The following is a 115343-nucleotide window of genomic DNA, read 5'->3' as shown; positions in this document are numbered from 1 at the left end:
GGGCCCGGCACATCTGATACTCATGCCTGAATACACCGAACTTGCCCGCAACGGTTGGCGCCTTTGCGTGGCGCCCATGATAGACGTCACCGACCGCCATTGCCGGTATTTCCACCGCCTGCTGGCTCCTGGCGCGCGCCTTTATACCGAGATGATCACCACAGGGGCCTTGATGCACGGTAGCATCCCTCGCCATCTGGATTTCGATCCCGCGGAAAAGCCGGTGGCGCTGCAACTGGGGGGCAGCGAACCGCAGGCTCTGGCGGCATGTGCGCGCCTCGGCGAAAAATGGGGGTATGACGAGATCAATCTGAATTGCGGCTGCCCCTCTGAACGTGTGCAGCGAGGGGCTTTTGGCGCATGCCTGATGGCCGAGCCCGCACTGGTGGCCGACTGCATCAAAGCCATGCAGGATGTCGTTGATGTTCCGGTTACTGTAAAGCACAGGTTGGGCTTGGACTACGACCTTTCCTATGACTTTGTCCGCGACTTCGTGGGCCGGCTTTACGATAGCGGCTGCAGGGTTTTCATCGTGCATGCCCGCAACGCGGTGCTCAAGGGCCTATCTCCCAAGGACAATCGTGAGAAGCCACCTCTGCGCTATGACGCGGCCGCGCGGCTCAAGAAGGATTTTCCCGATTGTGTGGTCGTGCTGAATGGAGGCCTCACCACTGCTGCCGAGGTGGCGGCTCAGCAGCAGCATTTTGACGGTGTCATGCTGGGCCGTGCTGCGTGGCACAACCCGAATGTTCTGTCGGATATCACTCGCGCCGATGCGCCCGGCCAGCCTGTGCCGGAACACGACGAGATTGTTCAGGCGATGGTGCGCTACGCTGACCGCGAGGTGGTCAAGGGTGTACCTTTGCGCATGGTGGTGCGTCCGATGCTGGGCTGGATGTCGGGCCAGCCCGGTGCGCGCAGATGGCGCCGTACGTTATCGGACACCGCCGTGTTGAATGCAAACGACCCGCGCATGATAGAGCAGGCCTGGCAGGCCCTGAACGCGCCCGGCGTGGCCGCGTAGGCAACTGAATCAGGAGCGCGCGGACTCGCTGTCGCTAGTGTCCGAAGGCCAGTCGCGGATGTAGGCCTTCAGCATGTCGTTTTCAAACTGTTGAGCCGCCACGATAGCCTGGGCCATGTCATAGAAGGAAATGACGCCCAGCAGGGTGGGGCCATCCATGACTGGAATGTAGCGCGCATGCTTGTCAAGCATGAGGCGCTGGACCTCATCGGCGCTGGTGTTTGGGGATACGCTGACAGGCGCATCGTCCATGATGCTGCGCAGCGTGTTGCTGCCCGTGGTGCCATGGTTGTCGTGCAAATGGCGGATAAGTTCGCGAAAAGTGAGCATGCCCGCCAACTGGCCGTGATCCATGATGACCAAAGAGCCGATGTCCTGCTCGCTCATGGTTTCGATGGCCTGCAGAATCGGCGTGTCGGGCGAGGCCGTATACAGGGCATTGCCCTTGACCTTAAGGATTTCACTGACTTTCAACATGCGGTTCTCCTCTCCCGACTTCTGTTGTTCTATTTTGCCCTATCTGCGGGCATTCGGGTAGTGGAGCCTGTTCGTCAAACAGTGTTTCCAGCCGTGTCGGCGTGTGTGTCAATGATACGGATATGGCATTGAGCAACGGCTGGTTTCCCCGCATGGCCGGTTGCGATCGGTCTATGAGCAGCGCGTCGAGCAGCGGCCCCAGATCGGCATCATGGTGATTTCCCGCCAGGACCCAATGCATGTCGTCACCGTCGAATGTGTCCACCGCATAACCCAGGCGTTTGAGCTGTTCGAGTACGCAGTCCAGGGTATCCTGGTTCATGGTCAGCGTTTCGCACAGTGCGGCCACTGTTCGGCCCGGCGGTATGTCGTTTCGGGCATGCCACAGCATGCGCAGCACGCGCAGGGCGGCGATCAGGTTTTCGCCTGGATAGTGTTTGAGCGCCCAGCGCCGCTGGCGCACCGAGGGTAAGATGGCGGCCACCGTGGCACCCATCAGGACGGCGAGCCAGGAAAGATAAATCCAGAGGAGGAAAATGGGCAGGGTGGCGAAAGCCCCGTATATGATGGTGTAGGAGGGAAAGCGCGTGAGATAGTAGGCGAAGCCCGTGCGCATGATCCAGAGCACAATGGCCGTACCCGCGCCGCCCGCCAGGGCGTCGCGCCACAGAACCTTGCGGTTGGGTACGACGCAGAACAGGGCGGTGAAGCCGAGTGCCGTGGCGATCACCGGCACGAAGGATAGCGCGAAGCCCACCGCGCCCGGCAGCGCGTCGATATCGCCCAGCGAGGCGCGGGCCAGCACCGAGGTGGCCCAGAGGCTGGCTCCCACCAGAATGGGCCCGAGCGAGACGATGGCCCAGTACACCAGCATGCGCTGCCGGAAGGGTCGCTGATGCTCGACTTGCCAGATGCTGTTGAAGGCCTCGTCTATGGTCATGATTAGCATGACCGACGTGACGAAGAGAAAAAGGCTACCCGCGGCTGTTAGCCCCGAGGCCTTGGCTGCGAACTGGTTCAGGTACAGCATGACCGTGTCGGAGACCGACGGAGGCATGAGGTTGCTGGTCAGGAAGGCCTCAAGCGCCACGCGGAACTCGTTGAACAGCGGAAAGGCGGTGAACAGCGCCAGCACCACGGCCAGCAGCGGCACGATGCTGAGCACGGTGGTGAAGGTCAGGCTGGAGGCTATCTGGGTGAGTTTCTTTTCCGATGCGCGGCGCAGAATGAAACGCGCTATGGTTCCGAAGCTGGAAGGAGAGCGGCGCGCGCCCTCGTCCGGAGATGACGGATTGCTGGGTTGCGTTGTGCGCGAGGTGTGTCTGGCCTGGCGAGTCAAAGCTTTTGAAACCTTTTCGTGGGGAGCGGCATGCGCGTCCGGGCGTCTTCATTTCCTCTTTGGAGTCATAATACCAGTATGGCTACACAATTGAATCCTGTTCTGCGCGTTGGCGCGAGCGCCTCGCTGCTGCTGCTGATCATCCTCTGTATCGCATGGGAGTTGTTCATTGCGCCATTGAGGCCTGGCGGCTCCCTCTTGGCGTTGAAGGCGCTCCCGCTGCTTTTGCCCTTGCGCGGCGTACTCAGGGGCAATTTGTATACCCTACAATGGGCCGCCATGCTTATTTTGCTTTATTTCATGGAGGGCGTGGTGAGGCTGATGTCCGATCCCGCCGCCTTGTCGGTGTGCATGGCGGGCCTGGAAATTGCCCTGTCCGTTGTTTTCTATTGCTGTGCCATTTTTTATCTCAGACCGGCCAAGCGCGCAGCCAAGGCTCGGCAGGCCGACGATGCAAAGGTGACGGGTTGAAGACCGCACTCGACCAACTGAATGTCGTCAATTCGTATGCGGAACTGCCGCGGCAGTTCCACACGATGCTTTTGCCGCAGCCGCTGACGGATCCTCGCCTGCTGCATGCCAATCCTGCTGTTGCGGCACTGCTGGGCTTGTCGGACGCTGTGCTCAATACGCCCGCCTTTCTGCAAGTGTTTTCTGGGCAGCGGCCGCTGCCGGGAGGTAAAACGCTGGCGGCGGTGTATAGCGGCCATCAGTTCGGCGTCTGGGCGGGTCAACTGGGGGATGGCCGGGCGCATTTGCTGGGGGAAGTGGTTGCGCCATCGGGGCACTGGGAGCTGCAACTGAAGGGCTCGGGCATGACGCCTTATTCCCGCATGGGCGATGGCCGTGCGGTGCTGCGGTCGTCGGTGCGGGAGTACCTTGCCAGCGAGGCCATGGCCGGGCTGGGCATCCCCACCACGCGCGCGCTTGCGTTGGTCGTGTCCGACGACAAGGTCTACCGAGAAACCGTCGAGACGGCTGCGATCGTCACGCGCGTCTCACCCAGTTTCGTGCGTTTTGGCTCCTTTGAGCATTGGTCGGCGGCGCCGGAAACAATGCGCCTGCTGCTGGATTATGTCGTGGATCGTCATTATCCGCAGTGCCGCGAGCCGGAAGCGGGCATGCCTGATGACGCGCAGGGTGTCGTATTCCGCTTTCTGCGCGCGGTTGTGGCGCGTACGGCAAGACTTATGGCGGATTGGCAAACTGCGGGCTTCTGCCATGGCGTCATGAACACCGACAATATGTCCATCATCGGGCTGACGCTTGATTACGGGCCTTATGGGTTCATGGACTCTTTTCAGGCAAATCATGTCTGCAATCACAGCGATACGCAGGGGCGCTATGCCTGGAATGCACAGCCTGCCGTTGCGCACTGGAATCTGTACCGTCTTGGTGCCGCGTTGCTTCAGATGGGCGTGGATCCCGAAGGGCTGAAGGCGCAGCTGCGGTGCTACGAGGCGGATTTTCTCGCGCCTTACCAGGCCAATCTGGCCAGGAAGCTGGGCCTAGCGGCGTATCGGGAGCAGGACGAGTCCCTCGTGGATGAATGGTGGAAGCTGCTGCATACCCAAAGGGCCGATTTCTCGCTCAGCTTCAGGCGATTGGCGGACGTGACGCAGGACAGCTCGCTGTTTCTGTCGCTCTTCGATGATCACGAGCCGGCGCGGGCCTGGCTTGACACCTACCTGGCGCGCATTGCACAAGATGGACGGTCTGATGCGGCGCGGCGTGCGCAGATGAATGGGGCCAATCCGCTGTATGTCCTGCGCAACCATCTAGCCGAGACAGCCATACGCGCCGCAGCCAAGGGCGATGCCTCTGAGATCGAGACGCTCATGACCCTGTTGGGCGATCCTTATACCGAAAGGCCAGGCTACGAAGCCTACGCACAGCCCGCGCCCGAATGGGCCAGCCAGCTTGAGGTCAGTTGTTCGTCGTAGTGTTGCTATGAGACGCATCGTGCAGGCCACGCTGTCCTCCACTAGAATCATCACTCCAGTTTCTTTTCACACTACAAGAATTAGCTATCATGTCCGGCAATACATTAGGCAAGATCTTCTGCGTCACGAATTTCGGCGAGTCACATGGTCCTGCCATTGGAGCGGTGGTTGATGGCTGCCCGCCGGGGCTGCCACTCGACGAAGCCGATATCCAGGCCCAGCTTGACCGGCGCCGGCCAGGCACCTCTCGCCATGTTACGCAGCGGCGCGAGCCCGATCAGGTGGAAATCCTGTCCGGCGTCCATCAGGGCTTGACCACGGGCACGCCCATAGGCCTGCTCATCCGCAATACCGACGCGCGCAGCAAGGATTACAGCAATATTGCCGACACCTTCCGTCCTGGCCATGCCGACTACACCTACACCAGCAAATACGGCGATCGGGATCCTCGCGGCGGCGGACGATCCTCGGCGCGCCTGACCGCGCCAACGGTAGCCGCCGGCGCCATTGCGCGTAAGTGGCTGGCCACGCATCATGGTGTGTGCATTCGTGGCTACATGAGCCAATTGGGAGAGATTGCCATCCCGTTCACCTCATGGGATGAAGTCGGAAAAAATCCGTTCTATGCCCCCGATGCGGCTATCGTGCCTGACCTGGAAGCCTACATGGATCAACTGCGCCGCGATGGAGATTCCATCGGCGCCCGTGTGGAGGTCGTGGCTGAACACCTGCCCGCGGGCTGGGGCGAACCTCTCTACGACCGACTCGATGCGGACATCGCGCATGCCATGATGGGCTTGAACGCGGTGAAGGGTGTGTCGATAGGCGCTGGTTTTGCCTGCGTCGGGCAGCGGGGTTCGGAGCATGGGGACGAAATCACCCCCGAGGGTTTCATCGGCAATAACGCGGGGGGCGTGCTTGGTGGTATTTCGACCGGGCAGCCCATTACGGTTTCGCTGGCCATCAAGCCTACCTCCAGCATTCGGGTTGAGCGCCGCTCCATCAATCGCTCGGGAGAACCGGTGCAGGTACAGACGCTCGGACGCCATGATCCCTGTGTAGGCATCCGCGCGACGCCAATCGCCGAAGCGCTGTTGGCCATTGTGCTGATGGATCACGCCTTGCGCGACCGGGCGCAATGCGGTGCGCGCCAGATGGCCGCCCAGGATGGATGAGAGGGGAAATAGACCAGGACCGGCAGGAACCAGATCCGGCATCCCGGCCGCGCAGAGAGTTACCCACTGAAAAGGAGCCTGAATTGAAAAAAAATACTGTCACCTTACGGCGCGTGTCCATCGCGGTAGCCTTGTCCCTGACCGTTCTGCTTGCGGCCTGCGCCGCCGTGCAGACTACGAATACCGGCTCAGTGGGCGTGGAGCGCAAGCAGTACATGTCGAGCATGGTGTCGGAGCAGGCGCTGGAGCAGGAGGCCGCGCAGCAATACCGCACCCTCATAGGCCAGGCCAAGGCGCAGGGCGCGCTCGACGAGGACAAGCAGCAGACAGCGCGCGTCAAGACCATTGCCAACCGGCTGATCAAGCAAGTGAGCGTATTCCGCCCTGATGCCGCCAACTGGAACTGGGAAGTTCATGTACTGAAATCCAAGGAGGTCAATGCCTGGTGCATGCCTGGCGGCAAGATTGCGGTCTATACGGGGCTGATTCAGCAGATCAAGCCAACAGATGCGGAGCTGGCGGCCGTTATCGGGCATGAAATGGCCCATGCGCTGCGTGAGCACACCCGCGAACAAGTGTCGCAGCAAATGGCAACCAACCTCGGCCTGTCGGTGCTGTCGGCTTTCACGGGAGCGGGCGTTGCCGATCTGGGCGGCACCTTGAGCAAGGTCATGTTCACGCTGCCCAACAGCCGCACGGCGGAGGCGGAGGCCGACCGGATTGGCGTCGAGCTGGCCGCAAGGGCAGGCTACGATCCTCACGCCGCCGTGACCCTTTGGCAGAAGATGGCATCGCTGGGCGGCAGCCAGCAACCCGAGATTCTGTCCACTCATCCCTCGGCGGAAAGCCGTATCGCGGATATTCAGACCGCCGCCGACAAGGTCATGCCGCTTTATACCAAGGCCGTAAAAGGCTGAGGCCCACGGCACCGGCGCGACCCTGGCCGTTTGGACGGCATGGGTCGCGTCGTCTTCCTGTTAGCTTTGATACCAGTATAAGGAGTCGTATTGTCCTATTGGAAAGTGCTGGCATAATAATTTCTGTCCGGGCTCAAGCCCTGCCGTTCAACGTTATGTATCCGAGGCGCAACCATGCCACAAACCCTTTATGACAAGCTCTGGAATGCACATGTGGTGCATGAGGAGTCCGACGGCACCTGTCTGCTGTACATCGATCGTCATCTGGTGCATGAAGTCACCAGCCCCCAGGCCTTCGAAGGCCTGGCCATGGCGGGGCGCAAGCCCTGGCGCATCGGTGCCAATCTGGCGGTCGCCGACCACAATGTGCCCACGACAGCGCGCAACGAGGGCATTGCCGACCCTATATCAAAGCTGCAGGTCGACACGCTGGATGATAATTGCGAAAAATACGGCATCACCGAATTCCGCATGAACGATCTGCGACAGGGCATCGTGCATATCATCGGGCCCGAGCAGGGCGCGACGCTTCCCGGCATGACGGTGGTCTGCGGCGACTCGCACACCAGCACGCACGGCGCGGTTGGCACCCTGGCGTTCGGGATCGGCACATCGGAAGTGGAGCATGTGCTGGCCACCCAGACGCTGCTCATGAAAAAGAACCGGAATATGCTCGTGCGCGTGGAAGGCGATCTGCCCGCCGGCTGTACCGCCAAGGACGTCGTCCTGCACATCATTGGGAAGATCGGTACGGCGGGCGGTACCGGCCATGCCATCGAGTTCGCGGGCAGCACCATTCGTGCCTTGTCGGTGGAAGGCCGCATGACAGTGTGCAACATGGCCATCGAGGCTGGCGCTCGTTCGGGCATGGTGGCGGTCGATGACAAGACCATCGAATACTTCCGCGGCCGGCCGTACGCGCCCGTGGGTGTGCTGTGGGACCAGGCCGTGCAGTACTGGCGGACGCTGCACTCGGATGAGGGTGCGCATTTCGACCGTATCGTTGAAATCGATGCGCGCGAAATCATGCCTCAGGTGTCATGGGGCACTTCACCGGAGATGGTGCTGCCCGTGGATGCGCGCGTGCCCGATCCGGACAAGGAAAAGGATGAGGTCAGGCGCAGCGGCATGGAGCGCGCGCTGCAATACATGGGCCTCAAGCCCAATACGCCCATCACCGAGATACGCATAGACAAGGTCTTCATTGGTTCCTGTACCAATGCGCGTATCGAAGACTTGCGCGCGGCAGCGGCAGTGGCGCGCGGCAAGCGGGTGGCCGCGAACGTCAGGCAGGCCATGGTGGTGCCGGGTTCGGGGCTGGTAAAACGGCAAGCCGAACAGGAAGGTCTGGATAAAATATTCATGGCCGCCGGCTTCGAGTGGCGGGAACCTGGCTGTTCCATGTGCCTGGCCATGAATGCCGACCGGCTCGAGCCCGGCGAACGTTGCGCCTCGACGTCCAACCGCAATTTCGAGGGCAGACAGGGGCAGGGCGGTCGCACCCATCTGGTAAGCCCCGCCATGGCCGCCGCCGCGGCCATAGCGGGCCATTTCGTCGACGTGAGAAACTTCTGATCGGACGCATCATGCAAGCATTTACCACACATACAGGCCTTGTCGCGCCGCTGGATCGTGCCAACGTCGATACGGACCTTATTATTCCCAAGCAATTCCTGAAATCAATCAAGCGCACGGGATTCGGCCCCAATCTGTTCGACGAGCTGCGCTATCTGGATCACGGCGAACCGGGTATGGACAACAGCAAGCGCCCGTTGAACCCGGATTTCGTGCTCAACCAGCCGCGTTACCAGGGCGCGTCCATTCTGCTGGCCCGCAAGAATTTCGGCTGCGGGTCCAGCCGCGAGCATGCGCCCTGGGCGCTCACGCAGTATGGCTTCAGGGCCATCATTGCGCCGTCCTACGCCGACATCTTTTTCAACAACAGTTTCAAAAACGGTCTGCTGCCCATCATCCTGACGGAGCTCGACGTTTCCCGGCTCTTCGATGAGGTGAAAGCCTTTCCTGGCTACCAGCTCACGATCGACCTGGCTCGCCAGGCAGTCATCGCTCCTGACGGGCGCGAGTTGAAGTTTGACATCGAGCCGTTCCGCAAGCATTGCCTGCTCAACGGCCTGGACGATATCGGCCTGACGCTGCAGAAGTCGGACGTGATACGCGCCTTCGAGGCCGAGCGCCTGGCGAAATTCCCGTGGCTGGAGTCCCGGCCCATAGCCTGAGCTTTCCCACTCAGGGCCCGCGGCCTGGCATGACGGTTCCAGGCGTCATGCGGCCGCGCTGTATTTGCTTTTCAGGAAACCTTCATGACTTACAACATTGCAGTACTGCCGGGCGATGGCATCGGTGTCGAAATCACGGAACAGGCCCAGCGAGTGCTGGCTGCGCTTGGCCTTGATCTTTCCATGACCACCGCGCCTGTGGGCGGAGCCGCCTACGATCAGCATGGGCATCCGTTGCCGGCCTCTACGCTGGAACTGGCAAAATCATCGGATGCCATTTTGTTCGGTGCTGTTGGCGACTGGAAATACGACAAGCTGGAAAGGGCGCTGCGCCCGGAGCAGGCGATATTGGGTTTGCGCAAGGCGCTTGGGCTGTTTGCGAATCTGCGTCCCGCCATTCTGTATCCGCAACTGGCCAATGCTTCCTCGCTCAAGCCCGAGGTGGTGGCCGGACTGGATATTCTGATAGTGCGCGAGCTGACTGGAGATATCTATTTTGGGCAGCCGCGTGGCTTGCGGACCGCAGAAGACGGGGCATTCAAGGGCGAGCGCCAGGGTTTTGACACCATGCACTATGCTGAGTCCGAGGTGCGGCGCATCGCCCATGTCGCTTTCCAGGCGGCGGCCAAGCGCAGCGGGCGCCTGTGCAGCGTGGACAAGGCCAATGTGCTGGAAACCTCCCAGTTCTGGCGCGACATCATGGTGGATGTGGCCAAGGAATACCCCGATGTGGCATTGAGCCACATGTACGTGGACAACGCCGCCATGCAATTGGTGCGCGCCCCCAAGGAATTCGACGTGGTCGTCACGGGTAATCTATTCGGCGACATCCTTTCCGACGAGGCGGCCATGCTCACGGGCTCGATAGGCATGTTGCCCTCGGCTTCGCTCAATGCTTCCAACCAGGGGCTGTACGAGCCCAGCCATGGATCCGCCCCCGATATTGCCAGCCAGAACATCGCGAATCCGTTGGCCACGATTCTGTCGGCAGCCATGCTGCTGCGCTATTCGCTGAACGAACCCGAGCAAGCCGCGCGGATCGAAAAGGCGGTGCAGGCAGTCCTGGAGCAGGGGCTGCGTACTGCCGACATCCATGAGCCCGGCACCACGAAGGTGTCCACCTCTGACATGGGTGACGCGGTACTCAAGGCACTTTGATTCGGGGGCGCGATCGCCGCCCCGTGTTGCGCAGATGTACCGCGCGCAGGCCCGCATGCTGGCATTGTTTCAGTATGCGGGCCCATTCCATTAGAATAATGGATTCGGACCATATTATTTAAGTGACATTTCCATGACCCAAGCAGTAGGTTTGGTCGGGTGGCGCGGCATGGTGGGATCGGTTCTCATGCAGCGCATGCGCGACGAAAACGATTTTTCCCTTTTCGAGCCCGTATTTTTCTCCACCAGCAATGCGGGCGGCAAAGCGCCCGGCTGGGCAGATGGAGCGGGCCCGCTCCAGGACGCTTACGATATCCAGGCGCTTGCTAAGCTGCCCATCATCGTCACCGCGCAAGGCGGCGACTATACATCCGCCGTTCATGCGAAATTGCGCGCGGCTGGCTGGGAGGGCATCTGGATCGATGCGGCTAGCACATTGCGGATGGCAGACGACGCCATCATCGTGCTTGATCCGGTCAATCGCCCTGTCATCGACGCCGCCTTGAAGCGAGGCGTGAAAAACTTCATAGGCGGCAATTGCACGGTAAGTTGCATGCTCATGGGGCTTGCGGGGTTGTTCAACCAGGATCTCATCCAATGGATGACCAGCATGACCTACCAGGCCGCTTCTGGCGGCGGCGCTCAGCACATGCGGGAACTGCTTACCCAGTTCGGCCTGCTCAATTCGGCGGTAAAGGGGCTGCTTGACGACCCGGCATCCGCCATTCTTGAGATCGACCGTGGGGTGCTTGCCGCCCAGCAGGATCCGTCCCTGCCTGCCGAGCATTTCGGCGTGCCGCTTGGAGGCAGCCTGATTCCCTGGATAGACAAGGATCTGGGCAACGGCGTGTCGCGCGAAGAGTGGAAGGCCGAGGCTGAAACCAACAAGATACTGGGGCGTGGCGCCGCATTCGGTACCGAACCCACGCCCATCGACGGGCTGTGTGTCCGTATCGGCGCCATGCGTTGCCATAGTCAGGCATTGACCATCAAGCTCAAGCGCGACATTCCGCTTGATGAAATCGACGACATCATTGCCCAGGGCTCGAAGTGGGCCAAGGTCATTCCGAACGAACGCGACGCGACCATGCAGGCGCTCACGCCCGTGGCTGTAACCGGTACGCTGGATATTCCCGTCGGACGCTTGCGCAAGATGTCCATGGGTCCGGAGTATCTGAGTGCCTTTACCGTCGGCGATCAGCTTCTTTGGGGCGCGGCCGAGCCGCTGCGCCGTATGCTGCGCATCTCCCTGGGTGAACTCTAAAAAGGAAAATATGCGTCCTCGATCAGCGTTGTCGCCCGCATTCATGGTTACACAGGCCAGGCCATGGCTGGGCGCACTTGCGCTGGCACTGGCATGCTCGGGTGTACAGGCGGCGCAGTTGGGCCATTCGCGTCTGGTGTCACGATTGGGGCAACCCTTGCGGGCAGATGTCCAGATTAACCAACTGAGCCAGGACGCATCGCGGCACCTGACGGTCCAGCTTGCTCCGTTGGACGAGTGGAAGCGCGCGGGTTTGGAGCCCCCGGTTTCCCTGGGCAGCATCCAGCTGCGCATTGCCGATGGCTATACACCGGGCACCAAGGTTGTCCATCTGAGCTCGTCGCAGACCTTCGACAAGCCTGTCGCCGATTTGCTGCTCGATGTGACCACGCCTGCCGGGCGCCAGCGCTATCAGGTCAGCCTGCTGACCCTTGGCATGCCGGCCGCGACCAACCCTGCTGCGCAGTACGAAGCGGGCAGGCGCATACGGGTCGAGCAAGGCGACACAATGGTCGGCATTGCCGAGCACAATGCGGTTCAGGGGGTTACTGCCTATCAGCTCATGATTGCCTTGCAGCGGGCCAACCCCAAGTCCTTCATTCATGACAATCTGAACCTGGTCAAGGCGGGCGCTACGCTTGTTATGCCGTCCTATGCCAGTCTTACCGCCATTTCCGATCGCGAAGCCAGACGGATATTCATGGAGCAGGCGCGAGCCTTTGCGCTATATCGACAGAAGGCGGCAGGCGCCACAACTGTCGTTGAACGCGATGCTACATCCGGAGCCGTCTCGGAAGGTGCGGACAAGCCCGCGGCGCGCGGCGAGCCGGCAGCACAAGACAGGCTGGAGCTATCCGGAGCGGCAGGCAGCGAGGACAATGACGCCGCTACACACAAGAATATTCAGGAATCCGTGGATCGGGTTTCCCAGCTTGAGGAAAATGTACGTCACCTTGATCAGGCGTTGCAGGCGCAGGGAGGCGCCGCCAGCAGCCTGGTCGCAGAAGGCGCGAAAAGCCTGGGCAATACCTTGGCCGATGCCTTCACCGGCGGTGCTGGCGACACGGATGAGGGCCAGGCAGGCAAGGGTGCCAACGCGGCGGCTTCCGGCGGGGCCGAGGCCTCTGCCGCAGTTGACGGTACCGGGGCAGCCTCCACCACGGGCGATGCGCGCGCAGCGAAGAAAGTCGAGTCTGGTGCCGGACGGCAAGGCGCTGCCGATGACGCCCGCACATATGATGACACCCTGCACAGCGGCACCCCGAACGGCGGCACCCCGAACGGCGGCACCCCGAACGGCGGCACCCCGAACGGCAGCACCCCGAACAGCGGCACCCCGAACGATGGCGCCATGAACGATGGCGCCACGAACGGCGGCGCAGCAATTGGAGGGAGTGCGGCACAGGGCAACGGCTCCGGCGCAACTACAGGCGCAAACGCCGCAAACGGCGGGGGCGCAAGCTTGAACGGAACTGACGCCGCGGCGGCAGACGCAGCCGCAGCGAGCGGCAATGCGCTGCCTGCCGACAAAGCGGCGAATGGCACGGCGGGCTCAGACAACACGGTTGCTCAAACATCTGCTGGCCAAGGCTCGGGCGGTACCGCGGAAGCGCCGCCTGCTCAGGCAGAGAGCGCTTCGCAGGCCGGCTCTTCCTCCGCGTCTCCGGCAGGCAAGGAGGGCGATGCGCAGTCCTCCTCGCGGGACGCTGGCGACAAGACCCAGGAGAGCACCTCGTCCGGCACGGAAAATCAAGCAACGCGGAAGCAGCAAGACGGCCAGGTGGGGCCTGGCGGAGCACCTGGCAGGCAGGGTGCCGGCGGACAGGCGGGCGCGGAATCGAATTCTTCTCATTCGAACGGGGCGGATACCAAGGTGTCGTGGCTACAGGAACATTTATTGGGCACACTTACCGGCATACTGGCATTGATCGTGCTGATCGTGGCGTGGCTGCTGCGTCGAGCGAATGCCGCGCGTGGTGATGGTCGCGACGGCGTCATAACGGAAGCCATGGTGCAAGAGAAGCTTGATCAGATCAACCTCGATCTGAGCGAGTCCTCGCCGCCCGAGAGCGACCGTTCCCCCAAGCACTAGTTGCACATGGCGCGGGTTGCCCTCGGCCTAGCTTATGACGGTACGCCATGGCGAGGCTGGCAAACTCAGGCGGGAGGTCAGACCGTCCAGGATGTGCTGGAGGGCTCGCTTGCCCGGTTCCTTGCCAGGCCTGCCGCCACTGTCTGCGCTGGCCGTACAGACACACGCGTGCACGCGCTTGCACAGGTCGTTCATCTTGATACCGACGCCGTACGGCGCGACGAATCATGGGTTCGCGGCCTCAATGCGCTTTTGCCCGACAGCATAGCCGTTCAATGGGCCAAGCCGGTGCCAGAGAGTTTTCACGCTAGATTCGGCGCGACAGCACGCACATATGTCTATGTAGTGCGCAATCATCGCGTGCGCTCGCCGCTCACCCATGGCAAGGTCGGCTGGGTATATCATGCTCTCGATCTCGGTTTGATGCGCGATGCGGCCGCCCGTCTCGTGGGCGAGCATGACTTCAGCAGCTTCCGTTCTTCCGAATGCCAGGCAGCCAGTCCGGTCCGCACCCTGCAGGCGCTTGATATTGTTCGTCGCGGCGATTATTTCCTGTTTACTTTCAGGGCAAACGCCTTTCTGCATCACATGGTGAGGAATCTCATGGGCGTGCTGCTGTATGTCGGCCAGGGGCGCAAGCCTCCGGGCTGGGCTGACGAACTGCTTGCCGTCCGTGATCGGAAAATGGCGGCCCCCACTTTCTCGCCGGATGGGCTGTATTTGACGCACGTACGGTATCCGCCGCAGTTTGGCTTGCCCATAATGGACACAGCCAGCATGCTGGCCAGCCATACGGGGCTTGCTTTGTGATTCGCGCAACTTGGGGCAGATACTGACGGCGCCTCAAGGTTGAATCGTATAGAATTCCACAGTTTTGTATCGATACATTCAGCCAATCCAGCCGGAAGTGTCATGCAAAGGCCGGCCAGCGCGCGTCATCCGCCGCAGGTTTCTGCTGTCTTCCCGGGTAGGGTCAATGAAATTCTTTTTCGCTTTGTCGAGGCTGTTCGACTACATCAATACGAAGGTAGGCCAAACAGTCATCTGGCTGACACTTATTGTGGTGCTCGTCAGCGCCACCAACGCAGTCATACGCAAGATATTCAGCGTGAGTTCCAATGCATGGCTCGAACTCCAATGGTATCTGTTCGGCGCCATTTTCCTGCTCGCGGCCGGCTATACCTTTCTGCGTAACGAGCATGTGCGCGTTGACGTGCTGGCCCAGAGGCTGCCCAGGCGCACGCAAATCAAGATCGAGATATTCGGCGTCATTTTCTTCCTGTTGCCAGCTTGCTGCCTTATTTTCTGGCTGTCCATTCCGTTTTTCTATCAGTCTTTCATACTGAACGAGCATTCATCGAATACAGGCGGCCTGATACGTTGGCCTGTCAAACTCCTGATACCCGTGGGCTTTTTCCTGCTGATTCTGGCGGGCATTTCCCATCTGATCAAGTGCATAGGCTATTTGCGGGGGTTGTGTCCAGACCCGATGGCGCGCCCGGAGGGCAAGTCCGCCGAGGAAGAGCTTGCTGAAGAAATCCTGCATCAGGCGGAACTGGATGGCAAGGCGCCGCAAGGCATCGTGAGTCCTGGCCAACAGGACGAGGTGCGCTGACATGGAGTTTATTGTCGACAATCTCGCACCGATCATGTTCTTCAACTTGATCATCTTTCTTCTTCTGGGTTTTCCGGTCGCCTTTTCCCTTGCCGCAAACGGTATCCTCTATGGCTTGGTGGCCATAGACCTGGGCTTGATGCAGCCGGCGCTGTTCCAGGCACTTCCCCAGCGCGTGTTCGGCATCGTGTCCAATGACACGCTGTTGGCGGTGCCTTTCTTTACTCTGATGGGGCTTATCCTCGAACGATCGGGCATGGCCGAGGATCTGCTCGAAACAGTGGGGCAGTTGTTCGGCCCGATCCGCGGCGGACTGGCCATAGCCGTGGTTGTGGTGGGGGCCATGCTCGCCGCCACCACAGGTGTCGTGTCCGCGTCGGTCATCTCCATGGGCTTGATTTCCCTGCCCATCATGCTGCGCTATGGCTATGACAGGCCGCTGGCCACCGGGGTCATTGCGGCATCGGGAACGCTGTCGCAGATCATCCCACCCTCACTGGTGCTCATCATTCTGGCGGATCAGTTGGGCCGCTCGATCGGTGATATGTACCGCGGCGCCATGGTGCCGGGGCTGATTCTGGCTGGTGCGTACATTGCGTATGTGGTGTTTTCTGCCTGGCTGCGACCCAACAGCGCACCGGCCCTGCCGCCCGAGGCGCGCATCTACGACAGGCCGGATGGCACGCGCGGGCTGAAGTCGTTGCTTGTGCTCACGCTGATTGCCGCAACGGCGGCTTACTTTGCCACGCACCATTACTTCAGCGAGCATGATCAAGTGCCCATCGATGAGCGTGTCGTCATTAGTCTCGTGGCCTGGGGGCTGACTGCGCTGGCGATTGCACTGGTAAATCGGGGTCTGCGGCTGAAGCTGCTTTCACCCATTGCCGAACGGGTCGTGTTCGTGATGATCCCACCGCTATTCCTGATTTTCCTGGTGCTGGGCACGATCTTCATCGGCGTGGCCACACCCACGGAAGGAGGCGCAATGGGCGCCGTAGGTGCCTTGGGCATGGCCCTGATGCGCCGCCGGCTTTCATTCTCTCTGCTCAAGCAGGCCATGGAAACCACAACCAAGCTGTCATGCTTCGTGGTATTCATTCTGGTCGGTTCCACGGTATTCAGCCTGAGTTTTCGTGGTGTCAATGGCGATCTCTGGGTGGAGCATCTGCTCATAGGCCTGCCCGGCGGGCAGTGGGGGTTTCTGATCGTCGTCAGCGTCTTGACCTTTTTCCTGGCATTCTTCCTTGATTTCTTCGAACTGGCCTTCATCATCATTCCGCTTCTGGGACCGGTTGCGGACAAGATGGGCATAGATTTAATCTGGTTCGGTGTACTGCTGGCGGTTAACATGCAGACCTCCTTTATGCACCCGCCATTCGGTTTCGCGCTGTTTTATCTGCGCTCGGTCGCGGCCAAAGAGGACTACCACGACCGTGTGACCGGCAAGCTCATTCCCAAGGTCACCACAGGGCAGATATACTGGGGTTCCATCCCTTTCATTATTATCCAGCTCCTCATGGTTGCCACAGTCATGATTTTTCCCGGCATCGTTACGCACTACAAAAGCGACGAAGTCCAGATCGACCCATCCACGGTCGATTTCGGCACGGGCAATGTCTATGGGTCCGATTCCTATGGCGCGGCGAACCCTGGCGCTGCTTTCCAATAGGGCGAGGCGTGGTTCAGACCAATTTATGGCGCACACGGGTGAAGGTCTGTGGGCTGACCCGCCCGCAGGATATTGACGCCGCCGTTCGAGCGGGCGCAGACGCTGTCGGGTTTGTGTTCTATCCCGCCAGCCAGCGTATGCTCGATGTGGCAAGCGCTCGGACACTGAGGCAGCGTGTTCCCGCTTTCGTGACCGTCGCCGCCTTGTTTGTCAATGCAGAGCCAGGCGATATCCGGGCTGTGCTCGACCAGGTTCGGCCCGACGTGCTGCAGTTTCACGGGGATGAACAGCCTCGCGATTGCGAGCAGTTTGACCATCCCTATATCCGCGCATTTCGTGTGGGAGCACCAGGCATGGATACGCCTGAGGGCCTGCTGGCTGAGTGTCATCGCTACGACTTGGCTTGCGGATGGCTGTTCGACAGCTATAGCGCAGGCTATGGTGGCAGTGGCCTGGCATTCGATGTCGATTTGCTTGGCGGCGTGCAGCGCACCGCGAATGGTCGCCCCATTATCCTGTCCGGCGGGCTCAGGCCCCAAACCGTGGGCGCATCCATACGCGCCGTGCGACCCTATGCTGTGGATGTCAGCAGTGGCGTGGAAGATAGCCCGGGTATAAAGTCGGCCGATCGCATTGCCGCCTTCCTGGAGGCAGTTGGCAAGGCTGATGAGCAGGCGTCGAAAGGCGATAACAATAACTGAGGCAACAAAAAACCCGCAAGGATCTGGCCTGTGCGGGTTTCGAAGCGCTCGCAACGCCTGTGAGCGGGCGTCGGAAAACGGTGTGATTGGTAGGCAGTACTGGATTCGAACCAGCGACCTCTACGATGTCAACGTAGCGCTCTAACCAACTGAGCTAACCGCCTGAAGGAACAGCATTCTAGCCCAGGTTTTTGATCACTGTCAAATTGCGGGACTGGCGCCTGGGCGGGCGCGATCCGCATCGATTTTCGAGGCGAAATAAGTGGGCTGGCATATCGCCGGCGTGGCGGGGCGAGATTTCGGAGTATATTCAAAAGCTCGCGGACAATAATATGGGGATCACCTGCTGCATGGAAGCACTTGCGTTCGATCATCTCGTTCTGATGTTGCGCGATCGGCTGATGAGTCTTGCGCCATCGTTCGAAGAAGACGGATATTGCCTGACCGACCTGGCAGTGCACAATCTGGGCTCCATCAATCGTCTCATCACGTTGCATGGCAGCTATATCGAGCTGCTGGGATGGCCGGGAGGGCAGCCGCCTGCCCGCAAGGAAATCGCGCAGTCTCCGCTAGGGCTGGATGCGCTGGTGTTTCGCACGTGCGATGCGCTGCAAACGTACGAGCACTTGAAGCGCCGGCAATTCGATGTAAATCCCGTACAGCATCTTGAGCGGCCCTGCGTGATCGATGGGAAAAACTGTCTGGCCAGTTTTGAGACGGTCCGTTTCGCCGTGCAGCCGATTGCCGGGTTCAGGGTATATTTTTGCCAGCATATGACACCGGATTATGTCTGGCAGGATCATCTCATGCGGCATGCCAATGGCGCCACGAGGCTTGATGCCATAGAGATACGGGCGCGGCATCCGGAAACCGTGGCCCGCACCTTGGGCTCCTTGACACACGCGGACGCGAGGAACATGAAGGATGGCACCTATCGCGTCCCGCTTGCCAATCTTGATATCGATATCCTGCCGGATGCTTCCCTGCAAGATGCCAGAATAGATGGGGCTGTCCTGACAGATGGTCGGGGCAGACGCTGGCGCTTCAATACCAACGTGCCCTGAAGGCGCGACTTGTCTTGTCGGGCGCGTGATGGCAATCGTCATGCACCGGTGCATTTTTCTTTATTCAAATAAGGTGCGTGCAAGCACAAAGGATACAACATGATCGGATATCTTCAACATTCCCGGTTCCGCAGGGAGGCTATCTTAAAACTGGGCGCAGCTTGCCTGCTCGCCTCCGGGCTGTCGGGCCCCGTGCATGCCAATGACGCCCCGGTGAAATTGGTGGTACCGTTTCCGCCTGGCGGCAGCACGGACATCGCCTCGCGCATCATACAGCCCAAGCTGTCCGAGTTGCTTGGCCGTACTGTCATTGTGGAAAACAAGCCGGGGGCGGCAACCCAGATCGCTTCACAGTATGTGGCGCGTTCCAAGCCGGATGGCAATACGCTGCTGGTCAGTTTCGATTCGCACGCCATCAACCCCATAGTCCGGCCTGACTTGCCCTACGACACGTTCAAGGATTTCCGCGGCATTGCCTTTGCGTTGCGCTTCCCTCTGGTGATTGCCGCATCGCCTGCCACGCCGGGCAATAATTTGAAGGCCTTCCTGCAGGCTGCCCGGGAGCAGCCCGGCAAATTCAGCTATGCATCCACGGGTGCAGGATCGCTGAACCATCTTGGCATCGAGGATCTGAAACGCCGCGCCAAGGTGGATATTTTGCACGTGCCTTTCGGTGGCGGTGGGCCGGCTGTGCAGGCGGTGCTCAGCAATGTCGTCAACTTCACGACGCTCAGCTACGCTGCGCTGAAGGCCCATATCGCTTCAGGGGCGGTCAAGCCGCTTGCTGTCACCGGTACGAAGCGCCTTGCCGACCTGCCAGACACGCCGACTGTGGAGGAGTCGGGGTTTCCCGGCTATGAGGCCTATTCATGGATAGGCATTTTCGCGCCTGCGGGAACGCCCGAAGACACAGCCAAGACGCTGACGCAAGCCTTCCAGAAGGCGCTATCGGACAAGGAAGTCGAAGCCAAACTGATGGACCTGGGCTTCGAGGTGGTGGCCGAGGATGGCGCTAGCGCCGACCGTTATGCGCGCGAGCAATTTCAGCGGTGGGATACCTTCGTCAAGGAAACAGGGCTGTCGCTGAAGAATTAATGCGCCGCTCGCTGGCATTTTTGCAACATCCTGCCGCACTCAGTGCTGCGTCCGCACGATTATGAGGGCGCAGCGCGTGCGCGGATGTTACACTACTGATAGAAAAAACCTTGCTTTTTGATACATGAACACAAACACTACGCGAACTACTACGACCCGGCATACATGATTGCCGCCGCGTACTGTTTTGTCATGCATTCTGCAAACCAATACACCGATGACGCGGCCAAGGCCGCGTTTTTGCTTTTTCAGGACTTTTAGATGGTTCAAATTACCTTGCCCGACGGCTCACAGCGCGAGTATCCCGGTCCCGTTTCGGTCAGTGACGTGGCGCACTCCATAGGCACAGGCCTTGGACGCGCAGCACTGGCTGGCCGGGTTACCGTGGATGGCGCCGAGCCTCGGCTGGTAGATACCAGTCATATCATAGATCGCGATGCCAAGCTGGCCATTGTGACAGCCAAGGATGCCGATGGCCTGGATCTCATCCGCCACTCCACGGCACATTTGTTGGCTTACGCGGTCAAATCGCTGTTTCCAGATGCTCAGGTCACCATCGGGCCGGTCATCGACAACGGTTTTTACTACGATTTTTCCTACAAGCGTCCTTTCACGCCTGAGGATCTCGAGGCCATCGAGAAAAAAATGGCTGAGCTTGCAAAGAAAGATGAAACCGTGGTGCGCGAGGAATGGCTGCGCGACGATGCCGTCGCCTTCTTCAAGAGCATAGGGGAGGACTACAAGGCCGAAATCATTGCGTCCATCCCTTCCAACGAAACCATCAGTTTGTATCGCGAAGGCGACTTCATCGACCTATGCCGAGGCCCTCACGTCCCGTCGACCGGCAAGCTCAAAGTCTTCAAATTGATGAAGGTGGCTGGCGCCTACTGGCGTGGGGACAGCAACAATGAGATGCTGCAGCGCATTTATGGCACGGCCTGGGCTACCAAGGAAGAGCAGGCGGCCTATCTGCATATGCTCGAAGAGGCGGAAAAGCGCGACCATCGCAAGCTTGGACGCGAGCTTGATCTCTTTCATTTCCAGGACGAGGCGCCGGGGCTGATTTTCTGGCATCCCAAGGGCTGGACTTTGTGGCAGCAGGTCGAGCAATACATGCGCCGGGTCTATCAGGACAATGGCTACCAGGAAGTCAAGGCGCCCCAGATCCTCGATCTGTCGTTATGGAAAAAAACCGGGCACTGGGACAACTACGCCGAAAACATGTTCACGACCGAGTCCGAAAACCGTGTCTATGGACTCAAGCCCATGAATTGTCCCGGCCACGTGCAGATTTTCAACAGCAATCTGCATTCGTATCGCGAACTGCCGGTGCGGTATGGCGAGTTTGGCCAATGCCACCGCAATGAGCCGTCTGGTTCGCTGCATGGCATGATGCGGGTGCGAGGCTTCACTCAGGACGACGGGCATATTTTCTGTACCGAAGACCAGTTGCAGGACGAGTGCGCCGCCTTCACGGCCTTGCTCCAGAAGGTCTACGCCGATTTTGGCTTCACGGAAATCCTCTACAAGGTGGCAACGCGACCTGAAAAGCGCATCGGGTCGGACGAGGTGTGGGATAAGGCAGAGCAGGCGCTCATGGAGAGCCTGGATCACACCGGCTGCATATACGAAATATCCCCCGGCGAAGGCGCCTTCTACGGCCCCAAGATCGAATATACGCTGAAGGATGCCATCGGGCGCCATTGGCAATGCGGCACGATACAGGTTGATTTTTCCATGCCGCAGCGTCTTGGCGCAGAGTATGTCGATGCGTCCGATCAGCGCCGGACGCCCGTCATGCTGCATCGGGCCATTCTCGGTTCGCTGGAGCGTTTTATCGGCATGCTCATAGAAAATCATGCCGGCGCCATGCCGGCATGGCTCGCACCGGTTCATGCGGTGGTGTGCTGCATATCCGAATCATCGGGTCAATATGCCGATCAGCTCGCTGGAAGCCTGAAAAAACAAGGGTTTAGAGTGGAATCCGATTTGCGTGGCGAAAAAATCACCCGTAAAATTCGTGAACACAGCATGCAGAAACTGCCTTACATACTGGTTGTGGGCGAAAAAGAGCGGGAAGCCGGCACGGTGGCAGTGCGTGGCCGCGGGGGCCTGGATCTGGGCGTCATGACGCTGGAACAGTTCTCGGCACGCTTGCGGCATGAAATCGAAACGCGGCAAGACAGCGGAAAAGCTGGTCAGGCCTGACTAAATCATCAATAGGAGTCTTAGACATCGCAACCGAAAAGTCACATCGCATCAATGGTGAAATCCGTGTACCCGAGGTTCGCCTCATAGGCACGGAGGGCGAGCAGCTCGGGGTATACAAAACGCCCGAGGCTTTGCACCTGGCCGAGCAAAATGACGTGGATCTGGTCGAGATCGCGCCCAACGCATCCCCGCCGGTCTGCCGCATGATGGATTACGGCAAGTTCAAGTATCAGGAGCAGAAGCGCCAGCAGGAAGCGCGCGCCAAGCAGAAAGTCATCCAGGTCAAGGAAGTGAAGTTCCGTCCGGGTACTGATGAAGGCGATTACCAGGTCAAGCTGCGCAATCTGCGTCGCTTCATCGAAGAAGGCGACAAGGCCAAGGTTACTTTGCGGTTTCGTGGCCGTGAAATGGCCCATCAGGAGTTGGGCATGCGTGTACTTGAGCGCGTGCGGGACGACCTGAACGAACTCGTGCAGGTGGAAGCCATGCCCAAGCTCGAAGGCCGCCAGATGGTGATGGTCCTGGCGCCCCGCAAAAAGGCACCCGCGGGCAAGGGCGAACCGGCATCCTGATTCCATCGTTTCCAGCAGTTTCCTCAAGCCAGCCATGACGAGGCCCTGGGTCTCGCCATGGCGCATGCAGGTGTACCATGCACATTCTGTTCATCATCGACCCCTTGCTGTCGCTGAAAGCCTACAAGGATTCATCAGTTGCCATGATGCGATCCCTCGTGTCGAGAGGCCATGTGCTCAGTGTGGCGCACCAGGGAGACCTGTATATAGACGAAGGCGTTGTAAAGACGGTTGCCACGGGTATATCGTTGGTTGAAGACGCTGATTTGCACGGCCACTCGTGGTGGCGCCAGCGGGTTGCGTTGGCTGAGTATGGCCTGGCCGATTTCGATGCGGTGGTCATGCGCAAGGATCCGCCGTTCGACATGGAATACGTGTATTCCACACACCTGCTGGAGTATGCGCAGGCCCAGGGTGCCAAGGTGTATAACGCGGGCGCCGCCATCCGCAATCATCCCGAGAAGCTGGCCATCACGGAATTCTCGCAGTTCACTTCGCCCACGCTTGTGACGCGGGATATGGCTAGGCTGCGCGCATTTCATGCCCATCACGCGGATGTGATCGTCAAGCCGCTGGATGGCATGGGCGGCACAGGCGTGTTTCGGCTCCAGGCCGCCGATGCCAACCTGGGAGCCGTCCTTGAAACGCTCACCGACAATGGTCGGCGCACTATTATGGCCCAGCGCTATATTCCGGAGATCGTCAATGGCGACAAGCGCATACTCATCATTGACGGGCAAGCCGTACCTTATGCGCTAGCCCGCATTCCCCAGGCAGGAGAAACGCGCGGCAATCTGGCCGCTGGCGGACGCGGCGTGGCGCAGCCTCTGACACAGCGTGACAAGGCCATAGCGCAAGCGTTGGGCCCCATATTGAAGCAGCGTGGGCTGCTGCTGGTGGGCCTGGACGTCATTGGCGATTATCTTACCGAGGTCAATGTGACCAGCCCGACCTGTTTTGTCGAGATTACCGAACAGACTGGCTTCGATGTGGGCGAATGCTTTGCCATCGCGATTGAGGAAGCGGGGAAGCACTGATATGGCCCGCATACTTCTGGTCATGCATGCGCCGCTTGGAGCGGCTTTCGCCGACTGCGCCGGCCATGTGCTGGGCCGTGAGCCCGGCCTTTCGGTGTTCGATGTCGCGCCCGACGCCGATCCGGAAGCGGAGGTGACGCGCCTGGCCCGCATGCTGCAGCATCAAGGTGACGCGACGCTGGTGCTATGCGATATTTACGGCGCCACGCCGTTCAACATCGCCAAGCGCGCGATAAGGCTGGCAGCCAGCGAGGGTATCGATGCGCACCTCATCACTGGCACCAATCTGTGCATGGTATTGAAGGCCTTGACCGAACAGCAGGAAAATCCGGATAAACTTAGCGAAGCCGTACGCGAAGGCGCGCTACGGGGTATCGTCAACGCCGACCAGAGCAACTGACTGTCTGGGACATTTCACACAACAAGAATCTATGCCATCTATTGATATCGTGATCAGCAACAAGCTCGGCCTGCATGCCCGCGCAGCGGCCAAGCTCACGCAGCTTGCCAGCAAGTTCAGCAGTGAAATATTCATTTCCCGTGGTGCGCAACGCGTCAATGCCAAGAGCATCATGGGGGTCATGATGTTGGCGGCGGGTATGGGCGTCACCGTCAAGGTCGACGCCACAGGCGCCGACGCGGAACCGGCCCTGCGGGACATCCGCGCCCTGTTCGACGGCAAGTTCGGCGAACAGGAATAGGCTGGCGACGGCAATCATTCAGATCCCATCATGACGCAGCAACCTTCCCTAGTCGATGCAGGCAACGGTGCCATGCTGTGCGCGCAGGGGCAGGGCGTAGTTCGAGGCTATGCAATCGGGCGAGCTGCCGTCATGGGTGCCGCCACGCTGGAGGTGCCTCATTATCGCATTACAGAGCAGGATGTGGCTTCCGAGTGCGCGCGTCTCAAGCAGGCGCTCCAGGCTGCGCGCAGCGAACTTGACGACATCGTGTCCACGCTGCCCGATGACGCGCCGCGCGAGCTGGGGCCTTTGCTTACCGTGCACAGCATGCTGCTGGGCGATCCGACGCTGCTGCAACAGACTTGCGATCTCATCATTGAGCGTCATTACAACGCCGAATGGGCATTGACCAGTCAGGGGCAATACCTGGCCGAGCAGTTCTCGCTGATGGACGACGAGTATCTGCGCGAGCGCGGCTCAGATATCCGGCAGGTCATAGAGCGCGTTCTGCGGGTCATGTCCGGGTCCAGTGCGCTGCTGTCTCATCTGGACGCAGGTCCGGATGACGAGCCGCTTATCGTGGTGGCCAGGGATATCTCTCCGGCTGACATGCTGCGTTTGCGTGGTGCGCGTTTTGCGGCTTTTCTGACCGATCTGGGTGGGCCCACTTCGCACACGGCCATCGTGGCGCGCAGCATGAATGTGCCAGCCATTGTAGGTTTGGGGCACTTTCGCGGGCTTGTCAGGGATGGCGATGTGCTTGTGGTGGACGGTTTCACCGGCGCGGTGTTGATCAATCCTTCGGAGCGGGTGCTGGCCGAGTATCGGCTGCGACAGGCCGAATTTGCACGCGAGCGCGCCGAACTGGCGCTGTTGCGCGATGCGCCGGCTGTCACGCTTGACGGCATCGTCATCAAGCTCGAGGCCAATATCGAGCTGCCTGAAGAAGCCCACGCCGCCATGGCGGCGGGGGCGGACGGCATAGGGTTATTCCGCAGCGAATTTCTTTTCATGGGGCGGGCGGACCTGCCCAGCGAGGACGAGCAATATGAAGCTTATGCGTCGGTGGTCAAGACCATGCAGGGAAAGCCTGTCACCATACGCACGCTGGACATTGGCTCGGACAAGAACCTTGACGGCGACATCACCGTGGCGACAAATCCGGCACTGGGACTGCGAGCCATACGTTATTGCCTAGCCAACCCCGAAGTTTTCGCCACGCAATTGCGTGCCTTGCTGCGCGCCGCGGTCTTCGGGCCGGTGCGCATCCTGATACCGATGATTTCACACATGCACGAGGTGCACGCCGCGCGGCGCGCCATCGATTCGGCATGCAGCGAACTCGACGCTCGCGGAACACCTTATGCGCGAAATTTTCTGTTGGGCGCCATGGTGGAGATTCCCGCCATTGCCATTGCCATCGAACCGTTTGTCGAGTCTCTTGATTTTCTGTCCATAGGCACCAATGATCTGATTCAATACACGCTTGCCGTGGATCGCGGCGATGCCGACGTTGCCACGCTGTACGACCCCATGCATCCAGCGGTTCTTCGGCTCATCGCGCACACGATCAACGCCGGCGAGCGGGCGGGCAAGCCGGTTGCCGTCTGCGGCGAGCTTGCCGGTGATGCGCGCGTGACGCGCATGCTGCTGGGCCTCGGCCTCACAGAATTTTCCATGCACCCGCAACAATTACTGGACGTCAAGAAGGAAGTGCGCCAAGCGCACTCCAATGCACTGAGAGTCAAGGTAGCATCAGCCCTGAACCGCGCCGAGCGGATAGATCTGTCCGCACTGTCGGGTTGAACGGATGCCGCCAGTGGTGACGATGGCGGCATCTGCAGGCACTCGCGGCCTCTTGCGTTGCTAGAAGTGATAGGCTGTTTCGCCATGGGCATTGATATCCAGGCCCTCGCGTTCCTGATCATTGGGCACGCGCATGCCGCCGGTCAGCTTGTCGGCGACGAAGCATGCGAACAGCGCGACAAGGCCCGACCACAGCACCGTGATTATCACACCCTCAAGCTGCAGCCATACTTGATGCGGAATTGCGCCAAGTGTTTCCAGCCCCGGACCGCCCAACGGCTGTGCATTGAAGACCCCGGTGAGCAAGGCGCCCACGATGCCGCCCACCCCGTGGATGCCGAACACGTCCAGAGCGTCATCCGCACCCAGCATTCGTTTCAGGCCATTGACGCCCCAGACGCACACCGCGCCGCAGACCAGGCCAATGACGAGGGCACCGCCCGGCCCGACCAGGCCCGCCGCGGGCGTGACGCCGACCAGGCCGGCTACCGCACCCGATATGGCGCCCAGCAGGGAAGGCTTCCCCTTGAGTTTCCACTCCACCGCCGCCCAGGCCAGAATGCCGGCCGCAGTCGCGATGACTGTGTTGAAAAAGGCAAGCGCGGCGGTTTCGTTGGCCGACAAGGCAGAGCCGGCATTGAAGCCAAACCAGCCGACCCAGAGGAGGGAGGCCCCTATCATTGCCATGGGCAGATTATGCGGCTGCATGGCTTCGCGGCCGTAGCCCATGCGCCTGCCCACATAATAGGCGCAGATCAGCGCGGCCACGCCCGAGTTGATGTGCACGACAGTGCCCCCGGCAAAGTCCAGGGCGCCGCGTTCGAGCAGGAAGCCGCCGGGACCCCAGACCATATGGGCGATGGGCACATAAGCTAGGGTCATCCAGATAAGTGTAAAGACCAACACGGCGCTGAAGCGGACGCGTTCGGCGAAGCCTCCCAGGATGAGTGCGCAGGTGATGCCGGCGAACGTAGCCTGGAATGTGGCAAACGACAGCTCTGGAATGGTGCCCGCCATCTGGTAGACGCCCGTAGTCAGGTCCTGCATGCCGGAGAAAAACACGCGAGACATGCCGCCCAATATGGCGCCGCCCTCGGTGAAAGCGAAGCTGTAGCCATAGGCGAACCAGGCGACCAGCGCAAGGGCGAATACCGCCGTGACTTGCACAAGCACAGACAAGACATTTTTTGCGCGCACCAGGCCGCCGTAGAAGAGGGCCAGGCCCGGCATGACCATGAACAGGACCAGCACCGTCGAGATGCTTACCCAGGCCAGATCGGCTTTATCCATTGTGATGCTCCTGAGGTGGGCCGCTGAGCGCGGCCATAGAGGAAAGGTTGATGCAAAGAAAAGGGCAGGGGAGTCTAGAGGGCGTTTTCCCCCTGTTCCCCCGTGCGGATGCGAATGGCCTGTTCGATGTCAGTCACGAAAATCTTGCCGTCGCCGATCTTGCCCGTGTGGGCGGCCTGGGTCAGGCATTCGACCGCCTGTTCGACCATGGCGTCGGGGATGGCCAGTTCGAGTCTGAGCTTGGGCAGGAAGTCCACGGTGTATTCGGCGCCACGATAGAGCTCGGTATGGCCTTTCTGGCGGCCGAAACCTTTGACTTCTGTCACGGTCATGCCCTGGATGCCGATATCAGAGAGCGCCTCCCTGACTTCGTCCAGCTTGAATGGTTTGATGATGGCGGTGATGAGTTTCATGGCAATGTCCCTGTAAGAGGTGTCGCCCACATCCACGCAAAAGGCATGCCAGTTTTCCAGCCAAGGGAAGCGCGTTTATGCCTCAGGCGTTGGTGCCAGATGCGTCGAAATGGTGCGTCGCTGAGGCGCAGCGCACGAAAATAGGGCATCGTGGCTAGGGAAAGTACGCACAAAAGTGTAACCAGACCCTCGCCCCAGCTGTGCTTTGTATCTGTCTGTACGTCTTGCGAACCGGTCGAATCAGCCGAAGAGCCATTGACAATAGGGCCCGAGAAGGAAATCCGGACATGCAAATCATTATTTTTGAAATCAGGATTTACACTAGGACGTCATCCTTGTCTCTAGAATGATTTTCAGCCAGTTGTAACCCCAGCTCGCTGCTGAACCGTCAGTCGCACCGGACTCAGCCATCATCAACCTGCGACGTCGGACAAGAGAGGACCCTATGATCAAGACTCGTACTCATCTCGCCATCATTGCCATGATCGCTTCCATGAGTCTGCTCGGCGCATGCTCGAAGGAAGACAACAGCGCTTCGGGTGACAGCACGGCAGCGCCGGCTGCACCTGCGGCACCGGCCGCGCCAGCGGCGCCGGGCGGCACACCTGATGCCGGCGGCGGTTCGATGGGTGGCTCATCATCGGGGGGCTAGGATTCCGCGTATCGCAAGCCCCATTCGCACAGTTTCTGGCGACTCAAACGAAGGACTAGCATGACCAAAACGCATAAATATCTCACTATTGCCGCCATGGTGGCCTCGCTGGGCCTGCTGGGCGCGTGTTCAAGCGACGATACGTCCGACACGGGCTCGGCCAGCGCAGATCAATCCATATCCGACAAAATGGGCAATGCCGCCCACAACGCCGGAGAGGCCGTCCGCGAAGGGGCCGACAAGGCCGACAAGACTATTCAGGATAATCTGGGAGATGGCAGCCCCAGTACTGATACGCCGCCGCCCGAAAATCAGGGATGATTTTCGTGGCGTGTCCAAGCGCCTCCACGAACGGGCCATTACGGCCCGTTCTTTTTTGGCCTCGGATGTTGAGGATTTTCTATACACTAGAGGCGGGAGCGCGCGGCGCATAACGTGTCTTTGAAAAGGGGGCTGGCCATGGCCATACGCAACGACTGGATGGAAGATTTTCAGAAGAATATGTCCGAGCTAATCGCAAAGAGCCCGGCCGCCGACATAGAGCGCAATGTAAAGGCAATGATGTCGCAGACTTTTGCGCGCATGGATCTCATCACACGCGAAGAGTTCGATGTACAGGCCCAACTGCTCGAGCGCGCCCTCGCGCGCATCACGGTGCTGGAATCACGCGTACAAGCGCTGGAGGGGCGTCCCGACACGCCGCTGCAGCAAGGTACGCCGCACAGTTGATGCAGGCCTTGACGATGGCCGCCGTGCTTCGGGTGTGCACCCAACCGATTTGAATGCACGGCAAGGCGCGTCGGCGGCGTCTTGGCGAACGCGTATTGGCGCAGCTGGATGTGTGGGCGGAATCATCCCGTCTTTCGTGGGCTTGCGCGCATTACCTTGTCATACTTGCATCCCGTCTATTTAAAGGATGCAGTTCATGTCGCTTGCTGTGCTCTCCAGCCGCGCGCTGTGTGGCCTGGAAGGGTTTCCTGTCAGGGTTGAGGTGCATGTGGGGCCCGGTCTGCCGGCATTTCATATCGTAGGTCTGGCCGATATCGGTGTGCGTGAAAGCCGTGAACGTGTGCGTGCAGCCATCGTCAGCAGCGGGCTCGCGTTTCCCGCGGGGAGAATAACCGTCAACCTGGCGCCGGCCGACTTGCCCAAAGAGTCCGGACGGTTCGATCTGCCCATTGCGTTGGGAATACTGCTGGCATCCGGACAGGTGCCATCAGGGCCAGGATGCGAGCCGGATCTCCGGCACTATGTGTTCGCTGGCGAGCTATCCCTTACGGGCGCGATCATGCCTGTTATGGCGCCCCTGGCCATTGCACTAGCCGTGGCCCGCGAGAGCCGCGATGCGCGCCTGGTGCTCCCCACTGCCAGTGCTTGCACGGCTGCGCACGTGCCCGGTGTCACTGTTCTGGCGGCCAGTACGCTGGCCGAACTGGTGGTGCACTTCGGCGGGGGGCAGCCCTTGCCTGTTGCCAAGCCGCGATCTTTTCCGGCCTGGGCGAAGGCGGGGCTTGACGGACATGACACGCCCAGCGGGCAGGGCGAACGCGCAGGCGATGTGGCCGCGGGGCGCGGGGCAGTGTGCCTGTCGGACGTGCGGGGCCAGATACTGGCTCGTCGGGCGCTGGAGGTCGCTGCGGCAGGCGGGCACAATTTACTGATGTCGGGCCCGCCGGGCGTTGGAAAAAGCATGCTTGCGCAGCGGCTGCCGGGCTTGCTGCCGCCGCTGTCCTCCGGGCAGATGCTCGAGGCGGGCGCATTGGCAGGGTTGCGCCACCATGGGGATGCCCTGGCGCTGTCCGACCAGCCTCCGTTCCGCGCACCGCACCACAGCGCTTCAGTGGCCTCGCTTGTTGGCGGCGGCAGCCACCCGCGCCCAGGTGAAATAAGTTTGGCGCACCACGGCGTGCTCTTCCTGGACGAACTGCCCGAGTTTGATCGGGTTGCGCTGGAGGCCTTGCGGGAACCACTGGAAACCGGCCAGGTGACTATCTCCCGCGCCCTGCGTACTGCCACTTTTCCCGCTGCGTTTCAACTGGTGGCAGCCATGAATCCCTGCCCCTGCGGATGGCAGGGGCATCCGCGCAAGCCATGCACATGCTCCGCCGAGGCGGTGCGCCGCTATCGCCACCGTATTTCGGGGCCTTTGCTTGATCGCATCGACTTGCAGATCGCCTTGCCCGCGCCGGATGCGGATTGGGTGGATGCCGAACCAGGAGAATCTTCGTCCATAGTGCGCGAAAGAGTATTGCGCTGCCGGGCCGTGCAGCTTGCACGACAGGAAGTCGTGAATGCCGCGCTGCCTGCTGCGCGTATCGACGCCTGCTGCCGCCTCACCGTGCCGGCCCGCGATTTGCTCAGGCAAGGCCAGTCGCGCTGGCAGTGGTCGTCGCGCACGGTCCATCGTGTAATGCGTGTCGCCCGGACGTTGGCCGATCTTGCCGAGACCGAAGACATCGAGGCGCAGCATCTCGCCGAGGCCATAGCCCTGCGCAGCCCCTGGGGAGAATAGCGTCCGATTGCTATCTGATATGCTGGGGCAGATAGGTGGCCAGGTCGGGAAACACGCCCACGAGCAGCAGCACGGCTGCCATGATGATGACATAGGGCAGCGTGCCGGCAATGATGCGCGTAAGCGGAACGTCTTCAACCACGCCCTGGACCACGAACAAGTTCAACCCGACCGGCGGCGTGATAAGCGCCATTTCCATATTGATGACCATGATGATGCCGAACCAGATGGGATCCCAGCCCATGGCGACGATAATGGGAATCAGGATGGGGGCGGTGATAACGATGATCGACAGGGTTTCCATGAAACAGCCCAGGAAGATCAGCAGCAGATTGATGGTGATGAATGCTGCCCAGGCGGGGACGTCCAATTCAGCAACGACGCGGGATATGGTGGGCGCCACGCTGCTGGTTGTCATGGCATAGCCAAACAACATGGCGCCGGCAATGATCATGAGAACCATCACGCTGCCCTTGGCCGTCTCCCTAAGGATCAGGACAAGCTTCTCGCGTGTCAATTCGCGGTATATGGCGCCTGACAGCACAAGACTGGCCAGGACGCCGAGGGCCGCAGCTTCGGTGGGTGTGGCGATGCCCTGGTAGATTGTGCCCAGGATGACCCAGATCAGGATGGCGACCGGCACTATGTGTTTGAGCGCCATCAACCGTTCCCTGGTTGATACGCGCTCGCTGTCGCGGGCGGGCGCGCGCGCCTGTTCGCTACGTGCGATCCATACCTGGTAGCCAATGAAGCTGAGGGCCATGATGATGCCTGGGATGATGCCGGCGATGAACAACGCACCTATGGACTCTTGGGCAATAATGCCGTAGACGATCAGCGGAATGCTGGGAGGGATCAGGATACCCAGCGTGCCGCCCGCTGCCACCGCGCCGCAGGCGACTTCATCGCGATAGCCAAAACGGCGCATTTCAAGCACCGAAAAGCGGCCAATAGCGCCTGCTGTAGCGACGCTGGACCCTGACACCGCGGCCATGATGGTGCAGGCCAGCGTCGTGGCGACCGACAGCCCTCCTGGCACGCCATGCATCAAGGTGGCTAGTGCGCCATACAGGCGCGCGCCCATGCCTGACGCGGAAATAATGGCACCCATCAGGATGAAAAGCGGCACTGCCGTCAGCGTGAAGCTTGTCACAGACGACCATAGCGTAGGCGCAACCAGGCCCAGAGCGTCCACGCCGCCGCCCAGAATGGTAATGGCGCCAATGCCAACCGCCATGAGAGAAAAGGCGACCGGAATGCCAATCAGCAGTGCGGCCAGCAGCGCGCCAAACATTGCCAGTCCGATCCACAGTTCAATCATGCGAGCCCTGCTTGTTGGTCAGCCTGCGTTCGCCAATCTGGAGAATCAACACCAGGAGCAGCCAGGCCATGCCGATGAAAAATACCAGGTAGGGTTTCCATAATCGAACGGACAGCAGGGTATCGGACATTTCCTGGCTGTCCCAGGCTTCCATGAAAAACCCGAAGCTCAGCCAAGCCAGTGTCGCCACCACAAGCACCATGATGGCGTCGGCCAGCCACATCATGACGCGTCTTGCGCGAGGCGGTGCCCGGCAGACCAGCAGGTCCACGCTGACGTGCGACCCTTCCCTGAGCGCGAAGGCGGCGCCGACGAAGGTGATGTAGCCCATGAGATAGGTTGTAATCTCCGTGACCCAGGAGTTGGTCATCAGAAACACGGTGCGCGCGACGACATCGTAGGCAACGAAGAGGCCTATCAGGAATGTCGCCAGGCCCGCTGACAGGCCTGAGAGGGTGATCAGGGCGTCAAGCGGCCGCCGGCGCTTTGTGGGTCTGGACGCTGCCTGCGTCATTTATTTGTAGAGCGCCAGCATTTCATCGAGCAGGTCGGCGCTTGAGGGATTGTCTTTCTTGAACTTGGGAAAGGCATGCTGCTCGAACAGTGCATGCCACTTGTTCCAACTTTCCAGAGACATCTGAGAGACTTTTACGCCATGACTGGCAAAAAGGGCGGCAACCCGGGAGTCTTCCTTGCGGGCACCCTCAAGTGCGCTTTCCTCCAGGCTTTTGCCGACTTCGGCCAGAATCTGCTGTTGCTCCGGGGTCAACTTTTTCCAGGTCTTCATGCTGATCGCAATCGGATCGATGGTGTAGTAGATGCTGTATTTTTCAGGCGACACGTAGTACTTGCTGACTTCATAGAGACGATAGGCACCAAAGGAGCTGGACGAGGTCCAGACAGCGTCCAGAAGGCCCATCTGCATGGCGTTGTAGTTTTCCGAGGAAGGCATGGACACGGTGCTTGCCTTGGCCTGCTGCAGCGCATACGACATGTATTTGCCCGCCGCCCGTACCTTTTCGCCCGCCACATCGGCATCGGAGTCGATGGGCTTTCCGGTCGATGCAACGCCGCCGGATATCTGTATCCAGCACAAGGTCTTGAAGCCGTATGCCTCCGCCTTGGCTTCGATCTTTTTCCATGGCTCCGTATTACGGAATCTGAAGACGTCGTCATGGGATTTCCAAATGCCCGGCATGAGGACCAGGTTCATTTCGGGAATGGCGCCCGCCGCATAGATATACGGATAGATGGAAAGGTCCACGGTGCCATTCTTGAGGGCGGTGTGGGTATTGCTGGCCTTGACGAGGGATTCAGCGGGGAAGAACTGGATCTTGATGTCGCCATTGGATTTCTTTTCCACTTCCTGGGCGAACTTGATGGCAGTTGCGATTACGTAGTCGGATTCCGCCTGTGGCCATTGGTGCGCCAGCTTCAGCGTAATGGCGTCTGCATTCATTGACGCCGTCATTCCGGCACTTACGGCCGCAGCCACCAGCAAGCATTTGCTCAACGCCATGTTTGTCTCCTTTTTCCGTATATGGAAATTTTTATGATATTTATTTTAAACTGAGAATTATGGCCATGGCAATCCTGTGTTGCCTGCCCTTGCGTCTTTTCTCGCCGGGTTGGCTTTTTCTTGACAGGCAAACATTTCTTTCTTTATATTGAATATATACGTTTAAAAATTCCATATAATGAATTTATAGAGAAAGCTCAATGGCTACCCTCAGTCGTTCCGCCTTGCGCCCCTTCGATATACTTGACGCGTTCCGCACAGCCAAGCGCCCGCTTTCCCTGTCGGAGATTTCGCAGTTGGCGAACATTCCTCTGTCCACCTGCCACAGCGTCGTGCGCTCGTTGGAGCAGTACGGGCTTCTGTACTTTTTATCGGGGCGGGAATCCTATCCCACACGCTGGCTCTGGGACGCCGCCCGGGAGATCAACGCCAACGATCCGGTTGCCACGCGGTGCCTGCCTGCGCTCACCGCGTTGCGCGATCAAACCAACGAGACAGTCATCCTGGGCACGCGGCAGGATGATCGTGTGCTGTACCTGCTGGTTGTGGAGAGCGGCCAGACCATACGCTATTCATCGCGGGTGGGCGACTTCAAACCGCTGCACTCGAGTTCCATCGGCAAGGTCATGCTGATGTCCATGCCCGAGAAGCAGCGCGAGGCGTGGCTGGCCGGCCATGCGCTTGAGCAGGCTACGCCCCATACGCTCGTCGATGCCGAGCGTCTGCGTGCAGACCTGGAGGCCAGCAGGCAGCGCGGATATACCATTACGCGCGGCGAGAATGTGGTGGACGTCATGGCCATTGCCGCCCCGCTTGTGCGGGGTGCCATGGCCTTGGGTGTGGCTGTTGCGGGACCGAACCAGCGGGTGGAACAGAATGCGGGTCGGATTGCGGACCAACTGCTTGCCTGCATGGAAAAAATCACGTTGTAGAGGCGCAGCGGGCACCTGGTCGGCATGGATGCCGCAGGAAGCGTGCGCCAGTCTGGAGAAATGCGATGGAGATACGGAAAATCGCCGGCGCCCTGGGCGCCGAAATCACTGGCGTCGACCTGTCCGGGGGAATGAGCGCGGCGCAGGCCGCCGAGGCACGTCAGGCACTGCTTGACCATCAGGTTATTTTCCTGCGCGACCAGGACATTACGCCCGAGCGCTTCCTGGATTTTGCGCGGGCCATGGGGGAGCCGATCGAGTATCCCTTTGTCAAGGGCCTGGATACATTTCCTCAGATCATAGAGGTTAAGAAGCTGGAGCACGAGAAGGTCAATTTCGGGGGAGTCTGGCATTCCGACACGACCTATCTCGAGATTCCTCCCATGGGTTCCATGCTTCTGGCCCGCGAAGTCCCGCCGTATGGCGGCGATACGTTGTTTGCCAATATGTATCTCGCCTATGAAACGCTGTCCGACACGATGAAAGGCATGCTGGACGGACTGGTCGGCATCAGCACGTCGGCCAAGGCGGATGTGTCGCGTACGCGTGAGGATCGCATCAGAACGGACGGCAAGCAGGGGGCGAGCGAAGACTACGTCGCCGAACACCCCATCGTGCGTACGCATCCCGAGACCGGGCGCAAGAGCTTGTACGTGAATATTGCCCACACGGCCGGCATCAAGGGCATGACTGATGAGGAGTCAGCGCCGATACTGGCGTATCTGTTCAGGCACCAGATCAGGCCGGAGTTCACGTGCCGGTTTTCCTGGACGCGGCACGCCATCGCATTTTGGGACAACCGCTGCACCATGCACAATCCCGTCAACGACTATCATGGGTTCAGGCGCTTGATGTATCGGATCACGCTCAAGGGCGACAGGCCCCGCTAAGCCCTACATCGGCATGGCGTGTATTCCCGCCAATCGAGTCTGGAGGCGGTGCGGCCTGGCAATGCCTGGATGCCGATGCAGGTGGACAAAATCCATAAAATCACTCTATAATCAAGGGCTTTTCTGGCTGGCAGCAACTTTTCGCGGCTTCCATGAAAACGCCAATAAGTGAATGGCAAGGTCAAGCAAGCGCATCCGGGAGGCCGGGGCCACCTGTCATGCATAAATCAATGAGCTTTGCATCATGCCTAAGATGAAAACCAAGAAAGGCGCCTCCAAGCGCTTTAAGGTTCGCGGTAGCGGTTCCATCAAGCGGGGCCAGGCGTTCAAGCGCCACATCCTTACCAAAAAGACCACAAAGAACAAGCGCCATCTGCGCGGTTCAACGGCCGTCCACGATTCGGACGTCGCCTCGGTCAAGGCAATGATGCCTTTCGCTTGATTACTGGAGAAACCTTACCATGCCACGCGTAAAACGCGGTGTTACCGCCCGCGCCCGTCACAAGAAAGTCATCAATGCAGCCAAAGGCTACCGCGGTCGTCGCGGTAACGTCTTTCGCATTGCCAAACAAGCCGTCATGCGCGCCGGGCAATACGCCTACCGCGATCGCCGCAACAAGAAGCGCACTTTCCGCGCTTTGTGGATAACCCGTATCAACGCGGGTTGCCGTGAGCTCGGCATGACCTACAGCCAGTTCATTGCCGGCACCAAGAAGGCCGCCATCGAGCTGGACCGCAAGGTTCTGGCCGACATGGCCGTCAACGACAAGGCCGGCTTTGCCGCGGTCGTGGCACAGGCCCGGAACGCACTGGCTTCGTAATTCGGCCGGCATCTTCTGTTGTTACATGCGAACGGGGCCTTTGTCGGGCTCCGTTTGCTTTTGGACTTTCGACACAATGACTGATTCGGCTGATGACCTGATTGTCCAGGCCAGGGAACTCTTTGCACAGGCAGGCGATGCCGCCGCACTTGAAAACGCCAAGGCCCGATTTCTAGGCAAACAGGGCGCGCTGACGACGCTGCTCAAGGGCCTTGCCCAGCTCGATCCCGCCCGGAAAAAAGAAGAGGGCGCGCGCATCAACCAGATCAAGCGCGATATCGAGGTATTGCTGAACGAGCGCCGCGCGGCGCTGGCTCAGGCCGAGCTCGACAGAAGGTTGGCGCAGGAAACCATTGATGTCACGCTGCCTGGGCGCGGCAGGGGATTTGGCGGCATCCATCCGGTCATTCAGACCTGGCAGCGCGTCGAAGCAATTTTCCGCTCCATCGGGTTTGATGTCGCAGACGGCCCCGAAATCGAAAACGACTGGACGAATTTCACGGCACTGAACAACCCCGAGAACCATCCCGCGCGGTCGATGCAGGACACTTTCTACGTCGACATGCAGGATGCGCAGGGCCTTCCCCTGCTGCTGCGCACGCACACCAGCCCCATGCAGGTGCGCTATGCCCGGATGCACACGCCGCCCATCAAAGTCATTGCGCCCGGGCGCACCTACCGGGTTGACAGCGATGCCACGCATTCGCCCATGTTCCATCAGGTGGAGGGGTTGTGGATCGCCGAAGACATCTCCTTTGCGGATCTCAAGGGCGTCTATACCGCCTTTCTGCGCGCTTTCTTTGAAACCGATGCGCTCTCCGTCAGATTTCGTCCTTCATTTTTTCCGTTCACAGAGCCTTCCGCCGAGATCGACATGATGTTCACGCGCGGGCCCAACCAGGGACGTTGGCTGGAAATATCCGGCTCGGGCCAAGTGCACCCGGAAGTCGTGCGCAATTTCGGATTGGATCCCGAACGCTATATTGGCTTTGCTTTTGGGTCTGGGCTCGAGCGGTTGACCATGCTGCGTTACGGCGTCAACGATCTGCGCCAGTTTTTCGAAGGCGATCTGCGCTTTCTGCGCCAGTTCAATCGCTGAACGCCTCCCTCCCACAATTATCACGAGCGGATCATGCAATTCCCAGAGTCCTGGCTACGCGCCTACGCCAATCCAGATATCGATACTCAGAGTCTGTCGCACCGCCTTACCATGGCGGGCCTGGAAGTCGAGGAGACCCAGCCGGCTGCGCCACCGTTTTCCGGTGTGGTGATAGCGCGGATTCTGGCCATCGCTCCGCATCCGAATGCAGACAAGCTTCGCATATGCCGGGTGGATGACGGTTCAGGCGAGCCTTTGCAGATTGTGTGCGGCGCGCCCAACGCGGCAGAGGGTATCAAGGTGCCGCTGGCACGCGTAGGCGCACAGCTGCCCGGTGGCATGACTATAGGCAAGGCAAAAATGCGTGGCGAGGCGTCGTACGGCATGCTGTGTTCGGCACGGGAGCTTGGCTTGTCGCAGGATCACGCCGGATTGCTCGTGCTGGATGACGACGCTGTGGTTGGCCAGAATCTGCGCGAGGCGCTCGATCTGGACGACACACTGTTTACGCTCAAACTGACGCCCAACCGTGCTGATTGCCTATCCATCCTGGGGGTGGCTCGCGAGGTCAGCGCTCTGACGGGCGCACCGCTTGCAAAGCCGTCTTTCGACCCGGTGCCTGTTACGCTGGATGATTGTCTGTCGGTGCAGGTGCAAGCCCCTGATCTATGCGGCCGATTTGCGGGCCGCATCGTACGCGGCGTCAATGCCAGGGCGGCAACGCCGGCCTGGATGAAATCGCGGCTGGAGCGCGCGGGCCAGCGATCCATTTCCGCATTGGTCGATATCTCCAACTACGTGATGCTCGAACTGGGACGCCCCACGCATGTGTTTGATCTGAATCGCATTGCCGATGGCCTGACGGTTCGTTGGGCGCGGCAGGGCGAGCAGCTGGCCTTGTTGAATGGCCAGACAGTAACGCTCGAACCCGACGTGGGGATCATCACCGCTGGCGGGCAGATCGAAAGCATGGCTGGCATCATGGGGGGGGATGCCAGCGCGGTCACACTGGGCACCACCGATATCTACGTGGAAGCCGCGTTCTGGTTTCCCGAGGCTATCATGGGCCGCGCGCGGCGTTATAAGTTTAGTTCTGAAGCGAGTCATCGATTCGAGCGCGGCGTCGACTTTTCCTCCATTCCTGAACATCTCGAGTACATGACCCGGCTGCTGCTCGACATCTGCGGTGGCCAGGCGGGACCCGTGGATGACCAGGTTATCGGCGTGCCAGACCGCAAGCCCGTGCGCATGCGGCTGGCACGCTGCCGCAAGGTGTTGGGCATCGATCTATCGCACGATGAGGTTGCGAACGTCTTTGGCCGGTTGGGCCTGCCTTTCGAGCTGGACGGCGACACATTTGTCGTGACGCCTCCATCGTACCGGTTTGATCTTTTCATCGAAGAGGATCTCATCGAAGAGGTGGCGCGCATTCATGGCTTCGAGCGGATTCCCGATATTGCACCGGTGGCACCAGCCAATATGCTGATTGAGACGGAAAGCAAGGTCGGGCCGCATGCGCTGCGGGCCCGGATGGCGGCGCTGGACTACCAAGAGGTCATCAACTTCGCTTTTGTGGAGGAGGACTGGGAACGCCATTACGCAGGCAACGACGAGCCTATCCGCCTGCTGAACCCGATAGCCAGCCAGTTGGCGGTCATGCGCTCCAGCCTTATCGGCGGCTTGCTTGCCAATATCGTGCACAATGCCAATCGCAAGCAGAGCAGAGTGCGAGTGTTCGAGCTGGGCCGGGTCTTTCTGCGCGATTCAGCGGTAGACGATGGCGAGCTGAACGTGGCCGGGGTAAGCCAGCCTGTGCGCCTCGCAGGCGCGGCATGGGGCCCCGCACTTGAAGAGCAGTGGGCCGAGCCGGCTCGCCTGGTGGACTTTTACGACGTCAAGAAAGATCTGGAAAGCCTGCTGGGCAAGAACGCCGAAGCATTGACATGCATTCCCGCGCCTCATCCCGCCTTGCATCCAGGGCGCAGCGCGCGGCTGGAGTTGCATGGGCGCACCATAGGCTGCATCGGAGAGGTGCATCCGAAATGGGCGCAGTTGTGCGATCTGGCACACGCACCGGTGGTTTTTGAGGTGGATATGCAAGCCATCTCCGAAAGCGCGCTTCCCGCTCCGGGCGAGTTGTCGCGTCAGCCTGTGGTGCTGCGCGATCTGGCCATTTGGGTCAAGCCAGAAGTAAGCTATCGTGATTTGTTGGATACAGTTACGCAAAGCATACAATCTGATGATACCCTTGGGGTCGTCAAAGACATTAAACTATTCGATGTATGGCGCGACAAGACCGCGCAGACAAACGAAAAAAGCATGGCTTTCCGTTTCCGCCTGCAAGGGCGGGATGCAACGCTCGATGATGCAACGGTCGAGCATTGCATGGCCAGTCTGTTGGAGGCACTGGTGTCCGCCCATGGCGTACGCCTGCGTGCATGAGGAGCACATCGCATCATGAAACCCGACCGTACTCTCACCAAGGCAGAGCTTGCCGAACTGCTTTTTGATCGCGTGGGGCTCAACAAGCGGGAGGCCAAGGATATCGTTGATACTTTCTTCGAGGAAATTCGCGAGTCGCTGGCACGCGGTGTCGAAGTGAAGCTATCGGGCTTTGGCAATTTCCAGGTTAGAGACAAACCGCCTCGTCCGGGCCGCAATCCCAAGACGGGCGAGATCATTCCCATCGCGGCCCGCCGGGTTGTGACTTTCCATGCCAGCCAGAAACTCAAGACCTTGGTCGAGACCGCTGGCCGGCCAGCGGCCAACGCTGAATAAGTTCCGACGGGATACGCCTCCGGCATTACCGCGCCCCGATCCCGAAAGAGAATCCGCAGACTCCTAACCGGCTTACAATGCGCTCATGAGTACAAGCGATAAACCAGTCACCTTACCGCCCATCCCCGCCAAGCGGTATTTCACCATCGGCGAAGTCAGCGATCTCTGCTGCGTCAAGCCGCATGTGCTGCGGTACTGGGAGCAGGAATTCACGCAACTCAAGCCCGTCAAGCGCCGAGGCAATCGTCGGTATTATCAGCATCACGAGGTACTGCTGATCCGCCGCATCCGCGACCTGCTTTACGAGCAAGGGTTCACCATCAGCGGTGCGCGCAACCGCCTGGGCGACAACCATGACGTGCCACACGACCAGGATGCGGCCGTTCGTCTTTCGGGTGCGGAGTTGCAAGCCCTGCGCAGCGACCTGGCCTCGGTGCGCGACATGCTGGGTGCCGTGCTCAAGGATACGGCTGGCGGGCCGGACGAGGCGCAGCTTTTCTGAGGCTAGGCACTTTTGCTTCGCGACCAGGCCCTTGACGCATTGTTGCTGTGCGACCCGGTGCGCAAGGCCGCCGCGGCCCGTGCGCTGACCGATGACATTGCGCTGCAGCCCGATGTGATGTTATGCGCACCGCCGCGCATTCCTGGGCGTCCCGCACGCCCCGAGCTTGTGGCTCCGCAGCGGGTCAGACAGCGCGGTGCCGGATCGCGGGAGGGGCGGGCAGCGCTCATTCATTCACTGGCGCACATCGAATTCAATGCCATCAATCTTGCACTCGATATTATCTGGCGCTTTCCGGGCATGCCTGATGCGTTCTATCGAGACTGGGCGCGTGTTGCGCGTGAAGAAGGCCTCCATTTTCAGTTGTTGTGCGAGCATCTGAGCACACTGGACATGCGCTACGGCGATCTGCCTGCGCATGACGGCCTATGGGAAATGGCCGAGCGCACACGGGATGATGTGCTGGCGCGCCTGGCGCTGGTGCCGCGCACGCTGGAGGCGCGCGGCTTGGATGCTTCACCGGTGGTGCGTGAAAAGTTGGCACGAGCGGGGGATGAGGCGGGCGCGGCCATACTGGATGTCATTCTTGCCGACGAAATCGGCCATGTGGGCATAGGCAACCGCTGGTATCGCTACCTGTGTGCGCTGCGAGGGCTGGATCCGGTTTCACAGTTCCAGGAAATGGCGCATCGCTACAAGGCGCCCCGCCTGCGCGGTCCCTTCAATCTCGAGGCGCGCCGGGCGGCCGGCTTTACCGAGGACGAGCTCCGGGCGCTGCAGGAAGATGCTAGGAGGCAGGCTGGCTTGTCGGCGGCGTAGCAGCCGCGTCCGCCTGTGCAGCCTGACCGAAGGTGACAACACGGCCAATGAACAGCACCGGCCCACTGGGGCTGGCCGACCCGCCCTGAGGCTCCAGTGTCATTTCGAAGAATTGCGATTTCCCAGGTTGGCCCATCAGATTGGCCGGGATCGTAACCGGCTCGTTGGGGTCTATCAGGCCCAAAGACCGCGGCTGAGGCAGCGTTTCATTGTGAGTCCAAAGCTGCACGGATGAATCGGCGGGCACATCGCTGTGCACCTGCGGTGCCATGCGCACATTGCCCTGAGGATCGAAGGTGACTATCCAGCCTGGCGTGGAACTCTGGCCAGGCGCCTGCAGAATCGCAGCCCGTGTTGGCGCCACCTTGACCACATTGATGGGCGGTTTGGCTGGCTGGGAAGGCAACAAGGCCAAAGCCAGCGCAATTGCGGCAAACACCAGTGTGGTAACCCTCCATAGCCAGACACTACCCAGCATGCTCCGCGAGGATGGCGGCAGCGGGCTGGTGGAGGACATTTCACCGGCAGGAGAGGTCGGGGTTGCCGTGCTCGGCCTGGCACCCGCACCAATATCTGCCGGGGCGAACGAGGCGCCCGATGTGGCTCTGGATGCGCTGGATGAGGATGGCGGCACTGGTGATGAAACGGGTGTGCCGCGCATTGCCGTGGCGCTGTCGTCCTTTCGCGGCGATGGGGAAGAGGGAGGGGATGCCTGGCGCAGGCCTGGGGCGGGCCTGGTTGGCTCGGCAGGCCGTGTCGACGTCGGCCGGGGCTGGATGGAGGACGGTTCACGCCTGATGGGCGCCGAGACCGTCGGCTCCAGGCTGCCTATCGTGTGTTCCACATTGTGGCTGCGTGCAGCCATATCGGCCGACGCGGCGCGTGCCGAGGCCAATTGGGTTACGGATGCAATCCGAGGTGCGGGCGCATCGTGTCCAGGAGATGCCGCGCCGTCGGCTTCTGGGTTTGCCGTTGGCGCTTCCTGGTGCCGGGGAGCGGTGTCGCTGCTGCTCTTGACCGCAGCCGGCTTTTCGGTGCCGGTGTGAGTGGAAGGCGTCGGCGTTTGCCCTGGCGATATTGGAGACGGCATCGCGGCACTATGGGAAGCCGCGCCGTCAGCCTTACCACCAGCGGGCAGGCGCGGTTGCATTGCACGGGGTGCCGCACCCATCGTCTGCCCAGCCTGGGATTTCTCTGTGCCAGCTTCATCCTGTCGTGCTTCCAGGGCCGGGTCTCTCGACTGGAGACTGGAGGGCTGGCGGAACAGGCTCGCGGCAGAGGGTGTGGTGTCGTGTCCGAGCGCTGTTTGAATGCGCTGAAGCAGTAGGGGAGACGGATCGACGGGCGCGAGCAGGTCTGTGAGTTCGAGCAAGCTTTGTTCCCACTCAAGTGCTGCTGCGACGGCGGCATCGTCGTGACCGAGTAATTGGTGGGCGCGCGCCATGTCGTGCCTGTCCAGCAGGCCCAGCGTGTATTCGGCGATGAGGATATTATGGCTTGAAAGGACTTGTCGATTCATGCTTGCCGCAGCTCCCTGAGCAGGCTCAGGCCCACTTGCACGCGGGTCTTGAGCTGGCTGGCGGGGACTTTCAGGCGCACGCCGATCTGCTCGTATGTATAGCCTTTGTAGAAGGCCATCATGATGGGCCCACGCTGGCTTTCATCGAGTCGGCCAAGCGCACTCAGAAGCGTCCCGGCGCTGGCAGAAGGCACCTCTGGCAGAATCTCCGTCGCTTGCGTGTTGAGCATGGGATTGCGAGCCGCCTGCCGTAAGCGTTTCAGGGCCCGGTAGCGCAGGATACTGTACATCCACGCCCTGGCAGTTCCGGCGCTTTCATCGAAGCTTTCCGCATTTTCCCAAATGAGTGTGAACGTATCGCGGAGCAATTCCTCTGCGCTTGCGCGCTGCTCCAGCATGGATAGGCCCAGCGCCAGCATGCGCGGCGCTTCTTGATGATAAAGTCGTTGAAACGCCTTTTCGTCGCCCTGCGCGCAAGCGCGCAGGTTGGCTTCGTAATCGAAGGGGGCAGCTGCCATGGATTCTCCGGATTCTTCCTGGGGTGGGGTGGCCGCAGGGCGGCGGAAACCCCATTAAACTACTTATTGTATTAGGTGAAGAAGCCGTCGTAGGTTCCAAATTGCAAAACCATTATCTCATTTGGCTGGCGCCGTAAGGGGCAGGCGCGATACCTGCCCGCGTGGTTCAAGCCGGTTGTATGCCTGCCTTCTTGATGATTTCGCCCCATTTCTCCGTTTCCGCCTTCTGGAATTCAGCCAGGCCTTCAGGCGAGGTGGTTTCCGGATGGGTGCCCGTCTGGGAATAGAAACGCTGCGCCGCTTCCATCGTGGTGGCCTTGACCAGCAGATCGTGCAACCGCGATACGATGTCTGCGGGTGTGCCAGCCGGTGCATAGGCACCAAACCAATAGCCCATCTTGTAACCTGGCACGCCGGCTTCGGCGATGGTCGGCACATCCGGGGCGAGCGCAGACCGCTGTTCGGTGGTGACGCCCAGCGCCCGAAGTTTTCCGCTCTTTACCTGCGGCAGCCCGGTCGCCATGTCCGCCATCATCATGTCGATCTGGCCGCCCAGCAGATCGGTGATTACCAGCGGATTGCTCTTGTAGGGGACGTGAAGCAGATCGACATCGGCCATCTGTTTAAACAGCTCTCCCGCCACGCGGCTGCTTGAGCTGCCGCTGCCGAAGGTGAGTTTGCCAGGTTCCTTGCGCGCCAGCGCAATGAATTCTTCCACCGTATGCGCGGGCGAGGAAGGATTGACCACCATGATTTGCCCGCCGGTGCCCAGCAGTGTGATCGGTGCAAAGTCGCTGACCGGATCATAGGGCAGCTTCTTGTATAGATGCGGGTTGGCTGCCTGCGATGTATTGGTTGTAAAGAGAATGGTGTAGCCATCCGCCGCGGCCTTGGCCACTTCGCCCGCGCCGATCATGGCGCTGGCGCCAGGCTTGTTTTCCACCACCACGGGCTGACCCGTCTGTTCGGTCACGCCCTGGCCGATGGCGCGCGCGAATTGGTCGGTGGCGCTTCCCGCGCCAAAGGGCACCACAAAGGTGATGGGATGGTCGGGCCATGTTGCGGCCTGAGCCTGCGATGCAAGCGAGGTGCCCAGAAGCAGGCCCAGAGTGGCCGCCGCGGCGAATCTGCGGGTAATGGACATGGTTGTCTCCTTGTTTATAGGGAAGTGTCACACAGGGATATCAGGGAGCTGTCCTGCCAGTGCGCGCGGCACGTCGACAGGCATCTCCAACAGATAAAAGGAAAGCGCCTTGCCATGCGTATCCAGGTTCAGCGCGCTGTTCACGCCGCCATCCAGAATGTCCCACAGCACGAAGTTAAGAGCATGCAGTGTGGGAATGTCATAGCGTCTCACGCGTGTCGGCCGGCGATGTGCAAACCATTCCTTCACGGCCGTCTCAGTCAATTGCGATTGCAGCACCGGATAGCAAGCGGGCGTCCATGCAATAACGCTGATATTGGAAATATTGCCCTTATCCCCGGTGCGGCTATGGGCCAGGCGGTATAGCGGCAGTTGAATAAAATCGTGTTGACCGGGCATTTCAGGCCTCCTCTTCGAAATGCCAGGACGCTGGTGCAAGCTCGCGCGGAATCAGCGTCGAGATGCTTCCCAGCCTCGCTTTCATGGATGTGCGCACGCCACCGCCTCCCGCTGGCCCGCAGGTATACAGCGCCGTCACCTCGCGCAGAACGCGTTCGGCGACCTGGCGATCCGCATGCGTACCGGCGACGCGCAGCCTGACGTCCTTGGCCTGGCCGCATGTCAGCGCAGCGGGAAACACGCCATGGTCATCGGCGAAGATGCTGGTTGCGCCAATAATGTCGAAGCGCAGGGGCATCTGATTGCCCAGCCGCTTGCGCAAGGTGTCGGCCGCGAGCCGTGCGCGCGCTTCGGCCTGTACGCCGGCATAGGAAATGCCTGCCTCGGCCAGCCATCCGCCTTGGTAGCAGATATTGACCTTGAGGGTGTCCGTGCGTGCATGACCGCCGACATCGTGGACGCCTACGCGGTCTGGGCCGTCCTGCGTGACGCGCACACTGCTGATATCCGCCACAACGTCCGGTGTCAGATAGGCTGCGGGGTCATGCACCTCGTACAGCAATTGCTCCTTTACAGTTCGCGTATCGACGAGACCACCGGTTGCCTCGGCCTTGCCTATCGAGATCGTGCCTTCGGCATCCAGCGTGGCGATGGGAAACCCAAGCGTGTCCATACCCGGCACGTCCTTCAATCCGGGCACGGCGAAATAGCCGCCTGTGACTTGCGTGCCGCATTCCAGCAGATGGCCAGCGATGGTGGCACGGCCCAGCCGTGTCCAATCGTCTTCCGCCCAGCCAAAATGGGCGAGGGCGCAGCCCACTGTCAGGGAAGGATCGGCTACACGGCCGGCAACCACTATATCCGCGCCAGCGCACAGAGCCTGCGCGATTTCCCGCGCACCTTGATAGGCGTTGATGCTGACGATTTCAAGCCCATCCAGTTGCCCGTCCAGTTGAGATCGCAGACAGGCCAACTGCTCGGGACTGTCGAGCTGGTCACCCGAGAGCACCGCCACGCGCGGTGCGGGCAGTCCCGCCTCTCTCGCCAATTGAAGGATGCGGCTGGCCGCGCCGCGCGGGTTGGCGGCGCCGAAGTTGCCGACTATACGGATGCCGTGGCGCAGACAGGGCTCTAGCGCCGGCCGGATCAATTCATCAAGCAGCGGCTCATAGCCGCGCGTCGGGTCCTGATTTCTGGCAAGCTGGGCCAGCGCCAGTGTGCGCTCGGCCAGCGTTTCGTAAATCAACGCCTGTCCACCATGACGCACCAGTGTATCGATAACCGGCCTCACGCCATCGGTGCGGTCGCCGGAGAAGCCGCTGGCGCATCCTATGGACAGATTGGGGGTCGTCATGCCTGTCGTCCTTGCAAATCGATGCAGCCACTATAAAAACGTAGTATTAATAAGTAAAATAGAAATATATTATCTATTGATAGTAATTTTTGTATGAATTTGACGTCCCGCCAGCTGCGCGCCTTTGTGACCCTGGCCGAAGAACGGCACTTCACCCGTGCGGCTGCACGATGCCACCAGACTCAGCCGGCTTTCAGCGCGCTTATCAAGTCGCTGGAGGAAATGGCAGGTGCGCGTCTTTTCGATCGCAGCACCCGTCGGGTCGAACTTACGCCAGAAGGCATGGTCTTTGCGGCACGTGCCCGTGGCTTGCTTCAGGACATGGACGTGGCACTGCGGGACATCCGAGATCATGTTGCCTTGCGCAAGGGCCGTGCCGCGGTCGCTGCGCTGCCTTCGTTGGCAGCCGGCTGGATTCCGGGCGTCTTTGCGCATTTTCGCGGGCAATATCCTGGCGTGACCCTGGTCCTGCACGACGCGCTGCTCGAGCCTTGCCTTGAGCTGGTGCGCACGGGTGCGGTGGACATGGCCGTCGCTGCGCGCGGGCGCGACATGAGCGGGCTGGAGAGCGTCGCACTGTGCGAGGATCACTTTCATTTGGTGTGCCGGAAAGATCACCCTTTGGCGGGACGGCGGCAGATTCATTTACAGGAGCTGGAAGGCAGTGCGATGATTCAGCTGGGCAAGGGAAGCAGCATACGCCAGAGCCTGGCCGTTCATCCAGCGTTCTCGGCGCTGGGCACCTTTCTGGAGGTGGATCATCTGGCAACAGTGACTGGCCTTGTGGCAGAGGGTCTGGGCATCAGCCTTGTGCCGTCCATGACGCTGTTCCAGTTTCGGCATCCGCATATATGCGTTGTGCCGCTGGCGCGAGGCAGCGGGCTCAAGCGCTCGCTCTATTTGATACGCCGCGGCGAACGCAGCTTGTCCAGTGCCGCCCAGGCCTTATACGATCTCATGCTGGCACAACGCAGCGAGCTGGGCCGCCACGGTCCCGACGCCACTACAATAGCGGGCTGAATCCAATCCGCCCATCACCCATGCGCCGCTCCTTCACGCCGGGACCAGCTCCCAAGCACCGCAACGACCTGTATGTCATCAAGTCGCTGCTGCCCTACATCTGGCAATTCAAGTATCGGGTGACGGCGGCACTGGCCTGTCTGGTTGCGGCCAAGGTCGCCAATGTCATTCTCCCCGTTTTTCTCAAGGATGTCGTCGACAGCCTGAGCGTTCCGGCCACCTTGCTCGCGCTGCCAGTGGCGGCGCTGGTGGGTTATGGCTTTGCGCGCCTTGCAACCAGCGTGTTCGGCGAACTGCGCGATGCCTTGTTTGCACGTGTCACGCAGGGTGCAATACGGCGGATTGCGACGCGCCTTTTCAATCATCTTTTTGCCCTGTCGCTGCGATTTCACATGGGCCGCCAGACGGGCGGCCTGAGCCGGGATATTGAGCGCGGAACCAAGGGCATAGGTTTTCTTCTCAATTTCACCGTTTTCAATATCCTGCCAACCTTGCTGGAGATCGGCATGGTCGCGGCTGTTTTGCTATGGCGATATGACCTGCGGTTTGCCGTGGTCACGCTGGGCACCATCGCAAGCTATGTCATGTTCACCCTGCTGGTGACCGAGCGCCGCATGGTGTATCGGCGTAGCATGAACGAGCTGGACAGCCAGGCCAATGGCAAGGCCATCGATGCACTGTTGAACTACGAGACGGTCAAGTATTTCGGCAACCAGGACTACGAGGTTGAGCGTTACGACCGCAATCTGGAAAAGTGGGTCAACTCTGCCGTCAAGAATCAGATTTCGCTCAACCTTCTGAACATGGGGCAGGGCGTCATCATCACGCTGGGCATCAGTGCCTTGCTCTGGCTGTCCGCGAGCGGGGTGGTCGAGGGCAGCATGTCTGTGGGTGATGTGGTGCTTGTTTCCGCTTATCTTACGCAACTGTATGCGCCGCTTAACTTTCTCGGTTTCGTCTACCGCGAGATCAAGCATGCGCTGGCCGACATGGAGCGCATGTTCCGGCTCATGGACCAGCACGAGGAAGTTGCGGATCGTCCGGGAGCCCGCACCCTGGGCGCTCGGCGCGCGCAGATCGAATTCGATCAGGTCGATTTCGGCTACACGCCCCAGCGGCAGATTCTTTTCGGGGTGTCCTTTACGATTCCGGAAGGCGGCACGGTGGCGGTGGTCGGGGCGTCGGGAGCGGGAAAGTCTACGCTGTCCCGCCTGCTGTTCCGCTTTTACGATGTGGACGGCGGCGCCATCCGGATCAATGGGCAGGACATTCGCGATCTTACCCAGGAAAGTCTGCGGCGGCATATTGGCATCGTGCCGCAGGACACCGTGCTGTTCAATGACACGATCCGGTACAATATTGCCTATGGCAATCCGCAGGCCAGCCAGGACGAAATCGAGCGGGCCGCCCAAGCGGCGCGCATACACGATTTCATCATGGCGCTGCCCGAGGGTTACCAGACCCAGGTCGGCGAGCGCGGCCTCAAGCTTTCCGGCGGCGAGAAGCAGCGTGTGGCCATCGCGCGCACCATCCTGAAGAACCCGCCCATACTGGTCTTCGACGAAGCCACCAGCGCCTTGGACACGCGCACCGAGCGCGATATCCAGGACGAGCTGGAGCGCATTGCGCGTGATCGCAGCACGCTCATCATCGCGCACAGGCTGTCGACCATCGTCAATGCCGATGAAATCATCGTTCTCGGCAAGGGCCGCGTACTCGAACGCGGCACGCACCAGGCGTTGCTGCAGCGCGACGGACGCTATGCCCGCATGTGGCGCATGCAACAGGCGGGCAGGCAAACGGGTTGAACATATAGTACTGAAATGGTACTATATGACTATTGAAAATGGCCCGGAGGCGGCGCGTGCTGCGCATCAGCAAAATCATCGACTACGGCACCCTGGTGCTTACACACATGGCCGGCGAGCCCGAGCGTGTGTACAGTGCGGCCGACCTCGCCAGCACGCTGGGCCTTGGCCAGCCCACTGTCAGCAAGATACTCAAGCTGCTGGGGCAGCACGGTCTGGTGCGCAGCAGCAGGGGCGCGCGCGGCGGTTATGCATTGGGCCTTGCACCCGAAAACATCAGCATCGCACAGGTCATCGACGCCCTTGAGGATCAGCCGTTCGGCCTTACTGAATGCACGGCCTTGCCGGGTGCCTGTAGTGTCGAATCCGCCTGTCATATCCGCAGCAATTGGCAGCGCATCAATGCCATTGTGCGTCACACGCTCGAAGACATCAGCATTGCCGACATGGTACGCCCGGCCGTCATTGAATTTTCTCTCAACCATAGGCCGCTTTCGCGGCCGAAAACCAAGCCTGGCGCGGTCCGCGCCGCAGCATGGAGTCTTCCCGAATGAATCCCTCTACTGAACCCGCCGTGGTGTCCGCGGCCGATCCGCTCGAGTCGTTTCTCGACCGCGAGTATTCGGCCGGGTTTATCACTGACATCGAATCGGTCACCATCCCCAAGGGCCTTTCCGAAGATACCATTCGTCTGCTTTCAGCCAAGAAGGGCGAGCCTGAGTTCATGCTCGAGTGGCGCCTTTCCGCTTATAGGCACTGGCTCACAATGACGCCGCCCGAGTGGGCGCATGTCAGCTTCCCGCCGGTGGATTTCCAGGACATCATTTATTATTCTGCGCCCAAGAGCAAGGCGGACGGTCCCAAGAGCCTGGACGAAGTCGACCCCGAATTGCTGCGCACCTACGAGAAGCTGGGCGTGCCCTTGCATGAGCGGGCTCGCCTTGCCGGCGTCGCGGTCGATGCGGTTTTCGATTCTGTGTCCGTGGCCACCACCTTTCGCAAGCAATTGGCCGAGGTTGGCGTCATCTTCTGTTCGTTCTCGGAGGCCGTTAAAGAGCACCCAGACCTGGTGAAGAAGTATCTGGGTTCAGTCGTGCCCCCCGGCGACAACTTCTACGCAGCACTGAATTCGGCCGTGTTTTCCGACGGCTCCTTTGTTTTCATTCCCAAAGGCGTGCGCTGCCCGATGGAGCTGTCCACTTATTTCCGCATCAACGCGCAGGATACCGGCCAGTTCGAGCGCACGCTCATCATTGCTGAGGAGGGTGCCTCCGTCAGTTACCTGGAAGGCTGTACGGCGCCCATGCGCGATGAGAACCAGCTCCATGCCGCGGTGGTGGAACTGGTCGCCTTGGACGACGCCAAGATCAAATACTCCACCGTGCAGAATTGGTATCCTGGCGACAAGGATGGCAAGGGCGGCATCTACAACTTCGTAACCAAGCGCGGCGACTGCCGTGGCGCCCGTTCTCGCATTTCCTGGACCCAGGTAGAAACCGGTTCGGCTATTACCTGGAAGTATCCCAGCGTGATTCTGCGCGGCGACGATTCCACTGGCGAATTCTATTCCGTTGCTGTCAGCAACAACCGCCAGCAGGCGGACACCGGCACCAAGATGATCCACATGGGGCGCAACACGCGCAGCACCATCATCTCAAAGGGCATATCCGCAGGCCATGGCAGCAATGCCTATCGCGGGCTGGTGCGCATCACGCCCAAGGCCGAGAATGCACGCAACTATACCCAGTGCGACTCGCTGCTCATAGGCAAGACCTGCGCGGCGCATACCTTCCCCACGATGGAAGTCCAGAATCCATCTGCCAGTGTCGAGCATGAGGCCACCACGTCGCGTATCGGCGAAGACCAGTTGTTCTATGCCATGCAGCGCGGCCTGTCGGCCGAGGACGCGGTGTCCATGATTGTCAATGGCTTTTGCAAAGAAGTTTTTAAGGAATTGCCCATGGAGTTTGCAGTCGAGGCCCAGAACCTGCTCGGCGTAAGTCTTGAAGGCAGCGTAGGTTAAGGAGAAGCATACATGCTGAGCATCAACAATTTGCACGCCTCGGTCGAGGGAAAGTCCATTCTCAAAGGTCTTAGCCTGGAGGTAAAGGCCGGAGAGATTCATGCCATCATGGGGCCGAACGGCTCAGGCAAGAGCACATTGTCGCAAGTGTTGGCCGGGCGCCAGGACTATACCGTCACGGATGGCTCGGTGCAGTGGCTGGAGCAGGATTTGCTGGCCATGCCCATTGAAGAGCGGGCCCGTTCGGGGCTGTTCCTGGCCTTCCAATATCCCATTGAGATTCCCGGCGTTTCCAATGCGTATTTTCTTCGTGCGGCCGTGAATGCCGCGCGGCGCCACCAGGGCCTGCCCGAACTGGACGCCATGGACTTTATCCAGCGAGCCAAGGCTGAAATGAAAGCCGTGGGCATGCGTGAAGAGTTTCTGTATCGCTCGTTGAACGAAGGCTTTTCGGGAGGCGAGAAGAAACGCAACGAGGTGCTGCAGATGATACTGCTCGAACCCAAGCTTGCCATTCTCGACGAAACCGATTCGGGCCTGGATATCGATGCGCTGAAAGTCGTGGCCGACGGCGTGAATCGTATGCGTTCGCCTGATCGCTCCATGATTGTCATTACGCACTACCAGCGCTTGTTGGACTATATCGTGCCCGATTATGTGCATGTCCTGGCGGGGGGCCGAATTGTTCGTTCCGGTGGCCGTGAGCTGGCGCTTGAACTTGAGCAACAAGGTTACGGCTGGGTCACCCAGGCAGACAAGAGGCAGCCTGGGATCAAGTCTGGCGCAGACAAAGGAGCTGCGGCATGAGCGACCTGCAGTCCTGGGTAGGCGGCATGGCGCGCCGACAGGCCAGCCTGGCAGGCTCCGGTCCCGCCTGGCTGGGCAACCTGCGTAAACAGGCTCTGGCCCGCTTTGTCGACGAAGGGTGGCCCACAGCGCGCCAGGAGGCATGGCGTCATACTTCGCTGGCCGCGCTGGCGCAACAGACGTTTTCCTTGCCCGATGACGCCGCAGCATCGTCACCCCTCCAGCGGCCTTATACCGATGCCGATGAGGGGCATTGGATGGTATTCGTGGATGGGGCGTATGCGCCAGGACTGTCGCGCGTGGGCGCGCTGCCCGCGGGTGTTGCGCTGCAGCCGCTGTCCGATGTGGTGGCAAGTGGGCCGGACCGGCTTGAGGAACTGATGGGTTCTGAAAGCGACGGTGCCACGCCGGTAGCGCTCAATCTCGCCCTGGCGGCTGATGGCGCGTTCATTCATGTGCCGCGCGGCGTAGCGCTTGAAGATCCCGTGCATCTGGTGTTCATAGCTACTGGACGGGGGCTGGCCAGCTTTCCTCGCAACCTCGTACAGGCGGAGGCGGGCTCCCAGGCGGTGATCATGGAGCATTTCGTGGGGCAGGGCGATGGCGCCAGCCATACCAATTCGGTTACACGCCTGGCGCTCGAGGCCGATGCGCATGTCACCCACTTGAAGCTTCAGCACGAAGACACCAGCGCCTTCCATCTGGGCGCCACCGATGTCACGCTTCAAAAGGGCTCTGTATTCACGTCCCATTCGATGTCATTTGGCGCGCAACTGGCGCGGCATGATATCTCGGCTGATTTTCGTGGCATGCACGGCGAGCTGCTTCTGAATGGCCTTTACTACGTCAACGGGCGCCGCCATGTTGATCATCAGACCGTCATTCGCCACAGCGAGCCGGCATGTGTCAGCCGCGAATACTATCGGGGTGTTCTCGACGATACGTCGCGCGGCGTATTTGGTGGCCGCATTTTTGTGGCGCCGGGTGCCGACAAGACCGATGCTGTGCAGCGTTCCGACAGCCTGTTGCTGTCTCGCTTGGCCAAGGCCGATGCGCGGCCCGAGCTGGAAATCTATGCAGATGATGTCAAATGCGCCCATGGCGCCACGGTGGGGCAGATCGATGCAGACAGCTTGTTCTATCTACGCTCTCGCGGGCTGGACGAGACGCATGCCCGTCATGTATTGACCTACGCTTTCGCCGCGCAGGCCGTCAATCGCATTGAGCCCGAGTCCCTGCGCCGCCGCGTAATCGGGGCCATACGGGCTTTGGCCCCTCGTGGTGCCGAACTTGGAGATTTTTCATGAATGCACCCTTGGGTACGCCTGCCGGCGCGGCGCTGCTGGACCGCACGGCCGATTTTCCCATCCTGTCGCGGCCCGTTCAGGGAAAGCGTCTGGCCTATCTTGACAATGGCGCCACCACGCAAAAGCCCCTGGCAGTCATAGAGGCCGAGAAGGCATTCTACGAACAGTCGAACGCCAACATCCATCGCGGCGTGCACTGGCTGTCCCAGCATGCAACCGATCTGTACGAACAGGGCAGGGAAAGCGTGCGCCGGCTGCTGAATGCATCGCGGCCGGAGGAAATCGTCTTTACACGCGGCACCACCGAAAGCATCAATCTGGTTGTCTGGAGCTGGGGACGCGCCAATATCAAGGCAGGCGACGAGATACTCATTACGGGGATGGAACATCACTCGAACATCGTACCCTGGCAATTGCTGTGCGAACAGCTTGGCGCACATCTCAAGGTGGCACCGGTAACCGACAGCGGTGAGCTGGATCTTGACGCATTCAAGGCTTTGCTGGGGGTTCGCACACGGCTTGTGGGCGTGGCGCATGTATCCAACGCGCTTGGCACCATTAACCCCGTGGGCGACATCGTGCGGCTGGCGCATGATGCCGGGGCCTTGGTTCTGGTGGATGGGGCCCAGGCTGTGGCGCACAAGGTTGTGGACGTGCAGGCGCTTGATTGCGATTTCTATGTATTCTCGGCTCATAAGCTTTACGGCCCCACCGGAATTGGAGCCCTGTACGCGAAGCACGATATTCTGGCTGCGATGCCGCCCTGGCAGTCGGGCGGCGACATGATACACACGGTCAGCTTCGAGGGTACGACCTATGCCGATGTACCCACGCGCTTCGAGGCTGGCACGCCCAATATCGCGGGCGTCGTCGGCATGGATGCGGCCATTCGCTATGTCGAGCAAGTGGGATTGGATCTCATCGCTGCGCATGAAGAGGCCCTGCTGGCACAAGCTACGCAAGCTGTCCTGTCATTGCCGGGTGTGCGCATCATAGGTACGGCTGCCCGTAAGGCCAGCATTCTTTCTTTTGTCCTGGATGGCATACATCCGCACGATTTGGGGACGATACTTGATACCGAAGGCGTCGCAATACGTGCAGGCCATCACTGTGCCATGCCGCTCATGACGCGGTTTGGCATTCCGGGCACGGCGCGTGCCTCGTTCGCGTTGTACAACACGCCGCAAGATGTGGATGCCCTGGTGGCCGGGTTGCGCAAGGCTCAGAAGCTATTCGGAATAGGCCATGACCAGTAACAGTGACCTGCGTGATCTTTATCAGGAAGTCATATTCGATCACAACCGCAACCCGCGTAATTTCCATGCCATGGAGAATGCCAGCCATGTGGCGCAGGGGCATAACCCCCTGTGCGGCGACCAACTCACCGTCTATGCGCGGGTTGAAGAGGGCATTGTGCAGGAGATCAGCTTCATTGGACATGGCTGTGCCATTTCCACCGCGTCGGCCTCGCTCATGACTGAAGCGGTCAGGGGCAAGACGATTGCAGAGGTCGAGGAACTATTCCGCGATATGCACGCCATGCTCACTGAGTCACAACCCGAGTCGCGCGACTTCGGCAAGCTCGAAGTACTGAGCGGTGTGCGGGAATTTCCCGCACGCGTCAAGTGCGCAACGCTGGCTTGGCACACGTTGCACAATGCCATCCAGCAAGCCAGAGAGATTGCGCGCACAGAGTGAGAAGAAGCACATGAGTTATACCCGTCAAGATGTCATTGTCAGCCGTGACTGCCCGGCAGTCACCGTTCCCTACGGATCGCCTGTCACCATTGAGAAAGGCTGCGAGGCTACCATTACGCAGCAGCTTGGGGGCACCTATACCGTGCTGGTTCAGGGCAATCTATATCGTGTTGAGGGTGCGGACGGCGACGCACTGGGATTTGAGCCAACGGAAACGGTCGTTCACGTACACGATGGGCCGGTCACCTCGGATGCGGTCAAGGATGCCGCCTGGAGCCTGCTTTCTACGTGCTACGATCCCGAAATTCCAGTCGATATCGTGAACCTTGGCCTGGTATATAGCTGCAATGTCATACCTTTGGCGCCCGAGCGTTTTCGCGTCGAGGTTGAAATGACGCTGACGGCACCCGGCTGCGGTATGGGCACGATGATCGCCGATGAAGCGCGTGACAAGCTGCTGTCCATCCATGGTGTTGACGAAGCCAAGGTCGATCTGGTCTGGGACCCGCCCTGGAGCCGGGATATGATCAGCGAGCCGGCGCGCCTGCAACTGGGGCTGCTCTAAATACAACAGTCCCAATGGCCAAGCGCGCCCGGCTTGAGTATCAACGAGCCGAGGCGCCCGACATATGCGGGCGAACCCGTGCGCCAAGCATCGTCGGTATCGCTTCCTCCATTTCATTGGAAGAAGGCCAGCCGAGCGTCGCACCCCGCGTCACGGCGGTATATACCGCCGCATTGCGGTTATGCACCCCCAATCGCTGGTAAAGCGTCTCGGTATGTGCCTTGGCTGTGGCTACGGAGATATCCAGCAACCGACCTATGGTTTTCATGGGATGGCCGCGCGCCAGTAAAACGAGCACTTCGTACTGCCTTGGTGTGAGACCCAGCAGTCGATGTTCCGCATCCAGATTGAATTTGTCTGCATGAGAAGGCTCGCGGTCCATCTGGTTGTCGGGGCTGGCGGCGCGGCTGAACGTCAAGGTTGGCCGAGACGTCCCGTACGGAGAAGAAAAGCAGGTGCCGCCTGCCAGCACAAGTTTTACCGACGCATGCAGCACTTCAGGCGTGACATGCCTTGAGATGCAACCCGACACCACCGGCGGCAGCTCGGCGGCAGTCGACAGTAATTCTTCATGACTGGACAGAAGCAGCAGGGCTTTGGGCTTATATGCGCTCACAACACTGTCGATCGCGGTGTGTATGTTTCTCGCAGAATCGATGGACAGCAGAAGTAAATTACACTCCTGCGCGCTCCCGGAGCCAGGTCCTGGAAACTCGACTGTCTCCACCTTGCACTCGGTTCCGATATCGGCCAGAGATTGCAGGATACCGATGCGCAGAAGCGCATGCGGCTCTATTACTCTAATTATTATCATGGCAGTTTTTCCCAGTGCCTTCGCCGTTTTCCATCAGCCTGGAAAACCGGGTTTAAGGGTAATACAACAGGGGCTTACGACTAATTAGGGCTACGCTATGCTGCCGTCCGTGAGGGCCCGGCCGATTCTATCTGGTGCTGCTAAAACTACGCTGCGACTGACGAAGGCTTAGTATTATTTTGCAAAGCCAATTACCAACAAAGTTGCGATATTGGGCTTTTGTGGAATATTAAGTCGTCGGTGCATATTACGCAATTAATTGTTTCAAATATGTGATTGAATATAGGGTTTCCACGAATTTGCGCACAATTAATGGCATTTTATTGAATGGTGGTCAGGGTGCCGTCAGGATTAATGCGCTGGTGCACAGTGCGAGTTATATTGGCGCTGGCCAGGATGGGCGGCGGCGGGGCAATATTGTATTTATTGTCAAAGTTCGAGCACAGGCCCTGATAGCTCAATGCCTCGCGCACTTGATCGGACACTTGGCACAGCATGTCTATGGATGCCTGTCTGAGCCGTGCGGCGGTGACCGGATCCATCGATGCCACGGTGGCCGCAGCCTGCTGCGATCGTTCGAATGCTCTGAATAATACGCAGGATTTCTGTTCTATGGGGCCGGCGAGGTTGAATATGAATCCCGTCCAGCCTGCGCCGCCTCCGCCTGATACCGCGCAGCTGTCTGGACTGTAGGAGCCATAGAAGCTGTTGCCGCCCAGGCTCGGGGTGGTTTCTATACGCTGCGTACGGGGCGTTGCGGCTGAGTTGAATGTAATTTGCTGGGCATTGCCCGCGTTGCTTGCGCTGGTATTGGCCGAAGCCGTGGAGCCCGACGTGGACGTGTTATTCGTCGTCTGGGCATTCGCTACACCAAACCAGGCCAGGGCCAGCATGGCGGCGACGATCTCTTTCTTCATGGTAGTCCTCCTTTCGGGCTTGCGGGCGGCGGAGGCGTAAGCCCCCGCCAGCCGGCTGATGTTGCGGTGCGGATTAATTGTTATTCGCTACCACCAGCAACGGGTTGGACTGGACGGTAGACAGTAATGGGCGGGATATCGCCCATGCCGCCGAAGCCGCCAAACTCAGCAGTGGCAAAATTGCCAGCAATCCACGCATTGGTCGCAGTCTGGGCAACGCCGCCTGTGCCATTCATGAACTGGCCTTCTTCATTGACCAGTTTCTGGCCCGGTGACGTATATCCTATGCTGACGGACTTGGCCCACTGCGTATTGCCGGATGAGACATTGAGGCCATCTGGACTGATGTCGCCACTGACCCAGGAGTTGCCTGCCGTGGCTGAGTGGATTTTTTGCACACTGATGCCAGTACCCAGGACATAGGTTCCTGCCGCGGCGGCACCCATGGATGTGGAGTCTACGCTGCCGACGATGACCCCCGCAAAGCCCGACGTAGGCGCAGGATCTCCGCCGCCACCGCCCCAACCGCCACCGCCCCAACCGCCGCCGCCACCGCCACCGCCACCATGAGCGAACGCAAGAGACGACACTGCGCAAAGCGCTGCTGCAACTATGAGTTTCTTCTTCATGATTTACCCCTCCTGAGGGAGTTGTGAACCGGGTAAAGCCGACCCGGAGCGGCTCCTGCAAATTTTGAAAAATATTTAATTTATGGATACAGAAAAGTTAGTAAAAATGTTAGAGAGAGGTAGGCTGAAGAGAAATGCGCTGTACGTCTTAGGCGTGGGAGGGTTTTCGACTTAGGTGATTTAAGGGAAGCGTGATGCGGCATCAGGCCTACATCGTTTGGCTGATAGGTAAACAACCCTAGACGTAATGGCTTCCGGCATGAAGGGGGCTGCGGCGCTGGGAATGATCCGGCATCCGTCTGGGGGGGCGGGGGCCGGCAACCGCGAAGCAAACAGCGCCGCCTTGCCGAGGCGGCTTGCAGGAAGGGGCGGGATGAGGCGGTCGACGAAAGAATAAGGAATGGACAGCGGCGGGCGGACCGGCGATGACGGGGTGGGGCAGGTAATTATGCTTTCAGCCCATAGGCTTAAACCTGGGTTTAGGTGGCTAGTGACGCTTTGCGTGTACAGTAGCCGCCCGTTTTATTGTTCATCAGGCGTCCAATTGGGACTGTAGCCACTCAAGGCCGGATGATACATTTCGTCACCGGAATGCTGGGTGAATTCCACATTCAGACGGTCCTCGCGCAAGCCCAGTATCTCAATACAGTGCGCGCAAAGGGCTTTCGCAACCTGCATGCGCAGTTCGGGGGGCCGGACCGCACGGATGTCCAGAATCAACAGCGAAGCCGGTACAGCATCCTCTCCTTGGCCAGGTATACGCCATAGGCTGACCTGACCCAACTCGCGAATGGCGACGCTGATCCGCCGGATGTCGACAGACATGATAGTGGCATATGTGGCGCACATTCTTGAGTCAAGCAGCCTTTTGTCTTCGGTTGAATATCGGTCGTTCACATCGAGCAAAACAAGACCATCACCCCCGCCTATCTATGACTTCATAGATACTGACTCCATCAGCTAACGAGGGTCCACGGCCCAGGCATTTCCTGAAGCAGTTCGCGGGAAAAGTACGCCATATCTCATCGGCGGAAAAAAATATGAAATGAATGTCGCTGCGGTTGCATCCAATGAGTAAGACGGGGCGATTTACGTTTGGCGATATCTTGCGGCAATCCCGAGTCGATTGAGTCAGGGTAAATCCTTGTGTAGCGCTTCAGGAGAAATTAGATGTTCAACGCTGCTTTAATAGTTTTTGCGATTACCGCTCTGGGTGGACTGATGTTGGCTAAACGCGTCCTGCGTGGCCAGTTCGCGCCCTGGTTTCTTTCATTGCTGCACGCCTTGCTCGGTGCTGTTGGCCTTGTCCTTTTGATTATTCTACTGGTCCAGGAAGGGCCCTCGTCACAGACTGGGATCGGGTTTGGGCTGTTGGTGCTGGCAGCGCTGGGTGGTTTCTTCCTGGCCTCGTTTCATGTGCGTAAGAAACTACCTCCGAAGGCGGTGGTGGTCGTGCACGCGTCAGTAGCTGTTGTCGGCTTTCTGACTTTGCTCAGCGTGGTGCTTTGATGAGCCACCACCCACTACACCCCGCGCTCGTGCATTTTCCAATTGCCTGTTGGTCGCTGGCGACAATGACTGATCTGGCGGGCTTGTGGTTTGGGAAAATTGCTTGGCGCTGGTCCGCTGGCCTGCTGGCTGTCGGTTGTGTCATGGCGCTGTTGGCGATGGCGGCGGGTCTGATGGAGCTTGCCCGTGTGCCAGAAGGTGAGCCTATGCGCGATGCCTACGTGCACATGGGCGCAATGGCCCTTGCCCTGGCGCTATTTGGTGCGCGCCTAATGTGGGGTCTGGATGGCGCTCACCCTTTGGCGCCCGATGCGGTGTCCTTGATCCTTGATGCGGGTGGTTTCGCCGCGCTCGTTGCAGGTGGCTGGTTCGGCGCCCGGTTGGTGTACCTGCATGGTGTCGGGCGCGTGCGCTAGGGAAAAGCGCGATTCACACATCGAAGCGTTGGCCCTCATGAACAAACTAGAAAGAGGTTTGAAACTTCCCATGCTCGCTACATTCCCTTCCTCCCGCGTTGACAATGATTCCGACAGACCGGCCGCAGTGGTCTCCGATCGTATCCGCGCCCGGCTGATCGCCGCCAAGCATCGTTATCACGCCAACGACAATATCTCCGCATTCATCGAAAGCGGCGAACTGCAGGCGCTGCAGGTGGAGGTGCAAGACAGGCTGCGCGAGGTGCTTGATGCGCTGGTGATCGATACGGAGCGAGATCACAATAGCGCCGATACGGCCAGGCGCGTGGCCAAGATGTTCATTCAGGAGGTGTTTCGCGGCCGCTACGAGCCGGCGCCTGCGGTGACGGCTTTTCCCAATGTCGCTCGCTTGAACGAGTTGATGATCGTGGGGCCCATCAAGGTGCGCAGCGCCTGCTCGCATCATTTGTGCGCGATTATGGGCAAGGTGTGGATAGGCCTGCTGCCCAGTCCTGCTTCAGATCTCATCGGGCTGTCCAAATACGCCCGTCTTTGTGACTGGGTCATGAGCCGGCCGCAGATACAGGAGGAAGCCGTGGTCATGCTGGCCGATGAGCTGGAGCAGCGCATCAAGCCTGATGGATTGGCCGTGGTAATGCAAGCGAACCATTTATGCATGCACTGGCGGGGCGTGAAGGATGACGGGGCGCTTATGAAAAACTCCGTGATGAGAGGCGCGTTTCTGGGTGATGCGGCCTTGCGTCGTGAATTCTTGAGTCTACTGGATGTCGGGGACCAATAAGCATGCTCGGTAATCATCGCTTCTGCAATATATTTTGATAAAGGAAGAATCGTGACTACATATACAGTGCGCTTGACTGCGCGTGATGAAGTCGCCGAAGGCACGGTGGCGTTCCACTTCGATAAACCGGCCGGATTCATATTCAAGCCGGGCCAGGCCATCGATCTGATTGTGCCCCAGCAGGGGGTAGCCAACGATTCATCGCAGGCCCGTCACACCTTTTCCATTGCCACGGCACCTTTCGAGAATAAACTGGTCATTGCCACACGTATGCGCGACAGTGCTTTCAAGCGAGCGCTTGGTGCGCTCGTCATTGGCGCCGAGGTTCAAATCGAGGGCCCCTTCGGAACGCTGACTCTGCACAAGAATATGGAGCGTGCCGGGGTATTCATCGCGGGTGGCATCGGCATCACGCCCTTTATGAGTATTGTCCGAAATGCGGTGGAGCAGGGAATGCCGCAAGCCCTGACCTTGATCTACACCAACCGTCGGCCCGAGGACGCCGCGTTCCTTGCCCAGCTGCAGCAATGGGCGCGGGAAAACCCGGCCTTTCGCCTGGTTGCCACCATGACGCAGATGGATCGGTCATCACAGGCGTGGCATGGCTTGGCCAGTCCAGTGAATGGCGATCTCGTAAAGTCGGTGATAGAGACATTGTCGTCGCCGATTTTTTATGTTTCAGGCCCACCGGCAATGGTTCAGGCGATGCACGCCACACTCGCCGATGCCGGCATTGACGAGGATGATGTGCGTAGCGAGGAATTCTACGGTTATTGAGTTTGTGCTTGCAGCCGCCGGCAACCACCTGAAATCCAGAAGCACTTGATACAGCCATCGACCAGCGATCCGAACGAGCGGCGATGCGCGCGTGGTCCGCAGGGTCTGAAACGTTACCCGTAGCGTTATGCTCGGCTTGACACAGGTGCATAATACTGTCAGCCATGATCGCACCATCCGCTGTCGGCCCGTATGATCGGGACTGGTGTTGTGGCAGCTTATCGCTTGGCCACTGTGCGGATGATGACGATTCGTTGCTTGAAAGCATAAGCTTGCCGGACTCGAGATTCCGCGTTATCGACGACTCCGCGATCGCATTGCCGATGGGCAGCAAGGAATTGAGACTAGCACGGATGCTGAGGCAATCGCTCGGGTCACCGTTATATTGGCGTGTTCATTTCAAAGACCCTGAACTCTTTTTGAGTCGAGGGTTTTTTCATGGGCAATTGTCTTGTGCGAGTGCTGGACCGTGATGCGACCTTTGGCAGACTTTTGCCAAGTTTTTGGTTCGATCAGTATGAGGGCGGATCAAGCTGAAACATCCATCAGCACACAGGTCCAGAGTTGTGATAAGCCACGGGACATGGCATATCCTGCCTGTTCGAGCCGAGCCTGCGCGCTCACCACATTTTTGCATTGATCTCTTTCATGACATCAATTTCAAGGTCACGATCCATTAACAGCTTGCGCGACTGCACGTTCTCCACCTCCAACGCTTTGATCCGACACCGTGTGTCTTCAATAGTGCGGTATCGGGGTATGTAAAAGCCTTGCAGCATTCGGTATATGGTGCGGGTGACTATCAGTCGTCGTCCGAACTGCACGAAATGAAGTATGCCGACATCGCTAATAGCATGGGCTGCCTGGGTTTAGGTGTGGAAGATCCTGAGAAGCTGGGCGACGCTTTTGAGCAAGGGCTCTCCAACAAAACCGGGCCTACCGTTCTGGATATCGTCGTCATGCGAAATCCAGCACGCATGCTGTTGCGGAGGATAACCGTATCATGAATGTCAATAAGGGAGATAGGCCGATTTGATTAGGAGCATCTTTACGTCGATGGGCTCCAGGGTAATGGTGCCAGAGCATCAGGATCGGTGACGACATCCAGGACCACAGGCACGTCAGCACTAAGTGCATTGGCGAAAGCGTCGGGAAACTGTCCGGGATGCTCGACACGCAGGCCCATGCATCCCATTTCATTTGCGATGGCCGCAAAGTTCGTGGGCAAGTAATTGTGGATCTCTGCGCTGTTGCCAGTGCGGCCTTTGTAAGCCTGATCGATGGCACGTGCTCCCTGCGCAAGGCAGCTGTTGTTATTTACTACGGTAATTGTGTTGAACTTCCATCGTAGTGCGGTTTCGAGCTCGAGCATGTGATACATGAAACCGCCGTCCCCAGTAAAACATATTACTGGTAGGTCGGGACGGGCACATTTCGCACCCAGCGACGCAGGAAATCCCCAGCCCAGCGAGCCGGCGGCGCGGTAGTAGCGCTGCTTCTGGTGCTCCATATACACGAGCGTACCGCTCCATTGTGATGAATAGCCCGTATCGGATATAAGGATTGCATCAGCTGGCAGGCAGTCACTAAGCTCCTTGCAGAGGCGCTCTGGGCGAATCGGAACCGCATCGCTGTTGCGTAGCGGTGCAACGGCATCTTTCCATGCTGTCACATACTGCGCCACCTGTGCCAGCCACTGTGTACGGCTGGTGGGCGCCATCACTGCGGTGAGCTGTTCAAAGATCAGACGGACGTCACCAGGAATTCCAACTGTGTTCTGATAGTTACGACCTAGCTCAGCGGGATCGCAATATATTTGAATGATTTGTGTTCCTTCACAGGGAAGGGTCCAGTTATTGGATACCTGGTCGCCTACATTGCTACCCGCGAAAATCACTAAATCGGCAGCGGAAACGACCTGGTTCGCACAGTCACGCGAATAGGTACCTACGATCCCCGCGTTAAGGGGGTGGCTTTCAGTAAGTGTGCTCTTGGCGTCGAGGGAAGACACAATCGGAATGGAAAGCTGTTCTGCGAACTCCAGGACTGTCGCCTCTGCATTCGAGACGGTCACGCCGATATCGGCAACAATGACCGGCCGTTCTGATGCCTCAATGAGTTTTGCCGCCTTGGTGATCAAGTCTGGATGGCCAGGTGATCGCAGCGCTGGAAACTGCGAGAACTCATTTGGTGTACTCACTGTGCCATAGTTGTGTTTGGCCGATCCGATGATATCGCCGGTATGTCCTGCGATGTCCAGGTGTACGGGACCCGGCTGTCCAGTGGTCGCGTCTCGAAAGGCCTGCCGCAGCAGCAAGGACAGTTGTTCCGGCGCCTCGACCTTCGAGCTGCGCTTCGTCAATGCATTGAAGAAAGGCTCATGCGGGATCTCTTGGTAAGCGTTTCGGTATTGCATCGTGGCTGTCTGGCGTCCGGTCAGCGCAATGACAGATGACTGTCCAAGATAAGCATCTTGTAAGCCGGCCGCCAGATTTGATGCGCCTACAGATTGCGACATGCACACTGCGGGGCGCCTTGCTATGCGCGCATAGCCGTCAGCCATATAGGCTGCCCCTTTCTCGGAATGGGCAAGAATGCGCCGGATGCCCAGATCTTCCATTTCAACCAGTGCTTGTCGCAGTATGGCGTCCATAAAAAACACATGGTCAACTTTGTGCGCCACGAGCGTTTCTGAAATGAACCGGCCGCCTGAAATGAGCTTTTCCATCTAAGTGGTTCTCCTGTCGCCTGATTGCTGCGTATACATGTTCGAGTTCATCCGCGTAAAAGCGTCTCTGCAACACCAGTTGTACCGGTGAGCGCGGCGAATAGTGCGCCGGCTAGTGGTTGATTACCCAGTTGTTCTGATGTGAGGCCTTGTCTGGCGGTCGTGATGTATAGCGTATCCAGGCGTGGGCCGCCAAAAGCGCACGATGTCACGCCAGACACGGGTAGTTCGATAATTTGGTCTATTTCGCCCCTAGGTGTGTACCGGACAACCCGCGATGCGTGTACTTCCGCATTCCATAGGCATCCGTCAACATCGACAGTCGACCCATCGGGCCGGCCCGGATGATCGTGCATATCACGAAATACCCGAGGATTGCTTGGCACGCCGTCATCTGGGTCAAAGTCATACACCATAATTTTTTTTGTCGGTGTATCAGCAAAATACATCAGGCTGCCGTCTGGGCTGAAGGCCAGAGAATTCGGAATTGTGATGCCGTTGACAAAACTTCGGCACTTGCCTTTTTGTTCTATGCTGTACAGGGTTCCAGTTGGTAGTCGATCTCCATCGTTCATGCTGCCCACCCAAAAACGGCCTTGCCGATCGCATTTTCCATCGTTCAGGCGGTTATTGGGTAATGTGGGCTCAGGATCAAACCAAAGCTCTGTGGCACGAGATTGAGTGTCGTACAGGTACAGACCTGACTTCATGGCCAACAGCATGCCGCCGGCTTCGCGCTCGCAAAAGCTGCCGATATTTTCTCGCATCGTGTGCGTTTGCACATCACCGTTAGCTGGGTCGTAGGCATAAAGAGCCGGTGCTCGTACATCAATCCAGTACAGCCTCTGATCGCGGTCAGACCAGATCGGCATTTCGCCCAAAGTATCTTCGCTACGGATTACGCACTCAACAGCAACCATGGGCGTCTCCGGTATAAGTAACATCTACGCGCAAAGAGATCATTGCTTACCTTTCGAGTCTAGTGATTCCGCTACAGCACCCCAGCGCCTTTTTTCGTCCTTGAGGTATGTACCGAAGTCGTCGGGCCCCATAAATGCAATACGCGTATCTGCCGATTTCAGCTGCTTTTGCACTTCGGGCTTGGCCAGCGCCCTTTGCATGGCGTTGGCAAGCTTCTTGATTCGTTCAGGTGGCGTGCCGGCTGGTGCGTTAAATCCAAACCAAGACAATGCTTCGACGTTTTTGTATCCACTTTCGATCACGGTGGGGATATCTGGTGTGTCAGGGTTGCGCTCATCGCTTGCTGTTGCGAGCGCCCGCAGCTTTCCTTCCCGGACGTGCCCGGTAACATTGCTTGCGGCAAGTATCGACATGCCTACCCGACCGGTGAGCAAATCGGGAATGATGGGTGGCGCGCCCTTATATTGCACGGCCTCCAGCTGGATGCCGGCGGCATTCGCAAACATTTCTACGGCCATTCTTTGTGTTGATCCAAAGCCAGGGCTGCCATACTGTAAATGGTTGTCGCCGGCAGCCTTGGCCATGTCTACATATTGCTTAAGCGTTTTGGCGGGCGAACTCGCTGGTACAACAAGAATGTTGTCAGTTACGCCGACACGGGCAACCGGCATAAATTGCTCGGGGGACCAGCGGCGGCCTGTTTCCAGGAATTGGTTGATGAGTAGCCAGGGGCCCGTGGCCAGTAGGGTGTATCCGTCAGGTTCAGCGCGGGCAACTGCATCGGCGGCAATATTCGAATTGCCCCCTGGTTTATTTTCTACTACCACCGTGCTCTTTAATTGATTCGTTAACTCGGTAGCAATGACGCGGGTAACAATATCTGTAGCGCCACCTGCGGAATACGGAACAATGATATTAATTGGTTTGTCCGGCCAATTGTTCTGCCCAATCGCTGGTGTGCTTGCTGCGCCAAATAGGACGAATACGCCCAAAGTTGCTACTGCGTGATTGAATTTCATAGCATGTCTCCACACTGGTTATGAATGGTACTTACTGCGTACGTGCAGTTCTTATAGCTTTTGTAAGGGGTGATCGAGCAGTTGAAGGGCGAATTCCTTGGAGGCGATCATTATGCTTTGCGCGGCCTGCTCGGCAGCCTGAGCATCATGCTGTTCAATGGCTGTGGAAAGCTCACGCCAGTATTTATTAGAGTCGAGCCGGCGTTCGATGGTGGATGTGCCCAGGTAGCAGTAATGCCAGAACATTTTCTGGCGTATGTTGTCCATGATGTCCCGGAGGTACCGGTTATCGATGCTGTTGTACATCATCATGTAAATATGGTTGGTTTGCCGCTTATAGGCTTTCTCGTCGCAGCCTGCATCAGTGGCAGCAATCAGACTCTTGATTTCGGCCTGTATCGCTGCTATATCATTTGGCGAGCCGCTCTTTGCCACGTGCCTGGCGCACAGGCCGAAAAGGTCGGCGCGGGCATCGAACAACTCATCAATTTCAGTTCGTGTAGGCTCTACGACACGCGCACCTTTCCAAGGCAGGATTTCGATTAATCCTTTACGCTCAAGAATGCGAAACGCCTCACGTAGAGGTGCCCGGCTAATACCAATGCTTAGCGCAATTTCTTGTTCTTTTAGACGTTCACCTGGTCTATATACTCCAGTAACGATGTCGTCAGTCAGCTTCGCAACGATCTGGTCTGGTAAAGATAAAAAGCGGTTTGGCAGCGGTTCGTTCATGAGGCAGCAGACACCGTCGAAGTAAATGCATTGTTCTGTCTGCGAGCATACGAAGGACCGAACTCACGGGTCTCTGCGTATATAGGCGGCAGCGGTCTGCCATTTTCCAATGTGAGCCAGACGCGCAGAAGATGACGACGCATATTTACATCTTCATGGTCCTGGTAACGAGTGCGGGAGTGCAACAACGAGTAGTTGTTACCGATCTGAATATCACCGGGCTGCATAGTGAATGCTAGGTGCATGGCCGGGTCTGCGCAAATGCTATCGAACATGTCCAGGGCCTCGCGCTGCAGGGAGGTCAGGCGGGGGACATCGTCAAAACGCTGCGCCAGTTCAATATAGCGTCGTTTGTACAGAACATTCAGCAAACCATCGTGTTCGACAAACACAGGTAAGACTTGGACCTTTTTGTCGAGTGCATTTTGCGATCTGGCATCGAAATAGAACGGCTCCTGAAGAATCCGGGCAAGATCGGGGCGCTTATCAAGAATGGCATTAAACAGGGCACCTGCGCTCATTAGCTTGCTGATGCCTCCCTCACGGGCCGTTTTGAGGCAAAGAAGCATGAAGGCATCCCCGCCGTCATTATGAAATTTGAGCTCGTCGTCTGTTTCATAACCTCGCGTTGATTCGCTGGTTTCTACGCGCTTGCCCGTATTGGTTACGCTGTGCATAAGGCTTTTGCACATATCTTGAGGCTCTGGATACCCCAGATGCACGGCAAGGCCCCATATGATCTTGCGAGATTCTTCCAGAGTGAAGTGGCTGACTGGCAGACCACGCAGCAAGGCGAACCCCCGGCCACCTTCTATCTCGTTCCTGAGGTTGGCTATGCGCGGCCCTAAGGTCGGAAGAGGAAAATCTTCTTTCGTGATGTCAAACAAGTCCAAGTTTTGGGCCCCAACAGTAGAGACTGCTTCGGACAGTTCACGTATGTCGTCTTCCGTGAACTGAGTAATCCAGTCGTCTGTCTTTGACAATTCGGCCCCTGCCCAGACAGCAGGCCCCTTTACCGGAATTTGCATCATGACTGTCCCTTTCAAATTTCATATTGATCAAGAATAGATTATAGTATTGTCGACAATTGGATAATTAAGGGTATACCCGAAGGTTGCCGTGGGTGACTCCAGATCGGTAACGGAGTCATTCCCTGGCAAGTCGCGTAGGTGGAGGGTTGAAAGATTTGGTTGTACCGCTCGACGACTGACTTTATTGATTCAATCAAATCGTTGCAGTCTTCTTCACTGATAGGCAGCGATGCGTGTGTAAAAAAGTGACTTTTTGACGATCAGGGGTGAGCGCTGATATTTGCAAGTCCAGCCATATTGAGAGTATTCGTATCGCTGTCGAGCTGGCCGTTAAGGGTTTGGTCAACAATGCCAGCCTTTGCCGCTTCAAGAACCTCCTTGAAATCAGCTAGCAACACAGCCGCCATCTTCCCGATTTTTCTATCAGAGCGGACAATGAGCAATGCTCAAAGGGTTGCCAGATAATGATGCCGTCATCCAGCTCAGTTTCCTGATCATCAACGCGGTCAGTCAGGCGCAGGTAAGCCTGATAGCTACTCTCCGTACTGACTTTACCATCGATGCACAGATAGCTCCGCGTAGCGAATGCGAGTGCTTCCGGTTCCATCCGGCGTGCTTTGCTTCTCATAGCGTACCTTTATGCCCGGGGCAACGACTTCACCACTAGTCAGGACTTGCCTGATGACATACCCTTGCTATCGCATTGGGCCAGACGCAGGCCTCATTGACACCCCGCAGCTTGATTAAATCATGAAGAACGTATACAACGCCCTTGCTGGCCAGATGCAAGAAGAACCGTATGCTGCTGAGCCTTGCGCAAAGCAAGCATGCGCTGGATGCGTCACACGCACGCTACCCACCCTTTGCAGAAGAATGTGAAACTCATAACCGCTTGAGACAACCTCGGCCACGCTTCTCTGAGCGCTACAAATATCTACACCCATACCGAAATGGTTGGTCGCCACAGGGAGATGGAAGCCTTCGTCGGCTCGCTGTAGAAACCGTAATGCAATTCACCCCGTAACCTGAAACGTTACCTGTAGCGTAACCGGTAGCGCTACAGGTTTCCGGCTTTCGCTAAATCCTGATAGGCGTCGATTCTTCTCATGCCAGGATTGTTTTGTACGTCAATGACGTATAAAATGTCGTAATGGAATTCATTGAAACCCCGGTGTTCACAAAGCTGATCACTGCCTTGTTGTCAGATGAGGAATACGCTGGTCTTCAGAATCTGCTAATCGAAAATCCGGCGCGAGGAGATCTCATTCCGGGCGGAGGCGGTATTCGGAAGGTTCGCTATGGCCGACAAGGCATGGGAAAGAGTAGCGGAATCCGAGTGATCTACTATTGGATTAGTGAAGATCAACAAATCTACATGTTGGTCGCCTATCCAAAGTCCCGAAAGGACAACTTAACGCTTGGTGAGATAGCGGCACTGACCGAACTGGTAAAGGAGCTTCGATAATGAAGAAGGGCGATACCCTATTTGATGATTTGCAAACCAGTCTGAAGCAAGCGGTTGCTATTCGCAAAGGCGAGCTGGGGCCATCGCGTGTGTTCAAGGTTGAGACGGTTGATGTCAAGGCGACCCGCGAGAAAACGCATTTGTCGCAATCTGAGTTCGCGCGGGCCATTCACGTTAGCGTCCGGACGCTTCAGAACTGGGAACAAGGCCACCGCAATCCTACTGGTCCCGCAGCCGCTCTACTGAAAATTATGGCGAATGAACCCGAGATGGTTGTGCGTGCGCTTCAGGCGTCGTGACACGCCCTAAAGGTGCGGTGGATGGATAAGATCCGCATAAATATTACTTCCCGAAAATCTGTCCTCTTTGGAGGACTTTTTGGCGCTCACAATCCTTATTCTGTGCCAGTTTCCGGCTCACGATCTATTGTTTTCAGTGGACCTAAAAGTGGACCCAAAGGCTAAAAAAAAGACAAGGGCTTACAAGCTGGAAAACTTGTAAGCCCTTGATAATGCTGGTCGGGACGGCGGGATTCGAACTCGCGACCCCTTGCACCCCATGCAAGTGCGCTACCAGGCTGCGCTACGCCCCGAAAGACCGAGAGTATATCCTACCCAAATGGATTTAACAAATCAGCGCACCGCTTAGCAGTCCCGGGCATCCAGGGTTGCGAGGACGTCATGAATTGTGGACGCCAGGTAGGCGAGATCCTGGGCGTTGATGGTCAGGGACGGCGTCAGATACACGACATTGCCAAAAGGGCGTATCCATGTTCCGGCATCGATGAATTGTCGGCGCAGTGCAGCCAGATCAACGCTGCGAGAAAGCTCGACGGCGCCGATGGCGCCCAGTACACGCACATCGCGGACAACCGGTAGTTCGCTGCACGGTGCAAGGCTTTCCCGTAATGCATTTGATATTTCCTGCGCCTGGCGCAGGCGTGGTTCGTGTTCGAAAAGATCCAGCGAGGCATTGGCTGCCGCACAGGCCAGGGCATTGCCCATGAAAGTGGGACCGTGCATTAGGGCATGACTGGGATCGTCGGACCAGAATGCTTCAAATATATGGCGCTTTGCTACGGTGGCGGCGAGGGGTAGGGTGCCACCAGTCAGCGCTTTGGAGAGCGTGATGATATCCGGTTGCACGTCGGCCTGCTCAAAGGCGAACATACTGCCGGTGCGGCCGAATCCGGTGAATATCTCGTCAAATATCAAGAGAATGCCGTGCTGGTCCGCGAGTTGACGCAATGTCCGTAAAACAGCCGGATCGTGCATGCGCATGCCGCCCGCACCCTGCACGAGAGGCTCGACAATCATGGCGGCCAACTGCGAGCCATGGGCCTGGAGCCACGCCCGCAGAGCGGCGGTCTCGTCTTCGTCTATGGGCAGCGGCAGGGCGGTGTGACCTGGCAGTACGCTGCGGAACGCGGCGTGCATGCCTACTTCTGGGTCGCAGAGGGCCATGGTGCCGAAGGTGTCGCCGTGATAGCCATGGCGAAAGGCCAGAACTTGCTTGCGCTGAACTTCCCCTTGATTGAACCAATATTGCATGGCCATCTTCACGGCCACTTCGACCGATACGGAGCCGGATTCAGTAAAAAAAACGCGTTCCATGCCGGCTCCCAGCAGCTTGCACAGGCGATGCGCCAGCGTGAGGGCCTGCTCATGGACGAGGCCGCCCAGCATGACGTGCGGCATTTGTTCGAGCTGAATGCGGATTGCATCGGCGATATGGGGGTGGTTATAGCCATGGCAAGCGGTCCACCAGGAGGCGACGCCATCAATCAGGCTGCGGCCATCCGCCAGCTCGATGCGGCTGCCGCGTGTGCGCACGACCTGGGGCGGTGCGGAAACGGTCTTCATTTGAGCGTAAGGCAGCCAGATATGGGGGTAGCCCGCAGTCATCCAGGAGGGTTCATTCATGGGTGGCACTCTGTGCATGTTTGGTGGAAAATAATGGCGCTGCGGCCGGACTGGCGCAAGACGAACTTGTTATGATCGCATGCCGGCGTGCGTGGCGCATAGTGCCATATCTTGTGCCGCCGCTCTTCCTTCCAGAACCACCGCTGCATCCATTCATGAATCGATTCGATCACTTGTTCATTCGGCATCTGAAGATGGCCGAGGAACGCCATCAACGCCGCACCGTCAGGGCTATGGTGCCGCAGGACAATGGCCGTGTCAGCATTGACGGACGCAGCCTTCTTAATTTTTCAAGCAACGACTATTTGGGGCTGTCGCGCCATCCTGATCTCATTTCGCGCGTACGGCAATGTGTCGCGCAGTATGGGGTGGGCGCGCAGGCTTCCCGCCTGATATGCGGCACATCAGACCTGCATGAGTCGATCGAACGCAAGCTGGCCGCGGCCAAAGGGGTTGAGTCGGCGTTGTTGCTTGCCTCGGGATGGCAGGCCAATGCTGCCGTCCTGCCTGCCATATTGCAGGCGGGCGGCGAGCCGCGCCGTTCAGCGCTGGTCTACACTGACAGGCTCAACCATGCCAGTCTGCATCATGGCTGCCAGGCAGCAGGCGTGAAGCAGATACGCTTTCGCCATAACGATCTGGATCATCTCGACGCATTGCTGGCCGCCGATGCCAGACGATCCGCCCAACGTTTTATCGTCACTGAAAGCGTATTCAGTATGGACGGCGATTGCAGCGATGTGCAGCGCCTGGCTGATCTGGCTTCCAAGTACAACGCTTTTCTTTACCTGGATGAGGCCCATGCAACAGGCGTCATGGGCCCCCGAGGTATGGGCCTGTCGGGTTTGGCGCCGGGGGGAGTCGATCTTGCGATGGGCACCTTCAGCAAGGCACTGGGTGGATTCGGCGCCTATGTGGCGGGATCGCGGGCGTTATGCGATTACCTTGTCAGCCGCTGCTCGGGGTTCATCTACACCACGGCCTTGCCACCAGCCATACTGGGGGCTATCGACGCCGCTCTGGATCTGATCCCGCGGATGGATGCCGAGCGCAGCCGGCTTGCCGGCCATGGGCGAATGCTGCGTGACGCCCTCCATGACATGGGGCTTGAAACCAGCGCATCGGCCTCGCAGATCGTGCCTGTCTTCGTGGGTGACGAGCAGCGCGCTTTGGCATTGAGCGCACATCTCGCGCAGGCAGGCGTGCTTGTCTCTGCCATACGGCCGCCTACTGTTCCGAAGGGAGGCTGCCGCCTGCGCATTGCCTTGAGTGCAGCCCACAGCCGAGAGGATGTCCAGTTTCTTGTCGATGCGCTGCGCGAAGCGCTGTTGTGCAAAATCGCGCCGCTCCCATGATGGCGCGCCCCACATTGCTCTTTGTGCACGGATGGGGATTTGATTCCGCTTTCTGGCAACCGCTGTGCGATGCCTTGTCCGACTGGCCCCAGGCGATGCTGGATCTGGGCTATTTTGACGGCCATGCACCGCAACCTGATTTACCGGAGGGGCCGCTGGTATGCATAGGCCATTCCTTTGGGTTCATGCACGCGCTGGGCCTGGCGCCTGAGCAAGCTGTTGCCTGGATCAGCATCAATGGGTTTCCTCGCTTCAGTGCATCGCAGTCTTTTCCGGAAGGCGTCGCACCGAGGCTTATTCAGCGGATGATACGGCGCATGGAGACGCATCCGGCCGAAGTGGTCGATACATTCAGGCAGCGTTGCGCCGCCGGCCCGGCCATGCGGAAACCTAATGCGGATACGCTGCGCCGGGATTTATTACGTCTATTGAATGAAGATCGGCGCGCCGATCTGGGCAGCCTGGGCCGGCCGCTTCTGGCGCTGGCGAGCGAGGATGACGAAGTGGTGCCGCCGTCTATGACACGTGCAGCCTTCGAGCCCGCACTCCTGCGCTGGCATGTGGATGGAGGCCATCTGCTGCCGCGGTCAGATGCGCAATGGTGTGCCTTGCGCATCCGCGAGTTTCTGCGAGGGCTGCCAGATAAGGTCGACAGGAAACGCACGATTTCCGGCCGCTTTGCCGCCGCGGCAGGGTCCTATGATGCCCATGCGCGCTTGCAGCGCGAGGTGGCGGGCCGCCTGGCGCAGTATATTGCGGCGCTGCGTCTTCCTCCACATCCGCGCATTCTGGAAGTGGGATGCGGCACCGGTCTGCTGACCCGGGCTCTGGGCGGGGTTTTCGGGAAGGCGGATTGGACGATTACCGATATTGCGCCGCCCATGACCCGGGCGGCGAGCCAGCGCGTCGCGCTGAATGGCACAGTGCGCTTTCGGATACTGGATGGGGAGCATCCGCAGGCGTTTCAGGACCAGGAGCCTGACGCGGAACCAGGCGACTACGACCTGATCTGCTCCAGTATGGCGATACAGTGGTTCGATGACGTCCGGGCCGGGCTTGGCCGCCTGGGCGGTATGCTCACGCCCGGCGGACATCTCGCTTTTGCCTTGCCTTTGAGGGGCACATTTGCGGAGTGGCGCGACGCGCATGCGCGTTTGGGGCTGGCGGCTTCGACACCGGCCTTTCCTGGCCTCGAGGACATCCAGGCCCTGACGCCGGGCATCGAAAACCAGATCGTGGAAACGGTTATGGTGCAGGAGCACGGGTCGGCACTGGCTTTTTTACGCGGTCTCAGGCATGTGGGCGCGACAATGCCCGCAGCCGGCAGTCGGCCCTTGAGCAGTGCCCAGCTGCGACAGGTGTGTACTCAGTTTGACCGGATGGGAGCCCGTGTCAGTTATCGGATTGGCTTTGGAATCTGGAGCAAGGTATGAGCGCTACTGTATTGAAACAAGCAACTCGTGGTGTGTTTGTCACCGGCACCGACACCGATGTCGGCAAGACGGTCGTATCGGCCATTCTGGCGCGGGCCTGGGGTGCCGATTACTGGAAGCCGTTTCAGACCGGCCTGGCCAGTGCCTCCGGTGACACTGAAACCGTTGCCTCGCTGCTGGGCTTGCCATTGCCAGGAGGTGGCGCAGCCGGGGAGGGCGGACAGTGCGTCCATGCGCCGGCTTGTCTGCTCCAGGCCGCGCTGGCGCCGTGGGCAGCAGCCAGGCTCGAGGACGTGATTCTGGATGCTAGGCGTGTGCGCCTCCCGGTCACGAGGATGCCACTGGTGGTGGAAGGGGCTGGCGGCCTATATGTGCCGATTGACGAGCACACCATGATGATAGACCTCGCAGTCCACCTCGCCTTGCCGGTGGTGCTGGTTGCGCGCAGCACGCTGGGCACGATCAATCATACGCTGCTCAGCTTGCGGGCATTGCGCAGTTGCGGCGTACCGGTGTTGGGTGTGATTCTGAATGGCCCACCATCCGCAGGCAATTGCGAAGCCATCGAACGCTTCGGCGCGACGCGCGTGATTGCACAGCTTGCGCCCATGGCGCGGGTCGATGCCTCATCGGTCGACAAGGCGGCAAGCACCATTCCAGGCCTGGACGGGCTGCTTGCGTCCTGAGGTTTGTAATACGGGGCTTGTGGCGTTAGCGTCAGCCGACCTGGAAGTCCGCTTCCGGATACCGGACACGGCTGCGCTGCTGCGTAGCGATGCTGTATACCAAGGTCAGCGGGCCTATACGGCCTGCAAACATCAATGCGACCAATAACAGCTGGCTGGGTCCGGACAGTGAAGGTGTGATGCCGCGGCTCAGGCCGGTAGTGCTGACGGCGGCGATCACCTCGAACAGAATATCCACGAAGTGAGCCTTCTCGAAGATGGTCATAATCAGTGTGCCTGCAAAGACCAGCCCCGCCGACACCAGCAGGAGCGCCAGCGCCTTTTGGACGGTCTGGGGTGCTATTGCGCGCTTGAGCAGCACCACTTCTGCGCGCTGGAATATATAGGATCGCGCCGCCGCCAGCAGCACGATGAAGGTACCCAGCTTGATCCCGCTGGACAGGCTAAGCGAGCCGCCGCCTATGAACATCAGCAGCATCATGATCAGGGCTGAACTGTCGTGCATCCGATTGACATCAATGGTGCTGAAACCTGCCGTGCGTGTCGTGATCGTTTGCATCCAGGCGGCCAGCGCCTGTCCGTCCCAGGTCAATCCGCCAAGCGTATTGGCATTGCCATACTCCAGTATCCAGATGGCGGTAAAGCCAACCAGGTTCAGAATGACGGTGCCAAGCACCATGATGCGGGTATAGGGCTGCAGGCGCGACCAGCGGCGCTTGCGCCAGATATCGCTGATCACGGTGAAGCCCAGGCCGCCCAGCATGATGGCGAAGGTGATGGTGAGCACGGTGACGGGGTCACTCACAAACTGGGCCAAGCTGTTTGGAAACAGGGAAAAGCCCGAATTATTGAAAGCTGCGATGGCGTGAAAGATGCCACGGTATATTGCGGTTGGCCATGGATATTCCCGGGCCCACCAGAGCGCCAGGATGGCGGCGGCAATTATCTCGATAACCAATGAGATGCGCAGGACAGAGAATGCCGTCTGGCGCAGCTTGGACACGCTGGTCTGGTTGAATGCCTCCAGGGCAAGCGCCTGGTGGCGCAGGCTCATGCGCTTGCCCAGCGTAATGGCCGACACAACGGCAAATGTGACATAGCCCAGCCCCCCCAGCTGTACCAGCGAAATCAGGACGATCTGGCCGAATTGGGTCAGATCGATGGCCGGATCGACCACCGCCAGACCCGTGATCGTAACGGCTGAAGAGGCCATGAAGAATGCGGAAAGCAGATCGAGCGGATGGCGCGCCGATATGGGCAGGTAAAGAAGCAATGTACCCAGGGCGATCAGGGCAAAGAAGCCCAGGGCCAATATCTTGGGCGGGCTGGCGCGCAGCAGGCCGGTGCGCCGCATACGCATATAGGACTGATAGCCATGAATGGGAAGCCAATTGCGCATCGTTTCAGGCCAGCTTGGGCGCGATATTCTTCAGTGCGGATAGTTGCCCAAGCAGAACCAGCACATCATTGGCCTGCAATGCCGTGTCGCGGGGAGGGTGGGGCGTGACCTCGGTCTTGCGCTTGAGGACCAGGACATGAATGGCGCCGTCCACTTCCTTAAGGACGCTGTCCAGGGCAACACCGTCCAGCTTCTCGCTGACATCGATCTCCACCACGAATTCGCCGTTGCCGATGGAAATATAATCATTCACCATGGGATAGCTCAGTACCTGGGCCACACGTATGCCCATTTCCTCTTCGGGATGGATAATGCGGTCGACGCCCAGCTTGCTCAGGATGAGATGCTGAGCATGTGACGAAGCCTTTACCCAGATTGTCTTGATGCCCAGCGATTTCAAATGCACTGTGCATACCAGGCTGGCCTGCACATCCTCACCGATGGCCACCAGCACCACGTCATAGTTGTCCAGGCCGAGCTCTTCCAGCGCGGCTCTGTCTGTGACATCGGCAATGACAGCACGGGTGAGATGGTCGGCGTATTTGTCCACGAGCTTGCCGCTGGTGTCGACGGCGAGCACCGAATGCCCCAGTTTCATCAGTTCGAGCGATGCGGCTGCACCGAAGCGGCCAAGACCGATAACAGCGAACTGTGCCATGCAATTTTCCTTCCCGTTTGAGTTATGCGCTTGAATTGACTACGATAGCCGATTGGCATTAGGGCCTGAATTCTGGTAAAAACCCTTATGGACAATTTGTCCTATTGTGAAATTTGGCCAGTCTTGCATCTTGGCTGACCTGCAGAACGGCTGTAGATTCAATGACAACAAATTTGTTTGATCCCATCAAATTGGGTGCCTTGGCACTCGACAACAGGATTGTAATGGCACCCCTGACGCGCAATCGGGCGTCGGAAGGTCGCGTTCCCAACGACATGATGCGGCATTACTACTGCCAGCGGGCTACAGCCGGCCTCATCATTTCTGAAGCCACATCCATTTCTCCCCAGGGTGTGGGCTATCCACACACGCCGGGCATATGGTGCCGCGCGCAGGTCGAGGGTTGGCAGCGCATTACACGTTCCGTTCATGAAAAGGGCGGCAAGATAATACTGCAGCTGTGGCATGTCGGGCGGGTATCCGACCCCGAGTTCCTCAACGGCGAAATCCCTGTGGCGCCCAGCGCCATAGCCTGCGAAGGCAATGTCAGCCTGCTCAGGCCCAAGCGCCCCTATGTGGTGCCGCGTGCCCTGCATGCGGAGGAGATCAACCGCATCGTGGCCGATTTTGCCGAAGCAGCCCGCAAGGCTCGGGAAGCGGGCTTTGATGGTGTCGAGGTGCATGGCGGCAATGGCTACCTGCTGGATCAATTTCTTCATGACGGCAGCAACAAGCGGGACGATGAGTATGGTGGCTCGGTGGGAAACCGGGCCCGTTTTTTGCTTAAAGTCGTGGACGCCTGCGTGGGCGTGTGGGGGGCCGGTCGTGTTGGCGTGCATCTTTCGCCTGGCGGTGGCGCACATGCCATGCACGATTCCAATCCCTCGGCGCTGTTTTCCCATGTTGCCCAGGCGCTCGGTGAGCGCCGCATCGCATTCATATGCCTGCGCGAGGCATTGGGCCAGGACAGCCTGCTCCCTCAGCTCAAGCGCCTGTTTGGGGGCAGCATCATTGCCAACGAGGGCTTTGATGCCGATAGCGGCCAGCGTATTCTGGCCAGCGGCATGGCCGATGCCGTGGCATACGGCAAGGCATTCATCGCCAATCCCGACCTGGTTCAGCGGCTGAAAGAAGGCGCGCCTTTGAACGACTGGGATCCTGCCACCTTCTACACCGGTGGAGTCAAAGGCTACACCGACTATCCCGCCTTGTCCTCCATCGATGCCTGCTTGGCGCCCGAAGAAAAAAATATGCCATATCGCGCCACGGCGTGATAACTTTCACTGAAGGGTCTGTTGCGCTCCCGCCGGGAGCCCTGCGGGCCGTTCAATGGACATGAAAGCGGGAGGCAGCGGTGAAAGCGCTTGTTTTCGCGATGGCGGCGGTGCCCATGGTGCTGGCCGCATGTGCGGGCATAGAGTCGGACGATGATTCGCCCAGCATTACCTATACCGTGCCGCGTAGTTACCAGACAGTCTATTTGCGTGCGCAAAACCAGGCGGATGAATGCTTGCGCGGCCACAAGGCCTACGATGTTTACGCACAAGTGAATCCGGCCTTGCAGACCGGCGTGGTTTCGGTACGCGGGCCACTGGGAGACATGGAAGTGGCCCGCACGGAGCTCAAGGCCCTGGATCCCAGCCACACCGAAGTCACGCAGCAGGTTTGGGGCCGCGGCCCCTGGAACCAGGAAGCCCTGGAGGCCATGCGTCAATCGGTGTTGATGGATATGTCGCTTTGCACATCGTACATGCGCAAGTGAATGGGGAAAACGGCCGTTTGAAGACGGCCGTTGGCTACATCAGCCTGGCCTTGACCTGTGCGGATACAGCGGCCATGTCGGCTCGGCCGGCCAGCCCGGCCTTGAGCAGCCCCATGATTTTTCCCATTGCGGGGCCGCCGCTCAATCCTTGAGCCTTGACCTGATCGATGGCGACTGTGATAGCGGCCTCAACTTCTTCAGCGGTGGCTGCTTGCGGCAGGAATTCCTGCAGCACAGCCAATTCTGCCTGTTCCTGAGCCGCGGTTTCCGTGCGACCGGCCTGCTGGAAGGCGGCGATGGATTCGCGTCGCTGCTTGACCTGTTTCTCGATAATGGCGGTGACTTCCGTATCGCTGAGCGTTTGCCTGCTGTCCACCTCTTTCTGCTTGATGGCGGCTTGCAGGAAGCGCAGAGTGCCTAGACGAGCGGTATCGCGGGCGCGCATGGCGTCCTTAACGGCCTCGGAGATTTGCTGCGTGAGCGAAGTGCCCATGATGACGTCCTTTGTGAAGAAGCCTGTATTTTAAAGGAAGCGGGCCATGATGGCGGCCTGCCGGCATGTACGTATACCTATCTGCGAGACGGCCGGGCGTCCGTTCAATGAAAATCCCGGCTGCGCGTGGGCAGGTCCCGCAGCAGCGGCGTCAGGTCCGTCAATCGTGTAGCGACCAGGTTAGGGGTGCCATGCCGGCTCTGCCATATCCCATAGACGCCCATCAATCGTGACGTCGCCAGCTCACGGCGTTGCCGGGCAGCGAGGTGTTCATGGACGATAACATTGACATGGCCGGTTTCGTCTTCCAGCGTCACGAAGACAACGCCTTTTGCGGTTCCAGGCCGCTGCCGCGCCGTCACGATGCCGCAGGCCCGGGCAAGGCGCCTATCGGGATAATCGCGATTCAGTATTTCCGCCGTCATGAAGCGGCGCCTTTGCAGCTGTTCGCGAAGCAGAGCAAGAGGATGGCGGCCTAGCGTCAGCCTCAGCGTCTGGTAGTCGGCATTGATTTCCTGCGCTTCCGTGGGGATTGGAAGCACAGGTTGATTGCCGTCCTGAATCGGTGCCGCGCGCAGCAGGCCCGCTAGCATGGGGCTTGCGGCCTGCCAGCGGGCTTGGCGTCTGTGCCCGGCCAGCGTCTGCAGGGCATTGGCAGCGGCCAGGGCATCAAGCGCATGGCGGTTCAGGCCGGCGCGCAGGGCAAGATCGTGGACGCCGGAGAAGGCCTGCTGGCGACGAGCCTGTTCGATGCGCAGTGCGGTCTCCTTGGACAGGCTTTTGATGCAATTGAGCCCCAGACGCACAGCGGGAGAGGGCGGGGTGTGCACGCCTTCGTGCCCGTCGGCACAGATTGGCGTGTTTGCCTTGCACGCAGGCCATTCCAGCGTGCAGTCCGAATCACTGACCATGACATCCACAGGCAGTACCTGTACACCATGACGCCTGGCATCCTGAACCAGTTGGGCGGGCTGGTAAAAACCCATGGGCTGTGAGTTGAGCAAGGCTGCTAGAAAGGCCGCAGGTTCGTGACGCTTGAGCCAGGCGCTGATATAGGTCAGGTGGGCAAAGCTGGCAGCGTGGCTTTCAGGAAAGCCATAATCGGCGAAGCCCTGGAGCTGACTGTAAAGGCCTTCGGCAAACCCATCTTCGCAGCCCGCCGCGGCAAGCCCCTGGATCAATTGGTTGCGAAAATCTTGCACCTTCCCCGGACGTTGCCATGCGGCCATGGAACGGCGCAGCGCGTCGGCTTCGTCCGCGCTGAAGCCCGCGACATCCATGGCGATTTGCATGGCTTGTTCCTGAAATATCGGTACCCCCAGTGTGCGTTTCAGAATCTTGTCCAGCGCGGGAACCAGTCGCATTCTTGCCTGGGCTTCACTCGGCTTCTCATCGGCTTGCGTGGACGTGGCGCCACTCTTGCCTTTCGCTTCCTCTTCGCGCAGTCTGTCTCGCTCTTCCAGATAGGGCTGAACCATTCCGCCCTGGATGGGGCCGGGCCGTACAATGGCCACCTGGATGACCAGATCGTAGAATTCCCTTGGTCGAAGGCGCGGCAGCATGCTCATCTGGGCACGTGATTCGATCTGAAATACGCCTACAGTATCGGCGCGCTGTATCATTGCGAACGTGGCGGCATCGTTGCGCTGGATGTCCTGTATTCGAAACGGCTGCCCGCGGCGCAGCGCAACCATGTCCAGGCAGCGGTGCAGGGCCGAGAGCATACCCAGGGCCAGCACATCCACTTTCAGCATGCCCATGGCATCCAGATCGTCCTTGTTCCACTGCACGACGCTACGATTTGGCATAGCGGCGTTTTCTATGGGCACCAGGCGGCACAGCTTTTCGTCCGCGATGACAAAACCGCCCGGATGTTGCGACAGATGCCGGGGAAATTCCGACAGACTTCTGGCAAGGCTGGCCCACATGTGTATGATGTGCCCGTCGGGATCCAAGCCTTCCTCGGCGAGGCGCTGCTGTAGGCTCTGGCTGCCATCGCGATAGTGAAAAGATTTGGTAACCCGATCCACCATGTCGGAATCCAGCCCGAGCGCCTTGCCGGTGTCGCGCAGGACACTGCGTATGCGATAGGTGCTTACGACGGCCGTGAGCGCGGCACGGTCTCGTCCATAGTGTCCGTAAATGTGCTGGATGACTTCTTCCCGGCGCTGATGTTCAAAATCCACATCGATATCCGGCGGCTCTTTGCGTTCCAGGCTGATGAAGCGGGCAAACAGGACGTTGCTGTCGTTAGGATCGACTTCAGTAATATGAAGGCAGTAACAGACTGCCGAATTGGCTGCCGAGCCGCGGCCCTGGCACAGTATGTTGCGACTGCGGGCAAAATTGACAATCTCGTAAACCGTCAGGAAGTAGGGCTCGTATTCCAGTTTGACAATCAGGTCCAGCTCATCTTCAAGCTGCTTTTTGAGTTTGGCGCTCAGGCCGCTCGGATAGCGGCGCATTGCGCCCGCAAAAGTTTCCCGGCGCAGGTAGGCTTCCGGCGTCATGCCGTCGGGTACGATTTCTCGCGGATAGGAATAGCGGATATCGTTCAGCCGGAATACGCAGCGCTCACTGATCGCCAAAGTTTCCCGCAAGGCGTCGACGGGATACATCATGGCGAGTCGAAACCGGCTGCGCAGATAACGCTCGGCATTAGACTGCAGTGCATATCCGCACTGGCTCACTGTCTGTTTCAGGCGCACGGCGGTCAGAACATGATGCAGTGGCTGCAAGGAACGCAGGTGCATCTCGACCTGCCCTAGTGCCACGATGCGGATGCCGGCTCGTTCGCCAGCCCGCATGAGCGTTGCACGATGATTGGCGTCGGCATGCCTGTGATGCAGCGCCAGACCCAGCCACAGACGTCCGGGGAAGATGGATTGCAGGCGCTGCAGTTGTACGCACAGTGTGGCGGCATCTTCGTTATAGGCCGGGCGCAATATGACCAGGCAGTCTGGCAGGCCTCGAAGATGTGCGTGATCGGGCGGCGGCCGGGCTATGTCGTCCAGCGACAGGCTGTAGCTTCCTTTGGTGCTGCGCCTGCGCGCCAGCGTAATCAGCTCGGATAGATCGCCATAGCCTTTCTTGTTGCAAGCCAACACAATAAGGTGCATGCCGTCGATGTTGAAGCGACTGCCGATGATCAGCTTGATCCGCACGCCTTTCGTCTCAAGATCCTTTGCTTCGATGTGCGCGCGTACTACGCCCGCCAGCGAGCATTCATCGCAGAGCGCCAGGGCCTGATAGCCCAGACTGGCTGCGCGCTGAACCAGTTGCGCAGGATGCGAAGCACCGCGCAGGAAGGAAAAACTCGACAGGCAGTCGAGTTCGGCGTAGTCGGCTTTAAACGAGGCTTTCAATATTTCCTCCTAGGCAAACAGGCCATGCAGAAACCATCTGCCCGCCTGCATGCCTTCACGCTGGCGGTATATCCAATAGCGCGCGCCTTGATCGTCCCGGGCCATGAAATAGTCTCGTTTGATGGGATTGGCGAGCCACCAGTTGCTTTCCAGGCGTTCCGGGCCTAGCGTCAGGCGCAGTGCGCGGCCTTGGTATACCGGTTGGTTGTTTCGGGTGGGCAGCGCCTGGGGCGAATCCAGCAGCCAGAAAGGCCGGGCATGATCCGACAGTACAGGGGGCTGGATGCCGGGCGAACTGGAAGGGCCTTGCGCTGCGTCGTCGTACACGGGATACCATTGATTGGCCTGTTCCGGACTGTAGTCGGCGGCGGGGCGGCAGCAGCGCACACGATCTTCGCCCAATCGAGCGCAAAGCAAATCCAGCAGACGATGTTCCTCGTGTAGCCATTGGCCTGGCTCGGGAAAAAGGCTGCTGCTGGCGCCGGGCCTGGATAGCGTGTCCGAAGCTGATAGGCTGACGCGAATGACAGGCGCGGGAAGCGTCAGATGCTGCAATCTTTCCCGCAGGACACGCAGGAAATCAGCTGCTTGCCAGGCGTGGTCGGACAGCCGCAGGTCCAATTGCGTTGGCGGGCGGGCATGCCGGCCTTTTTCGTGGGCCAGTGTCAGGCTCAGACTGTTCACGGCGCATTGGTGCGCATGCAGCCAGCCACATAGCTGTTCGATCAGACGTGCTGCAACAGCCAGGATGGCGGTACCATGCTCCAGATGTTCAAGCAGATCGTGATGCTGCTTGAACGCCAAAGGCGCTTCGAACCAGGTATGGCAGCGGTCCGCAAAACCATAGGCGGCATCGGCCTGCTGCATGAGCGCGGGAGCGCTGCGCTGCTGCAGTCCCTTGCGGGGCAACGCGCGCAACTGGGCCAAAGACAAGCATCCTATGCCGTTGAGCCAGTCTGTATGGGGCAATGCTTCGGGCAGCATGCCGACCGGTAGCCGGTCCAGTCTTGCCGCCAGCATGCTAGCCTGCAGCAAACGTCGGCGGCCTCGAGTCTGTCGGGACAGAATCCATGCGCCCAGCGCGCTGGGCGCCATGCCCAGGCAGGCGTGTACGCCCATATTGCGCAGTGTGGCGCCTATGCGTCGGCACAGTGCACGCGGGCCCTTGAATAGGCTGAGGCTGGCTTGAACTTCCAGCAGGACGGCGTGTTCATACTGACATGTGATATGGGGCGAGTATTGAAGCATGCCCATTGCTATTTCCCGCAGACAGCGCTGTTCTGCAGCGATATTTTCCGAGGCGAGCCTGATTTCGGGCAGCAGGCTACGGGCGGAACCGGCGCTCATGCCGGGCATGACGCCGTGGCTGGCCGCGGCGGGCGTGCAAGTCAGCACGCGCTCCCTGCGTAGTACAGCGGCGGTCAACTCGGGTTGCCGCGAAGGAAAGCAGGCATCCAGGCTATGCGTTGGCAGATACAGGCTGATCCAGAGTGACATGATGCGCAGCAGTGTGCCTGACCGTGGAGAAGCCGCCCCGGTCAGGCAGTCGATGTTTGTGAGTGGTGCCGCCTGCGGCCGGGATGGCGTAGAGGTGGCCGACGGCTGGCGCCGAAGCCGTGGGTTCGGTCTCCTGGGAAAGATAGAAGGGAATGGATATGGATGCGTTGCAGGCCGGCCCTCTGCGTTTCAGGATATGGACCTTCATTCCCTGGGCGGCAGGGCTTAGGCTCAGACGAAGCGAGGCAGGACTGGCCTGATTGGCAGCACATGGAGGACGCAGCATGACAAACAGGGCGTCGTTCTGTGCGGCCGCCCAGTGCAGCCTGCGCAGCGAGGGGAGCCGTGCCGCCTCAGCCCAGCATAGCAATGCCGCACAGGCATGGTGCCGGAGCGCCTGCTCTGCAGCCCATAACACATCCATTTGGGTTTGTGGGTTGATCCAGATCAGACGGTGCTTTTCCAGGCCCCAGTTGCGCCAGCAGTGATAATGGGGAGAATAGGGTGGCCCGATAAGCAGAATACTGCGCGCGTCAAGCCGTGCCAGCGCGGGGCGCAGCAGTTGCAGTTCGCCAATGCCGGGTTGGCTGGGCATGAGCTCGATGAGGCTGGACAGCGGCCAGCCCTGACCCGGAAGCTGACGATCAAGCACATGGAACCCTGTGCTGACGACAGCGCCTTGCGGGCGAGCCAGTTGCGTGCCGCGCCATAAAGCGGGATGGACACGCTCTGGGTGGCGCAGCGGAAAAGAAGACGCGATGGCCATAAGCGTTTTGGCGTGAGTTTTGTATCCAAGATCAAAATACTGTCTATATAAACAGTATAAAGCCTTTGGCGGAAAATGGGAGGCCGCCCGTCATGAGGGATATGACGTACAATTTTCTTATGATTGAATCCGTCCAGCATTCAGCCGGAGGCCACTTTCCATGGTAACGGCAGTACAGCCCGCCTCGCCGCCACCCTATGTGTTTGTTCCGCGCACTGCTCGCCCGCAATTGCTTTTTGTACTGCTGCACGGCGAGTCGGCACAACCGGATCAATTGTTTGCGCTGTCGGACGCCATCAAGCAGGCATTTCCATCAGCCGTTGTCGTCATCCCCTATGCCTTCGAAAGCGCTGAACGGGCCGGCATGAGCGGATATTTCTGGATTGATCCCTTGACATCAGGCCAGATGCGAACGGCTGCGCAAGAGGCGGAACACCGGGCCCGGCGCATGAATCAGGCTGTATCCCGGCTTGCCGCCATGGTGCGGCGCCTACAGCAGCAGTATGGGATTACAGGACAGCAGACTGCGCTGGCCGGCTTCTCGCAAGGAGCCTCCATGGCGCTTGAAGCCGCGCATGCCGAACCCGACCTGGCAGGCCGCATCCTTGCTTTTTCGGGTCTGTATGCGCGCCGCCCAGCCGCTGTGCCCCCCGCCACTGTTTTGCATTTTTTCCATGGCGCAAACGACCAGCAGGTTTCTGTCGATGAGGTCGAGTCCACCCTGGCGCGCCTGGGTGAACTACAGGCCGACGCCACGCTAGACGTTGCGTCGGGCATAGGACATGAATTGCACGATGCTCTGATACGACAGGCGATCGTGCGGCTGCAGACATGCGTGCCTTTACGCAGTTGGGAAGAGGCGCTCAGTGCCCTGGAAAGCGACTTGCGCAACGAGGCACAATCACGCAACGGCACCAATCATCAACTGCACTGAGTGTCAGTCGGGCCCGCTGGCGGGGCGTTTCCACATCAGCTTGATATCGGTTGTGCCGTTCTGCCCGACATCGACATCGCGCGATAGCGTCTTGCCTTCATAGGTTGCGGATATCCGATAATGTCCCGGCTTCAATCGGACCAGCAGATAAGGCCCTTCGGTGGTTGCATTCAGAATGTCCTGGTCCTGATCATTGCGAATGACGACCTGGACATCCGATGCATAGGGCGAAGATGCGCTGCCGTCGCTGTGCACAGCAAAGGTCAATGCCAACGGGTAATCGTGTTTGGCTTGTTTGAAAGCCGTGGATTCATCGTGCCCGATACCTCCACTGACATATTCCACGTCACCCGACTTATGGGCGGGTGGCAGCTGCGCTTCTGCCTGAGTCCAGGCGCCCATGGCAAACAGCACTGCCAGGCTTAGGGCCAGACCCGGCAATCGTGAGTATGTATTCTTGTGTTTGATATGCATTGTGTTCTCCATGGCTTGAATCGGCAATGCTGCCAGCACGAGGCGTGCCGGAAGACGTCAAGGCAGGACCGGAGCAGGCGCATCCAAGATGTAAGGCCAATCATGCCGGTCGGCTGGCACGCCATCGGGTCCGTAGCTCAATTCGCTGAATATGGCGCGCCCACTGGCGTGAATGGCGAAAATGGTCGAGCACCGCGTGCCGTAGTCCGGGCTGATGATGAAGGGGCTGCTGAGCAGGCGCTCGCGCTCCAGGGAAAGGCCGGTTTGGGGTAGATCCTGGTCATCCGCCGGCGTCGTGTCGCGCAAGGCGGTGAAAAGCGGCGTCAAGGATTGAGCCAGGCCGTCGCCAGGCCAGGATTGCAGGGCCTGGCGCAACCGTGTCGATTTGGGCCAGGGCGTGTCCAGCAAATGATTGGACAGCACGTATCGGCCCGCCTGCAATATCTGCGCCTGGTTCTGCCCGTTTCGATTGCCCGCGTAGCAGGCCGTGCCTATATCGCCCACAATCAGATTGAACCCATTGTAGGCGTCGCCGGTACGCTGTACCTCGTCCGCATAGCTGCGTGGATCCTGGTCCGATTCTAGATAGGTGCTGACGAGCATGCCGCGCGAGGGCGCGTCAAGCTGGACATTGCCCGGGTCCCGGTAGTTGGTGATGAGTGCATAGCGGCCGCGGCGCGTGACACCCAGCCATGTGCCGCCGCCTGTCAGGTCTATGCCGCTTATGATGTCAGGCCGATCTGGCCAGGGCGCGGCTGGAAGACTGGGGCGTGCATGGAATTCATCGCGGTTTGCGGCAATGAGCAAAGGCCATTGCGGGTGGGCCGCAATGGCCAGGTAGGCAATACACATGGCTGCAAGAACCTACAGCATTGCGATGCTGCTGGCGTTTTCGACTACTTTGCGCAGACGGACGGCATCGCCAATGCGCGAATAACGGCCAGAGGAGTTGAGAAGTACGATGGCGAGATCGCGGCCCTCGATCCGAGTCAGCATGACCAGGCATTCGCCAGCTTCATTGATAAACCCGGTCTTGGAAATCTTGATATTCCAGTTATCGTTGCGCACCAGGCGGTTGGTATTGTTGTAGGCGATTCTGCGTCCACCTGCGATCGTCACTTCGTAATGATCGTCGGTGGTATAGCGATGGATAATGGGCTGCTTGCTGACGGCCTGCAGAAGCTTGACGAGATCGCGTGGCGACGACACGTTCTCGCTGGACAGGCCTGTGGGCTCGACAAAATGTGTATTGCGCATGCCCAGCGCCCGCGCCTTGTCGTTCATGGCGCGCACAAAGGCTGGAAGCCCACCGGGATAATTGCGCCCTAGGGCATGGGCCGCACGGTTTTCGGAAGACATGAGCGCGAGATGCAGCAGATCGGCACGGCTTAGCTCGGTGCCGACGCGCAGCCGAGAGCGCGAGTAACGCAACCGGTCAACATCGGCATCGGTGACCTGGATGATCTCGTCCATGGGTTGGCGGGCATCAGTGACGACCAGCGCCGTCATGAGCTTGGAAATGGATGCGATAGGGCGGACTTCATCGCCGTTTTTGTCATACAGGATGGCATCGCTGCCGATGTCTTGCACATAGGCGACTTCAGAACGCAGTACGGCCTTGCCGGTGAGCGCTTCGACGCTGGACTCCGCGCTGTCTTCGCGGGCGCCGGGCACGCTTGCCGGCCCGCCGTCGAGCGGGGCATAGCCAACCGGTTTCAGATTCTGCCTGTGGACAATATGCGAGGGTGCCAGCGCAATGGGCTGGGCCTTGGGAGCGGGGCTGGTGTCGGCCAGAGGGCGCGTCATCTCCTGGCTGTTTTGCACACCGTGATGAACGACTGTCTTGACGACGACGGACTGCGCCGTGGCGGGATCGTAGTCGGTCAGCGCGAGGCCAGCGCAGATGGGCGCAAGAGCCAGTAGGAGCAAGCGGCGCGAAGTGCGGGTCAGGAAAGCGGGCATGGCAGCGGCTGGGCAAGGCTGGGATGGTGAGATGATATCAGAAATATGCCTTTATATTAGGTAGTTACACCGTTGTCCTCAGAAAAATTTTAGGTATTTTGTAAAAAACCATGGTGCAAAAGCAGATTTACTGGATGTGCATTCAGTGTTTTCTTCCAGAACGGGAAAACGTCGTCCTGTCGGCATGCTGTTCCGCGTGGAAGAGGCGAGGCCATATATGTCGCATCAGGCGGCGGCCGGTCCTGCGACCGGCAGAAGGCCGCGACGGGCGCGAAAAATCAGGTAGGCGACAATGCTGCCGTTGAGCAGGTTCCAGGCTATGCCGTTGACGAATGCCGCGCGATAGCCGCCGCTCAGATCATATATGGCGCCTGACAGCCAGCCTCCCAGTGCCATGCCGAAGAGCGTGGCCATGAGTACGATGCCGGTGCGTGTGCCGGCATCTTTGGGGGCAAAATATTCCCGCACCACCAAGGCATAGGCCGGTACGATACCTCCCTGAAACAGGCCGAACAAGGCCGACACCACGTACAGCGAAACCAGGCCCTTCGTAAAGAGGAACATGCACAATGCAACGCATTGCAGCAGCGAGCCCAGCATCAAGGTGCGCAATCCGCCGATATGGTCGGAAATCCAGCCAGAGGCAAGCCGGCTGGCGATACCCAGGCCCAGCATGAGCGACAGCATTTCCGCGCCGCGCGCCGCGCCGAAGCCCAGGTCGCCGCAATAGGCCACGATGTGCACCTGGGGCATGGACATGGCCACGCAACAGGCGACACCCGCAATGCTCAGCAGCATGGTCAACGCCGCAGGGGTGAAGCCCAGCGGGCGCTCAGGGTTGGAGCGCTTCGCCTCTTCGAGATGGCGTGGCAGCTGGCTGGGATGTAGTGGCGCCTGCGGCTGCGTGGAGTGCGTGTCGTCGCCGGGCTTAATCTCTGCATTGACTGATGGCGGACGGCGACGGTATATCCACACCAGGGCCAGTATGCTCACCAGGCAGAATACGCCTATGCCTTGATAGGTGGCGCGCCATCCTACTGTATCAATATAGTGCTGGATGATGGGCGGCCAGATCGCGCCTGCGACATAATTGCCGCTCATGCAGATGCCCAGTGCAATGCCGCGCCGACGCGTGAACCAGAGGGAGGTGTCGGCCACCAGCGGCGTGAAGGTGGCAGCGGTGCCCAGCAGGCCGATGAAAAGGCTGTGCCAGAGAATGAACCCCCAAAGGCCGCCGGCTGCGCCCGCCAGGATGTATCCGCCGCCGAGACCGGCTGCGCCAATCAGAATGGGTGCCATGACGCCCATCCTGTCTGAAAGCTTGCCCATGACAATGCCGCCCAGCCCAAAGCCCACCATGGTCAATGTATAGGGAAGGGATGCTTGCGAACGGCTAATATCGAAATCCGCCTGAATCTGCGGCAGGACGACGGTAAGCGAATACATGCCCGAGCCGCCTATCGTCATCAGCAGAAGGGATACGAAAAGCCTGGCCCAGGCGTAGGGGGATTCGGGAGTGGGCGAAAACGCTGTGCGGGAGGTCATGGCGTGTATTGAACATCAAATCGAAGCATTTGTGGGCTAGGTCGCCCACGCGTTCTCTTGATTTTTCAGTACACGCCTTCCTCCATGGGCTCGCGGCGCAGCACCTTGCTGAGCGTGTCGTGCATGTCGTGCTTGCCTTGGCCGGCAAAGTTGCATTCGCTGTCGAAGTCGCTGCAACGCTGACCACTAAGAAGCGGACAGCGCTGAAACAGTTCGGCCACCCAATCGACAAATACTCTTACTTTGGGCGAAAGATGCCTGTTGTGCTGATAGACGACGGAAATAGGGAGGGACGGCGTCTGTTGGTCGGCGAGCACTTCCTTCAATTCGCCGGACGCGAGATAGCGCGCAACCATGTAGCGCGACGGCTGTATCAGGCCAAAGCCCTTTAGCCCGCAAGTGACATAAGCCTCGCTTTCGTTCACTGAAATGCTGCCTTTGAGCGGGACGCTCACTTCCTTGCCGTTGACCAGGAAAGACCAGTCGATGATGCGGCCTGTGCGAGAGGAGAAATAATGCACGGCGCGGTGATTGGCCAGATCAGCGATGCTGGAGGGCTCACCCCATCGCTCTATATAAGCGGGGGCGGCGCAATTCACCATTTCGAAGGTGCCGATGCGCTTGGCTACCAGCGAAGAGTCTTCGAGCTCGCCGACCCGAATCACACAGTCGACCGCCTCTTGTACCAGATTCACCGGCCGGTCTCCCATGCCCAGGGCGAGTTCGATGTCCGGATACTTGTTGTGAAATTCGCACAGCGCGGGCACAAGAATCAATCGCCCCATGGAGGAGGGAACATCGATGCGCAGGCGGCCCTGCGGCCCGCGGGTGACATCTCGAAAAGAGGCCTCGGCCTCTTCTACATCGGCCAGAATGCGCACGCAGCGCTCATAGTACGACGCACCGTCCGGGGTGAGGCTCAGCCGGCGCGTGGTGCGGTTTAGCAGACGTACTTGGAGGTTGCGCTCCAGGTTCTGGATGGTGGTCGTGACGGTGGAGCGGGGCAGGCCCAGGCTGTCGGCCGCCAGTGTGAAGCTGTTGGCCTCGACAACCCGGGTAAAGACTTGCATGGCCTGGAAGCGATCCATGGTTTCTCCAAATTGTTCAAGCTGAACAAATAGTGTTCTCGAAAAATTAGTATTTATCAGATTTATCAAAAAAAGAATAATACCTGCACTTCCTGGCTGCGAACAGCTATTTCCGATTCGTAATGTGCAAGCAGATCTGTCTGCGCGCATTGCCGCTTGATATTTCCCCATTAAAGGATTTGCTTATGCTATGGCTGCATAAACGCTACACCCTGCCTGTTGTCTTTGCGCTGACGGCGGTCGCCGCGACTATTGTGTATCGCGCGCATGACGGCGGCAAGGCCCTGGCTGCGCCCGCGCCCCAGGCGGCCACTGTCGACGTTGCCGTGGTGCAGAGCCGTCCTGTTATCGACTGGCATGCTTACTCGGGCCGCCTGGAGGCGGTGGACCAGGTCCGGATCCGTCCGCTGGTATCCGGCACGATTACGCGTGTGCATTTCGAGGATGGTAGCCTGGTGCACGAAGGCGACGTGCTTTTCACCATTGATCCTCGCCCCTACCAGGCGGCGGTGGATCAGGCCAGCGCGAGGCTTGCGGGCGCCAAGGCCAGTGCCGCCTATACCGCATCCGAACTCAAGCGCGGCAAGCGTTTACTGCAGGGCAATGCCATTGCCCGGCGCGATGTCGAGCAGAAGCGAAATGCCGCAAAAATGGCCATTGCCGAAGAGGAGGCAGCCAAGGCGGCACTGCAGGCTGCGCAACTGGATCTGCTGCACACACAGGTGCGCGCGCCCATTTCAGGGCGCATCTCACGCGCCGAGGTGACCGAAGGCAATGTGGTGCAAGCGGGATCCGCAGCGCCTGTGCTGACCACACTGGTATCGGTGGACCGGATGTACGCTTCATTCGAAGTCGACGAGCAAAGCTATCTGCAGTTTCTGAGCCGCGCCCGCAATATGGGTGGTGCAGCGCAAGGCGCAGTGCCGCGGGCCGGCCGCGCGATGAAGGCGTCCGTGTCCAATCTGCCCGTGTATATGGGGTTGGGGGACGGCGATGGCTATCCCCGAAAAGGGTACGTCGCGTTTGTCGACAATCGGCTTGATCCCGCCTCGGGGACGATACGGGTGCGGGCGGTATTCGACAACGCCGACGGTGCGCTGCTGCCGGGCTTATACGCCCGCATACGCCTTGGCAGTGGTGAGCCGCGCCCGGCCGTGCTGATCAATGAAAAGGCCATCGGAACCGATCAGGACAGGCGTTTTGTCCTGGTCGTCGGAAAGGATGGAAAAACCGCTTATCGGCGTGTGACGCTGGGTGCGAGCCAGGACGGCGCGCGCATCATCCTGGCGGGCCTGGATGCGGGCGAGCGCATCGTCGTCAATGGCCTGCAGCGCGTGAGGCCGGGCGATCCGGTGCAGTCCCATCTGGTGATGGCAGACGGCAGCCCGCTTCCCCCGCAGGCGCGCGCCGAGCAGGCCGTGTCTTCCTCCTGATTTTGGACATCCATGAATATCTCCAGATTTTTTATCGACAGGCCCATCTTTGCCGGGGTTCTGTCCGTCGTCATTCTGCTGGCTGGCTTGCTGGCCGTGTTCCAGCTGCCTATCTCCGAGTATCCGGAGGTGGTGCCGCCGTCGGTCGTCGTGCGCGCGCAGTATCCGGGAGCAAATCCCAAAGTAATTGCCGAGACTGTGGCGGCTCCCCTGGAAGAAGCCATCAACGGCGTCGAGAACATGCTGTACATGCAGTCGCAGGCGAATAGCGACGGCAATCTTGTCATTACGGTGAATTTCCGCCTCGGCATGGATCCGGACAAAGCGCAGCAGCTGGTGCAGAACCGGGTGGCGCAGGCATTGCCTCGTTTGCCGGAGGATGTGCAGCGTCTGGGCGTGACCACGGTAAAGACCTCGCCAACACTGACCATGGTGGTGCATCTTGTATCGCCTGACGACCGTTACGATGCGACCTATCTGCGCAACTACGCGGTGCTCAATGTCAAGGACAGGCTGGCGCGCATTCCCGGCGTCGGCGAGGTGCAGTTGTGGGGGGCGGGAGACTATGCCATGCGCGTGTGGCTGGATCCAGCCAAAATGGCGCAGCGCGGCTTGACGGCCAGCGATGCCGTAGCCGCGATTCGTGAACAGAATGTGCAGGTGGCGGCCGGCGTCATCGGTGCCTCGCCCAACGCTCCCGATGTGGCCATGCAGTTTTCCGTCAACGCGCGCGGACGGCTGCATTCCGCGCAGGAGTTTTCCGACATTATTCTGAAGACATCGCCCGACGGTGGAGTGACACGTCTTGGCGATGTGGCGCGCGTTGAACTAGCGGCATCGGAATACGGCCTACGTTCCCTGCTCGATAACCAGCCGGCGGTGGCCATGGGCATCATGCAGTCGCCTGGCGCGAACGCGCTGGCGGTGTCCGATCAGGTGCGTGCGGTCATGAAGGAGCTGTCCGCGGATTTTCCGCCTTCTGTGGAGAGCCGCATTGTTTATGATCCAACGCAGTTTGTGCGCTCCAGTATCAAGGCCGTGATCGAAACGCTGCTGGAGGCCATTTTATTGGTCGTCATCGTCGTTATCGTGTTCCTGCAGACATGGCGCGCGTCCATCATTCCACTGTTGGCCGTGCCTGTTTCCATTGTCGGCACCTTCTCGCTGATGCTGCTTTTCGGTTACACCATCAATGCATTGTCGCTGTTTGGCCTGGTGCTGGCCATAGGCATTGTCGTCGATGACGCCATCGTGGTGGTAGAAAACGTCGAGCGCAACATAGAGGCCGGACACAGCCCGCGCGAAGCGAGCTACCGCGCCATGCGTGAAGTCAGCGGGCCGATTATTGCCATCGCGCTTACCCTGGTGGCGGTTTTCGTGCCGCTGGCCTTCATGACCGGCCTGAGCGGTCAGTTCTTCAAACAGTTCGCCGTCACCATTTCCATTTCCACGGTTATTTCGGCCTTCAATTCACTGACGCTTTCGCCCGCTCTGGCGGCGTTGCTGCTTAAAGGCCATGATGCCAGGCCCGATTGGCTGACCCGTGTCATGAATCGCGTGCTGGGTGGCTTCTTCAGGCGCTTCAACCGCTTTTTTGGCAGAGCTTCCGACAGATACGGTACTGGCGTTGCGGGCGTTATCCGCCGCAAAGCATCCTCCATGGGCGTCTATATCGTCCTGCTTGCCATGACGGCAGGCGTTGCATGGATCGTGCCGGGCGGTTTCGTGCCTGCCCAGGACAAGCAGTACCTGATCAGCTTTGCGCAATTGCCCAGCGGCGCGTCGCTGGACCGGACAGAGCAGGTTATACGTGAAATGGGGCAGATAGCGCTGGAGCAGCCTGGCGTGGAAAGCGCAGTGTCCTTTCCTGGCCTGTCGATCAACGGCTTTACCAATAGCTCGAGTGCAGGCATTGTCTTTGTCACGCTGGATGACTTTGACACCCGCGATAAGCCCGAACTGTCTGCCAGCCAGATAGCCGCCGCGCTCAATGCCCGTTATGCGCAGATCAAGGGAGCCTATATTGCGGTGTTTCCGCCGCCTCCCGTCATGGGCTTGGGCACGGTGGGCGGATTCAAGCTGCAGCTCGAGGATCGCGGTGCGCTCGGCTATGAGCAACTAGACGCCGTGACCAAGGCATTCCTGGCCGAGGCGGCCAAGGCGCCCGAACTGGGCCAGGCCTTCTCAAGCTATCAGATCAACGTTCCACAGTTGGACGTCGACCTTGATCGTGTCAAAGCGAAGCAATTGGGCGTACCCATCAACAATGTATTCGAGACCATGCAGATATATCTGGGCTCGCTTTATGTGAATGATTTCAATCGCTTCGGACGCGTGTACCAGGTTCGCGCGCAAGCCGATGCGCCGTATCGCGCACAACCAGAGGATATCCTGCAGCTCAAGACGCGCAATCGCGACGGCGATATGGTGCCGCTTTCCTCGCTGGTGCATGTTTCGCCCGGGTTCGGACCCGAAATGGTCGTGCGCTACAACGGCTTTACAGCCGCCGACATCAACAGCGGGCCGGCGCCAGGCTATTCCTCAGACCAGGCACAGGCGGCCGCCGAGCGCATCGCCCAGAAGGTGCTGCCGCGCGGCATCAAGTTCGAGTGGACCGATCTCACCTACCAGCAGATTCTGGCCGGCAATGCGGGCATCTGGGTTTTTCCCATTAGCGTGCTCTTGGTATTCCTCGTGCTCGCGGCCCTTTACGAGAGTCTGACTCTACCCCTGGCCGTTATTCTGATCGTGCCCATGGGTATATTGGCAGCGCTTGGCGGCGTGTGGCTGACGCGCGGCGACAACAATATATTCACCCAGATCGGTTTGATGGTGCTGGTGGGACTGGCTTGCAAGAACGCCATTCTCATCGTCGAGTTCGCACGTGAGCTGGAGCGGGAAGGGCGTTCCATCGTCGCGGCGGCCATCGAGGCGAGCCGATTGCGCTTGCGCCCCATCCTTATGACATCCATCGCCTTCATTGCCGGCGTGGTGCCATTGGTGCTGTCCAGCGGGGCAGGCTCCGAAATGCGCCACGACATGGGGGTGGCGGTTTTCTTCGGCATGCTGGGCGTGACGCTATTCGGGCTTTTCCTCACACCCGTGTTCTACGTTCTGCTTCGCACGCTCGCGCAGCGCATGGTGCGCCGGTCATCGCAGGGCAGCGTACGGGGCGATGAGCCTCCAACAGGTGGATCGGCACATACTTCTCAAATACAGGATTTTTCATGACGAAGCTTTATTACCCGGCGTTGCTGCGGATGCGGGTGAGCCGATTGCTATTGACATCGGGCTTGCTGATGCTGGTGCTTGCCGGCTGCGCAGTGACGCCTGAATACAAGCGCCCGGCTGTCGACGTGCCGGCGGCTTTCAAGGAGGCGTCGTTGTCTCCGGAAGCCGCGCGGCGCTGGAAGGCGGCGCAGCCGGCGGAAGCCATGTCGCGGGGGCAGTGGTGGCTGGTCTTTGGCGACGAGGCGCTGAACAGGCTGGAAGAACAGGCCATGTCCGCCAACCAGAATTTGAAGGCCGCCGCCGCGAGGCTGGCACAGGCCCGCGCCATGCAGCGTGATGTGGAGTCTGCGCGTTATCCCACTGTGGACGCGGGCTTTGGTCCGACCCGCCAGCGAGCGTCCAACGCCTCGCAAGGGCTGGATGAAGACGCCCATAATCCGCCTTCCACGCTGTGGCGTGCGCAGACTACCGTTTCCTATGAGGCGGATTTGTTTGGGCGCGTGTCGGCGGCGGTCGATGCCGCAACTGCCGATGCGCAGCAGAGTGCGGCCTTGTTTCAGTCTGTGCGCCTGGCGTTGCAGGCCGATGTGGCCCAGGCGCATTTTCTGATACGTCGTCTTGATGCCGAGGCTGCGCTGTTTCGCGATACGGTAGCGCTGCGACGCCAGACACTGGACCTGGTGCAGCGGCGTTTCGATGCCGGCGCGATCAGCGAGCTGGATCTGGCACGCGCGCGCACCGAGTACGCGTCGGCGCAGTCCCAGTCTCTGGCGGTTGAGCGGCGCCGAGCCGCCGCCGAGCATGCGCTCGCCATCCTGCTTGGCCGCCCCCCCGCGTCCTTCGCGGCAGCGCCAGCTCCTCTGGATCGCGTGACGCTGAGCATTCCGGCGGGCCTGCCGTCGTCGCTGCTTGAACGCCGGCCGGACATCGCCGCGGCGGAGCGCGCCATGGCGGCGGCCAACGCACGTGTGGGCGTGGCCAAGGCGGCTTTCTTTCCCCGTCTGACGCTGACCGGCGCCTTCGGCTACGAATCCTCCCAGATCGGCGATCTGCTGCAATGGAGCAGCCGCAGCTTCATTCTGGGGCCGCTGGTTGGCACGGTATTGTCCCTGCCCATTTTCGATGGCGGGCAGCGGGATGCCCGTCTTGCCCAGGCAAAGGCGCGCTACGAGGAGGATGTGGCCCGCTATCGCCAGGCCGTGTTGACTGCTTTTCGCGAAGTGGAGGATGGTTTGTCGGGCCTGCGTATTCTGGGGGAACAGGCGGGTGTTCAGGATGAGGCGGTGGCATCCGCCGAGCGGGCTGCACAGTTGTCACGCGTTCAGTACCGCGCGGGCGATGCCGGCTATCTCGATGTGATTGATGCCGATCGCGCGGTATTGCAGCAAAAGCGTGCGGCAGTGGCCCTGAACGGCGAGCGGGCGCAGGCAGCGGTTGCCCTCATCCGGGCGCTGGGCGGCGGATGGGAGAATGCCTCTGCCCAGCCTGCGCCGGCATGAACCGCCAATGGGTGATATTCCGGTAAGGACACGCTCATAATGAGCGGCAATCCGTGCTATCGTCGTTTTTTCGGCGATACATCAGCCGTTTCATTTCGTCCCATACGGAAACCTTATATGCACCCCGTCTTGCCTGCCAACCTGATCGCTCGCTGGCTGCTCGTGTTGGTGGTGCTGGTTGGGCTGTATTTCCTGCGAGGCTTTCTTGTTCCCGTCCTGGCGGCGCTGATCATTTGCCTGGCCAGCTGGCCTCTCTACCAGCGATTGCTGCGCCGCTGCGCAGGCTCCGATACCTGGGCAGCCACCTGCGCGCTGCTCATTGTCATCGCTGTGCTGGTGGTTCCTCTGTCGCTGGCACTGACCTACGCCATCCGGGAGGCAAGTGGCTTCATCGGCTGGGCGCTCACCGCCAACCGGGAGGGCATGCCCACGCCACCCTGGATCCCCGCCTTGCCTCTCGTTGGCGATCATCTGGCCAAATACTGGGCCACCTATCTTGGCGAACCCCATGCCCTGGGCGAGTTCGTTGAAATTGTCAGCGGCGAGCACCTCGGCAATATCTATCGCATGCTCCTGTCCGCCACAGGCGATATTTTTCATCTGCTGCTGACAGTCATATTCATGTTGATCACGCTGTTCTTCATCTACAAAGACGGCGCGCGCTTTCTCGTTCAACTTGACCGGGTGGGGGAGCACATACTGCCGGGCCGCTGGCAGCGGTTTTCGCGTGTGGTGCCCGCCACCATCAACTCCACAGTCACCGGTATGGGGCTCATCGCGCTGGGCGAGGGGGTGGTGCTGGGCATTGCGTATGCCGTCGCCGGGGTGCCTTCGCCAGTGCTGCTCGGTGTCATCACTGGGTTCATGGCGCTGGTCCCAGGCGGTGCACCTTTGTCTTTCACCGTTGTGTCCCTCTATCTGGTGGGCTCGGGGCACGCCATGGCAGGCCTTGGCCTATTCTGCTGGGGCACGCTCGAACTCTTCGTGGTCGACAAGACACTGCGTCCTCGGCTGGTTGGCGGGCCCGTCAAACTGCCGTTTCTACCGACCTTCTTCGGCTTGGTGGGGGGCGTGCAGACCATGGGACTGGTCGGCCTGTTCGTTGGCCCGGTTCTGATGGCGTTGCTGGTCGCGATCTGGCGCGAATGGACGCACGAAGAAGCGCCGGACATTGTCAAGGTTGGCGGCGACAATATCATCCCGCGAAGCGGCCCGCAGATAGCCCAGCCAGCCTGGCCCACGGCGCCGCAAGGCAAAGGCCGAAGCAGGGCGCGCCGCGATTTGCCGCGCAGCACGGGATCCGACTGATCCGCCCGGCGATTGCGGCCTGCGCATTTGCACAGGCTCAGGGCGCCATCGCCATCGCCATCGCCTACGCCACCAGCGCCTGCAGCATGGCCAATTGCGCATCCAGGGGCAGGCTTGCGTCCAGTACCGGAATTGTCCCCTGGACAACCGCATCCGGCTGGCGCAATGCCGCAATGTAGTCGTCCCAATGTGCCAGCTTCCATTGATCGCGGGGGTCGCCGCGCAATATGATGCGCTGGCGGCGCACCGGCGCCGGCAGCTCCATCCACACGTGACGTAATTGCGTGGGCGGCGGCAGGCCGAGGGCGCGGGATTCGAAAAGCGCACCGCTTGCCAGCTCGCGGTTCCAGGGGCCGGGCAGGATGACATCCAGTCCCAGTTCAAGCTGGTCGCGCGCGATGCGCAATGTGCTTTGATAGCCCAGGTCGCGCACGTGGGCCTTGAACGCGGGGCTGTCGCGATCATGGGGATCAAAGCCCAACGCTTGCAACAATGGGCCCGACCAGCACTCGCTGACCACGTCCTTGTCCAGCACGCACCAGGCGCGCTGTTGCATGCGCTGCTGGCACACGAAGCGGCTGGTGAGATGAGATTTGCCGACGCCGGCATGTCCCAGGATGAAAAGGGCGGTGGGATGCATTATTCGATGTTCTGAGCCTGTTCGCGCATCTGTTCTATTTGCAGTTTCAGGTCTATGGCGGCACGTGTCATGAGCAGTGCGCCGGCCTTGGAGCCCAATGTGTTGGCTTCCCGGTTCATTTCCTGGAAGAGAAAGTCCAGCCGTTTGCCCGCGCTGCCGCTGCGGGTGCCGCCCTGCTTGCCTATTTGCCCTTCGCCTTTATCTGGTGGTACGGGCGCCAGAAGATGGCGCAGCTCGGCAATATGCGATTGCAGGCGGGATAGCTCTTCGGCGACATCGATGCGCAGGCTGAACAGCGAAGCTTCCTGGGCGATGCGCGCCGACAGTTCCTCGCCGCTGATCTGGGCAAAGCCGTCGGGGCTGGCTGCAAGCAGGGCGTCGCGCAGACGATCCGCAATCTTGCGCTGCTGTTCAGCGAGTATGCCCGGCAGCGCTTGTGAGACTTCGTCCACGATGCCGGCTACGGTACTGGCGCAGCCGAGCATCATGTCGGCCAGGCGCTGGCCTTCGCGTTCCCGCGCGGCCTGCAGCTCCCGCAGAGCTGCCACCGTGGCCTGTTCGCACAAAGGCAGCCAGATGTCCGGATCAAAGCCCCCGGTGCTGTCGGCGCCGCGCGAGGCCGCCAGCAATTCCGTCAGGCTGGGCGGCGCCGCGTCAGGGATATGTTCGCGCGCCAGCGCCAGCGCCCGCGCCGTATGCGTCAAGACCTCCGGGTCCAGCGCCGGCGTTGCGCGTGCATCCGGCCGTGTGTAATTGATGCGTACCTCGATTTTGCCGCGTTTCACATACTGGCCCAATTGCTCCCGGATAAGCCCCTCGGCCATGCGCAGGTCTTCGGGCAGCCGGAAGCCGACGTCGAGAAAACGGCTGTTCACGCTGCGGAATTCCACCGCGACGCTGCCATGTTGGGATTCTGCCCGGGCGCTCCCGAAAGCGGTCATGCTGCGTATCATTGGCGTATGTGATTGGTCGTTAAAACACTATTGTATGCGGTGGCTGCCGCGCGGGTGCGCAGGCGCCAGCGCGCACGGCATGCGAAAATGGCGTGTCATTCATCCCGCCAACATGAGGTAGCCGTTTGTCCGCATCCAGTTCCAATTCCATTTCATCATTCTCCCGCCCTTCTGGTCGCCTGCCGGCACAATTGCGCGAGGTATCCATTGAAACGGGCTATATCCGCTACGCCGAAGGCTCGGTCTTGATGCGAGCGGGCAATACCCATGTGCTCTGTAATGCCAGCGTACTGGATAGAGTGCCCCCGTTCCTGAAAGGAAAAGGGCAGGGCTGGGTTACCGCCGAGTACGGCATGTTGCCGCGCTCCACACATACGCGCTCCGACCGAGAGGCGGCTCGCGGCAAGCAAAGCGGGCGTACACAAGAAATCCAGCGTCTCATTGGCCGCAGCCTGCGGGCGGTGTTCGATCTGCAGGCGCTCGGTGAGCGCACGCTGCATCTGGATTGCGACGTCATTCAGGCCGATGGCGGCACGCGCTGCGCCAGCATTACCGGCGCCTGGCTTGCGGCAGCGTTGGCCGTGCGTCGCCTGGTGGGCGAGGGCGTGCTTGCGGCCAACCCGATACAAGATCATGTCGCCGCCGTGTCAGTGGGGCTGTACGAAGGCATGCCGGTGATGGATCTGGATTACGTCGAAGATTCGCGCTGCGGCGCGGACATGAACATCGTCATGACCGGGGCCGGCCATTTCGTGGAAGTGCAGGGAACTGCCGAAGGACAGACATTTGGCCGGCCCGATTTGAATACCCTGCTGGATCTTGCCCAGCAGGGTATTCAGTCTCTCATCGCGCTGCAGCGCGACGCACTGGCTGAGGACGATTAACGAAAGCGCAGATTACTGGATAAAGGGGCCGACCAACGACGCGTCGGCCAGCGCCCATACCCGCTGTATCAGCGCCTCGACCTCTTCATGCGTTGCCGCGTTGCGATATGTTCCCAGGGCATAGGCCTTGGTTTCGATTTCCTCGCGTGACAGCGTATTACCCGGATCGCCCTTGGGCTCATCGACTCGCTCGAAGTATTCCTGGCCATCCGTCGTGCGTACGGTGACCTTGCCTATCCAGCGGTTTGGATAGGCAGTATCCACTTCGTCGTCCAATACCATGCTGACTCGGTCCCGAAATGCCTCGACCTGCGCATCGCCCAGGGCGGCGTCGAACTCAGGCAGCCCGGCGCGCCGATGCAGCGCGATCATGGCCAGCACTGTTCCCATCGAGAATTTGGATTGATGCACCGAAGTCGGATTGACTACCGGACCCAGCACATCGATGGCTCCTTGATGGACATGTGCGGTTACCGAGGCGATGTCCTGCGCCTTGAGATCGCGTGACAGAACCAGTTTGAGTAGGGCGTCCGCCGCCGGATGCGTGTGGCGGCACGATGCATGGAATTTGAACGAAGATTCAACCACCGTCCAGCGCGTACCCAGCCCATCCGTGAGCTTGCGCACATCGGCATCGGTAGACATGCCTGCGGCCATGCCCTGTGGGCCTTCCAGAATATGCCGCGCTCCGGTGAAGCCGTCTTGTGCCAGGTAGGCGGCGATCATGCCGTTGACAGCAGCCTTGCCGGTATGCAATTGCTTGGAATCCGCCGCGTCGCGCAAGAACTCCCACAAGCCCGCTGCCTGGGTGCCTGCAGAGCCAAAGGCATTGAGCATCTGTTCTTCGTCCAAGCCCAGCAGGCGGCCCACCGCGGCAGCCGACGCCAATGCGCCGGCCGTGCCTGTGGTGTGAAACACCTTGTAGTGCGAGCGGCCCAGGAACTCGCCCACGCGTATCCCGACTTCGTAGCCGGCCACACAGGCGGTGATCAACTCCTTGCCGGAGCGGCCCAGCGCCTGCGCAGTGGCGATGGCAGGGGGAAACACCACGGCAGCCGGGTGAAAAACCGAGCCATTGTGCACATCGTCCTGTTCCACCATATGTGCAGCGGCGGCATTGACCAGCGCCGCAAACAGGGGGCTGGTGGTCTTGCGCGTGACCAGGTTTTCGGACGGCCCGCTGGCGGGCCCCATGGTGTCGGCCAGCTTGGCCATGCTCTGCACTGGCCGGGCACTGGATCCCGCCAGTTCGGAGGCCAGCGTGTCGAGCAGCAGGTCTTCGGTGCGCCGCGCCACATGCGCGGGGATATCCTCGTACGTCAGGCCGGCGGCAAAGCCGGCAAGTTCTGCGCTTGGATGGGTCATGGTGATCTTGAGACTCGCTATGGTTTGAAAGCGGGGCCGCAGTGCTCAGAACGAGCGCGGCAGACCCAGAATATGCTCGGCAACGTAGGACAGGATGAGGTTGGTCGAGATGGGAGCAACCTGGTATAGACGGGTTTCCCTGAATTTTCTTTCTACGTCATATTCGTTGGCAAAACCGAACCCGCCGTGGAACTGCAGGCAGGCGTTGGCGGCCTCCCAGGAGGCGTCGGCCGCAAGCAGCTTGGCCATGTTGGCCTGGGCGCCGCAGGGCTGATGGGCATCGAAAAGCCGGCAGGCTTCAAAGCGCATCAGGCTTGCCGCCTCGACATTGATATGAGCGCGGGCAATCGGAAACTGTACACCTTGGTTCTGGCCTATGGCCCGTCCGAAGACAACGCGCTCCTTCACATAGGCGGACACCTTGTCGATGAACCAATGGCCATCGCCTATGCACTCCGCGGCGATCAAGGTGCGTTCGGCGTTCAAGCCATCCAGGATGTACTTGAACCCCATGCCTTCCTCGCCGATGAGATTCTCGGCAGGGATTTCCAGGTTCTCGAAGAACAGCTCGTTGGTCTCGTGATTCACCATGTTCGGAATAGGGCGGACATCCAGGCCGTTACCGATGGCCTGGTGCAGATCGACAATGAAAATCGACATGCCTTGGGATTTCTTCTTCACCTGATCCAGGGGCGTGGTACGCGCGAGCAATATCATCAGGTCCGAATGTTGGATGCGGGAAATCCAAACCTTCTGGCCGTTGATGACGTACCTGTCGCCCTTGCGTACGGCGGTCGTCTTGATCTTGGTAGTGTCCGTGCCGGTCGTGGGCTCGGTGACGCCCATGGACTGCAAGCGCAGTTCGCCGCTGGCAATGCGGGGCAGGTAGCGCTGTTTCTGCTCCTGCGAGCCGTGCCGCAACAGCGTGCCCATGTTATACATCTGACCGTGACAGACGCCGGAGTTGCCGCCGTTGCGGTTGATTTCCTCCATGATCACCGAGGCCGCCGTCAAGCTCAGGCCCGAGCCGCCGTATTCCTCCGGGATCAGTGCGGCCAACCAGCCGGCTTCCGTGAGCGTATTGACGAATTCTTCCGGATAGCCGCGTTCCTCGTCTATTTTACGGAAATACTCGGGAGGAAATTGCGCGCAGAGGTCGCGGATGGCGTCGCGGATGTCCTGGAAGTCGTGCGGATCGTTCGGCATGTCTGGATATTCGGTTTTATTACAATGGAAGCTTGTTACTGTGCCTCAACCGCCGTCGCTTGCCAATTATTGCTTGCTTAAGCAGGGGTTTGCAATTCATGAAGAGAATATAAAATGGCCACGCATTTCGACCTTATCGACATGCAGCTGATGGTCAATGTCGCTGGCGCCCAGAGCATGACCAAAGGCGCGGAGCGGTCGTTTCTGTCGTTGCCCGCCGCGAGCAATCGCGTCAAGAACCTTGAACAGCATCTTGGTACAACGCTGCTGTATCGCAACAGCCAGGGGGTGACGCTGACGCCGTCAGGTGAAGCCTTTGTGCGCCATGCGCGCATCATCCTGCGCCAGCTGGAGCACTTGCGCGGCGACATCCGCGAATACGCCAGTGGTGTCAAGGGGCGGATCAGGGTCTATGCAAATACCACAGCCATGAACGAATTCATGCCGACGGTCCTGGCGCGCTACCTGGGGGAGCATCCCGACGTCAACGTTGAACTGCGTGAGCGGCTCAGCTATCTGGTGGTCAAGGCGGTTGCGGATGGTACGGCGGATATCGGCATTACTGCCCAGGCCTCAGGCGGAGAAAATATCGAATTTCTGCCTTACCGCACCGACAGGCTGGTTCTGGTCACCCACGAAGATCACCCCTTGGCCGTTCACAACACCGTCGATTTCGACGATACGCTGGGCTGGGACTATGTCGGCTTGTCCGAGGCCAGCGCCATTCATTCCTTCCTGATGCAGGCGGCTGACGATCTGGGACGCGTCCTGCGTTTCCGAGTCGAGGTCAGCAATTTCGAAGCGGCCTGTCGCATGATCGCTTCCCACGTCGGTATCGGGGTTATTCCTGAAACGGCCGCAAGGCGTTACGTGCAGGGGTTGCCGTTGGCTGTTATGGGGTTGAATGATGCCTGGTCCCTGCGGCGTCTGCACATCTGCGTACGTCAATTTGACAGGCTGCCCGTGTTCGCCAAGGATCTGGTTTCCCTGCTGGTGCGAGACGGCGCCGGCCAGGGTGCAGACGCGCCACCACCCGAAAGCGCCGAGCGCATCACCGATATGGACGTCTGAGCGCGTCATTGAAATTACGGAGTATTCATTGCATGACTGATCGCGTTGTGTTGGCGTCCAATAACGCTGGCAAGCTGCGGGAATTTTCCGCCATTCTGGCCCAGGCCGGCATGACCATGGTCGCCCAGGGCGAGTTGGGCGTGACAGAGGCTGAGGAGCCCCATGCGACATTTGTCGAAAATGCGCTGGCCAAGGCTCGGCATGCCAGCCGCCATACAGGGCTGCCGGCGCTCGCCGACGACTCGGGGCTGTGCGTTGACGCATTGGACGGCGCTCCGGGTGTTTATTCCGCACGCTTTGCTGCCCTCGATGGCGGCGGGAAATCCGATGCGGCCAACAACCGCAAGCTGGCCGATCTCATGGCCGGACAGCCCGACCGCGCCGCCAGCTATGTGGCATTGCTGGTTTACGTGCAGTCGCCGGATGACCCAACGCCCATCATTGCGGAAGGACGGTGGCGGGGAGAAATCCTGTCAAGCCCTCGCGGCGGCAATGGCTTTGGCTACGACCCGCTCTTCTATCTGCCCGATCTGGGCTGCAGTGCCGCCGAACTGGCGCCCGAAGAGAAAAATTCGGTGAGCCATCGCGCCAAGGCGCTGCGTTTGCTGCTGACGCAGCTACAAGCGTTACGCGTCTAGCGATCATGGATGCCACTTCAGAAGGCCGCAAGCCGGGCGTTGTATCGCTGGATCCCCGTGGGCGCACCATCTTGTCCAGCCTGCCGCCGCTGTCGGTCTATGTGCATGTGCCCTGGTGTGTGCGCAAGTGCCCATACTGTGATTTCAATTCGCACGAGCTGGCGGGCGATATTCCCGAGGACACTTACCTGGACGCGCTTGCCGCCGATCTGGAGCAGGCCCTGCCCCAGATATGGGGCAGGCAGGTCATTTCGGTGTTCATCGGTGGCGGCACACCGAGTTTGTTGTCCGAGCGCGCCATAGATCGCCTGCTTGCCTTGTTGCGAGCCTACCTCAACCTGCTTCCCGATGCCGAGATCACCCTCGAGGCCAATCCTGGCACGCTCGAGGCAGGCCGTTACGCCAGTTATGCCGCTAGCGGCGTGAATCGCATTTCCCTGGGCATTCAAAGCTTTGATGATGTTGCCCTGAAGGCCTTGGGGCGCATTCACGATGGCCGGCAAGCGCGTGCCGCGATCGAGTCGGCGCAAACGGCTGTGGGGCGGGTGAATCTGGACCTGATGTTTGCATTGCCAGGCCAGACGCTGCAGGGATGTATGGACGACCTCGACCAGGCCATGTCTTTCGGCACAGACCATCTATCTGTTTATCATCTGACGCTGGAGCCCAACACGGTTTTCGCCAAATATCCGCCGCAGTTGCCTGACGACGATCTCAGCGCGGCCATGCAGGAGGATATTGCCGGAAGGCTGGATACGGGCGGCTGGAAACGATACGAAATCTCAGCCTACGCCCAGCCCGGCCAGCAGTGCCGGCACAATGTGAATTACTGGGAGTTCGGAGATTATCTGGGAATTGGCCCAGGCGCCCATGGCAAGCTGTCGTTTCACGACCGCATCCTTCGCCAGGCGCGCCTGCGCAATCCGCGATCCTGGATGGAGAAGGCTATGCGGCGCGATGGCAGCCATATTGCCGAACAGAAGGAAATTCCCTGGCGGGAGTTGGGGTTCGAGTTCATGCTCAATGCACTGCGTCTCAAGGCAGGCGTTCCACGCACCTATTACATGGAAAGGACCGGGCAGCCCTTGCTTGCGGTGGCCGGTGCCATGGAACGGGCAACGGCGCTCGGTCTTCTGGACCCCGATCCCGTGGCACTGCGAGCGACTGACTTTGGCTGGCGTTTCCTGAACGACTTATTGGCCGAGTTTCTGCCTTGAGGCCGCCTCAGCCGGGCAGCCGCAGCTATCACGCGGCTAGCGGACAGCCACCTGGGCAGCTTCATCCCTGCACTACAATATGCACCAAACAAGTGCATAATGCACCAAACAGGGGATTCGGAAAGCAGAGCCTGGTGGCTGGCATGGCGTCCTCTTGCGTCAAAAGTGGCACGATGTTTGCGTAGCTATGCATGTCCCTCAATTTATCGACCTCTTGGTCCAGGAGCGTATATGTCCACCCCAGAAGAAGTAGTCAAGTTGATCACCGAGCGCGAGATCGCTTTTGTCGATTTTCGCTTTACCGACACGCTCGGCAAAGAGCATCACCTGACTGTGCCGGCGCATACAGTAGACGAGGAAAAGCTGGAAAGCGGCGTTGCGTTCGACGGGTCGTCGATCTCCGGATGGAAGGGCATCGAAGCATCGGACATGCTGCTGATTGCCGATCCGGACTCGGCCCGCCTCGATCCCTTCCGCGAAGAAGCCACGCTGAATCTTACCTGCGACGTGGTCGATCCTTCCGATCTCAAGGGCTACAGCCGCGATCCGCGATCCCTGGCCAAGCGCGCCGAAGCGTATCTGAAATCCAGTGGATTGGGCGATACGGCCTATTTTGGCCCCGAGCCCGAGTTTTTTGTCTTTGACGGCGTCGCCTGGGACGACGGAATGTCGGGGTGTTTCGTCAAGATCAAATCCGAGGAGGGCCCGTGGTCCCGTGGCCTTGATCTCGAGGGCGGTAATCTGGGGCATCGCCCGGGCACCAAGGGCGGCTACGTACCGGTCTCGCCCATCGATTCCTTCCATGATCTGCGCTCCGAAATGTGCCTGCTGCTGGAACAGCAGGGCGTGCCGGTCGAAATCCATCACCACGAAGTGGCCGCACCGGGCCAGCTTGAAATCGGCACCCGTTTCGGCACGCTGGTCCAGCGCGCCGATTGGAACCAGGTCTTGAAGTACACGGTGCGCAATGTGGCCCATGTATACGGCAAGACAGCCACCTTCATGCCCAAGCCCATTGTCGGCGACAACGGTTCGGGCATGCACGTGCACCAATCCATCTGGAAGGATGGGCAAAACCTTTTTGCCGGTAATGGCTATGCGGGCCTGAGTGAATTCGCCCTGTACTACATCGGCGGCATCATCAAGCATGCCCGTGCGCTCAACGCCCTGACAAACCCCGGTACAAACTCCTACAAGCGTCTTGTGCCCCACTTCGAGGCGCCGGTCAAGCTGGCCTATTCGGCGCGCAATCGCTCCGCCTCCATACGCATTCCTTATGTGGGCAGCCCCAAAGGGCGCCGCGTCGAAGCCCGTTTCCCCGATCCGCTGGCCAACCCTTATCTGGCTTTCTCCGCCCTGATGATGGCGGGCCTGGATGGCGTGCAGAACAAGATTCATCCGGGCGACCCTGCGGACAAGAATCTGTACGATCTGCCGCCTGAGGAAGACGCTAAGATCCCGACAGTATGCGCATCGCTCGAGGAAGCGGTCGCAGCCCTCGATCAGGATCGTGAATTTCTGACGCGCGGCGGCGTGTTTAGCGACGACATGCTGGATGCCTATATCGATCTCAAGATGGCGGAAATCACGCGCCTGCGCATGACCACCCATCCTGTTGAATTTGACATGTACTACAGCCTGTAGTGGGCGGGCGGCCCGAAGCCGCCTGTATGCTTGCGGGGCGGGCCATGGATGTAACCAGCTGCGATCTGCTTTCGACGGCCGTTCTGTTCCTTGACGGGCAGGGCGCCATCGAACACGCCAATGTGGCCGCTGAAGAGCTGTTCGGCCAGTCGCGACGCCAGTTGCGCGGCCAAAATGTACAGCAGTTGCTCGGTGCGGACGAAGCGTTGCAGGCTCGTCTGCCGGAAGCGCTGAAGGGGCGTTTCGGCACACTGCGCCAGGATTTGGTCATGGCGGGCACCTCGGGCCCTCACATGATCAGCCTGGCAATAGTGCCGTTGCAGGGCCAGCCATGGGCGGCCCTGCTGGAGGCCCGACCCATGGAGCATCATCTGCTCCTGGATCGGCATCGGCAATTGGGCGAGGAACTGGCCGCACAGCGCGAATCGCTGCGCAATCTGGCGCATGAAATAAAGAACCCGCTAGGTGGCATACGGGGTGCAGCGCAATTGCTTGACAGTGAGCTGTACAGCGACGCGCTGCGCGAGTACACCGGTGTGATCATGGCGGAGGCGGACAGGCTGGCCAGCCTGGTCGACCGGTTGATTTCTCCGCAGGGCGACTCGCTGCAAAAGCGTAAGTTCAACATCCATCAAGCATGCGACCGCGTCCATAAGCTGGTCAGCGCCGAGTTTCCGGACATTGACGTGTTGCGCGACTACGATGCTTCCGTGCCCGATCTGTGCGGTGATTTCGAGCGCCTGCTTCAGGCGCTGCTGAACATGGCGCGCAATGCGGCCCAGGCGCTCAGCGAGTCGGCGCCTCGGGACGTGGCCGCCATGTCGGCGCCACCGCGTATCATTCTGCGCACTCGTGTGGGGCGCCAACTGCTGCTCGGCACTCACCAGGCTCGTTTGGGCCTGATTGTTTCAGTCGTCGACAACGGGCCTGGCGTGCCGCCCGAGCTGCGTGAGCGAATTTTTCATCCCCTGGTCACAGGGCGGCCCCATGGCACAGGTTTAGGCTTGAGTCTGGCGCAGGAGTTCGCCCAACAGCATGGCGGCATGATTGAGCTCGTATCGCATCCTGACTGTACCGAGTTTCGCATGATTCTGCCCATGGAGCATCCATCATGAAACCAGTATGGATCGTCGATGACGACCAGAGTATCCGCTGGGTACTGGAAAAGGCGCTTGCCCGGGCCGACCTGGCGGTGCAGGGTTTTGCTTCGGCTGCCGAAATGATGACGGCCCTAGAGCACGAGACGCCGTCGGTGCTTGTAACGGATATCCGGATGCCCGGACAGGACGGCCTGAGCCTTTTGCACCGCATCAAGCAGGATTATCCTGGTTTGCCTGTCATCGTCATGACCGCTTTTACTGATCTGAACAGCACTGTCGCGGCGTTTCAGAAAGGCGCTTTTGACTATCTGCCCAAGCCCTTCGATCTGAATGCAGCCGTCGCACTGATCCAGCGCGCGTTGCGTTCCAGTAGCCCGGATACTGGAGCACGGACGCAGGGCGGCCCCGCCGATGCGGGTACGCCGTCTTCGGCGGGGGGGCAAGAGCCTGGGCAGCCCGGCGTAGCGCTGCCGGCAGGGCTGGAAGGGGCAGCGCATGCCTCACAGCGCAGCGGCGTGGGCCGCATCATGATGCAATCATCTGCGCCCGCCATGCAGGAGGTGTTCCGAGCCATTGGTCGCCTGGCTTCATCCAGCGTCACCGTGCTGATTACCGGCGAGTCAGGTACCGGCAAGGAATTGATTGCCCGTTCGCTGCATACGCACAGCAATCGCGCCGAAGGCCCCTTCATTGCGCTGAACGCGGCCGCCATCCCCAAGGACTTGCTTGAGGCCGAACTGTTCGGCCACGAGCGGGGCGCATTTACCGGAGCCACCCAACAGCGACGCGGACGTTTCGAGGAGGCCCGCGGCGGCACGCTCTTTCTTGATGAAATTGGTGACATGCCTTTCGACCTGCAAACGCGCCTGTTGCGCGTGCTGGCCGAAGGCAGCTTTTACCGGGTCGGTGGATCCCAGGCCGTGCATGCCGATGTGCGCATCGTGGCCGCCACGCATCAGCCGCTCGAGCAGCGTGTGGCTGAAGGCCGGTTTCGGGAAGACCTTTTTCACCGGTTGAACGTCATCAGGCTGCGGCTGCCGCCTTTGCGCGAACGCAAAGAGGATATTCCCGCGCTGATCGGCCTTTTCATGCGCAACAGCGCCCAGGACCTCGGCGTGCCTGTGCGTCACCTTACGCCCGATGCCTTGCGGGCGATGCAGGCGTTCGATTATCCGGGCAACATCAGGCAGCTGGAAAACTTCTGCCAATGGCTGACGGTTATGTCATCCGGCCAGTACATCGAGGCCAAGGATCTGCCGCCAGAACTGCTTCGTGCACCACCGCAACATGCGCCGGCAACGGCAGCAAGTGCTCACCATGGGGGCCTGGGCGAGGGCGGTGTCGCGCATGGACCGGGCGATGCAGGCTTGCCGGCAGCGCCCTTGGAAAGCGCGGCTGAGCATGCCTGGTTGAATCTGCTGGAACAGGAAGCCTTGACGCGTCTCGCGCGTCAGGAACCTGCCATCATGGCAACCCTCACGCGCGAGTTCGAGCGGATATTGCTTGCTACAGCACTGGGCTACAGCCGCGGACGCCGCATGGAGGCGGCGCAGCGCCTGGGCATAGGGCGCAATACCCTGACGCGCAAGTGCAAGGAATTGGGCCTGGACTAAGCCTGTTCCTGCATGCCCCGCAGATAAGCCTGCGCGCGTTGCGCCATGAGGGCTTCGCGACGTATGAAGCCGGCCACGAAGTCGTCGATGGGATGGTGATGCAATGCATAGGGCGTATCCCACTGGACTATTCCGCCATCGCGCATGACGCCGATGCGGTCAGCGATGGCGAATGCCTCAGCCTGGTTGTGCGTCACAAGAATAGCGGTATGCCCTGTAGTCTTGAGGATGTCTCGTAGCTCGAAAGCCAGGTGCTCGCGCGTGTCTATATCGAGATTCGAGAAGGGCTCGTCGAGCAGCAGTAGCTCGGGCTCCGGCGCGAGTGCGCGCGCGAGCGCCACGCGCTGTTGCTGGCCACCCGAAAGCTCGTGAGGATAGCGTTGCGCCATGCCGTCGAGGCCGATTAGCGCCAGCAGATCAGACACACGGCCGCGACGCTTTGTTTTGTCCCAGCGGCGCAGACCAAAGGCGATATTGCCCTCTACCGTGAGATGGGGAAATAGTGCGTAATCCTGGAACATCATGCCGACTCGGCGCTGCTCGGGAGGCACGCCCTGGCCCACGCTGGACAGTACGGCTCCTTCCAGCGTAATGCTGCCGGAGCGCAGCGGCTCAAATCCTGCAATAGCGCGCAGCACACTGGTCTTGCCGCAACCGGAGGCGCCCAGGAGACAGGCGATGCATCCTTTGTCGATACCGAGGGTCAGACCGCTCACGGCTGGCTGCAGGCCTTGCTCGGTTTCATAGGCAAGCGAAATATCGTTCAGATGAAGCAATGCTGGCATGGCGTGGCGGTATGACAGAGTTGGGTTGTGCTTGATGGCGTCGGGCTATCTGCGTGTGACACGCAACTGCGTGCGCGCCAGGATGATTACAGGCAGCAGCCCCGCAATGACAATGGCCAGTGCGGCAATCGCGCCTTCCTCGTAGGTGCCGCGCGCGGCTTCGGCATATAGCCAGGTTGCAAGCGTATCGAAATTGACTGGACGCAATAACAGCGTTGCAGACAGCTCTTTCATGGCATCGACGAATATCAGCAGGGCACATGCGCCCAGCGCTGGCCGGAGCAGCGGCAGATGAATGCGCCGCAACACGCCCGCGGGGCGCTCGCCTAGCAGGCGGGCGGCCTGCTCCATGGAGGGGGGGATGCGGGCGAGGCCGGCTTCGACACTGCCGATGGAGATAGCCAGGAAGCGGATGGCATAGGCCACGACAAGCGCCGCACTGCTGCCCATGAGCACCAGTCCCGGATCCGCATGCCCCAGCATGGTCCAAAGATGGGCAATGAGACGATCCACGAATATGAATGGCATGAGCAGCCCAATGGCCAGGACGGTCCCGGGCAGTGCATAGCCACTGGTGGCGATGCGCGCCCCGGTACGCACCAACCAGCCTTTGCTCGCCCGGGCCTGTCTTGTGATGCGTGCGGCCCAGGCCACAATGAGGCCACAGATCACAGTAAGCAGGGTTGCTGCCAATGCGACGTACAAGGTATTTCCAGCGCTGCGTAGCAACTGCTCTGACACGCCTCCGACCTGATGCAGGCGCGTTAGGGTCGCGTCGAGCAGATACAGGGCAGGGGCGATGAATCCGATGATGACAGGCAGGCTGCCCAGCAGGCAGGCAAGGACGCCTGCGCCGCCGCGAAGTCCCAGGGGCCGGATATTGCGGGTGCGCTGGGTGTCGGCATAGCGTTGGCGCCGCCGCCCGTGCCGCTCCAGCATGACCAGCGCCGCTACGATGACCAGCATGGCCAGGGCAATCTGGGCGGCGCCTGCAAGATCATTGCGTGTAATCCAGGTGGTATAGACGGATACGGTGAGTGTCTGTACACCGAGAAACTCGGATGCGCCAATGTCGTTGAGTGTTTCGAGCAGGGCAAGACTGACGCCGACCGCGATGGCTGGCCGCGCCATGGGCAGCGCCACGCGGAAAAAAGTGCTGCGACCGGTGGCGCCAAGCGTGCGTGCGGCCTCGAGCAGGCTGGCGGACTGCGTGGAGAACATGATGCGTGTGCTCAGGTATACGTAGGGGTAAAGGACAAACCCAAGCAGGAAAATAGCGCCAGGCAGGGAACGCAAATCGGGCAGGCGAAACTGGCGTGGGCTATCGTATCCGAGGAGGTCACGCACCAGTGTCTGTATGGGGCCGAGTGGATGCAGAATGTCAAGATAGGCGAACGCCACGATATAGGTAGGTACGGCCAGTGGCAGCAGCAGCGCCCAAGACAGCATGGCCCGCAAGGGAAAATCGTAGGCGGTAACCAGCCAGGCGCTGCCGACACCCAGGCAGGCAGCCAGGATGCCCACGCCTAGCAGCAGAAGCACGGTATTACGCAGCGCTGTCGGAAGAACGAACTCGAGCAGATGGGCCCAATGGCCGGCTTCGCCGTGCATGGCAAACCATCCGAGCGCCACGACGGGCGCCAGGACACAGGCAGCAATGAAAAGGGCGGCCAGAGGCCACCCTGGGTGATGCTGCGGCTTAATTGTTGAAGCCAACTTTATCTACCAGCTCGCTGGCTTCCTTGCGATGTTTTGCGATTTCAGTAAGCGGCAACGGGTCGATTACGAGTTCGCCGAAGCTTGCTACAACGGGGTCGAGCTCGACGCCCTGCTTGATGGGATATTCGTAGTTGGCATTGGCATACATGCTTTGGGCCTTGTCGGATACAAGGTATTCGAGCAGCTTGATGGCGTTGTCGCGATTGGGAGAATGCTTGGCAACCGCGGCGCCGGAAATATTGACATGAGTGCCTTTGCTTTTCTCGTTGGCAAAGGTGGGGCGCACTACCTTGATGGCATCGCCCCATTTGCGGGCATCGGTGCCGGGCTCTGCATTTTTCATGCGCCCCACATAATAGGCGTTGGCGATGCCGATGTCGCAAATGCCACCCAGTATGTCACGCGCCACATCCCGGTCGCCGCCTGCGGCGGGGCGTCCCAGATTGGCCTTGACGCCGCGAAGCCAGGTTTCGGTGGCTTTCAGGCCGTCGTGGGCGATCATGGCAGCGATGAGCGCGGTGTTGTATGGATGCTGGCCCGACCGTATGCACACCTTGCCTTTCCATTTCGGGTCGGCAAAGTCCTCGTAGGTAATGGCGTTCAGGTCTATGTCTTTTGCGACATAGGCAACGCGGTCACGCAGCGACAGGGTGAACCAGTGATGGTCGGCCCCGCGCAGGTTGGCGGGAATGGTTTCCTGTAGGATGGCCGAATCCACCGGTTGGGTAACGCCGGCCTGCACCAGGTCGAGCAGGTTGCCGATGTCGACTGTCATGAGGATGTCGGCCGGTGATTTGTCTCCCTCGGCCTTTACGCGCTCTATAAGGCCATCCTTGACGAAGACAGTGTTGACCTTGACACCGGTATCCTGGGTGAATTGTGCAAGCAGGGGCTGAATGAGGCCCGGCTCGCGCGTGGTGTAGAGATTGACTTCGGCCGCATGAGCGGGTGCGGCGAAGGCGGACAGCGCAAGCGCGCCCGAGAATGCGACGATGCGCAGGGACTTGGACGTGACGGATGTGAACATGGGGGAAGCGTACTCCGCAGTGTTGCAGGGGAAGGGGACAAATGACAGCAAGAGGGCGGGGCTGACTCGCCCGCAAGCCTGGTTTTAAACAATAATGATTCTCATGTAAGATATCGGAAAGATAACAGACTCGGCGCATGTTTTCAACTTTTTGTAAGCTTGAACCGCGGCGCGCCGGCTGCTCTCGTGTTCGCCACTTGGCCGCGTATCATTCCCCGCAAGGGGGTGTCGGCTGCCGTGGGCTAAAATAGGGCCGGTGCCCGCGGGTTTCTTCTTGTGCCGGGCCGTTTTTCATTTCTGGATATGGCAGCTTTCAATACCGAGCAGGTTCTTAGTGTCCGTCACTGGAACGACACCTTGTTTTCCTTTACCACCACGCGCGATCCGGCTTTGCGTTTTCACAACGGCCATTTCGTCATGCTTGGCCTGGAAGTCGACGGCAAGCCGCTCATGCGGGCGTACAGCATTGCCAGCGCCAACTACGAAGACAATCTCGAATTTCTCAGCATCAAAGTGCAGAACGGCCCGCTTACCTCGCGCCTGCAGCACCTCAAAGAGGGCGACTCCATCCTGGTCAGCCGCAAGCCGGTCGGGACGCTGGTAGTCGACGACCTGAAACCGGGCCGGCATCTCTACCTCTTCGCCACCGGCACCGGGCTGGCACCCTTCATGAGCATCATCAAGGATCCCGACATCTACGAGCGTTTCGAGAAAGTAGTGCTGCTGCACGGCGTACGTTTCAAGAGCGAATTGGCCTATGCGGACTACATCCAGCAGGAGCTGCCCGCCAACGAATACTTCGGCGAACTGGTCCGCGACCAACTCATCTACTACCCAACCGTCACGCGTGAGCCTTTCCGCAACCAAGGCCGCATCACGCATGTCGTGGATACAGGCCGCCTGTTTCAGGATATCGGTCTGCCGCCCCTAGACCCCGGGCTCGACCGTGCCATGCTCTGCGGCAGCCCGGCCATGCTTGCGGATGTGGGTGGCATGCTGGATAAGCGGGGCTTCGTGGTGTCGCCCGGTGTGGGGCAGCCGGGTGATTATGTCGTGGAACGAGCATTCGTCGACAAATAAAGCCGCCCGGAACGTAAGTTGGCGTTTGCCGCGGCGCGCGAA

110 protein-coding genes, 2 tRNA genes and 2 pseudogenes (1 of these 114 only partly in view) are annotated in these 115343 nt (G+C 59.7%); 71 read left to right on the top strand and 43 right to left on the bottom strand.

The genetic code is table 11. The features are described 5' to 3' along the window. Positions 1–30, top strand: partial view of a helix-turn-helix domain-containing protein gene (locus ERD78_RS08495; RefSeq protein WP_129968835.1) — the 3' end only. Its footprint begins 2001 nt before the window's first position; 30 of the gene's 2031 nt are visible here — the last part of the coding sequence; its start codon lies beyond the left edge, outside the window; its stop codon occupies positions 28–30. Further along, complete coding sequence (gene dusA / locus ERD78_RS08490; protein WP_129968834.1) at positions 23–1024, top strand: tRNA dihydrouridine(20/20a) synthase DusA; 1002 nt, start codon at positions 23–25, stop codon at positions 1022–1024. Before ERD78_RS08495 ends, dusA begins: the two co-directional genes overlap by 8 nt. Before the next feature lie 9 nt (positions 1025–1033). Here the strand turns inward: dusA and ERD78_RS08485 are convergent, their stop codons facing one another. Both ERD78_RS08485 and ERD78_RS08480 read right to left on the bottom strand, forming a co-directional pair. Beyond that, positions 1034–1501, bottom strand: coding sequence for a CBS domain-containing protein (locus tag ERD78_RS08485; RefSeq protein ID WP_129968833.1), 468 nt, complete (start codon positions 1499–1501; stop codon positions 1034–1036). Beyond that, positions 1485–2840: a YihY family inner membrane protein gene (locus ERD78_RS08480; protein WP_218940803.1), complete on the bottom strand. Its 1356-nt coding sequence runs from the start codon at positions 2838–2840 to the stop codon at positions 1485–1487. Before ERD78_RS08480 ends, ERD78_RS08485 begins: the two co-directional genes overlap by 17 nt. Before the next feature lie 78 nt (positions 2841–2918). Here ERD78_RS08480 and ERD78_RS08475 point away from each other — a divergent pair, with 78 nt between their 5' ends. The 14 genes from ERD78_RS08475 to ERD78_RS08410 all read left to right on the top strand — a co-directional run bounded on the left by ERD78_RS08475 (position 2919) and on the right by ERD78_RS08410 (position 17611). Beyond that, positions 2919–3311: a DUF2069 domain-containing protein gene (locus ERD78_RS08475; RefSeq protein WP_129968832.1), complete on the top strand. Its 393-nt coding sequence runs from the start codon at positions 2919–2921 to the stop codon at positions 3309–3311. Further along, positions 3308–4783: a protein adenylyltransferase SelO gene (locus tag ERD78_RS08470; RefSeq protein ID WP_129968831.1), complete on the top strand. Its 1476-nt coding sequence runs from the start codon at positions 3308–3310 to the stop codon at positions 4781–4783. Before ERD78_RS08475 ends, ERD78_RS08470 begins: the two co-directional genes overlap by 4 nt. An 89-nt stretch (positions 4784–4872) precedes the next feature. Beyond that, a complete protein-coding gene (gene aroC, locus ERD78_RS08465; protein ID WP_129968830.1) occupies positions 4873–5958 on the top strand; it encodes a chorismate synthase in 1086 nt (361 codons plus the stop codon). A gap of 83 nt (positions 5959–6041) precedes the next feature. Further along, the gene (locus ERD78_RS08460) at positions 6042–6875 is read left to right on the top strand and encodes a M48 family metallopeptidase (RefSeq protein ID WP_245152386.1); all 834 of its coding nucleotides are present in this window, start codon (positions 6042–6044) and stop codon (positions 6873–6875) included. Positions 6876–7049: 174 nt separating this feature from the next. Continuing rightward, positions 7050–8450, top strand: a complete 1401-nt coding sequence (gene leuC, locus ERD78_RS08455) for a 3-isopropylmalate dehydratase large subunit (protein ID WP_129968828.1) — start codon at positions 7050–7052, stop codon at positions 8448–8450. Between the two features lie 11 nt (positions 8451–8461). After that, positions 8462–9112, top strand: coding sequence for a 3-isopropylmalate dehydratase small subunit (gene leuD / locus ERD78_RS08450; protein ID WP_129968827.1), 651 nt, complete (start codon positions 8462–8464; stop codon positions 9110–9112). Positions 9113–9196: 84 nt separating this feature from the next. Further along, on the top strand, positions 9197–10270 hold the full coding sequence (leuB, locus tag ERD78_RS08445) for a 3-isopropylmalate dehydrogenase (protein ID WP_129968826.1): 1074 nt from the start codon (positions 9197–9199) through the stop codon (positions 10268–10270). A gap of 23 nt (positions 10271–10293) precedes the next feature. Then, entirely contained in the window at positions 10294–10392 is a 99-nt protein-coding gene (locus ERD78_RS20230; RefSeq protein WP_167668886.1) for a hypothetical protein, read from the top strand. Positions 10393–10403: 11 nt separating this feature from the next. After that, a complete protein-coding gene (gene asd, locus ERD78_RS08435; protein ID WP_129968824.1) occupies positions 10404–11534 on the top strand; it encodes an aspartate-semialdehyde dehydrogenase in 1131 nt (376 codons plus the stop codon). Positions 11535–11544: 10 nt separating this feature from the next. Then, the gene (locus tag ERD78_RS08430) at positions 11545–13626 is read left to right on the top strand and encodes a type IV pilus assembly protein FimV (protein WP_129968823.1); all 2082 of its coding nucleotides are present in this window, start codon (positions 11545–11547) and stop codon (positions 13624–13626) included. 6 nt (positions 13627–13632) lie between these two features. Then, positions 13633–14436, top strand: coding sequence for a tRNA pseudouridine(38-40) synthase TruA (truA, locus tag ERD78_RS08425; RefSeq protein ID WP_129968822.1), 804 nt, complete (start codon positions 13633–13635; stop codon positions 14434–14436). Between the two features lie 166 nt (positions 14437–14602). Beyond that, complete coding sequence (locus ERD78_RS08420; RefSeq protein ID WP_129968821.1) at positions 14603–15241, top strand: TRAP transporter small permease subunit; 639 nt, start codon at positions 14603–14605, stop codon at positions 15239–15241. 1 nt (position 15242) lies between these two features. After that, complete coding sequence (locus ERD78_RS08415) at positions 15243–16910, top strand: TRAP transporter large permease (RefSeq protein ID WP_129968820.1); 1668 nt, start codon at positions 15243–15245, stop codon at positions 16908–16910. 8 nt (positions 16911–16918) lie between these two features. Beyond that, positions 16919–17611 carry a phosphoribosylanthranilate isomerase gene (locus ERD78_RS08410; RefSeq protein WP_129968819.1) on the top strand — a complete coding sequence of 231 codons (693 nt, stop codon included), beginning with the start codon at positions 16919–16921 and terminating at the stop codon, positions 17609–17611. 87 nt (positions 17612–17698) lie between these two features. Here ERD78_RS08410 and ERD78_RS08405 read toward each other — a convergent pair. Further along, positions 17699–17775, bottom strand: a tRNA-Val gene (locus ERD78_RS08405). A gap of 186 nt (positions 17776–17961) precedes the next feature. Here ERD78_RS08405 and ERD78_RS08400 point away from each other — a divergent pair. The 8 genes from ERD78_RS08400 to ptsP all read left to right on the top strand — a co-directional run bounded on the left by ERD78_RS08400 (position 17962) and on the right by ptsP (position 26079). Next, the gene (locus ERD78_RS08400) at positions 17962–18675 is read left to right on the top strand and encodes a VOC family protein (protein ID WP_167668885.1); all 714 of its coding nucleotides are present in this window, start codon (positions 17962–17964) and stop codon (positions 18673–18675) included. A gap of 99 nt (positions 18676–18774) precedes the next feature. Next, complete coding sequence (locus tag ERD78_RS08395) at positions 18775–19770, top strand: Bug family tripartite tricarboxylate transporter substrate binding protein (RefSeq protein WP_129968817.1); 996 nt, start codon at positions 18775–18777, stop codon at positions 19768–19770. 261 nt (positions 19771–20031) lie between these two features. Beyond that, the gene (gene thrS / locus ERD78_RS08390) at positions 20032–21978 is read left to right on the top strand and encodes a threonine--tRNA ligase (protein WP_129968816.1); all 1947 of its coding nucleotides are present in this window, start codon (positions 20032–20034) and stop codon (positions 21976–21978) included. A gap of 11 nt (positions 21979–21989) precedes the next feature. After that, positions 21990–22553: a translation initiation factor IF-3 gene (infC, locus tag ERD78_RS08385; protein ID WP_209019964.1), complete on the top strand. Its 564-nt coding sequence runs from the start codon at positions 21990–21992 to the stop codon at positions 22551–22553. A 77-nt stretch (positions 22554–22630) separates the two neighbouring features. Then, complete coding sequence (gene gshB, locus ERD78_RS08380; RefSeq protein WP_129968814.1) at positions 22631–23590, top strand: glutathione synthase; 960 nt, start codon at positions 22631–22633, stop codon at positions 23588–23590. 1 nt (position 23591) lies between these two features. Continuing rightward, complete coding sequence (locus ERD78_RS08375; protein ID WP_129968813.1) at positions 23592–23990, top strand: PTS sugar transporter subunit IIA; 399 nt, start codon at positions 23592–23594, stop codon at positions 23988–23990. 31 nt (positions 23991–24021) lie between these two features. Further along, a complete protein-coding gene (locus ERD78_RS08370; RefSeq protein ID WP_129968812.1) occupies positions 24022–24291 on the top strand; it encodes an HPr family phosphocarrier protein in 270 nt (89 codons plus the stop codon). Between the two features lie 72 nt (positions 24292–24363). Further along, positions 24364–26079: a phosphoenolpyruvate--protein phosphotransferase gene (gene ptsP / locus ERD78_RS08365; RefSeq protein ID WP_245152415.1), complete on the top strand. Its 1716-nt coding sequence runs from the start codon at positions 24364–24366 to the stop codon at positions 26077–26079. A gap of 60 nt (positions 26080–26139) precedes the next feature. Here ptsP and ERD78_RS08360 read toward each other — a convergent pair whose 3' ends face one another. Both ERD78_RS08360 and ERD78_RS08355 read right to left on the bottom strand, forming a co-directional pair. After that, a complete protein-coding gene (locus tag ERD78_RS08360) occupies positions 26140–27369 on the bottom strand; it encodes an ammonium transporter (protein WP_129968810.1) in 1230 nt (409 codons plus the stop codon). A gap of 74 nt (positions 27370–27443) precedes the next feature. Beyond that, positions 27444–27782, bottom strand: a complete 339-nt coding sequence (locus ERD78_RS08355; protein WP_129968809.1) for a P-II family nitrogen regulator — start codon at positions 27780–27782, stop codon at positions 27444–27446. A gap of 445 nt (positions 27783–28227) precedes the next feature. Here ERD78_RS08355 and ERD78_RS08350 point away from each other — a divergent pair, with 445 nt between their 5' ends. The 4 genes from ERD78_RS08350 (at position 28228) to ERD78_RS08335 (ending at position 30946) form a co-directional block, all read left to right on the top strand. Continuing rightward, positions 28228–28434 carry a hypothetical protein gene (locus tag ERD78_RS08350; RefSeq protein ID WP_129968808.1) on the top strand — a complete coding sequence of 69 codons (207 nt, stop codon included), beginning with the start codon at positions 28228–28230 and terminating at the stop codon, positions 28432–28434. A gap of 60 nt (positions 28435–28494) precedes the next feature. After that, the gene (locus tag ERD78_RS08345) at positions 28495–28755 is read left to right on the top strand and encodes a hypothetical protein (protein WP_129968807.1); all 261 of its coding nucleotides are present in this window, start codon (positions 28495–28497) and stop codon (positions 28753–28755) included. A 138-nt stretch (positions 28756–28893) separates the two neighbouring features. Continuing rightward, on the top strand, positions 28894–29163 hold the full coding sequence (locus ERD78_RS08340; RefSeq protein WP_129969106.1) for an accessory factor UbiK family protein: 270 nt from the start codon (positions 28894–28896) through the stop codon (positions 29161–29163). 196 nt (positions 29164–29359) lie between these two features. After that, a complete protein-coding gene (locus ERD78_RS08335) occupies positions 29360–30946 on the top strand; it encodes a YifB family Mg chelatase-like AAA ATPase (protein WP_129968806.1) in 1587 nt (528 codons plus the stop codon). A gap of 10 nt (positions 30947–30956) precedes the next feature. On the opposite strand, the gene ERD78_RS08330 is transcribed toward ERD78_RS08335, so the two are convergent. Genes ERD78_RS08330 through dctP form a run of 3 tightly spaced genes read right to left on the bottom strand, consistent with a single transcriptional unit; the run spans position 30957 to position 33786 of the window. Beyond that, complete coding sequence (locus tag ERD78_RS08330; protein ID WP_129968805.1) at positions 30957–32267, bottom strand: TRAP transporter large permease; 1311 nt, start codon at positions 32265–32267, stop codon at positions 30957–30959. Next, complete coding sequence (locus ERD78_RS08325) at positions 32260–32781, bottom strand: TRAP transporter small permease subunit (protein WP_129968804.1); 522 nt, start codon at positions 32779–32781, stop codon at positions 32260–32262. Before ERD78_RS08325 ends, ERD78_RS08330 begins: the two co-directional genes overlap by 8 nt. After that, positions 32782–33786 carry a TRAP transporter substrate-binding protein DctP gene (gene dctP / locus ERD78_RS08320; protein ID WP_129968803.1) on the bottom strand — a complete coding sequence of 335 codons (1005 nt, stop codon included), beginning with the start codon at positions 33784–33786 and terminating at the stop codon, positions 32782–32784. 200 nt (positions 33787–33986) lie between these two features. Here dctP and ERD78_RS08315 point away from each other — a divergent pair, with 200 nt between their 5' ends. The 9 genes from ERD78_RS08315 (at position 33987) to ERD78_RS08275 (ending at position 41627) form a co-directional block, all read left to right on the top strand. Beyond that, a complete protein-coding gene (locus tag ERD78_RS08315) occupies positions 33987–34718 on the top strand; it encodes an IclR family transcriptional regulator (RefSeq protein WP_129968802.1) in 732 nt (243 codons plus the stop codon). Between the two features lie 65 nt (positions 34719–34783). Next, on the top strand, positions 34784–35608 hold the full coding sequence (locus ERD78_RS08310; RefSeq protein ID WP_129968801.1) for a TauD/TfdA dioxygenase family protein: 825 nt from the start codon (positions 34784–34786) through the stop codon (positions 35606–35608). A gap of 244 nt (positions 35609–35852) precedes the next feature. Next, positions 35853–36050: a 50S ribosomal protein L35 gene (rpmI, locus tag ERD78_RS08305; protein ID WP_129968800.1), complete on the top strand. Its 198-nt coding sequence runs from the start codon at positions 35853–35855 to the stop codon at positions 36048–36050. 19 nt (positions 36051–36069) lie between these two features. Further along, a complete protein-coding gene (gene rplT / locus ERD78_RS08300; protein ID WP_129968799.1) occupies positions 36070–36429 on the top strand; it encodes a 50S ribosomal protein L20 in 360 nt (119 codons plus the stop codon). A 76-nt stretch (positions 36430–36505) separates the two neighbouring features. Further along, on the top strand, positions 36506–37528 hold the full coding sequence (gene pheS, locus ERD78_RS08295; RefSeq protein ID WP_129968798.1) for a phenylalanine--tRNA ligase subunit alpha: 1023 nt from the start codon (positions 36506–36508) through the stop codon (positions 37526–37528). A 33-nt stretch (positions 37529–37561) separates the two neighbouring features. Beyond that, entirely contained in the window at positions 37562–39970 is a 2409-nt protein-coding gene (gene pheT / locus ERD78_RS08290; RefSeq protein WP_129968797.1) for a phenylalanine--tRNA ligase subunit beta, read from the top strand. Between the two features lie 15 nt (positions 39971–39985). Then, positions 39986–40306 (top strand): integration host factor subunit alpha, encoded by a 321-nt coding sequence (locus ERD78_RS08285; protein WP_180029197.1) that lies wholly within the window; start codon positions 39986–39988, stop codon positions 40304–40306. An 85-nt stretch (positions 40307–40391) separates the two neighbouring features. After that, a complete protein-coding gene (locus ERD78_RS08280) occupies positions 40392–40808 on the top strand; it encodes a MerR family transcriptional regulator (protein WP_129968795.1) in 417 nt (138 codons plus the stop codon). A gap of 12 nt (positions 40809–40820) precedes the next feature. After that, entirely contained in the window at positions 40821–41627 is an 807-nt protein-coding gene (locus tag ERD78_RS08275) for a ferritin-like domain-containing protein (protein WP_129968794.1), read from the top strand. Here the strand turns inward: ERD78_RS08275 and ERD78_RS19765 are convergent. After that, complete coding sequence (locus ERD78_RS19765) at positions 41596–42105, bottom strand: anti-sigma factor domain-containing protein (RefSeq protein ID WP_167668884.1); 510 nt, start codon at positions 42103–42105, stop codon at positions 41596–41598. The genes ERD78_RS08275 and ERD78_RS19765 overlap by 32 nt on opposite strands. Between ERD78_RS19765 and ERD78_RS19760 the strand changes: the two genes are divergently transcribed. Continuing rightward, positions 42104–42673: a hypothetical protein gene (locus tag ERD78_RS19760; protein WP_167668883.1), complete on the top strand. Its 570-nt coding sequence runs from the start codon at positions 42104–42106 to the stop codon at positions 42671–42673. The genes ERD78_RS19765 and ERD78_RS19760 overlap by 2 nt on opposite strands. Positions 42674–43142: 469 nt before the next feature. On the opposite strand, the gene ERD78_RS08265 is transcribed toward ERD78_RS19760, so the two are convergent. From ERD78_RS08265 to ERD78_RS08250, 4 genes are all read right to left on the bottom strand, one after another. Next, positions 43143–43664, bottom strand: coding sequence for a sigma-70 family RNA polymerase sigma factor (locus ERD78_RS08265; RefSeq protein WP_129968792.1), 522 nt, complete (start codon positions 43662–43664; stop codon positions 43143–43145). Between the two features lie 166 nt (positions 43665–43830). Beyond that, positions 43831–44808: a Bug family tripartite tricarboxylate transporter substrate binding protein gene (locus ERD78_RS08260; RefSeq protein WP_129968791.1), complete on the bottom strand. Its 978-nt coding sequence runs from the start codon at positions 44806–44808 to the stop codon at positions 43831–43833. 27 nt (positions 44809–44835) lie between these two features. Next, entirely contained in the window at positions 44836–45207 is a 372-nt protein-coding gene (locus tag ERD78_RS08255) for an AtuA-related protein (RefSeq protein ID WP_129968790.1), read from the bottom strand. 1 nt (position 45208) lies between these two features. Next, positions 45209–46561 carry an acyclic terpene utilization AtuA family protein gene (locus ERD78_RS08250; protein ID WP_129968789.1) on the bottom strand — a complete coding sequence of 451 codons (1353 nt, stop codon included), beginning with the start codon at positions 46559–46561 and terminating at the stop codon, positions 45209–45211. 93 nt (positions 46562–46654) lie between these two features. Here ERD78_RS08250 and ERD78_RS08245 point away from each other — a divergent pair, with 93 nt between their 5' ends. Genes ERD78_RS08245 through sufT form a run of 9 tightly spaced genes read left to right on the top strand, consistent with a single transcriptional unit; the run spans position 46655 to position 55789 of the window. Next, the gene (locus ERD78_RS08245; RefSeq protein WP_129968788.1) at positions 46655–47581 is read left to right on the top strand and encodes a LysR family transcriptional regulator; all 927 of its coding nucleotides are present in this window, start codon (positions 46655–46657) and stop codon (positions 47579–47581) included. A gap of 20 nt (positions 47582–47601) precedes the next feature. Beyond that, on the top strand, positions 47602–49389 hold the full coding sequence (locus ERD78_RS08240) for an ABCB family ABC transporter ATP-binding protein/permease (RefSeq protein WP_129968787.1): 1788 nt from the start codon (positions 47602–47604) through the stop codon (positions 49387–49389). Positions 49390–49445: 56 nt separating this feature from the next. Beyond that, a complete protein-coding gene (locus ERD78_RS08235; protein ID WP_129968786.1) occupies positions 49446–49943 on the top strand; it encodes an SUF system Fe-S cluster assembly regulator in 498 nt (165 codons plus the stop codon). After that, complete coding sequence (sufB, locus tag ERD78_RS08230; RefSeq protein WP_129968785.1) at positions 49940–51412, top strand: Fe-S cluster assembly protein SufB; 1473 nt, start codon at positions 49940–49942, stop codon at positions 51410–51412. The genes ERD78_RS08235 and sufB overlap by 4 nt, the downstream gene beginning before the upstream one ends. Positions 51413–51424: 12 nt before the next feature. Continuing rightward, positions 51425–52219, top strand: coding sequence for a Fe-S cluster assembly ATPase SufC (gene sufC / locus ERD78_RS08225; protein ID WP_129968784.1), 795 nt, complete (start codon positions 51425–51427; stop codon positions 52217–52219). After that, positions 52216–53526 carry a Fe-S cluster assembly protein SufD gene (sufD, locus tag ERD78_RS08220; protein ID WP_129968783.1) on the top strand — a complete coding sequence of 437 codons (1311 nt, stop codon included), beginning with the start codon at positions 52216–52218 and terminating at the stop codon, positions 53524–53526. The genes sufC and sufD overlap by 4 nt, the downstream gene beginning before the upstream one ends. Continuing rightward, a complete protein-coding gene (locus tag ERD78_RS08215; RefSeq protein WP_129968782.1) occupies positions 53523–54782 on the top strand; it encodes a cysteine desulfurase in 1260 nt (419 codons plus the stop codon). Before sufD ends, ERD78_RS08215 begins: the two co-directional genes overlap by 4 nt. Beyond that, positions 54772–55224 carry a Fe-S cluster assembly sulfur transfer protein SufU gene (gene sufU, locus ERD78_RS08210; protein ID WP_129968781.1) on the top strand — a complete coding sequence of 151 codons (453 nt, stop codon included), beginning with the start codon at positions 54772–54774 and terminating at the stop codon, positions 55222–55224. The genes ERD78_RS08215 and sufU overlap by 11 nt, the downstream gene beginning before the upstream one ends. A 10-nt stretch (positions 55225–55234) precedes the next feature. After that, complete coding sequence (gene sufT, locus ERD78_RS08205) at positions 55235–55789, top strand: putative Fe-S cluster assembly protein SufT (RefSeq protein ID WP_129968780.1); 555 nt, start codon at positions 55235–55237, stop codon at positions 55787–55789. Positions 55790–55829: 40 nt separating this feature from the next. Here sufT and ERD78_RS08200 read toward each other — a convergent pair whose 3' ends face one another. The 4 genes from ERD78_RS08200 to ERD78_RS08185 form a co-directional block, all read right to left on the bottom strand. Then, a complete protein-coding gene (locus tag ERD78_RS08200; protein WP_129968779.1) occupies positions 55830–56603 on the bottom strand; it encodes a response regulator transcription factor in 774 nt (257 codons plus the stop codon). A 320-nt stretch (positions 56604–56923) separates the two neighbouring features. Next, positions 56924–57520 carry a hypothetical protein gene (locus tag ERD78_RS08195; protein WP_129968778.1) on the bottom strand — a complete coding sequence of 199 codons (597 nt, stop codon included), beginning with the start codon at positions 57518–57520 and terminating at the stop codon, positions 56924–56926. An 80-nt stretch (positions 57521–57600) separates the two neighbouring features. Next, complete coding sequence (locus ERD78_RS08190) at positions 57601–58149, bottom strand: hypothetical protein (RefSeq protein WP_129968777.1); 549 nt, start codon at positions 58147–58149, stop codon at positions 57601–57603. A gap of 522 nt (positions 58150–58671) precedes the next feature. Further along, entirely contained in the window at positions 58672–59055 is a 384-nt protein-coding gene (locus tag ERD78_RS08185) for a tautomerase (RefSeq protein WP_218940801.1), read from the bottom strand. 264 nt (positions 59056–59319) lie between these two features. Between ERD78_RS08185 and ERD78_RS08180 the strand changes: the two genes are divergently transcribed. From ERD78_RS08180 to ERD78_RS08160, 5 genes are all read left to right on the top strand, one after another. Then, positions 59320–59658, top strand: coding sequence for a hypothetical protein (locus ERD78_RS08180; RefSeq protein WP_129968775.1), 339 nt, complete (start codon positions 59320–59322; stop codon positions 59656–59658). Continuing rightward, positions 59658–60074 (top strand): DUF2231 domain-containing protein, encoded by a 417-nt coding sequence (locus tag ERD78_RS08175; protein ID WP_129968774.1) that lies wholly within the window; start codon positions 59658–59660, stop codon positions 60072–60074. The genes ERD78_RS08180 and ERD78_RS08175 overlap by 1 nt, the downstream gene beginning before the upstream one ends. A 70-nt stretch (positions 60075–60144) precedes the next feature. Further along, entirely contained in the window at positions 60145–60876 is a 732-nt protein-coding gene (gene folE / locus ERD78_RS08170) for a GTP cyclohydrolase I (RefSeq protein ID WP_129968773.1), read from the top strand. A gap of 51 nt (positions 60877–60927) precedes the next feature. Then, a complete protein-coding gene (locus ERD78_RS08165; protein ID WP_129968772.1) occupies positions 60928–61653 on the top strand; it encodes a ferredoxin--NADP reductase in 726 nt (241 codons plus the stop codon). A 692-nt stretch (positions 61654–62345) separates the two neighbouring features. Then, positions 62346–62660 carry a thiamine pyrophosphate-dependent enzyme gene (locus ERD78_RS08160; RefSeq protein WP_129968771.1) on the top strand — a complete coding sequence of 105 codons (315 nt, stop codon included), beginning with the start codon at positions 62346–62348 and terminating at the stop codon, positions 62658–62660. Between the two features lie 41 nt (positions 62661–62701). Here ERD78_RS08160 and ERD78_RS08155 read toward each other — a convergent pair whose 3' ends face one another. The 6 genes from ERD78_RS08155 to ERD78_RS19755 all read right to left on the bottom strand — a co-directional run bounded on the left by ERD78_RS08155 (position 62702) and on the right by ERD78_RS19755 (position 68491). Continuing rightward, positions 62702–64381: a thiamine pyrophosphate-binding protein gene (locus tag ERD78_RS08155; protein ID WP_129968770.1), complete on the bottom strand. Its 1680-nt coding sequence runs from the start codon at positions 64379–64381 to the stop codon at positions 62702–62704. A gap of 47 nt (positions 64382–64428) precedes the next feature. Continuing rightward, the gene (locus ERD78_RS08150) at positions 64429–65301 is read right to left on the bottom strand and encodes an SMP-30/gluconolactonase/LRE family protein (RefSeq protein WP_245152384.1); all 873 of its coding nucleotides are present in this window, start codon (positions 65299–65301) and stop codon (positions 64429–64431) included. A gap of 39 nt (positions 65302–65340) precedes the next feature. Continuing rightward, positions 65341–66321: a Bug family tripartite tricarboxylate transporter substrate binding protein gene (locus ERD78_RS08145; protein ID WP_218940800.1), complete on the bottom strand. Its 981-nt coding sequence runs from the start codon at positions 66319–66321 to the stop codon at positions 65341–65343. 51 nt (positions 66322–66372) lie between these two features. Continuing rightward, positions 66373–67053 (bottom strand): GntR family transcriptional regulator, encoded by a 681-nt coding sequence (locus tag ERD78_RS08140; RefSeq protein ID WP_129968769.1) that lies wholly within the window; start codon positions 67051–67053, stop codon positions 66373–66375. Then, complete coding sequence (locus tag ERD78_RS08135; RefSeq protein WP_129968768.1) at positions 67050–68084, bottom strand: TauD/TfdA family dioxygenase; 1035 nt, start codon at positions 68082–68084, stop codon at positions 67050–67052. Before ERD78_RS08135 ends, ERD78_RS08140 begins: the two co-directional genes overlap by 4 nt. A gap of 260 nt (positions 68085–68344) precedes the next feature. After that, the gene (locus tag ERD78_RS19755) at positions 68345–68491 is read right to left on the bottom strand and encodes a hypothetical protein (protein WP_167668881.1); all 147 of its coding nucleotides are present in this window, start codon (positions 68489–68491) and stop codon (positions 68345–68347) included. A 743-nt stretch (positions 68492–69234) separates the two neighbouring features. On the opposite strand from ERD78_RS19755, the gene ERD78_RS08130 reads away from it, so the two are divergent. After that, positions 69235–69549, top strand: coding sequence for a type II toxin-antitoxin system RelE/ParE family toxin (locus tag ERD78_RS08130; protein WP_129968767.1), 315 nt, complete (start codon positions 69235–69237; stop codon positions 69547–69549). After that, on the top strand, positions 69549–69848 hold the full coding sequence (nadS, locus tag ERD78_RS08125; RefSeq protein WP_129968766.1) for a NadS family protein: 300 nt from the start codon (positions 69549–69551) through the stop codon (positions 69846–69848). The genes ERD78_RS08130 and nadS overlap by 1 nt, the downstream gene beginning before the upstream one ends. 216 nt (positions 69849–70064) lie before the next feature. Here nadS and ERD78_RS08120 read toward each other — a convergent pair. Both ERD78_RS08120 and ERD78_RS08115 read right to left on the bottom strand, forming a co-directional pair. Then, positions 70065–70141 (bottom strand) — tRNA-Pro (locus tag ERD78_RS08120). Between the two features lie 52 nt (positions 70142–70193). Then, on the bottom strand, positions 70194–71471 hold the full coding sequence (locus tag ERD78_RS08115; RefSeq protein ID WP_129968765.1) for an adenosylmethionine--8-amino-7-oxononanoate transaminase: 1278 nt from the start codon (positions 71469–71471) through the stop codon (positions 70194–70196). A 155-nt stretch (positions 71472–71626) separates the two neighbouring features. On the opposite strand from ERD78_RS08115, the gene bioF reads away from it, so the two are divergent. After that, positions 71627–72826, top strand: a complete 1200-nt coding sequence (bioF, locus tag ERD78_RS08110; protein ID WP_129968764.1) for an 8-amino-7-oxononanoate synthase — start codon at positions 71627–71629, stop codon at positions 72824–72826. Positions 72827–73461: 635 nt separating this feature from the next. After that, positions 73462–74945: pseudogene (bioD, locus tag ERD78_RS20225) on the top strand (dethiobiotin synthase). Between the two features lie 31 nt (positions 74946–74976). On the opposite strand, the gene ERD78_RS08100 reads toward bioD, so the two are convergent. Both ERD78_RS08100 and ERD78_RS08095 read right to left on the bottom strand, forming a co-directional pair. Further along, on the bottom strand, positions 74977–76344 hold the full coding sequence (locus ERD78_RS08100; protein WP_129968763.1) for a TrkH family potassium uptake protein: 1368 nt from the start codon (positions 76342–76344) through the stop codon (positions 74977–74979). A gap of 4 nt (positions 76345–76348) precedes the next feature. Next, the gene (locus ERD78_RS08095) at positions 76349–77002 is read right to left on the bottom strand and encodes a potassium channel family protein (protein WP_129968762.1); all 654 of its coding nucleotides are present in this window, start codon (positions 77000–77002) and stop codon (positions 76349–76351) included. Between the two features lie 161 nt (positions 77003–77163). Here ERD78_RS08095 and ERD78_RS08090 point away from each other — a divergent pair, with 161 nt between their 5' ends. Further along, a complete protein-coding gene (locus ERD78_RS08090) occupies positions 77164–78276 on the top strand; it encodes an alkene reductase (protein ID WP_129968761.1) in 1113 nt (370 codons plus the stop codon). Between the two features lie 80 nt (positions 78277–78356). Further along, a complete protein-coding gene (locus ERD78_RS08085; RefSeq protein WP_129968760.1) occupies positions 78357–78764 on the top strand; it encodes a BPTD_2524 family lipoprotein in 408 nt (135 codons plus the stop codon). A gap of 34 nt (positions 78765–78798) precedes the next feature. On the opposite strand, the gene ERD78_RS08080 is transcribed toward ERD78_RS08085, so the two are convergent. The 4 genes from ERD78_RS08080 to imuA all read right to left on the bottom strand — a co-directional run bounded on the left by ERD78_RS08080 (position 78799) and on the right by imuA (position 84885). Then, a complete protein-coding gene (locus ERD78_RS08080; protein ID WP_129968759.1) occupies positions 78799–79257 on the bottom strand; it encodes a GatB/YqeY domain-containing protein in 459 nt (152 codons plus the stop codon). Between the two features lie 104 nt (positions 79258–79361). After that, on the bottom strand, positions 79362–82622 hold the full coding sequence (locus tag ERD78_RS08075) for an error-prone DNA polymerase (RefSeq protein WP_129968758.1): 3261 nt from the start codon (positions 82620–82622) through the stop codon (positions 79362–79364). A 9-nt stretch (positions 82623–82631) separates the two neighbouring features. Next, the gene (locus ERD78_RS08070) at positions 82632–84119 is read right to left on the bottom strand and encodes a Y-family DNA polymerase (protein ID WP_129968757.1); all 1488 of its coding nucleotides are present in this window, start codon (positions 84117–84119) and stop codon (positions 82632–82634) included. Beyond that, entirely contained in the window at positions 84082–84885 is an 804-nt protein-coding gene (gene imuA / locus ERD78_RS08065) for a translesion DNA synthesis-associated protein ImuA (RefSeq protein WP_129968756.1), read from the bottom strand. Before imuA ends, ERD78_RS08070 begins: the two co-directional genes overlap by 38 nt. 160 nt (positions 84886–85045) lie before the next feature. Here imuA and ypfH point away from each other — a divergent pair, with 160 nt between their 5' ends. Beyond that, complete coding sequence (ypfH, locus tag ERD78_RS08060) at positions 85046–85819, top strand: esterase (RefSeq protein WP_129968755.1); 774 nt, start codon at positions 85046–85048, stop codon at positions 85817–85819. A 3-nt stretch (positions 85820–85822) separates the two neighbouring features. On the opposite strand, the gene ERD78_RS08055 is transcribed toward ypfH, so the two are convergent. From ERD78_RS08055 to ERD78_RS08035, 5 genes are all read right to left on the bottom strand, one after another. After that, entirely contained in the window at positions 85823–86293 is a 471-nt protein-coding gene (locus ERD78_RS08055; protein WP_180029196.1) for a carboxypeptidase-like regulatory domain-containing protein, read from the bottom strand. A 57-nt stretch (positions 86294–86350) separates the two neighbouring features. Continuing rightward, a complete protein-coding gene (locus ERD78_RS08050) occupies positions 86351–87145 on the bottom strand; it encodes an NRDE family protein (protein WP_129968754.1) in 795 nt (264 codons plus the stop codon). A gap of 12 nt (positions 87146–87157) precedes the next feature. After that, positions 87158–88255, bottom strand: coding sequence for a D-alanyl-D-alanine endopeptidase (gene pbpG, locus ERD78_RS08045; protein WP_129968753.1), 1098 nt, complete (start codon positions 88253–88255; stop codon positions 87158–87160). Between the two features lie 225 nt (positions 88256–88480). Continuing rightward, positions 88481–89800, bottom strand: coding sequence for an MFS transporter (locus tag ERD78_RS08040; RefSeq protein WP_129968752.1), 1320 nt, complete (start codon positions 89798–89800; stop codon positions 88481–88483). A gap of 65 nt (positions 89801–89865) precedes the next feature. After that, positions 89866–90888, bottom strand: coding sequence for a LysR family transcriptional regulator (locus ERD78_RS08035; RefSeq protein ID WP_129968751.1), 1023 nt, complete (start codon positions 90886–90888; stop codon positions 89866–89868). Between the two features lie 185 nt (positions 90889–91073). Here ERD78_RS08035 and ERD78_RS08030 point away from each other — a divergent pair, with 185 nt between their 5' ends. The 4 genes and pseudogenes from ERD78_RS08030 to ERD78_RS08015 all read left to right on the top strand — a co-directional run. Next, positions 91074–92321 (top strand): efflux RND transporter periplasmic adaptor subunit, encoded by a 1248-nt coding sequence (locus ERD78_RS08030; protein WP_129968750.1) that lies wholly within the window; start codon positions 91074–91076, stop codon positions 92319–92321. 12 nt (positions 92322–92333) lie between these two features. Next, positions 92334–95552 (top strand): efflux RND transporter permease subunit, encoded by a 3219-nt coding sequence (locus tag ERD78_RS08025; RefSeq protein WP_129968749.1) that lies wholly within the window; start codon positions 92334–92336, stop codon positions 95550–95552. A 29-nt stretch (positions 95553–95581) separates the two neighbouring features. Then, positions 95582–97051, top strand: coding sequence for an efflux transporter outer membrane subunit (locus tag ERD78_RS08020; protein WP_129969103.1), 1470 nt, complete (start codon positions 95582–95584; stop codon positions 97049–97051). 117 nt (positions 97052–97168) lie between these two features. Then, positions 97169–98200 (top strand): annotated as a pseudogene (locus tag ERD78_RS08015) (AI-2E family transporter); the annotation flags it as partial. Positions 98201–98423: 223 nt separating this feature from the next. On the opposite strand, the gene ERD78_RS08010 reads toward ERD78_RS08015, so the two are convergent. Further along, complete coding sequence (locus ERD78_RS08010) at positions 98424–98999, bottom strand: P-loop nucleotide/nucleoside kinase family protein (protein WP_129968747.1); 576 nt, start codon at positions 98997–98999, stop codon at positions 98424–98426. Next, positions 98999–99952 carry a YicC/YloC family endoribonuclease gene (locus ERD78_RS08005; protein ID WP_129968746.1) on the bottom strand — a complete coding sequence of 318 codons (954 nt, stop codon included), beginning with the start codon at positions 99950–99952 and terminating at the stop codon, positions 98999–99001. The genes ERD78_RS08010 and ERD78_RS08005 overlap by 1 nt, the downstream gene beginning before the upstream one ends. Positions 99953–100077: 125 nt before the next feature. Between ERD78_RS08005 and rph the strand changes: the two genes are divergently transcribed. Further along, positions 100078–100836 (top strand): ribonuclease PH, encoded by a 759-nt coding sequence (gene rph / locus ERD78_RS08000; protein ID WP_129968745.1) that lies wholly within the window; start codon positions 100078–100080, stop codon positions 100834–100836. A gap of 12 nt (positions 100837–100848) precedes the next feature. On the opposite strand, the gene ERD78_RS07995 is transcribed toward rph, so the two are convergent. Next, positions 100849–102201 carry an MmgE/PrpD family protein gene (locus ERD78_RS07995; RefSeq protein ID WP_129968744.1) on the bottom strand — a complete coding sequence of 451 codons (1353 nt, stop codon included), beginning with the start codon at positions 102199–102201 and terminating at the stop codon, positions 100849–100851. Between the two features lie 45 nt (positions 102202–102246). Next, positions 102247–103407, bottom strand: coding sequence for an acyl-CoA dehydrogenase family protein (locus tag ERD78_RS07990; RefSeq protein WP_129968743.1), 1161 nt, complete (start codon positions 103405–103407; stop codon positions 102247–102249). Between the two features lie 114 nt (positions 103408–103521). On the opposite strand from ERD78_RS07990, the gene ERD78_RS07985 reads away from it, so the two are divergent. The 6 genes from ERD78_RS07985 (at position 103522) to ERD78_RS07960 (ending at position 110690) form a co-directional block, all read left to right on the top strand. Beyond that, positions 103522–104478, top strand: a complete 957-nt coding sequence (locus ERD78_RS07985) for a LysR family transcriptional regulator (RefSeq protein ID WP_129968742.1) — start codon at positions 103522–103524, stop codon at positions 104476–104478. 32 nt (positions 104479–104510) lie between these two features. Beyond that, positions 104511–105116: an RdgB/HAM1 family non-canonical purine NTP pyrophosphatase gene (gene rdgB / locus ERD78_RS07980; protein ID WP_129968741.1), complete on the top strand. Its 606-nt coding sequence runs from the start codon at positions 104511–104513 to the stop codon at positions 105114–105116. Positions 105117–105121: 5 nt separating this feature from the next. Continuing rightward, on the top strand, positions 105122–106333 hold the full coding sequence (gene hemW, locus ERD78_RS07975) for a radical SAM family heme chaperone HemW (protein ID WP_129968740.1): 1212 nt from the start codon (positions 105122–105124) through the stop codon (positions 106331–106333). A gap of 231 nt (positions 106334–106564) precedes the next feature. Next, positions 106565–107977 carry a type I glutamate--ammonia ligase gene (gene glnA / locus ERD78_RS07970; protein WP_129968739.1) on the top strand — a complete coding sequence of 471 codons (1413 nt, stop codon included), beginning with the start codon at positions 106565–106567 and terminating at the stop codon, positions 107975–107977. A gap of 44 nt (positions 107978–108021) precedes the next feature. Beyond that, positions 108022–109092 (top strand): nitrogen regulation protein NR(II), encoded by a 1071-nt coding sequence (gene glnL, locus ERD78_RS07965; protein WP_129968738.1) that lies wholly within the window; start codon positions 108022–108024, stop codon positions 109090–109092. Continuing rightward, a complete protein-coding gene (locus ERD78_RS07960) occupies positions 109089–110690 on the top strand; it encodes a sigma 54-interacting transcriptional regulator (protein WP_129968737.1) in 1602 nt (533 codons plus the stop codon). Before glnL ends, ERD78_RS07960 begins: the two co-directional genes overlap by 4 nt. Here the strand turns inward: ERD78_RS07960 and ERD78_RS07955 are convergent. Genes ERD78_RS07955 through ERD78_RS07945 form a run of 3 tightly spaced genes read right to left on the bottom strand, consistent with a single transcriptional unit; the run spans position 110687 to position 114221 of the window. Next, complete coding sequence (locus ERD78_RS07955) at positions 110687–111475, bottom strand: ABC transporter ATP-binding protein (protein ID WP_129968736.1); 789 nt, start codon at positions 111473–111475, stop codon at positions 110687–110689. The two genes, ERD78_RS07960 and ERD78_RS07955, sit on opposite strands and share 4 nt — an antisense overlap. A gap of 45 nt (positions 111476–111520) precedes the next feature. Beyond that, a complete protein-coding gene (locus ERD78_RS07950; protein ID WP_245152383.1) occupies positions 111521–113191 on the bottom strand; it encodes an ABC transporter permease in 1671 nt (556 codons plus the stop codon). Further along, entirely contained in the window at positions 113175–114221 is a 1047-nt protein-coding gene (locus tag ERD78_RS07945; protein ID WP_129968735.1) for a Fe(3+) ABC transporter substrate-binding protein, read from the bottom strand. The genes ERD78_RS07950 and ERD78_RS07945 overlap by 17 nt, the downstream gene beginning before the upstream one ends. A gap of 303 nt (positions 114222–114524) precedes the next feature. On the opposite strand from ERD78_RS07945, the gene ERD78_RS07940 reads away from it, so the two are divergent. After that, positions 114525–115301 carry a ferredoxin--NADP reductase gene (locus ERD78_RS07940; RefSeq protein ID WP_129968734.1) on the top strand — a complete coding sequence of 259 codons (777 nt, stop codon included), beginning with the start codon at positions 114525–114527 and terminating at the stop codon, positions 115299–115301. The last annotated feature ends 42 nt before the right edge of the window (positions 115302–115343 follow it).

It is taken from the genome of Allopusillimonas soli (assembly GCF_004153445.1).
Taxonomy (GTDB): domain Bacteria; phylum Pseudomonadota; class Gammaproteobacteria; order Burkholderiales; family Burkholderiaceae_B; genus Allopusillimonas; species Allopusillimonas soli.
This window is presented reverse-complemented; position numbering and strand designations above follow the sequence as displayed.

Bases quoted from the DNA above. Each gene is read 5' to 3' on its own strand.
- dusA (WP_129968834.1), top strand. From the start codon at position 23: ATGCCTGAATACACCGAACTTGCCCGCAACGGTTGGCGCCTTTGCGTG.
- ERD78_RS08485 (WP_129968833.1), bottom strand. From the start codon at position 1,501: ATGTTGAAAGTCAGTGAAATCCTTAAGGTCAAGGGCAATGCCCTGTAT.
- ERD78_RS08475 (WP_129968832.1), top strand. From the start codon at position 2,919: ATGGCTACACAATTGAATCCTGTTCTGCGCGTTGGCGCGAGCGCCTCG.
- aroC (WP_129968830.1), top strand. From the start codon at position 4,873: ATGTCCGGCAATACATTAGGCAAGATCTTCTGCGTCACGAATTTCGGC.
- leuC (WP_129968828.1), top strand. From the start codon at position 7,050: ATGCCACAAACCCTTTATGACAAGCTCTGGAATGCACATGTGGTGCAT.
- leuD (WP_129968827.1), top strand. From the start codon at position 8,462: ATGCAAGCATTTACCACACATACAGGCCTTGTCGCGCCGCTGGATCGT.
- leuB (WP_129968826.1), top strand. From the start codon at position 9,197: ATGACTTACAACATTGCAGTACTGCCGGGCGATGGCATCGGTGTCGAA.
- asd (WP_129968824.1), top strand. From the start codon at position 10,404: ATGACCCAAGCAGTAGGTTTGGTCGGGTGGCGCGGCATGGTGGGATCG.
- ERD78_RS08430 (WP_129968823.1), top strand. From the start codon at position 11,545: ATGCGTCCTCGATCAGCGTTGTCGCCCGCATTCATGGTTACACAGGCC.
- truA (WP_129968822.1), top strand. From the start codon at position 13,633: ATGGCGCGGGTTGCCCTCGGCCTAGCTTATGACGGTACGCCATGGCGA.
- ERD78_RS08420 (WP_129968821.1), top strand. From the start codon at position 14,603: ATGAAATTCTTTTTCGCTTTGTCGAGGCTGTTCGACTACATCAATACG.
- ERD78_RS08415 (WP_129968820.1), top strand. From the start codon at position 15,243: ATGGAGTTTATTGTCGACAATCTCGCACCGATCATGTTCTTCAACTTG.
- ERD78_RS08400 (WP_167668885.1), top strand. From the start codon at position 17,962: ATGGAAGCACTTGCGTTCGATCATCTCGTTCTGATGTTGCGCGATCGG.
- ERD78_RS08395 (WP_129968817.1), top strand. From the start codon at position 18,775: ATGATCGGATATCTTCAACATTCCCGGTTCCGCAGGGAGGCTATCTTA.
- thrS (WP_129968816.1), top strand. From the start codon at position 20,032: ATGGTTCAAATTACCTTGCCCGACGGCTCACAGCGCGAGTATCCCGGT.
- gshB (WP_129968814.1), top strand. From the start codon at position 22,631: ATGCACATTCTGTTCATCATCGACCCCTTGCTGTCGCTGAAAGCCTAC.
- ERD78_RS08375 (WP_129968813.1), top strand. From the start codon at position 23,592: ATGGCCCGCATACTTCTGGTCATGCATGCGCCGCTTGGAGCGGCTTTC.
- ERD78_RS08370 (WP_129968812.1), top strand. From the start codon at position 24,022: ATGCCATCTATTGATATCGTGATCAGCAACAAGCTCGGCCTGCATGCC.
- ptsP (WP_245152415.1), top strand. From the start codon at position 24,364: ATGCTGTGCGCGCAGGGGCAGGGCGTAGTTCGAGGCTATGCAATCGGG.
- ERD78_RS08360 (WP_129968810.1), bottom strand. From the start codon at position 27,369: ATGGATAAAGCCGATCTGGCCTGGGTAAGCATCTCGACGGTGCTGGTC.
- ERD78_RS08355 (WP_129968809.1), bottom strand. From the start codon at position 27,782: ATGAAACTCATCACCGCCATCATCAAACCATTCAAGCTGGACGAAGTC.
- ERD78_RS08350 (WP_129968808.1), top strand. From the start codon at position 28,228: ATGATCAAGACTCGTACTCATCTCGCCATCATTGCCATGATCGCTTCC.
- ERD78_RS08345 (WP_129968807.1), top strand. From the start codon at position 28,495: ATGACCAAAACGCATAAATATCTCACTATTGCCGCCATGGTGGCCTCG.
- ERD78_RS08340 (WP_129969106.1), top strand. From the start codon at position 28,894: ATGGCCATACGCAACGACTGGATGGAAGATTTTCAGAAGAATATGTCC.
- ERD78_RS08335 (WP_129968806.1), top strand. From the start codon at position 29,360: ATGTCGCTTGCTGTGCTCTCCAGCCGCGCGCTGTGTGGCCTGGAAGGG.
- ERD78_RS08330 (WP_129968805.1), bottom strand. From the start codon at position 32,267: ATGATTGAACTGTGGATCGGACTGGCAATGTTTGGCGCGCTGCTGGCC.
- ERD78_RS08325 (WP_129968804.1), bottom strand. From the start codon at position 32,781: ATGACGCAGGCAGCGTCCAGACCCACAAAGCGCCGGCGGCCGCTTGAC.
- dctP (WP_129968803.1), bottom strand. From the start codon at position 33,786: ATGGCGTTGAGCAAATGCTTGCTGGTGGCTGCGGCCGTAAGTGCCGGA.
- ERD78_RS08315 (WP_129968802.1), top strand. From the start codon at position 33,987: ATGGCTACCCTCAGTCGTTCCGCCTTGCGCCCCTTCGATATACTTGAC.
- ERD78_RS08310 (WP_129968801.1), top strand. From the start codon at position 34,784: ATGGAGATACGGAAAATCGCCGGCGCCCTGGGCGCCGAAATCACTGGC.
- rpmI (WP_129968800.1), top strand. From the start codon at position 35,853: ATGCCTAAGATGAAAACCAAGAAAGGCGCCTCCAAGCGCTTTAAGGTT.
- rplT (WP_129968799.1), top strand. From the start codon at position 36,070: ATGCCACGCGTAAAACGCGGTGTTACCGCCCGCGCCCGTCACAAGAAA.
- pheS (WP_129968798.1), top strand. From the start codon at position 36,506: ATGACTGATTCGGCTGATGACCTGATTGTCCAGGCCAGGGAACTCTTT.
- pheT (WP_129968797.1), top strand. From the start codon at position 37,562: ATGCAATTCCCAGAGTCCTGGCTACGCGCCTACGCCAATCCAGATATC.
- ERD78_RS08285 (WP_180029197.1), top strand. From the start codon at position 39,986: ATGAAACCCGACCGTACTCTCACCAAGGCAGAGCTTGCCGAACTGCTT.
- ERD78_RS08280 (WP_129968795.1), top strand. From the start codon at position 40,392: ATGAGTACAAGCGATAAACCAGTCACCTTACCGCCCATCCCCGCCAAG.
- ERD78_RS19760 (WP_167668883.1), top strand. From the start codon at position 42,104: ATGCTCCGCGAGGATGGCGGCAGCGGGCTGGTGGAGGACATTTCACCG.
- ERD78_RS19765 (WP_167668884.1), bottom strand. From the start codon at position 42,105: ATGCTGGGTAGTGTCTGGCTATGGAGGGTTACCACACTGGTGTTTGCC.
- ERD78_RS08265 (WP_129968792.1), bottom strand. From the start codon at position 43,664: ATGGCAGCTGCCCCCTTCGATTACGAAGCCAACCTGCGCGCTTGCGCG.
- ERD78_RS08260 (WP_129968791.1), bottom strand. From the start codon at position 44,808: ATGTCCATTACCCGCAGATTCGCCGCGGCGGCCACTCTGGGCCTGCTT.
- ERD78_RS08255 (WP_129968790.1), bottom strand. From the start codon at position 45,207: ATGCCCGGTCAACACGATTTTATTCAACTGCCGCTATACCGCCTGGCC.
- ERD78_RS08250 (WP_129968789.1), bottom strand. From the start codon at position 46,561: ATGACGACCCCCAATCTGTCCATAGGATGCGCCAGCGGCTTCTCCGGC.
- ERD78_RS08245 (WP_129968788.1), top strand. From the start codon at position 46,655: ATGAATTTGACGTCCCGCCAGCTGCGCGCCTTTGTGACCCTGGCCGAA.
- ERD78_RS08240 (WP_129968787.1), top strand. From the start codon at position 47,602: ATGCGCCGCTCCTTCACGCCGGGACCAGCTCCCAAGCACCGCAACGAC.
- sufB (WP_129968785.1), top strand. From the start codon at position 49,940: ATGAATCCCTCTACTGAACCCGCCGTGGTGTCCGCGGCCGATCCGCTC.
- sufC (WP_129968784.1), top strand. From the start codon at position 51,425: ATGCTGAGCATCAACAATTTGCACGCCTCGGTCGAGGGAAAGTCCATT.
- sufD (WP_129968783.1), top strand. From the start codon at position 52,216: ATGAGCGACCTGCAGTCCTGGGTAGGCGGCATGGCGCGCCGACAGGCC.
- ERD78_RS08215 (WP_129968782.1), top strand. From the start codon at position 53,523: ATGAATGCACCCTTGGGTACGCCTGCCGGCGCGGCGCTGCTGGACCGC.
- sufU (WP_129968781.1), top strand. From the start codon at position 54,772: ATGACCAGTAACAGTGACCTGCGTGATCTTTATCAGGAAGTCATATTC.
- sufT (WP_129968780.1), top strand. From the start codon at position 55,235: ATGAGTTATACCCGTCAAGATGTCATTGTCAGCCGTGACTGCCCGGCA.
- ERD78_RS08200 (WP_129968779.1), bottom strand. From the start codon at position 56,603: ATGATAATAATTAGAGTAATAGAGCCGCATGCGCTTCTGCGCATCGGT.
- ERD78_RS08195 (WP_129968778.1), bottom strand. From the start codon at position 57,520: ATGAAGAAAGAGATCGTCGCCGCCATGCTGGCCCTGGCCTGGTTTGGT.
- ERD78_RS08190 (WP_129968777.1), bottom strand. From the start codon at position 58,149: ATGAAGAAGAAACTCATAGTTGCAGCAGCGCTTTGCGCAGTGTCGTCT.
- ERD78_RS08180 (WP_129968775.1), top strand. From the start codon at position 59,320: ATGTTCAACGCTGCTTTAATAGTTTTTGCGATTACCGCTCTGGGTGGA.
- ERD78_RS08175 (WP_129968774.1), top strand. From the start codon at position 59,658: ATGAGCCACCACCCACTACACCCCGCGCTCGTGCATTTTCCAATTGCC.
- folE (WP_129968773.1), top strand. From the start codon at position 60,145: ATGCTCGCTACATTCCCTTCCTCCCGCGTTGACAATGATTCCGACAGA.
- ERD78_RS08155 (WP_129968770.1), bottom strand. From the start codon at position 64,381: ATGGAAAAGCTCATTTCAGGCGGCCGGTTCATTTCAGAAACGCTCGTG.
- ERD78_RS08150 (WP_245152384.1), bottom strand. From the start codon at position 65,301: ATGGTTGCTGTTGAGTGCGTAATCCGTAGCGAAGATACTTTGGGCGAA.
- ERD78_RS08145 (WP_218940800.1), bottom strand. From the start codon at position 66,321: ATGAAATTCAATCACGCAGTAGCAACTTTGGGCGTATTCGTCCTATTT.
- ERD78_RS08140 (WP_129968769.1), bottom strand. From the start codon at position 67,053: ATGAACGAACCGCTGCCAAACCGCTTTTTATCTTTACCAGACCAGATC.
- ERD78_RS08135 (WP_129968768.1), bottom strand. From the start codon at position 68,084: ATGATGCAAATTCCGGTAAAGGGGCCTGCTGTCTGGGCAGGGGCCGAA.
- ERD78_RS19755 (WP_167668881.1), bottom strand. From the start codon at position 68,491: ATGGCGGCTGTGTTGCTAGCTGATTTCAAGGAGGTTCTTGAAGCGGCA.
- ERD78_RS08130 (WP_129968767.1), top strand. From the start codon at position 69,235: ATGGAATTCATTGAAACCCCGGTGTTCACAAAGCTGATCACTGCCTTG.
- nadS (WP_129968766.1), top strand. From the start codon at position 69,549: ATGAAGAAGGGCGATACCCTATTTGATGATTTGCAAACCAGTCTGAAG.
- ERD78_RS08115 (WP_129968765.1), bottom strand. From the start codon at position 71,471: ATGAATGAACCCTCCTGGATGACTGCGGGCTACCCCCATATCTGGCTG.
- bioF (WP_129968764.1), top strand. From the start codon at position 71,627: ATGAATCGATTCGATCACTTGTTCATTCGGCATCTGAAGATGGCCGAG.
- ERD78_RS08100 (WP_129968763.1), bottom strand. From the start codon at position 76,344: ATGCGCAATTGGCTTCCCATTCATGGCTATCAGTCCTATATGCGTATG.
- ERD78_RS08095 (WP_129968762.1), bottom strand. From the start codon at position 77,002: ATGGCACAGTTCGCTGTTATCGGTCTTGGCCGCTTCGGTGCAGCCGCA.
- ERD78_RS08090 (WP_129968761.1), top strand. From the start codon at position 77,164: ATGACAACAAATTTGTTTGATCCCATCAAATTGGGTGCCTTGGCACTC.
- ERD78_RS08080 (WP_129968759.1), bottom strand. From the start codon at position 79,257: ATGGGCACTTCGCTCACGCAGCAAATCTCCGAGGCCGTTAAGGACGCC.
- ERD78_RS08070 (WP_129968757.1), bottom strand. From the start codon at position 84,119: ATGTCACTCTGGATCAGCCTGTATCTGCCAACGCATAGCCTGGATGCC.
- imuA (WP_129968756.1), bottom strand. From the start codon at position 84,885: ATGGCCATCGCGTCTTCTTTTCCGCTGCGCCACCCAGAGCGTGTCCAT.
- ypfH (WP_129968755.1), top strand. From the start codon at position 85,046: ATGGTAACGGCAGTACAGCCCGCCTCGCCGCCACCCTATGTGTTTGTT.
- ERD78_RS08055 (WP_180029196.1), bottom strand. From the start codon at position 86,293: ATGCATATCAAACACAAGAATACATACTCACGATTGCCGGGTCTGGCC.
- ERD78_RS08050 (WP_129968754.1), bottom strand. From the start codon at position 87,145: ATGTGTATTGCCTACCTGGCCATTGCGGCCCACCCGCAATGGCCTTTG.
- pbpG (WP_129968753.1), bottom strand. From the start codon at position 88,255: ATGCCCGCTTTCCTGACCCGCACTTCGCGCCGCTTGCTCCTACTGGCT.
- ERD78_RS08040 (WP_129968752.1), bottom strand. From the start codon at position 89,800: ATGACCTCCCGCACAGCGTTTTCGCCCACTCCCGAATCCCCCTACGCC.
- ERD78_RS08035 (WP_129968751.1), bottom strand. From the start codon at position 90,888: ATGGATCGCTTCCAGGCCATGCAAGTCTTTACCCGGGTTGTCGAGGCC.
- ERD78_RS08030 (WP_129968750.1), top strand. From the start codon at position 91,074: ATGCTATGGCTGCATAAACGCTACACCCTGCCTGTTGTCTTTGCGCTG.
- ERD78_RS08025 (WP_129968749.1), top strand. From the start codon at position 92,334: ATGAATATCTCCAGATTTTTTATCGACAGGCCCATCTTTGCCGGGGTT.
- ERD78_RS08020 (WP_129969103.1), top strand. From the start codon at position 95,582: ATGCGGGTGAGCCGATTGCTATTGACATCGGGCTTGCTGATGCTGGTG.
- ERD78_RS08010 (WP_129968747.1), bottom strand. From the start codon at position 98,999: ATGCATCCCACCGCCCTTTTCATCCTGGGACATGCCGGCGTCGGCAAA.
- ERD78_RS08005 (WP_129968746.1), bottom strand. From the start codon at position 99,952: ATGATACGCAGCATGACCGCTTTCGGGAGCGCCCGGGCAGAATCCCAA.
- ERD78_RS07995 (WP_129968744.1), bottom strand. From the start codon at position 102,201: ATGACCCATCCAAGCGCAGAACTTGCCGGCTTTGCCGCCGGCCTGACG.
- ERD78_RS07990 (WP_129968743.1), bottom strand. From the start codon at position 103,407: ATGCCGAACGATCCGCACGACTTCCAGGACATCCGCGACGCCATCCGC.
- ERD78_RS07985 (WP_129968742.1), top strand. From the start codon at position 103,522: ATGGCCACGCATTTCGACCTTATCGACATGCAGCTGATGGTCAATGTC.
- rdgB (WP_129968741.1), top strand. From the start codon at position 104,511: ATGACTGATCGCGTTGTGTTGGCGTCCAATAACGCTGGCAAGCTGCGG.
- hemW (WP_129968740.1), top strand. From the start codon at position 105,122: ATGGATGCCACTTCAGAAGGCCGCAAGCCGGGCGTTGTATCGCTGGAT.
- glnA (WP_129968739.1), top strand. From the start codon at position 106,565: ATGTCCACCCCAGAAGAAGTAGTCAAGTTGATCACCGAGCGCGAGATC.
- glnL (WP_129968738.1), top strand. From the start codon at position 108,022: ATGGATGTAACCAGCTGCGATCTGCTTTCGACGGCCGTTCTGTTCCTT.
- ERD78_RS07960 (WP_129968737.1), top strand. From the start codon at position 109,089: ATGAAACCAGTATGGATCGTCGATGACGACCAGAGTATCCGCTGGGTA.
- ERD78_RS07955 (WP_129968736.1), bottom strand. From the start codon at position 111,475: ATGCCAGCATTGCTTCATCTGAACGATATTTCGCTTGCCTATGAAACC.
- ERD78_RS07945 (WP_129968735.1), bottom strand. From the start codon at position 114,221: ATGTTCACATCCGTCACGTCCAAGTCCCTGCGCATCGTCGCATTCTCG.
- ERD78_RS07940 (WP_129968734.1), top strand. From the start codon at position 114,525: ATGGCAGCTTTCAATACCGAGCAGGTTCTTAGTGTCCGTCACTGGAAC.